Annotated in this window: 106 protein-coding genes, 2 tRNA genes and 1 pseudogene (1 of these 109 running past the window's edge); 55 read left to right on the forward strand and 54 right to left on the reverse strand. The window is 60.5% G+C overall.

What is annotated here, in order from left to right; all coding sequences use genetic code 11:
* Positions 1-2: 2 nt before the first annotated feature.
* Positions 3-260 (reverse strand): hypothetical protein, encoded by a 258-nt coding sequence (locus ACQY1L_RS04480; protein WP_082472020.1) that lies wholly within the window; start codon positions 258-260, stop codon positions 3-5.
* Between the two features lie 141 nt (positions 261-401).
* Complete coding sequence (hemF, locus tag ACQY1L_RS04485) at positions 402-1313, reverse strand: oxygen-dependent coproporphyrinogen oxidase (protein WP_062455712.1); 912 nt, start codon at positions 1311-1313, stop codon at positions 402-404.
* 187 nt (positions 1314-1500) lie between these two features.
* Between hemF and ACQY1L_RS04490 the strand changes: the two genes are divergently transcribed.
* Positions 1501-1758: a hypothetical protein gene (locus ACQY1L_RS04490; protein ID WP_062455715.1), complete on the forward strand. Its 258-nt coding sequence runs from the start codon at positions 1501-1503 to the stop codon at positions 1756-1758.
* Between the two features lie 9 nt (positions 1759-1767).
* On the opposite strand, the gene ACQY1L_RS04495 is transcribed toward ACQY1L_RS04490, so the two are convergent.
* The 4 genes and pseudogenes from ACQY1L_RS04495 to ACQY1L_RS04510 form a co-directional block, all read right to left on the reverse strand.
* A complete protein-coding gene (locus tag ACQY1L_RS04495) occupies positions 1768-3420 on the reverse strand; it encodes a Na/Pi cotransporter family protein (protein ID WP_430243017.1) in 1653 nt (550 codons plus the stop codon).
* A 149-nt stretch (positions 3421-3569) separates the two neighbouring features.
* Complete coding sequence (locus tag ACQY1L_RS04500) at positions 3570-3881, reverse strand: addiction module antidote protein (protein WP_062455721.1); 312 nt, start codon at positions 3879-3881, stop codon at positions 3570-3572.
* Between the two features lie 4 nt (positions 3882-3885).
* Positions 3886-4038: pseudogene (locus ACQY1L_RS04505) on the reverse strand (type II toxin-antitoxin system RelE/ParE family toxin); the annotation flags it as partial.
* A 95-nt stretch (positions 4039-4133) separates the two neighbouring features.
* Positions 4134-4598 carry a tRNA (cytidine(34)-2'-O)-methyltransferase gene (locus ACQY1L_RS04510; protein ID WP_430243020.1) on the reverse strand — a complete coding sequence of 155 codons (465 nt, stop codon included), beginning with the start codon at positions 4596-4598 and terminating at the stop codon, positions 4134-4136.
* A gap of 337 nt (positions 4599-4935) precedes the next feature.
* Between ACQY1L_RS04510 and ACQY1L_RS04515 the strand changes: the two genes are divergently transcribed.
* The 3 genes from ACQY1L_RS04515 to ACQY1L_RS04525 all read left to right on the forward strand — a co-directional run bounded on the left by ACQY1L_RS04515 (position 4936) and on the right by ACQY1L_RS04525 (position 11069).
* The gene (locus ACQY1L_RS04515; protein ID WP_092660349.1) at positions 4936-6786 is read left to right on the forward strand and encodes an ABC transporter ATP-binding protein; all 1851 of its coding nucleotides are present in this window, start codon (positions 4936-4938) and stop codon (positions 6784-6786) included.
* A gap of 336 nt (positions 6787-7122) precedes the next feature.
* Positions 7123-9036, forward strand: coding sequence for a HAMP domain-containing methyl-accepting chemotaxis protein (locus tag ACQY1L_RS04520; protein ID WP_062582930.1), 1914 nt, complete (start codon positions 7123-7125; stop codon positions 9034-9036).
* Between the two features lie 152 nt (positions 9037-9188).
* Entirely contained in the window at positions 9189-11069 is a 1881-nt protein-coding gene (locus tag ACQY1L_RS04525) for an ABC transporter ATP-binding protein (protein ID WP_430243022.1), read from the forward strand.
* Here ACQY1L_RS04525 and ACQY1L_RS04530 read toward each other — a convergent pair.
* Positions 11056-11994 (reverse strand): endonuclease/exonuclease/phosphatase family protein, encoded by a 939-nt coding sequence (locus tag ACQY1L_RS04530; protein WP_113167702.1) that lies wholly within the window; start codon positions 11992-11994, stop codon positions 11056-11058. The two genes, ACQY1L_RS04525 and ACQY1L_RS04530, sit on opposite strands and share 14 nt — an antisense overlap.
* A 368-nt stretch (positions 11995-12362) precedes the next feature.
* On the opposite strand from ACQY1L_RS04530, the gene petA reads away from it, so the two are divergent.
* Genes petA through ACQY1L_RS04545 form a run of 3 tightly spaced genes read left to right on the forward strand, consistent with a single transcriptional unit; the run spans position 12363 to position 15178 of the window.
* Positions 12363-12953 carry a ubiquinol-cytochrome c reductase iron-sulfur subunit gene (gene petA, locus ACQY1L_RS04535; RefSeq protein WP_430243024.1) on the forward strand — a complete coding sequence of 197 codons (591 nt, stop codon included), beginning with the start codon at positions 12363-12365 and terminating at the stop codon, positions 12951-12953.
* Between the two features lie 13 nt (positions 12954-12966).
* Positions 12967-14256 carry a cytochrome b gene (locus ACQY1L_RS04540; RefSeq protein WP_430243026.1) on the forward strand — a complete coding sequence of 430 codons (1290 nt, stop codon included), beginning with the start codon at positions 12967-12969 and terminating at the stop codon, positions 14254-14256.
* Between the two features lie 22 nt (positions 14257-14278).
* Positions 14279-15178, forward strand: coding sequence for a cytochrome c1 (locus ACQY1L_RS04545; protein WP_062455745.1), 900 nt, complete (start codon positions 14279-14281; stop codon positions 15176-15178).
* Between the two features lie 83 nt (positions 15179-15261).
* Here ACQY1L_RS04545 and ACQY1L_RS04550 read toward each other — a convergent pair whose 3' ends face one another.
* The 4 genes from ACQY1L_RS04550 to ACQY1L_RS04565 all read right to left on the reverse strand — a co-directional run bounded on the left by ACQY1L_RS04550 (position 15262) and on the right by ACQY1L_RS04565 (position 19680).
* A complete protein-coding gene (locus tag ACQY1L_RS04550; RefSeq protein ID WP_430243028.1) occupies positions 15262-16242 on the reverse strand; it encodes a Csu type fimbrial protein in 981 nt (326 codons plus the stop codon).
* Positions 16223-18676 carry a fimbria/pilus outer membrane usher protein gene (locus tag ACQY1L_RS04555; RefSeq protein WP_430243030.1) on the reverse strand — a complete coding sequence of 818 codons (2454 nt, stop codon included), beginning with the start codon at positions 18674-18676 and terminating at the stop codon, positions 16223-16225. The genes ACQY1L_RS04550 and ACQY1L_RS04555 overlap by 20 nt, the downstream gene beginning before the upstream one ends.
* A gap of 12 nt (positions 18677-18688) precedes the next feature.
* Entirely contained in the window at positions 18689-19117 is a 429-nt protein-coding gene (locus tag ACQY1L_RS04560; protein WP_062455754.1) for a fimbrial biogenesis chaperone, read from the reverse strand.
* A gap of 65 nt (positions 19118-19182) precedes the next feature.
* The gene (locus tag ACQY1L_RS04565; protein ID WP_113167706.1) at positions 19183-19680 is read right to left on the reverse strand and encodes a spore coat protein U domain-containing protein; all 498 of its coding nucleotides are present in this window, start codon (positions 19678-19680) and stop codon (positions 19183-19185) included.
* Positions 19681-20116: 436 nt separating this feature from the next.
* Here ACQY1L_RS04565 and ACQY1L_RS04570 point away from each other — a divergent pair, with 436 nt between their 5' ends.
* Together ACQY1L_RS04570 and ACQY1L_RS04575 are read left to right on the forward strand one after the other, a co-directional pair.
* Positions 20117-20659, forward strand: a complete 543-nt coding sequence (locus ACQY1L_RS04570; protein WP_062455760.1) for an adenine phosphoribosyltransferase — start codon at positions 20117-20119, stop codon at positions 20657-20659.
* Positions 20660-20760: 101 nt separating this feature from the next.
* Entirely contained in the window at positions 20761-21375 is a 615-nt protein-coding gene (locus ACQY1L_RS04575; RefSeq protein ID WP_062455763.1) for a LysE family translocator, read from the forward strand.
* A gap of 5 nt (positions 21376-21380) precedes the next feature.
* Here the strand turns inward: ACQY1L_RS04575 and ACQY1L_RS04580 are convergent, their stop codons facing one another.
* From ACQY1L_RS04580 to ychF, 3 genes are read right to left on the reverse strand one after another with little or no spacing between them, the layout of a single operon-like run.
* Positions 21381-21848 carry a MaoC family dehydratase gene (locus ACQY1L_RS04580; RefSeq protein ID WP_430251357.1) on the reverse strand — a complete coding sequence of 156 codons (468 nt, stop codon included), beginning with the start codon at positions 21846-21848 and terminating at the stop codon, positions 21381-21383.
* The gene (locus ACQY1L_RS04585) at positions 21845-22315 is read right to left on the reverse strand and encodes a MaoC family dehydratase (RefSeq protein WP_062455768.1); all 471 of its coding nucleotides are present in this window, start codon (positions 22313-22315) and stop codon (positions 21845-21847) included. The genes ACQY1L_RS04580 and ACQY1L_RS04585 overlap by 4 nt, the downstream gene beginning before the upstream one ends.
* Positions 22316-22342: 27 nt before the next feature.
* Complete coding sequence (gene ychF / locus ACQY1L_RS04590) at positions 22343-23446, reverse strand: redox-regulated ATPase YchF (RefSeq protein WP_113110733.1); 1104 nt, start codon at positions 23444-23446, stop codon at positions 22343-22345.
* A 283-nt stretch (positions 23447-23729) separates the two neighbouring features.
* Here ychF and clpS point away from each other — a divergent pair, with 283 nt between their 5' ends.
* A complete protein-coding gene (gene clpS, locus ACQY1L_RS04595) occupies positions 23730-24038 on the forward strand; it encodes an ATP-dependent Clp protease adapter ClpS (RefSeq protein WP_062455774.1) in 309 nt (102 codons plus the stop codon).
* 12 nt (positions 24039-24050) lie between these two features.
* On the opposite strand, the gene prmB is transcribed toward clpS, so the two are convergent.
* The 5 genes from prmB to ACQY1L_RS04620 form a co-directional block, all read right to left on the reverse strand.
* Positions 24051-24980 carry a 50S ribosomal protein L3 N(5)-glutamine methyltransferase gene (prmB, locus tag ACQY1L_RS04600; protein ID WP_430243035.1) on the reverse strand — a complete coding sequence of 310 codons (930 nt, stop codon included), beginning with the start codon at positions 24978-24980 and terminating at the stop codon, positions 24051-24053.
* Between the two features lies 1 nt (position 24981).
* Positions 24982-25710 (reverse strand): aminoacyl-tRNA hydrolase, encoded by a 729-nt coding sequence (gene pth, locus ACQY1L_RS04605; RefSeq protein ID WP_430243037.1) that lies wholly within the window; start codon positions 25708-25710, stop codon positions 24982-24984.
* 108 nt (positions 25711-25818) lie between these two features.
* Positions 25819-26583, reverse strand: coding sequence for a substrate-binding periplasmic protein (locus ACQY1L_RS04610; RefSeq protein ID WP_245341525.1), 765 nt, complete (start codon positions 26581-26583; stop codon positions 25819-25821).
* A gap of 28 nt (positions 26584-26611) precedes the next feature.
* Positions 26612-28996, reverse strand: a complete 2385-nt coding sequence (locus ACQY1L_RS04615) for a putative bifunctional diguanylate cyclase/phosphodiesterase (protein WP_430243039.1) — start codon at positions 28994-28996, stop codon at positions 26612-26614.
* A 219-nt stretch (positions 28997-29215) separates the two neighbouring features.
* On the reverse strand, positions 29216-29833 hold the full coding sequence (locus ACQY1L_RS04620; RefSeq protein WP_062455789.1) for a 50S ribosomal protein L25/general stress protein Ctc: 618 nt from the start codon (positions 29831-29833) through the stop codon (positions 29216-29218).
* Positions 29834-30202: 369 nt separating this feature from the next.
* Here ACQY1L_RS04620 and ACQY1L_RS04625 point away from each other — a divergent pair, with 369 nt between their 5' ends.
* Complete coding sequence (locus tag ACQY1L_RS04625; RefSeq protein ID WP_430243042.1) at positions 30203-33013, forward strand: bifunctional diguanylate cyclase/phosphodiesterase; 2811 nt, start codon at positions 30203-30205, stop codon at positions 33011-33013.
* 20 nt (positions 33014-33033) lie between these two features.
* Here ACQY1L_RS04625 and ACQY1L_RS04630 read toward each other — a convergent pair whose 3' ends face one another.
* The 8 genes from ACQY1L_RS04630 to lgt all read right to left on the reverse strand — a co-directional run bounded on the left by ACQY1L_RS04630 (position 33034) and on the right by lgt (position 39831).
* On the reverse strand, positions 33034-33291 hold the full coding sequence (locus ACQY1L_RS04630; protein ID WP_062455795.1) for a hypothetical protein: 258 nt from the start codon (positions 33289-33291) through the stop codon (positions 33034-33036).
* 109 nt (positions 33292-33400) lie between these two features.
* Positions 33401-33805, reverse strand: coding sequence for a Kazal-type serine protease inhibitor family protein (locus ACQY1L_RS04635; RefSeq protein ID WP_082472021.1), 405 nt, complete (start codon positions 33803-33805; stop codon positions 33401-33403).
* 116 nt (positions 33806-33921) lie between these two features.
* The gene (locus ACQY1L_RS04640) at positions 33922-34854 is read right to left on the reverse strand and encodes a ribose-phosphate pyrophosphokinase (RefSeq protein WP_062455798.1); all 933 of its coding nucleotides are present in this window, start codon (positions 34852-34854) and stop codon (positions 33922-33924) included.
* A gap of 125 nt (positions 34855-34979) precedes the next feature.
* A complete protein-coding gene (locus ACQY1L_RS04645) occupies positions 34980-35723 on the reverse strand; it encodes a hypothetical protein (protein WP_192086268.1) in 744 nt (247 codons plus the stop codon).
* A 78-nt stretch (positions 35724-35801) separates the two neighbouring features.
* On the reverse strand, positions 35802-36953 hold the full coding sequence (locus ACQY1L_RS04650) for a M24 family metallopeptidase (protein ID WP_113110725.1): 1152 nt from the start codon (positions 36951-36953) through the stop codon (positions 35802-35804).
* An 18-nt stretch (positions 36954-36971) separates the two neighbouring features.
* Positions 36972-37763, reverse strand: a complete 792-nt coding sequence (gene pgeF / locus ACQY1L_RS04655) for a peptidoglycan editing factor PgeF (RefSeq protein ID WP_062455807.1) — start codon at positions 37761-37763, stop codon at positions 36972-36974.
* 126 nt (positions 37764-37889) lie between these two features.
* On the reverse strand, positions 37890-39005 hold the full coding sequence (locus tag ACQY1L_RS04660) for a class I SAM-dependent methyltransferase (RefSeq protein WP_062455810.1): 1116 nt from the start codon (positions 39003-39005) through the stop codon (positions 37890-37892).
* Positions 39006-39012: 7 nt separating this feature from the next.
* Positions 39013-39831 carry a prolipoprotein diacylglyceryl transferase gene (gene lgt / locus ACQY1L_RS04665; protein ID WP_430243821.1) on the reverse strand — a complete coding sequence of 273 codons (819 nt, stop codon included), beginning with the start codon at positions 39829-39831 and terminating at the stop codon, positions 39013-39015.
* A gap of 234 nt (positions 39832-40065) precedes the next feature.
* On the opposite strand from lgt, the gene ACQY1L_RS04670 reads away from it, so the two are divergent.
* From ACQY1L_RS04670 to ACQY1L_RS04685, 4 genes are all read left to right on the forward strand, one after another.
* A complete protein-coding gene (locus ACQY1L_RS04670) occupies positions 40066-40350 on the forward strand; it encodes an accessory factor UbiK family protein (protein ID WP_113166405.1) in 285 nt (94 codons plus the stop codon).
* A 538-nt stretch (positions 40351-40888) separates the two neighbouring features.
* On the forward strand, positions 40889-41389 hold the full coding sequence (locus ACQY1L_RS04675; RefSeq protein ID WP_062455815.1) for a YbjN domain-containing protein: 501 nt from the start codon (positions 40889-40891) through the stop codon (positions 41387-41389).
* Entirely contained in the window at positions 41389-42204 is an 816-nt protein-coding gene (gene proC, locus ACQY1L_RS04680) for a pyrroline-5-carboxylate reductase (protein ID WP_113166404.1), read from the forward strand. The genes ACQY1L_RS04675 and proC overlap by 1 nt, the downstream gene beginning before the upstream one ends.
* Before the next feature lie 6 nt (positions 42205-42210).
* Positions 42211-42552, forward strand: a complete 342-nt coding sequence (locus tag ACQY1L_RS04685; RefSeq protein ID WP_062582972.1) for a tRNA-binding protein — start codon at positions 42211-42213, stop codon at positions 42550-42552.
* Positions 42553-42644: 92 nt separating this feature from the next.
* Here the strand turns inward: ACQY1L_RS04685 and ACQY1L_RS04690 are convergent, their stop codons facing one another.
* The 3 genes from ACQY1L_RS04690 to ACQY1L_RS04700 are packed head-to-tail and all read right to left on the reverse strand — an operon-like array spanning position 42645 to position 45300.
* Positions 42645-44024 carry an ATP-binding protein gene (locus ACQY1L_RS04690; RefSeq protein WP_430243050.1) on the reverse strand — a complete coding sequence of 460 codons (1380 nt, stop codon included), beginning with the start codon at positions 44022-44024 and terminating at the stop codon, positions 42645-42647.
* Positions 44025-44063: 39 nt separating this feature from the next.
* Positions 44064-44762, reverse strand: a complete 699-nt coding sequence (locus ACQY1L_RS04695; protein ID WP_062455827.1) for a response regulator — start codon at positions 44760-44762, stop codon at positions 44064-44066.
* A 13-nt stretch (positions 44763-44775) separates the two neighbouring features.
* Positions 44776-45300 carry a MarR family winged helix-turn-helix transcriptional regulator gene (locus ACQY1L_RS04700; protein ID WP_062582974.1) on the reverse strand — a complete coding sequence of 175 codons (525 nt, stop codon included), beginning with the start codon at positions 45298-45300 and terminating at the stop codon, positions 44776-44778.
* 216 nt (positions 45301-45516) lie between these two features.
* Here ACQY1L_RS04700 and ACQY1L_RS04705 point away from each other — a divergent pair, with 216 nt between their 5' ends.
* The gene (locus ACQY1L_RS04705) at positions 45517-45711 is read left to right on the forward strand and encodes a hypothetical protein (protein ID WP_062455833.1); all 195 of its coding nucleotides are present in this window, start codon (positions 45517-45519) and stop codon (positions 45709-45711) included.
* A gap of 68 nt (positions 45712-45779) precedes the next feature.
* Positions 45780-46427 carry an MBL fold metallo-hydrolase gene (locus ACQY1L_RS04710; protein ID WP_430261971.1) on the forward strand — a complete coding sequence of 216 codons (648 nt, stop codon included), beginning with the start codon at positions 45780-45782 and terminating at the stop codon, positions 46425-46427.
* 78 nt (positions 46428-46505) lie between these two features.
* On the opposite strand, the gene ACQY1L_RS04715 is transcribed toward ACQY1L_RS04710, so the two are convergent.
* Together ACQY1L_RS04715 and ACQY1L_RS04720 are read right to left on the reverse strand one after the other, a co-directional pair.
* Positions 46506-46721 (reverse strand): cold-shock protein, encoded by a 216-nt coding sequence (locus tag ACQY1L_RS04715; RefSeq protein ID WP_006725577.1) that lies wholly within the window; start codon positions 46719-46721, stop codon positions 46506-46508.
* Positions 46722-47199: 478 nt separating this feature from the next.
* Positions 47200-48141 carry an EAL domain-containing protein gene (locus ACQY1L_RS04720; RefSeq protein WP_062455836.1) on the reverse strand — a complete coding sequence of 314 codons (942 nt, stop codon included), beginning with the start codon at positions 48139-48141 and terminating at the stop codon, positions 47200-47202.
* Positions 48142-48361: 220 nt separating this feature from the next.
* Between ACQY1L_RS04720 and ACQY1L_RS04725 the strand changes: the two genes are divergently transcribed.
* On the forward strand, positions 48362-49564 hold the full coding sequence (locus tag ACQY1L_RS04725) for a pyridoxal phosphate-dependent aminotransferase (RefSeq protein ID WP_062455840.1): 1203 nt from the start codon (positions 48362-48364) through the stop codon (positions 49562-49564).
* Positions 49565-49698: 134 nt separating this feature from the next.
* Here ACQY1L_RS04725 and ACQY1L_RS04730 read toward each other — a convergent pair whose 3' ends face one another.
* Both ACQY1L_RS04730 and ACQY1L_RS04735 read right to left on the reverse strand, forming a co-directional pair.
* The gene (locus ACQY1L_RS04730) at positions 49699-50919 is read right to left on the reverse strand and encodes a PQQ-dependent sugar dehydrogenase (RefSeq protein ID WP_430243056.1); all 1221 of its coding nucleotides are present in this window, start codon (positions 50917-50919) and stop codon (positions 49699-49701) included.
* Between the two features lie 124 nt (positions 50920-51043).
* On the reverse strand, positions 51044-52156 hold the full coding sequence (locus tag ACQY1L_RS04735; RefSeq protein ID WP_430243058.1) for a calcium:proton antiporter: 1113 nt from the start codon (positions 52154-52156) through the stop codon (positions 51044-51046).
* A 199-nt stretch (positions 52157-52355) separates the two neighbouring features.
* On the opposite strand from ACQY1L_RS04735, the gene ACQY1L_RS04740 reads away from it, so the two are divergent.
* Positions 52356-52616: a DUF2188 domain-containing protein gene (locus tag ACQY1L_RS04740; protein WP_062455848.1), complete on the forward strand. Its 261-nt coding sequence runs from the start codon at positions 52356-52358 to the stop codon at positions 52614-52616.
* An 80-nt stretch (positions 52617-52696) separates the two neighbouring features.
* Here the strand turns inward: ACQY1L_RS04740 and ACQY1L_RS04745 are convergent, their stop codons facing one another.
* From ACQY1L_RS04745 to trxB, 4 genes are all read right to left on the reverse strand, one after another.
* Positions 52697-53821 (reverse strand): alkene reductase, encoded by a 1125-nt coding sequence (locus ACQY1L_RS04745; RefSeq protein WP_430261973.1) that lies wholly within the window; start codon positions 53819-53821, stop codon positions 52697-52699.
* A gap of 51 nt (positions 53822-53872) precedes the next feature.
* Positions 53873-54169 carry an ArsR/SmtB family transcription factor gene (locus ACQY1L_RS04750; RefSeq protein ID WP_062455854.1) on the reverse strand — a complete coding sequence of 99 codons (297 nt, stop codon included), beginning with the start codon at positions 54167-54169 and terminating at the stop codon, positions 53873-53875.
* A gap of 591 nt (positions 54170-54760) precedes the next feature.
* The gene (locus ACQY1L_RS04755) at positions 54761-55663 is read right to left on the reverse strand and encodes a LysR family transcriptional regulator VtlR (RefSeq protein WP_062455858.1); all 903 of its coding nucleotides are present in this window, start codon (positions 55661-55663) and stop codon (positions 54761-54763) included.
* 2 nt (positions 55664-55665) lie between these two features.
* Positions 55666-56640: a thioredoxin-disulfide reductase gene (gene trxB / locus ACQY1L_RS04760; protein WP_062455861.1), complete on the reverse strand. Its 975-nt coding sequence runs from the start codon at positions 56638-56640 to the stop codon at positions 55666-55668.
* Between the two features lie 341 nt (positions 56641-56981).
* Between trxB and ACQY1L_RS04765 the strand changes: the two genes are divergently transcribed.
* From ACQY1L_RS04765 to ACQY1L_RS04775, 3 genes are read left to right on the forward strand one after another with little or no spacing between them, the layout of a single operon-like run.
* The gene (locus ACQY1L_RS04765) at positions 56982-57452 is read left to right on the forward strand and encodes an Lrp/AsnC family transcriptional regulator (protein WP_062455864.1); all 471 of its coding nucleotides are present in this window, start codon (positions 56982-56984) and stop codon (positions 57450-57452) included.
* Positions 57453-57501: 49 nt separating this feature from the next.
* Complete coding sequence (locus tag ACQY1L_RS04770; RefSeq protein WP_430243062.1) at positions 57502-58515, forward strand: Stealth CR1 domain-containing protein; 1014 nt, start codon at positions 57502-57504, stop codon at positions 58513-58515.
* 60 nt (positions 58516-58575) lie between these two features.
* Positions 58576-59307 carry a hypothetical protein gene (locus tag ACQY1L_RS04775; protein ID WP_430243064.1) on the forward strand — a complete coding sequence of 244 codons (732 nt, stop codon included), beginning with the start codon at positions 58576-58578 and terminating at the stop codon, positions 59305-59307.
* Positions 59308-59331: 24 nt separating this feature from the next.
* Here the strand turns inward: ACQY1L_RS04775 and ACQY1L_RS04780 are convergent, their stop codons facing one another.
* From ACQY1L_RS04780 to greA, 3 genes are all read right to left on the reverse strand, one after another.
* Positions 59332-60222 carry a 3-deoxy-manno-octulosonate cytidylyltransferase gene (locus ACQY1L_RS04780; RefSeq protein WP_325262314.1) on the reverse strand — a complete coding sequence of 297 codons (891 nt, stop codon included), beginning with the start codon at positions 60220-60222 and terminating at the stop codon, positions 59332-59334.
* Positions 60223-60292: 70 nt separating this feature from the next.
* Positions 60293-61345 carry a glycosyltransferase family 4 protein gene (locus ACQY1L_RS04785; RefSeq protein ID WP_430243823.1) on the reverse strand — a complete coding sequence of 351 codons (1053 nt, stop codon included), beginning with the start codon at positions 61343-61345 and terminating at the stop codon, positions 60293-60295.
* A 63-nt stretch (positions 61346-61408) separates the two neighbouring features.
* Positions 61409-61885, reverse strand: coding sequence for a transcription elongation factor GreA (gene greA / locus ACQY1L_RS04790; protein WP_062457929.1), 477 nt, complete (start codon positions 61883-61885; stop codon positions 61409-61411).
* A 242-nt stretch (positions 61886-62127) separates the two neighbouring features.
* Here greA and ACQY1L_RS04795 point away from each other — a divergent pair, with 242 nt between their 5' ends.
* The 3 genes from ACQY1L_RS04795 (at position 62128) to ACQY1L_RS04805 (ending at position 65289) form a co-directional block, all read left to right on the forward strand.
* The gene (locus tag ACQY1L_RS04795; protein WP_062455876.1) at positions 62128-63360 is read left to right on the forward strand and encodes a putative DNA modification/repair radical SAM protein; all 1233 of its coding nucleotides are present in this window, start codon (positions 62128-62130) and stop codon (positions 63358-63360) included.
* Entirely contained in the window at positions 63360-64811 is a 1452-nt protein-coding gene (locus ACQY1L_RS04800) for a UdgX family uracil-DNA binding protein (RefSeq protein WP_430243825.1), read from the forward strand. The genes ACQY1L_RS04795 and ACQY1L_RS04800 overlap by 1 nt, the downstream gene beginning before the upstream one ends.
* Before the next feature lie 100 nt (positions 64812-64911).
* Entirely contained in the window at positions 64912-65289 is a 378-nt protein-coding gene (locus ACQY1L_RS04805; RefSeq protein ID WP_062576873.1) for a DUF6693 family protein, read from the forward strand.
* Between the two features lie 4 nt (positions 65290-65293).
* Here the strand turns inward: ACQY1L_RS04805 and ACQY1L_RS04810 are convergent, their stop codons facing one another.
* The 3 genes from ACQY1L_RS04810 to ACQY1L_RS04820 all read right to left on the reverse strand — a co-directional run bounded on the left by ACQY1L_RS04810 (position 65294) and on the right by ACQY1L_RS04820 (position 71417).
* Positions 65294-66856: an MFS transporter gene (locus ACQY1L_RS04810; RefSeq protein ID WP_430243827.1), complete on the reverse strand. Its 1563-nt coding sequence runs from the start codon at positions 66854-66856 to the stop codon at positions 65294-65296.
* A 113-nt stretch (positions 66857-66969) separates the two neighbouring features.
* Positions 66970-70458: a carbamoyl-phosphate synthase large subunit gene (carB, locus tag ACQY1L_RS04815; RefSeq protein ID WP_430261975.1), complete on the reverse strand. Its 3489-nt coding sequence runs from the start codon at positions 70456-70458 to the stop codon at positions 66970-66972.
* A 152-nt stretch (positions 70459-70610) separates the two neighbouring features.
* Positions 70611-71417 (reverse strand): LytTR family DNA-binding domain-containing protein, encoded by an 807-nt coding sequence (locus tag ACQY1L_RS04820; protein ID WP_430243067.1) that lies wholly within the window; start codon positions 71415-71417, stop codon positions 70611-70613.
* Positions 71418-71519: 102 nt separating this feature from the next.
* Here ACQY1L_RS04820 and ACQY1L_RS04825 point away from each other — a divergent pair, with 102 nt between their 5' ends.
* The 4 genes from ACQY1L_RS04825 (at position 71520) to ACQY1L_RS04840 (ending at position 76173) form a co-directional block, all read left to right on the forward strand.
* Positions 71520-72002 (forward strand): DUF2306 domain-containing protein, encoded by a 483-nt coding sequence (locus ACQY1L_RS04825; protein ID WP_184653514.1) that lies wholly within the window; start codon positions 71520-71522, stop codon positions 72000-72002.
* A 141-nt stretch (positions 72003-72143) separates the two neighbouring features.
* Complete coding sequence (locus ACQY1L_RS04830) at positions 72144-73379, forward strand: MFS transporter (RefSeq protein WP_430243069.1); 1236 nt, start codon at positions 72144-72146, stop codon at positions 73377-73379.
* A gap of 100 nt (positions 73380-73479) precedes the next feature.
* A complete protein-coding gene (gene ypfJ / locus ACQY1L_RS04835; protein ID WP_062576881.1) occupies positions 73480-74376 on the forward strand; it encodes a KPN_02809 family neutral zinc metallopeptidase in 897 nt (298 codons plus the stop codon).
* 381 nt (positions 74377-74757) lie between these two features.
* A complete protein-coding gene (locus ACQY1L_RS04840; RefSeq protein WP_430243071.1) occupies positions 74758-76173 on the forward strand; it encodes an MATE family efflux transporter in 1416 nt (471 codons plus the stop codon).
* A gap of 42 nt (positions 76174-76215) precedes the next feature.
* On the opposite strand, the gene carA is transcribed toward ACQY1L_RS04840, so the two are convergent.
* Positions 76216-77421 (reverse strand): glutamine-hydrolyzing carbamoyl-phosphate synthase small subunit, encoded by a 1206-nt coding sequence (gene carA / locus ACQY1L_RS04845; protein ID WP_113110863.1) that lies wholly within the window; start codon positions 77419-77421, stop codon positions 76216-76218.
* Positions 77422-77728: 307 nt separating this feature from the next.
* Between carA and ACQY1L_RS04850 the strand changes: the two genes are divergently transcribed.
* The 6 genes from ACQY1L_RS04850 to ACQY1L_RS04875 all read left to right on the forward strand — a co-directional run bounded on the left by ACQY1L_RS04850 (position 77729) and on the right by ACQY1L_RS04875 (position 85550).
* Entirely contained in the window at positions 77729-78181 is a 453-nt protein-coding gene (locus ACQY1L_RS04850; protein WP_430243073.1) for a GatB/YqeY domain-containing protein, read from the forward strand.
* 383 nt (positions 78182-78564) lie between these two features.
* Positions 78565-80580 (forward strand): DNA primase, encoded by a 2016-nt coding sequence (gene dnaG, locus ACQY1L_RS04855; RefSeq protein WP_430243075.1) that lies wholly within the window; start codon positions 78565-78567, stop codon positions 80578-80580.
* 537 nt (positions 80581-81117) lie between these two features.
* Positions 81118-83169: an RNA polymerase sigma factor RpoD gene (gene rpoD / locus ACQY1L_RS04860; RefSeq protein WP_062455900.1), complete on the forward strand. Its 2052-nt coding sequence runs from the start codon at positions 81118-81120 to the stop codon at positions 83167-83169.
* Positions 83170-83291: 122 nt separating this feature from the next.
* Positions 83292-84605: a DUF930 domain-containing protein gene (locus tag ACQY1L_RS04865; protein ID WP_430243077.1), complete on the forward strand. Its 1314-nt coding sequence runs from the start codon at positions 83292-83294 to the stop codon at positions 84603-84605.
* Between the two features lie 25 nt (positions 84606-84630).
* The gene (locus ACQY1L_RS04870; protein ID WP_430243079.1) at positions 84631-85053 is read left to right on the forward strand and encodes a secondary thiamine-phosphate synthase enzyme YjbQ; all 423 of its coding nucleotides are present in this window, start codon (positions 84631-84633) and stop codon (positions 85051-85053) included.
* A 155-nt stretch (positions 85054-85208) separates the two neighbouring features.
* Entirely contained in the window at positions 85209-85550 is a 342-nt protein-coding gene (locus ACQY1L_RS04875; protein ID WP_092661070.1) for a hypothetical protein, read from the forward strand.
* 78 nt (positions 85551-85628) lie between these two features.
* Here the strand turns inward: ACQY1L_RS04875 and ACQY1L_RS04880 are convergent, their stop codons facing one another.
* Positions 85629-86396: an SIMPL domain-containing protein gene (locus ACQY1L_RS04880; RefSeq protein WP_062455912.1), complete on the reverse strand. Its 768-nt coding sequence runs from the start codon at positions 86394-86396 to the stop codon at positions 85629-85631.
* Between the two features lie 188 nt (positions 86397-86584).
* Between ACQY1L_RS04880 and ACQY1L_RS04885 the strand changes: the two genes are divergently transcribed.
* Positions 86585-86660: transfer RNA gene (locus ACQY1L_RS04885), tRNA-Ile, on the forward strand.
* A gap of 785 nt (positions 86661-87445) precedes the next feature.
* On the opposite strand, the gene ACQY1L_RS04890 is transcribed toward ACQY1L_RS04885, so the two are convergent.
* Positions 87446-88729: a GSCFA domain-containing protein gene (locus ACQY1L_RS04890; RefSeq protein WP_430243081.1), complete on the reverse strand. Its 1284-nt coding sequence runs from the start codon at positions 88727-88729 to the stop codon at positions 87446-87448.
* A 747-nt stretch (positions 88730-89476) separates the two neighbouring features.
* On the reverse strand, positions 89477-89884 hold the full coding sequence (locus ACQY1L_RS04895) for a DUF6508 domain-containing protein (RefSeq protein ID WP_430243083.1): 408 nt from the start codon (positions 89882-89884) through the stop codon (positions 89477-89479).
* On the opposite strand from ACQY1L_RS04895, the gene ACQY1L_RS04900 reads away from it, so the two are divergent.
* The gene (locus ACQY1L_RS04900) at positions 89872-90327 is read left to right on the forward strand and encodes a hypothetical protein (RefSeq protein WP_430243085.1); all 456 of its coding nucleotides are present in this window, start codon (positions 89872-89874) and stop codon (positions 90325-90327) included. The two genes, ACQY1L_RS04895 and ACQY1L_RS04900, sit on opposite strands and share 13 nt — an antisense overlap.
* A 128-nt stretch (positions 90328-90455) precedes the next feature.
* On the opposite strand, the gene ACQY1L_RS04905 is transcribed toward ACQY1L_RS04900, so the two are convergent.
* Complete coding sequence (locus ACQY1L_RS04905) at positions 90456-90773, reverse strand: hypothetical protein (RefSeq protein ID WP_062455952.1); 318 nt, start codon at positions 90771-90773, stop codon at positions 90456-90458.
* Positions 90774-91159: 386 nt separating this feature from the next.
* Here ACQY1L_RS04905 and ACQY1L_RS04910 point away from each other — a divergent pair, with 386 nt between their 5' ends.
* From ACQY1L_RS04910 to ACQY1L_RS04970, 13 genes are all read left to right on the forward strand, one after another.
* Positions 91160-92023: a branched-chain amino acid ABC transporter permease gene (locus tag ACQY1L_RS04910; protein ID WP_062581219.1), complete on the forward strand. Its 864-nt coding sequence runs from the start codon at positions 91160-91162 to the stop codon at positions 92021-92023.
* A gap of 1 nt (position 92024) precedes the next feature.
* On the forward strand, positions 92025-93029 hold the full coding sequence (locus ACQY1L_RS04915) for a branched-chain amino acid ABC transporter permease (protein WP_430243088.1): 1005 nt from the start codon (positions 92025-92027) through the stop codon (positions 93027-93029).
* Positions 93026-93805, forward strand: coding sequence for an ABC transporter ATP-binding protein (locus tag ACQY1L_RS04920; RefSeq protein ID WP_430243089.1), 780 nt, complete (start codon positions 93026-93028; stop codon positions 93803-93805). The genes ACQY1L_RS04915 and ACQY1L_RS04920 overlap by 4 nt, the downstream gene beginning before the upstream one ends.
* Positions 93786-94502, forward strand: coding sequence for an ABC transporter ATP-binding protein (locus tag ACQY1L_RS04925; protein ID WP_430243090.1), 717 nt, complete (start codon positions 93786-93788; stop codon positions 94500-94502). The genes ACQY1L_RS04920 and ACQY1L_RS04925 overlap by 20 nt, the downstream gene beginning before the upstream one ends.
* Positions 94502-95323: a phosphate/phosphite/phosphonate ABC transporter substrate-binding protein gene (locus ACQY1L_RS04930; RefSeq protein WP_430243829.1), complete on the forward strand. Its 822-nt coding sequence runs from the start codon at positions 94502-94504 to the stop codon at positions 95321-95323. Before ACQY1L_RS04925 ends, ACQY1L_RS04930 begins: the two co-directional genes overlap by 1 nt.
* Before the next feature lie 92 nt (positions 95324-95415).
* Positions 95416-96906, forward strand: coding sequence for an HAL/PAL/TAL family ammonia-lyase (locus tag ACQY1L_RS04935; RefSeq protein ID WP_430243092.1), 1491 nt, complete (start codon positions 95416-95418; stop codon positions 96904-96906).
* 81 nt (positions 96907-96987) lie between these two features.
* Positions 96988-97785, forward strand: a complete 798-nt coding sequence (locus ACQY1L_RS04940) for an NAD-dependent epimerase/dehydratase family protein (RefSeq protein ID WP_062581208.1) — start codon at positions 96988-96990, stop codon at positions 97783-97785.
* A gap of 15 nt (positions 97786-97800) precedes the next feature.
* The gene (locus ACQY1L_RS04945; protein WP_430243095.1) at positions 97801-99234 is read left to right on the forward strand and encodes an aldehyde dehydrogenase family protein; all 1434 of its coding nucleotides are present in this window, start codon (positions 97801-97803) and stop codon (positions 99232-99234) included.
* Between the two features lie 143 nt (positions 99235-99377).
* Entirely contained in the window at positions 99378-100265 is an 888-nt protein-coding gene (locus ACQY1L_RS04950; RefSeq protein ID WP_430243097.1) for a helix-turn-helix domain-containing protein, read from the forward strand.
* Between the two features lie 139 nt (positions 100266-100404).
* Entirely contained in the window at positions 100405-102576 is a 2172-nt protein-coding gene (locus tag ACQY1L_RS04955) for a TonB-dependent siderophore receptor (RefSeq protein ID WP_430243099.1), read from the forward strand.
* A 113-nt stretch (positions 102577-102689) separates the two neighbouring features.
* On the forward strand, positions 102690-103745 hold the full coding sequence (locus ACQY1L_RS04960) for a DUF2218 domain-containing protein (protein WP_430243101.1): 1056 nt from the start codon (positions 102690-102692) through the stop codon (positions 103743-103745).
* Positions 103746-103857: 112 nt separating this feature from the next.
* Positions 103858-103947: transfer RNA gene (locus ACQY1L_RS04965), tRNA-Ser, on the forward strand.
* A gap of 126 nt (positions 103948-104073) precedes the next feature.
* A complete protein-coding gene (locus ACQY1L_RS04970) occupies positions 104074-104352 on the forward strand; it encodes a hypothetical protein (protein ID WP_062581198.1) in 279 nt (92 codons plus the stop codon).
* A 65-nt stretch (positions 104353-104417) separates the two neighbouring features.
* Here the strand turns inward: ACQY1L_RS04970 and ACQY1L_RS04975 are convergent, their stop codons facing one another.
* Together ACQY1L_RS04975 and ACQY1L_RS04980 are read right to left on the reverse strand one after the other, a co-directional pair.
* Positions 104418-105077, reverse strand: a complete 660-nt coding sequence (locus ACQY1L_RS04975) for a peroxiredoxin (RefSeq protein WP_092660551.1) — start codon at positions 105075-105077, stop codon at positions 104418-104420.
* A gap of 281 nt (positions 105078-105358) precedes the next feature.
* Positions 105359-105757 (reverse strand): DUF1236 domain-containing protein, encoded by a 399-nt coding sequence (locus tag ACQY1L_RS04980; protein WP_062455989.1) that lies wholly within the window; start codon positions 105755-105757, stop codon positions 105359-105361.
* Positions 105758-106148: 391 nt separating this feature from the next.
* On the opposite strand from ACQY1L_RS04980, the gene ACQY1L_RS04985 reads away from it, so the two are divergent.
* Positions 106149-106820, forward strand: coding sequence for a hypothetical protein (locus ACQY1L_RS04985; protein WP_430243104.1), 672 nt, complete (start codon positions 106149-106151; stop codon positions 106818-106820).
* A gap of 11 nt (positions 106821-106831) precedes the next feature.
* On the opposite strand, the gene ACQY1L_RS04990 is transcribed toward ACQY1L_RS04985, so the two are convergent.
* Together ACQY1L_RS04990 and ACQY1L_RS04995 are read right to left on the reverse strand one after the other, a co-directional pair.
* Positions 106832-107497, reverse strand: coding sequence for a response regulator (locus tag ACQY1L_RS04990; RefSeq protein ID WP_184653483.1), 666 nt, complete (start codon positions 107495-107497; stop codon positions 106832-106834).
* Positions 107494-108876, reverse strand: coding sequence for a sensor histidine kinase (locus tag ACQY1L_RS04995; RefSeq protein ID WP_430243106.1), 1383 nt, complete (start codon positions 108874-108876; stop codon positions 107494-107496). The genes ACQY1L_RS04990 and ACQY1L_RS04995 overlap by 4 nt, the downstream gene beginning before the upstream one ends.
* A 271-nt stretch (positions 108877-109147) precedes the next feature.
* On the opposite strand from ACQY1L_RS04995, the gene ACQY1L_RS05000 reads away from it, so the two are divergent.
* The 3 genes from ACQY1L_RS05000 (at position 109148) to ACQY1L_RS05010 (ending at position 111292) form a co-directional block, all read left to right on the forward strand.
* Positions 109148-109810: a phosphatase PAP2 family protein gene (locus ACQY1L_RS05000; protein ID WP_062457946.1), complete on the forward strand. Its 663-nt coding sequence runs from the start codon at positions 109148-109150 to the stop codon at positions 109808-109810.
* A gap of 49 nt (positions 109811-109859) precedes the next feature.
* Positions 109860-110507 (forward strand): nucleoside triphosphate hydrolase, encoded by a 648-nt coding sequence (locus tag ACQY1L_RS05005; RefSeq protein WP_430261977.1) that lies wholly within the window; start codon positions 109860-109862, stop codon positions 110505-110507.
* Positions 110508-110587: 80 nt separating this feature from the next.
* Positions 110588-111292, forward strand: coding sequence for a Crp/Fnr family transcriptional regulator (locus tag ACQY1L_RS05010; protein WP_062581192.1), 705 nt, complete (start codon positions 110588-110590; stop codon positions 111290-111292).
* Here the strand turns inward: ACQY1L_RS05010 and ACQY1L_RS05015 are convergent.
* Positions 111289-111663: a response regulator gene (locus tag ACQY1L_RS05015; protein WP_430243109.1), complete on the reverse strand. Its 375-nt coding sequence runs from the start codon at positions 111661-111663 to the stop codon at positions 111289-111291. The genes ACQY1L_RS05010 and ACQY1L_RS05015 overlap by 4 nt on opposite strands.
* Before the next feature lie 203 nt (positions 111664-111866).
* Between ACQY1L_RS05015 and ACQY1L_RS05020 the strand changes: the two genes are divergently transcribed.
* A protein-coding gene (locus ACQY1L_RS05020) for a Crp/Fnr family transcriptional regulator (RefSeq protein ID WP_062456004.1) crosses the window boundary here: on the forward strand, positions 111867-112412 show its 5' portion. It continues 168 nt past the right edge of the window; 546 of the gene's 714 nt are visible here — the first part of the coding sequence; its start codon is at positions 111867-111869; its stop codon lies beyond the right edge, outside the window.

Here is a 112412-nt window from a genome sequence, read left to right on the forward strand (position 1 = left end):
TCCTATTCGGAGATCGCCCAGGAGTGGAATACGGATGCCCGCTCCGCGGGAATCATCATGCGAGCGGCATTGGCCGCGCCGGATTCCGCCGACTTACCGGCAAGCTGCCGCTTCACTTGCTCGACACAGAAAGCGTGGGGCAGTTCGCCACCGCTTCTGGCTCGCATTTCGACGGCCAGACGCTCGACCAATTCGGGCGTCTTCATCAACTTCGAAACGGGGTATGAACTTGGTTTTGTCAGGCTGTTTGATGGGGTCATGGCTGTTCTCCCGTGCAACCAGAACGCACGCTAGCACCGAACACACCGATTCGAACATCGAATTTTTCGCAGATGACAACTACCAGTGGCCTTACAGTCATCAATTTCTTGAGAGCAGACTGCCCGGGCGTGCCAAAATGATCAGGGCCAGCGGACTGCCGGTGGCATCGAGGATAGAATCGATTCCACATTGCCGCCTGTCTTCAGGCCGAAAATGGTACCGCGGTCGTAGAGAAGGTTGAACTCCACGTAGCGGCCGCGACGGATCAGTTGCTCGTCGCGGTTCTCTTCGGTCCAGGGCCGGTTGAAATTGCCGCGGACGATCTTCGGGTAGAGGAGGTTGAAGGCGCGGCCGACATCCTGCGTGAAGGCGAAATCGGCATCCCAGCCGCCTTTTTCCGCATCCGAGTGGAGCCAGTCGAAAAAGATGCCGCCGACGCCGCGGGGCTCGTTGCGGTGCTTCAGGAAGAAATAGTCTTCGCACCATGCCTTGTAGCGCGGATAATCGGCGACCGCGTGCCGATTGCACGTGATTTCCATGACCCGGTGGAAAAGCTGAGTATCGGGGTCTTCCTGGCTGCGCCGGATGTCGAGGACCGGCGTCAGGTCGGCGCCGCCACCGAACCACTGGCTGGTGGTGACGACCATGCGGGTGTTCATGTGCACTGCCGGCACATTGGGATTGACCGGATGGGCGATGAGCGAAATGCCCGACGCCCAGAATGCGGGGTCTTCGTCGGCGCCGGGGATCTGCTTGCGGAATTCTTCGGAAAACTCGCCGTGGACGGTGGACGTGTGGACGCCGACCTTCTCGAAGACGCGGCCTTCCATCATCGACATCGTGCCGCCGCCGCCTTCGCCCTCGTTGCGAAGCCAGTTCTTCCGGGTAAAGCGGCCGGGCGGCTGATCGGAGAGCGGGCCGGTCAGCTCGTCTTCCAAAGCCTCGAAGGAAGCACAGATCGTGTCGCGGAGGCTTTCGAACCAGGCTCGCGCGGCTGCCTTCTTCTCTTCGAGATTTTCGGGCAGTTCCTTGGGCAATGCCGGCCGTTCCATGGTCTTTTCCTTTTCCGCTATGCCTTTGATCTGATTCCGTATCCTCGCCGGCGGCACTTAGCATCTCAGACTTGCGCCGGCCATTCCCAAGCGCGTGAGGCCGCCCGTTTTAAGACGGGAAAACAGACTCGCAATGCGTGTGAGACCATATTATCTTGATGTCACCAGGTGCCGATAAGAGGGTTTGATGGCGAAATTCACACCCCCGCCACTCGACGGGCTGAAGCGCAGAATTCACCGCCACCGGCAGGAACAGGCCGGCGGACCGGGCAGTATGTTCGTGCGCGAGACATTTCTGATGACCCGCGAGGATGCCCGCGAAAAAGCGCGGCAATGGTTCGACGAATTTCCGAAGGCTGCCTACTGGACCGAAGTGGAAAGCTGGCGTCAGCTGGAGGGCGACCGCATCGAATTCACCATGCGGAGACTTCCGACGGCGGACTAAGGAAGTCCCTCAGGCGCCGGGTTCGGCGAGGCGAAGGCGGCTTTCGATCAGTGCGCCGCTGTCATCGAGGATCGGATGCGCAACCGACACGATGTGCGCGTTGATGCGTTTGAGGTCACGCAGCATGTCGAGATGCAGCGAGCTGGTCTGCAGGCTTTCCAGTCGTCCGTCGCGCAACCGCTCCAGATGCTTTTCGGCGGACCGCTTTTCGAGCCGACGGACTTCCACCTTGATTTCCATCAACTGCCGCGCCAGCGCCAGATCGCCGGTCTGGAAGATCGTCTGGGCGGTTCTCAGGTTGTCGACAGTCAGGCTGAGCAGCACCTGCAATTCATCGAAGCCGTCGTCCGAGAACTTGAGGCCGTGCGCAATCTTCTTGCGGACCTGTTCGGCGATGCCCTTTTCGATGATGTCGCCGATATGTTCGAGGTTGATCGCGTAATCGATGATGGCGATGGAGCGGCGGGCGTTCTCCGCATCGAGACCGGTGCGGCCCAGTTCCGAAAGGTAGAGCTTCACATCCTGATGAAGGTGATCGACCCGTGACTCGAGCCCGGCGATGTCTGCAAGCGGGGCGATATCGTTACGTTTGAAGGCATTTTCGGTGCGGATCAGCATGCGCTCGATGGTGTCGCCGACGCCGAGCACTTCGCGCGTCGCGTTGGCGAGCGCCATCACCGGGTTGTCGAGCGCGTCCTGATCGAGGAAGCGGGGGCCGTCGTCTCGCTGCGGATCATCAGGGACGAGGCGAGCCGCAAGGCGGGAGACATGGGCTGAGAACGGGAATACGACCAGCGCCAGCAGGATATTGAAGGCGAGGTGTGCATCGACCGGGAGCTTTTCCGGCGACAGCGGCAGGGCTTGAACGGCATCGGCGACAGGGCCCGCTAGCGGCAACGCGATGGCGCAACCGATGCCGCGGGTGACAAGGTTGCCGAGCGTGATGCGTCTTGCGGCAGCCGGCGCAGAGAGAGTGGCGACGACGGGCGGAATGGCGCCACCGAGATTGGCACCAAGGATGAGCACGATTACCAGGCCGGCGGAGACATTTCCGGTCGAGGCGAGCGAGAGGATCAGCACCACGACCGCCAGGCTGGACGACGAGACGAAAGCCAGAACCGCCGACAGGATCAGCGCCACCGGCCACGCGTCATCGAGCAGGCCGATAAAGGCCGCGAGCGCCGGCGACTGGCGCATCGGTTCGGTGGCGAGCCCAAGCAGATGCAGCGACAGCAGCATCAGGCCGACGCCTATCATGGCCGTGCCGCCGCCTTTGGGGGCTGGCGATGCACCGCGAAGCATAACCAGACCGATGAGGATGAGAAGGGGCGACAGCCACTCGATGCCGGTCGCGACCAGCCAGGCGGTAACGGCGGTGCCGACATTGGCGCCGAGGAGCACGATCTGAGCCATGCGTGGACGCACCATGCCGCGTTCGGCAAACGAGGCGAGCGTCAGCGCGGTGGCGGTCGAACTTTGCAGGGCGATCGTGGCGACAAGGCCGGAGACGAAGGAGCGCAGGCTGCTGCTGGTGCCGCGGGCTAGACCCGTCTTGAGGCGTGTCCCGAAGGCGCGCGTGACCCCATCCTTGACCTGCGCAAGGCCAAACAGAAGCAGGGCCACGGCGCCGAAAAGATTGATGATGACGATGGTGGATTGCATATCAGATTGTCTTCGCCCGGGGACGGTTCCTATCGAATGAAGTGCGATAATGAATTGCCGGCTAACGAATATAGGCCGATTACGCCGATGTGCAAATCACTGTTCGCGACAGTTTTTTACGCGTTTCCGCGCTGCCGCGGGAACGCGGATCAGGCAGCGTCTTCGGTGGCCTGCTCTTTCGCCATGACCGGCGTGAGTTCGAGACCCAATGCCTTCATCACCTTCAGGATGGTGGTAAATTCCGGGTTGCCTTCGCCACTCAAGGCCTTGTAGAGCGCCGCGCGGCTCATGCCTGTCTTGCGGGCAAGCTTGCTCATGTTGCGGGCCTTGGCAACCGTGCCAAGGCATTTCGCAATGAAGGCCGGATCGCCTTCCTCGAAGGCTGCGACCATGAATTCGAGACAGTCTTCCTCAGAGTTCAGGTGTTCGGAAATATCGAATGGACGAGTCTCCAGAGGCATCGAACTATCCTTTCCAAAACGCAGCCAATTTTCTGGCCTCAGCGATGTCTCTCGCCTGACTATCCTTGTCGCCCCCACACAGCAGGAGCAAAATGGTGCGATCGCGCCGCACGAAATACACGCGGTAGCCTGGGCCGTGGTGAATTCGCATCTCGCTTGAATTTTGTACATAATATGTACTCTATGGAGTGCAGTCGTGCAACATCATAGAATAAACTCAGGCGTGTAAAAGACGCGAAATGCGCGTGCCGTTTATGAGGCGAAACCCGTCTGTCTCAGCGCCTCTCCTGATATCATTGCGGCCGACATGGCGACGTTGATGGAGCGTTGTCCTTCGTGCATCGGGATCAGTATGCGGGCATCCGCCGTTTCGTGGACGAGGTCCGGAACGCCGGCGCTCTCGCGGCCGAACAGCAGGATGTCGCCAGGCTGAAACTGGAAGTCCACGTAGGGTTGGGCGGCCTTTGTGGAGGCGAGGACCAGCCGCCGGTTTTCGGATCTCCGCCAGTCGTCGAACTGCTGCCAGTTGACGTGGCGGGTGAGTTCGACGTTTGCCAGGTAATCCATGCCTGAGCGTTTCAGGTTGCGATCCGAAATATCGAAGCCGGCCGGTTCGATGATATCGACGCCGAGGCCGAGGCAGGCGGCGAGGCGAAGGATCGTGCCGGTATTGCCGGGAATGTCAGGCTGGTAGAGGGCGATGCGCAGGTTGGTCATGGTTTTCCTTAAGCCGAGCCGGCCTGTGAGCTCAAGCGTTTGAGGGCGGTTTCGATCGGATTGCCGCAGATTTGGGACTTTTCAAAATGGCAATGAACGGGTAAAAGGGCATCGATCTTTAACGCCAGCCTATGGAGGCCTACATGGATACGACCGTGCCTATGCGCCTCCGCCCCCCGGTATTTGTCCGACAGGCTTAGGCGTCCGCGGTTTCACGCAGTCTTTTCACCTTTGTATTTTGCACGGCCGATATGCGGCAGCGCTCACAACATAACTGACCGGTTCGCCGTCGGCGCGTTTGCGTTGCGTGAAGCGGGTCCGATTGACGGAGCTATCAATGTTTTCCTGGTTCGAACGGCGGGTTCACCCTTATCCCGAGGAGACCCCAGGCCTGCCGCCTGCCGGCCTGATCGCCTTCCTCTGGCACTATACCAAGCCTGTCTGGCCCTGGGTGCTGATCATGTCGGTCTGCACGATGTTCATCGCGCTCGGCGAAGTGATGCTGTTCCAGTTTCTGGGCAATATCGTCGACTGGCTGACGCATGCCGAGCGTTCGACGTTCCTTGCGAACGAGGGAATGACGCTGGTTGCCATGGCACTGATGGTGCTGGTCGGGCTGCCGCTCGTCGCCGGCCTCAATTCTCTCATCATGCACCAGATCCTGATGGGCAATTTTCCGATGATCGCCCGCTGGCAGATGCACCGGTTCCTGCTCAACCACTCGATGACATTCTTTGCCAACGAGTTTGCGGGTCGCGTCTCGACCAAGGTCATGCAGACGTCGCTGGCGATCCGCGAAGTGGTGATGAAGGTGCTCGACGTCTTCGTCTATGTGGCAACCTACTTCATCTCGATGGTGGCGGTGGTTGCGGTCGCGGATATCCGTCTGGCGGTGCCGTTGGTGGTCTGGATCGCCTTTTATTCGGCAACCGTCGCCTACTACGTTCCCAAGCTCCGGAAGATCTCGGCAGCGCAGGCGGATGCGCGCTCGATGATGACCGGGCGTGTCGTCGACAGCTACACCAACATCGCGACGGTGAAGCTGTTTTCGCATTCCGGCCGTGAGGAAGACTACGCCAAGGATGCGATGGACGTGTTCCTGAAGACCGTGCATGGGCAGATGCGCAAGGTGACCGCGTTCCAGGTGCTGGTCTATTTCTACAACTGTGCAGCCCTGTTTGCCGTCGCGACGCTGTCGATCTGGTTCTGGCTGGACAGCGCGATCTCGATCGGCGCAATCGCCATCGCGATCGGCCTTGCGATGCGCATCAACGGCATGTCGCAGTGGATCATGTGGGAAGTCTCGGCGCTGTTTGAGAATATCGGCACGGTCTATGACGGCATGTCGATGATGACCAAGCCGCATGACGTCACCGATGTCGAGGATGCGTCGAAGCTTTCGGCGGCGAAAGGCCATATCGTCTACGACGACGTGCGCTTCCATTACGGCAAGGCAGCGGGCGTCATCGACGGGCTGACGCTGGATATCAAGGCGGGCGAGAAGGTTGGTCTGGTCGGACGCTCCGGTGCCGGCAAGACGACGTTGATGAACCTGCTCCTGCGGTTCTACGATCTGGAAAGCGGGCGGATCACCATCGACGGGCAGGACATTGCCGGTGTGACGCAGGACAGTTTGCGGTCCTTGGTCGGCGTGGTGACGCAGGACACATCGCTGCTGCATCGCTCGATCCGCGACAATATCGCCTATGGCCGGCCGGACGCGACCGATGCCGAGATCATCGAGGCAACCAAGCGTGCCAATGCCTGGGACTTCGTGGAAAGCCTTGTCGATCTTCAGGGGCGCAAGGGGCTCGACGCGCATGTGGGCGAACGGGGCGTCAAGCTTTCGGGTGGCCAGCGTCAGCGGATCGCGATCGCCCGCGTGTTCCTGAAAGATGCGCCGATCCTGGTGCTGGACGAGGCGACCTCTGCGCTGGATTCGGAAGTCGAAGCGGCAATCCAGGAAAACCTGTTTGCCCTGATGCAGGGCAAGACGGTCATCGCCATCGCGCATCGGCTGTCGACGCTCACGGAGATGGACCGGGTGATCGTGCTCGACCGGGGCGCCATCGTCGAGACCGGCACGCATCGCGAACTGGCGGATCAGGGCGGCATCTATGCGGACCTCTGGAACCGTCAGTCCGGCGGCTTCATCGGGCATGAGGATGAGGGCCAGGCTGCCGAGTAAACCGTTGACGGAAGAGGCTTGCGGTCACCGGGAAACCGGCGGCCGACAACGGTCGTCACGCGTCCGATGGGCGCTGGACGCTTCCGATCGGCGGGAGGGCGCGACGGCAACGATTTATCACGTGTTGCGCATGTTCCGAGCCACCCCAAGATGGTCGCTCACGCTGTCGTAGGCTCCCAAGAGAACGACGCCGCGGCCAGCGAAACATTCAACAATGTCAGGTATTTGCGACGACGCTAATATTTTTTTATGGCCGTGACCCAGTAAGTTTTTCTTTATCTAAAGCTGTCAAGTCTCGAGGGATTACACTCCCTCTCATTTCGGCTCCGGTCCCAGATGTTCAGCAAGATAAAGATCAAGTTTCTTCTGCCCGCTCTCTTCGGCATCACCGTTCTTCTGGTGATCCTTCAGGGCGCACTCGCCATGCGCTCCGTCAACCAGCTTGATGCTCAGACGTCCAACATCAGCCGTCGCATGGAACGCTCGGTGATGACCTCCAATATGGACAGGATCCTGTCCGATATTCGGCGTCTTTATTTGATGGCGCTTTCGGCCAGCAATGCCGCTGACCAGAAGCAGTGGCTCGATCAGATCCGCGCCAAGACGCAAGAGCGTGCCGAGGCTTTCAAGACATTCGCCGACACGGCCAGCCTCGATGTGACCAAGGACAAGATCGAAAAGCTCGAAGCGATCGTTGCAGATTACGACAAGCTGGGAGCTCAGTTCGTCAGCCTGCTGGGGGCCTCGCGCGTCTATGAGGCCAAGGCCGTCATCGCGCAGATGGTGCCCAAAGGCGGCGAGGCCGGCGATGTGATGCTGGACATGATCAACGACAACCGGCTGCACAGCCTCGAATACGGCAAGGTCGCAGATAGCGCCGCACGGTTTGCAGCGATCTCGACGATTGTCGTCGTCGTCTTCGCAACACTTCTCGCGCTTGCTGCAGGGCTTTTGTCCTACTTCCGCGTTGCGCGCCCGATTGCCGACATTACCGGTTCGATGAACACACTTGCCTCCGGTAATGCGCAGGTTGCGATCCCTTACGCCGGGCGGAAGGATGAAATCGGCGAGATGGCAGCAGCCGTTTCCGTGTTCCGCAACAACGCCCTGGAGCGCGAGCGCCTGGAGCGGGAAACCGAGGCCAACCGTTCGATGAGCGAGAGCGAGCGGATTGCTCGCGAGGAGCAGAAGGCGCATGAGGCGGCCGAGGTTTCGTTTGCCGTCGATAGTCTTGCCAACGGTCTGAACTCCCTCTCGCACGGCGATATGACCTTCCGCATCGGACAGCCGTTCGCCGGACAGCTCGATCAGCTGCGCGTCAACTTTAACGCCTCGATGGACAATCTGCAGACTGTCCTTCGGTCGGTCGGCGACAATGCCCGGATGATCGATGCCGGTGCCAACGAGATCCGCTCTGCCGCAGACGATCTGTCGAAGCGTACCGAGCAGCAGGCGGCATCGGTCGAAGAGACCGCTGCGGCGCTCGAGGAGGTAACGACGGCCGTCAAGGATTCGGCAGCCCGTGCCGGAGAAGCCGGCAAGCTCGTCGAGCACACCCGCAACGGTGCCGAAAAGTCCGGCGATATCGTTCGCCAGGCCGTTGTTGCGATGGAAGCGATCGAAAAGTCGTCCGGCGAGATCGGCAACATCATCGGCGTGATCGACGACATCGCTTTCCAGACCAATCTTCTGGCGCTGAACGCCGGTGTCGAGGCAGCCAGGGCCGGCGAGGCAGGCAAAGGCTTTGCGGTCGTTGCCCAGGAAGTCCGCGAACTTGCCCAGCGGTCCGCGAAAGCGGCGCGCGAGATCAAGGTTCTGATCGGTGCTTCGGGCGAAAAGGTGCGTGACGGCGTTGCGCTGGTCGGCCAGACAGGTGCTGCCTTGCAATCGATCGTGACCGAAGTGCAGCAGATCAACACCAACGTCGCCTCGATCGTCGTGTCTTCGCGTGAGCAGTCGACGGGTCTGTCGGAGATCAGCACCTCGGTCAATCATATGGACCAGGGCACCCAGCAGAACGCGGCGATGGTAGAGCAGACGACGGCTGCCAGCCACAGCCTTGCCGCGCAGGCTGCATCGCTGATCGAGCTTTTGGCACAGTTCAAGCTGGAAGAGGGACGCAGTGCCGTCCGCTCGGCCACGCCTGCATCGCGACCGGCACAGTCACCCGTGCGCGCAATGGGCAACCGGATTGCCTCGGCATTCGGCGGCGGCCAGGCTGCAGCCAAGCAGGAATGGTCGGAGTTCTGATCCTGCCAAAATGATGAGTTCTGGAAACGGCTGCTTCGGCGGCCGTTTTCGTTTTGAAGCCCCCCTTATGAAAAGCGGGCGATTGCGGAATTATCCGGCGACAGCCGCATCCCAGCCTTTGCCCCTTTCGAAATCCGCCTATATCCTGCGGCATGATCATTCGTCTCTTCCGCGCCTTCGAAAATTATGTTCAGCCGTTTGCGCGCAAGGACGATCTGCGTCCGCCCGAAGACGTGTTCGCCTTTATCTGGTTCTACATCTCGCAGGCCAAGGCGCCGTTCTTCGGGATGCTCATTCTGGGTGGTCTGACGGCGGCGATCGAGGCGGCGCTGTTCTGGTTCGTAGGGCGGCTCGTGGATATCCTGTCGACGATCAAGCCGGGTGACGGCTGGACGGTGCTGCTCGACCAGCATGGCGGCGAGCTGTTGGGCATGCTGGTGCTGATCGGTGTCGTGCGCTTCCTGGTGACGATGTCGACCGCGCTGATCGACCAGCAGATCATTACGCCCGGGTTCTACAACCTGATGCGCTGGCAGTCCTACATGCATGTTGCGCGCCAATCGCTGTCGTTTTTCCAGGACGACTTTTCCGGCCGGATCGTCACCAAGGTCTGGTCGGGCGGGCAGGCGGCGGGCGATCTCGTCACCTCGCTGATGGAAAGCGTCTGGTTCGTCACGATCTACTCGGTCTCCATGCTGGTCCTGGTTGGCGGGCTCGACCTGCGGCTCGGCGTACTCGTCTGCGTCTGGGTGCTGGTGTTCGGATTTCTGGCCCGTTATTTCGTGCCGCGCATTCGGTACCACTCGCGCGAGACGGCGGAGGCTGCCTCCATGCTCAACGGCCGCATGGTCGACGCCTACAGCAATATCCAGACGCTGAAACTGTTCGGGCGCGACGAGGCCAATGACCGCTACATGCGGCAGGGCTTTGAGACCTATCAGACCACGCTCATCCACTTTACCCGTTTCATCACCGGCGTCCGGGCGTCGATGGCGCTGCTGTCGGGCATCATGATCAGCAGTATGGCGGCGCTGTCGATCCATCTGTGGCTGTCCGGGCTGATCAGTTCCGGCGCGGTCGCGTTCACGTTAGCGCTGGTGCTGCGGCTCAATTTCCTGCTCGGCCGTCTGATGACCCAGTTCAACGGCATCATGCGCAATTTCGGCACCGTCCAGAATGCCGCCGAGCTGATCTCCAAGCCAATCGGGCTGGTGGATGTGCCCGGCGCGACCGAGCTGAAGGTGGCTCAGCCGGAGATCCGTTTTGAAAACATCCGGTTTCACTACGGCAAGGGCGAGGGCGTGATCGACAACCTGTCGCTCTCCATCCGGGCGGGAGAGAAGATCGGGATCGTTGGACGATCGGGGGCGGGCAAGTCGACGCTCGTCAACCTGCTGCTGCGCTTCTACGATCTGGAGGGCGGGCGCATCCTGATCGACGGGCAGGACATTGCGACGGTGAGCCAGGAGTCGCTGCGCGCCAATCTCGGCATGGTGACGCAGGACACGTCGCTGCTGCATCGCTCGCTTCGCGACAACATCCTGTTCGGGAGACCCGATGCGACCGACGCACAGCTTCTCGATGCGGCCAAGAAGGCCGAGGCAGACGGGTTTATCCAGACGCTGACCGACCAGCGCGGCCGCCGCGGCTTCGATGCGCATGTGGGCGAGCGCGGCGTGAAACTGTCGGGCGGACAGCGACAGCGGGTGGCGATTGCCCGGGTGATGCTGAAGGACGCGCCAATCCTGGTGCTGGACGAGGCAACATCGGCGCTCGATTCGGAAGTGGAAGCGGCGATCCAATCCAATCTGGAGCGGCTGATGCAGGGCAAGACCGTGCTCGCGATCGCGCACCGGCTTTCGACGATCGCGACGCTCGACCGGCTGATCGTGATGGACAAGGGCGCCATCATCGAGCAGGGGACCCATAACGAGCTGATTGCGGCGGGCGGTCTCTACGCGGATCTCTGGTCGCGCCAGTCTGGCGGGTTTCTGGGGATCGAAGACGAAGGCGACGTTGTCAAGGTCCGGTAATCGCGATGTCGGCGATCAGCCCGGCGTGGTTGGAGCCGTAGGTGTTCGGCATGCGGGTGAGCGACTTTATCTTGAGCGGGGCACGCACATAGACGTGGTCGATCGCCAGACCCAGCATCCGCGCCCGGACTGGCCAGGTGGGCGGCTCGAAGGCGGCGGTCTTCAGCCCCGTCGAGTTCAAAAACATCCGCATGTTGGGTGGCAGGCTTGAGGCGTTGAAATCGCCTGACAGAACCAGTGGGCCATCGGTGGCGGTGATGGCGAGCGCTGCATTCATGAGTTCCATCGTGTGGAAGTTGTCGAAATACGGCTTCGTCGTATGGATGCCGACGACATGGACCTTGCGCCCGGAAACCGTGACCTCGCCCATGATGAAGCGATTGTCGAAGATATTGCTCAGGCTTCGAACCGAAGCGTTTTCGATCGGGGTTTTTGAAAACATCATCTGGTCGCACTCTTCCATGAGCACGCCGCAGCCGACGCGGTAGGGATAGACCGTGGCGATCTGCGTCAGATGTTCGTAAAGCGATTCGCCTTCCATGATGTTCACCACATCGGCGCCCGATGACAGGATGGCGCGGGTGATGCCCTCGGCATTTTCGTAGTTTTCGGAGAGGATGTTGAAGGACATCAGCCGGAAGGTCGGTGCGCTCTGATCGGCAGGCGTGACCTCCGCCGCAATTTCGCGCGCCATCCACAGAGGGTGCGCGGTCAAAAGCAGCGCGACCAGAAGCAGGGCATAGCTTGCGAGGTTGCGGTGGATGAGAAGCGCGACCGCCATGGCGACGACGCAGGTCGCGGCCGCATGAAATTGCAGGCTGTGGAGCGTTGCGAGGATCCAGTGAGGCCGCAGATAGCGTGTCAAGATCGCGAGAAGGACCAGCGACACGATGACGCAGATGGCGACCGATAACGTCTTTCTCATTCAGGATTTCCGAGCCGGCTGCCATGAAGCTTTCTGCCGCCTAGCATGCCGTTCCGCCACTGGCAACGCAACAGGCCCGGCCGGGGGCAAGGAAGGGCAGGCGATCTGGGGTTGTGGCCGCTTCGCCACGCCCGCGCGTCCCGGGGTGGGGCAGTTCGATCCAATGCGGCGCATATCCGGCAATACAGGGGGACGGTCCGCATCCTGGCCAGAATGTGGCGGGCAGGCACTTGCCAAGTTGGGACTTTATCTGCGATCAAGCACATGAGGCGCTATTTGCTGGGATTCCCAAGGCATGAGTGTGTCGGGGGAGCCGCGCGGAGGAGCGATGCGGATTTATCCGCTGGAGCGTGAGAGGATGACTGACCGTGAGCGAGCACGATACGCATAGTGCACGCGTGGAGCCCCATTCGGGTGAACCCACGCGGCGCGATTTCCTATATTTGACTACCGGCATGGCTGGCGCCGTGGGCGTCGCGGCTGTTGCCTGGCCGTTCATCGACCAGATGCGGCCTGATTCATCGACGCTTGCGCTCGCATCGATCGAAGTGAATGTCGCAGCTCTTGAGCCGGGTATGTCGCTCACCGTCAAATGGCGGGGCAAGCCGGTGTTCATCCGCAACCGGACGCCGAAGGAACTCGAAGAGGCCAACAAGGTCGAGCTTGCCGCGCTCAAGGATCCGGTGGCGCGCAATGCCAACCTGCCGGCCGATGCGCAAGCATCCGGCGTCGATCGTTCTGCCGGCGCCGGCAAGGAAAACTGGATCGTGATGATCGGCTCCTGCACCCATCTGGGTTGCGTGCCGCTCGGTCAGTCCGGGGACTTCGGCGGGTGGTTCTGTCCGTGTCATGGGTCGCACTACGATACGGCAGGCCGTATCCGTAAGGGACCTGCTCCGCAAAACCTGGCCATCCCGACGTTCGCATTTGCGTCGGATACCGTGATCCGGATCGGGTGAGGGGAGCATTCTCATGAGCGATCATTCGTCCTACCAGCCATCCACCGGCATTGAAAAATGGGTCGACCAGCGGCTGCCGCTGCCGCGTCTGATCCATGACAGTTTCATCTCGTTTCCGGTGCCGAGAAACCTCAACTACGCCTATACGTTCGGCGCCATGCTTGCGGTCATGCTGATCGTACAGATCCTGACCGGCGTCGTGCTGGCCATGCATTACACCGCATCGACAGTCGACGCGTTCGACTCGGTCGAGAAGATCATGCGCGACGTCAACCATGGTTGGCTGCTGCGCTACATGCACGCCAACGGCGCGTCGTTCTTCTTTATCGCCGTCTACCTGCATATCGGACGCGGTCTCTACTACGGTTCCTACAAGGCGCCGCGCGAAATCCTCTGGATCCTCGGCGTCGTCATCTATCTCCTGATGATGGCGACCGGCTTCATGGGCTACGTTCTGCCCTGGGGACAGATGTCGTTCTGGGGTGCCACCGTCATCACCGGCTTCTTCTCGGCCTTCCCGCTGGTGGGTGAATGGATACAGCAGTTCCTGCTCGGCGGCTTTGCCGTCGACCAGCCGACGCTCAACCGCTTCTTCTCGCTGCATTACCTGCTGCCGTTCATGATTGCCGGCGTCGTCGTCCTGCATATCTGGGCACTGCATGTGACCGGCCAGACCAATCCGACCGGCGTCGAGATCAAGACAAAGACCGATACGGTGCCGTTTACGCCTTATGCGACGCTCAAGGATGCGCTCGGCGTTTCGGTGTTCCTGATCGTCTACGCTTGGTTCATCTTCTACATGCCGAACTATCTCGGCCATCCGGACAACTACATCCCGGCTGATGCCCTGAAGACCCCGGCACATATCGTGCCCGAATGGTACTACCTGCCATTCTACGCAATGCTGCGCGCGATCACCTTCAACTTCCTGTTTATCGACTCGAAGCTCGGCGGCGTGCTGGTGATGTTCGGTGCGATCATCATCCTGTTCTTCCTGCCATGGCTCGATACATCGAAGGTGCGTTCGGCCGTCTACCGGCCCTGGTACAAGACGTTCTTCTGGATCTTCGTCGCCAATGCGATCATGCTCGGTTGGCTGGGGTCACAGCCGGCGGAAGGCAGTTTCGTCGTGCTGTCGCAGATCGGAACGCTCTACTACTTCGGCTTCTTCCTCGTGATCATGCCGCTGCTCGGCCTGTTCGAGACACCACGTCGCATTCCGAATTCGATCACGGAAGCGGTGCTGGAGAAACAGGGCAGAACAGCCAATGCCGGCGTCGTGGCCGCTCGGGCAAATGCCTGAGCGCAGGCGGGAGGAGACATACATGAAGAAGATCACACTCGGCCTCGCTTCGCTCACACTGGCACTTGGCCTCACCATGGGATCGTTGAGCGCGCAGGAAAAGCATGACGTCGGCGCCGGTACAGCCGGCGGCGGCGGCGGTGACCATGCGGAGGGCGGCACGCCGCATTATCCGCTGCGTCATCCTGAACCTGTGGACTGGACCTTTGCCGGTCCCTTCGGCCACTACGACAAGGGCCAGCTGCAGCGCGGCCTCAAGGTCTATACGGAAGTCTGTTCCGCCTGCCATTCGATGCGGCTCGTGTCGTTCCGCACGCTTGAGGATCTCGGCTATTCGGACGGTCAGGTGAAGGCGCTTGCGGCCAATTACGAGGTGCAGGACGGTCCGAACGACGACGGCGAGATGTTTACCCGCAAGGCCGTACCATCGGACCACTTTCCGTCGCCCTATCCGAACGCCCAGGCAGCGGCGGCGGCCAATAACGGTGCTGCACCGCCGGATATGTCGTTGCTTGCCAAGGCGCGCGGCATCACCCGCGGCTTCCCGCAGTTCGTGTTCGACATCTTTACCCAGTACCAGGAAGGCGGCCCGGACTATATCCACGCGCTGCTGACCGGCTACCAGGATCCGCCTCCGGGCGTGGAAGTCGCACCGGGGACGCACTACAATCCTTACTTTGCCAATGCCTCAGCGCTCGCCATGGCCCCGCCGATCAGCAACGATCAGGTGAGCTATGACGACGGTACGCCGCAGACGGTGGATCAGTATTCGAAGGACGTCGCCGCGTTCCTGATGTTTACTGCCGAGCCGCATCTGGAAGAGCGCAAGCGCACCGGTTTCATGGTGATGATCTTCCTGGTGATCTTTACCGGGCTGATCTATCTGACCAAGAAATCGGTCTATGCCCGCAAGCCGCATTGATATTTAAGGTCTTCATGGAAAAGGCGGCTTCGGCCGCCTTTTTTGTTGTCTTGCGGCTGGCCGCTCAAAGGTCCCGGCAGTGATCAGAAATAGGTGACCGTGACGATCACCGTGTCGGTGTAGTTGCCGGCGGCTGCCGGTTGCGGAGCGACGCGGCCAAAGACCGGTATCGACTGCACAGCGCCGGCCCCCGTGCCGGAGACCAGTGCGCTACCTGTCGCACCCCAAGGTCGAGAATGGGCCTGATCGGCGTAAAGGCCGTAGGCGATCGTGTTCGTGCCGGAGCGCATCAACCGTTGTTCCGGGTTGGTGGCCGCAGCCAGGCCGCCATCCATGGCGATGCTGTAGGTTGAGTTCGGCGTGCAGGTGACGTCGACCCCGCCGCTCGCGGTCACTTCGGAATCGATCAGGCCGTGAAGACCGAAATCTAGGTTCGAAACGGCGATCAGGCAGTTTGCCGCAACGGTTGCTTGGACGGTAAAGCTTGCCTGCGCCAGTGTCGCCGAGGTCGGTGCCGCGCAGTCGAGGGTGCTTCCCTCTTCGTAGTAGAACCGCACCTCGCCGGTGGCGAAGGAGGAGAGGTAGGTGCCGGTGCCAGCGCTCGTCTGGCCGGCAGACAGCCCTCCGTAAAGCGTCACGGTGCCACTCGCCTCGCCATCAGATGCGGCGATGCGGATCGTCCGTGGCTGGCCGAGTGTCGTATCGTCATACGAACCCCAGCGGGTCGCGCGGCCGGCGTCGGCGTAGAGCTGGTAGCCGAGCTCGTTCGCGCCCGATCGCATGATGCGGGTCCCGCCGGATGTGCCACCGCTACCGCTGCCGAGATTGCCGCAGAGCGTGACCGCGGTTGCGTTGGCGCTGACGCCGCTGCAACTGATCGAAACCTGCCCCGTCGCATCGGCGGATGCGCCCGAGAGCGTATCGACATTGCCGAAATTGGCGGCGTCGATGTCCACGGTGCAGCTTGCGGCAGCGGCGTCGCCGGTGCCGGCTCCATAGAGCAGCAGGCCGATCCCGGCCTGGAGAAGAAGCGTTCTGAGGCGCTTAAGGCTGGCATATCGCATCGGTAATACTCACCTGTTTGCCCCGCTGGGGCTTGTATTGGAAGGTTGCCACGCAGGTGGTCTCATCTGGCAGCGTCAGGGTGAGGCGGTTGCTGGCTTTCAGATTTTCCACGAGCGTCTGGCCGTCATAGCCGACGACGAAAGGTTCCGATCCGGTCTTCGTCGTGCCGCTGGCGCCAACTGCGATGGGTTTTCCGTCCGGTCCGGAGAAGGTTACCAGTGCGGCGTTCGCATCGACGTCGACCTCGAAGTTGACGACGATCCCCGATCGGTCGGCCGGCACCACGACGGTGCGGGTGGTGTTGACGACGGCGTCGAGCGGCAGATCCTCGGGGTCGATCGCAATGTGGTTTTCCTGATAGGAGCGCAGGTTCGGAAGGAGCAGCTTGCCGCCGCTGTTTGTGCGGCCGGCTGGTCTGTTCTCATGCTGGACCTCGACGCCGGGCGCGCCTGCATCGACGATGGCGAACGCGTCGTTGATGCGGTTGGACGCGAAGACGCCGCCTCCGGCCGCGACCAGAGCTCCATCAACGGTCACACTGGCCCTTGTCTTGCTGCCGCGTTGGTCGACACGCGCTGCCACTTTTGCCGCCGAAGCGCGGTAGCTGACGGCTGCCGAGTTGATCGCGTTTTCCGACTGCGTCCGGCCAACGCTCCAGCCGTAGTCGCCGATCTGCTGACCCAGCGTGCGGCTGACCGTCTGCGTCACGCTGGTTTCGTCTGACTGCGATGCTACCGACGTGGTGGCCGAGATCCGCTTGCCGATCGGGACGAAGATGCTTGCATAGATTCCGACAGTGCCGTCGGTCAGGCTCTTGATCGCGGACACGGAAAACGTGCTGTCATTGAACACCGGGCGGCTGTAGGAAAGGCCGAGGATACGCTGCCGGTCACCTTCGGCGGTCTCGGCATTGGTGAAGCTGAAGTTCAGGTTCGATCGGTCGAAAGGCATTGGGACCGACAGGGATACCTGGTCGAGCGCCTTGGGCGGCGCCGCTGATCCGAGCAAGATCCCGTCGGTGGAGCTGCGCTTGTCGGCTGTGACCGAGGCAATGTCCTGAAAACTGCCGAAGCTGCGCTGCATGCGGGCTCTGAGGTGAAAGCCCCGCATCTGTCGCTCCCAGGTCATGCCAACCTGCTCGCCTATTGAACCGTCGTGATAACTGCCAGCGCCCGAGAGCGAGATGACGCCACTCCAAGGCGCGGCGAACACGGCGCCGACGCCGCCATGGACGAGATCCGCGCCGCCCTCGGCATGGCCTTCCATCGTCAGCCAGTTGGTCACGCCGGTGCGCAGGGTCGCCGATCCGTAAGGGCGTGAATCGTAGTCATTCGAGTCGATCCCGTAGCCGTGTCGCGCAAAGCCCAGCTCGGCGGAGAAATCGTAAAGCCCGCGGGCGAGCATCTGACTGGACGCGATGAAGCTGCTTTCGGTCGACACCTGCTGCCCTTGAGCGTCGGTGACGACGACCCGGGCATTGCCGCTTCCGTCGACGAAGGGCAGGTTGGTGATATCGAACGGACCTGCGCCGACCGAACTGGAAAAGCGCTTGGCATCATTGAGATAGACATCGACGGTGGAAGGCACGGCAGCGCTTGCCGACAGTTCCGGCACGGGAAAGGTGACCAGGTCGGATCGCAGCGAGAAGCTGCGTTGCACCTGCAGGCCTCCTAGACGGGTCGGGCGCGTCCAGTTCAGGCCGCCGGTGATGACGTCACCGGCGCTGTAGGTGACCATCGAGTCCTGGTCCGAATAGCGCCAGGTCGTGTCCAGGCGCGTCGAGCCGTAGTAGGTATCGTCAGAGGTGCTGGCGATAAATGTATTGCTGAGGACGCCCAGCGGGCTGAAATACAGGGCTTCGAAAGCGCCGCTCACGCCGGTGAAGCCGAACCGCGAATCCTTTTCGGAATTGTCGGAAGACGCGACGATATTGTAGTTGAGGAGTGCACCGGACGAGGATTGCGCCTTCAGTCTCGGTCTCTTCGGCGCACCGCCGCGCGGCGCCTTGGCGTCGATGATTTTTGGCGCGCGTTCGCCGTTCGATGCGGTAAAATCGATCGTTTGCTGCAGATCGTCGTAGACGAAAGTGACTGATGGTAGCTGATCGATGGTTCCGCGGCCATCTTCGCCGATTGCCGTCTTGGCGGGCTTGATGCCGATATTGCGCAGCTGCTCGATCTCGATCGAGAGGGATCCGTCCGGTGCCTGCCGGAAGGCGGCAACGAGATTGGTCTTTACGCCGTTGATCGACACGGACAGGTAGAGGTCGCTCGGCCCGTCCGTATCGGTGGCCGCAGGGACGTCAAAAGGATCGGCATCGGCCGCCAGATTGGCATCCGGAGACTTATCCCCGGATGCCGCATGACCTGCGGTCGGCAGGACGAGGACGGCGAGGCACAAGCGCGCCAGGAGCAGGGCTGTCTGACGCGCCATGCGACCGACCCCCTAGTCGGTAAACCGAACGGGGATCGAATGCCGGATCATGACGCTGACCTGACCGGGGGTCTTTCGCCCGGCCTCGGGCAGCTGATCGATCAGAAGCCGGTAGGACTCTGTTCCGACAATCGGCTTCTTGCTGACACGGACAACTCTGATCGAGTTCTCAGTACCAGGCTTCAGCGTGGTGACCGGGGGGCTGGCAACCACGTCCGTGGTGGGATCGAGGCGATCCTTCCCATTGACCTTCGTCCAGCGAAAAACCCGCACCTGCACCTTGACCGGCCGCAACCCATCTTCCCACACCCGAACCGTTCCCGTGGGGGAAGAGGCTTTCAGATCCAAAGTGATCGGAGAAACCCTCAACGCAGCTGCTCCGGCACCGCCGGCTATCAGGCATGCGAATAGGCTCGCTGCCATGAAGCGCATGGAGATCATCTTGTCATCCTTATTTTCAGGTTAGCGACACGCCGCGCCGCCGGAGCTTGCCGCAAGCTTCGTGCTTAGTAGTTGATCGTTGCGATCAAGACGTCGCCGTAGGTATCAGCCTGGACGCTCTGGTTCGCTGCAAGCACTGCCGTGAACGGAATGACGTCTGCTGCGCCAGTCGCGGTGCCGTCAAGCGTGTTCGTACCGAGGGTGGCGCCCCAGATCGGACCGGTCGCCAAGCCCTGGTGAACCGTATAGGTCGCCAGACCACCGTTGGCTACGCCTGTCATAAAGCGGGTTTCAACGGTTGCCAGGGCGCCATTGCCGACACCAAGCTGTATCTGATAGGGCGCATTCGCCGTGCATTGCACGGTCATGTTTCCGGGGACCTCGACGGCTACATCGATCAGGGCCTGATTGCCGAAGGCTACCGGATCAGTGGCCAGCGTGCATTCGGCAGCCACGGTCATGGAAACATCCATGTTGGCGGCCGCTGTCTGGGCGAATGCGGCGCTTGACGTCAGGGAAAGGGCTGTAGCGGCGAAAATCGTCGCGAGTATTGTCTTCGTCATGAAGGACCTCAATGGGCGCGATCATTCGCGCTTTGATAGAAATTGGCAATGTTGCCAACCCTAGACTGCGGTCCAATTTGTTAACGAAACATTAATGCCGTTTCTTTCACAAGTAACTAATTTACTCTAAATCAAATAAAGTGATGATGAATCGGAAAATCGATCTTCCGCATTCAAACGAGCCAGCGCGTTATGCGAGGGCCAGGCGACAGTTTACTTATTCGTGATTTCTAATGGATGGCGGAATGTCGAGAGTGCAGGTATCAATTGCGGTGAATACTCAGATCGGTTTTGGTTGAAGAGACGGCGGACGAGAATGCGTCGCTGGGGGCACTGTTGGGTCGGCGGGTAGTGCGCGGTTTGATCTGGACAATGTCGACCGCAGCTGCCTATTGCTTTCCTTTAGCAACGAACAACAAACAAGGCTCCCGCCCCAATGTCCTCCCGTGACGACACACTCGCCGCCTCCATCCGTGCCATCCGTGATTACCCGAAACCAGGTATCATCTTTCGCGACATCACGACGCTGCTTGGCGATGCCAAGGCGTTCCGTCAGGCGGTGGACGATCTGGTGAAACCTTATGCCGACATGTCCATCGCCCAAGTGGCCGGTATCGAGGCGCGTGGCTTTATTCTCGGTGGTGCACTGGCGCACCAGCTCTCGGCAGGGTTCGTGCCGATCCGCAAGAAGGGCAAGCTGCCGCACGAGACCGTGCGCGTGGCCTACAGCCTCGAATACGGCGTCGACGAGATGGAAATGCATGTCGATGCGGTCAAGCCCGGCGAGAAAGTCATCCTGACCGACGACCTGATCGCGACCGGCGGCACGGCCGAAGGTGCGGTGAAGCTGCTGCGCCAGATGGGTGCGGAGATCGTATCCGCCTGTTTCGTCATCGACCTGCCGGAACTCGGCGGCCGCAAGAAGCTGGAAGCCCTCGGCGTCGAAGTGCGCACGCTGATCGAATTCGAAGGGCACTAACGAAAATCCGCAAATGCCGCCGGTTTTGAGGATTGCGACCGGCGGCGGAGGCGATATCCTTCACCCGTTCCGGACTTGACCGGAGCCTCGGGGAGACGGCCATGGATATCGCAAGCCTGACTGCCTTTGCCGCCGCGTTTCTGGTTTTCGCGGCAAGTCCCGGACCCGACAATGTGACGATCATGGCCCGTACGGTGTCGCACGGTGCGGCCGCCGGTATCGCCTACGGAGCCGGAACGGTCACCGGCATCCTGATCTTTCTGTTCCTCGCCGTGTTCGGCCTGTCGCTGGTGGCGGAGGAGCTGGGCATGGCAATGACGGTGCTGCGCTATGCCGGGGCTGCCTATCTGGTCTGGATGGGCGTGCGGTTGTGGTTTGCCGAGCCGGTTCCGGCCGATCATGCCGTGGTAACGGGCCGGTCGGGGCTGGTGGCGACATTTGCGACCGGTGTCCTTCTCAATCTCGGCAATCCGAAAATGCCGCTCTTTTACATAGCGCTCCTGCCCAACGTCGTTGGACCCAATCTCACGATGGAGCAGGCCGGCGTTTTGGCGCTTGTCATCGTCGCCGTCGAGGTTCTGGTGATCGGCGGCCACGTGGTTCTTGCCGGGCGGGCGAGGGCAGCACTGAAGCGCCCAGCGGTTCTGCGGCGCGTCAACCGGGGCTGCGGAGCGGTGATGGTGGGGGCGGGCGTTGCTGCTGTTGCCGTGCGATAGTGGTGTCAGGTGAATTCGAGAACGGTGCCTTCGTAGCGCATCACCGTCTCGCCGTGTTGGTTGACGCCGTCATTTTCCGTCAGGTTGATGAAGGTGCCGGGGCGGCTTCCGAGCGGGCGCGATTCGATCAGGGTCACGGAATAGGTGATGCTGTCGCCGGCATAGACGGGTTTCAGCCATTGTAGCGACTTGAAGCCGGCGGAAGGGCCGAGTTTCGGGGCGGCGAGGCCGGCGGCTTCGAGGCGTGCGACTTCCGCTGTCCAATAGGCCATGAACGTCTTCATCCAACCGGCGCAGGTGTGCCAGCCGGAGGCGCAGAGCCCGCCGAAGACGTAGTGTTTTGCGGCTTCCGCATCCACATGGAAGGGTTGCGGATCGAATTTCCGGGCGAACCGGATGATGTCTTCAGGGGTAAAGAGGAGCGTGCCGGTTTCGATCCGCGTGCCGGGGGGAGAGAGTTCGATCAGCCTCATGCCGTGACCTCGGCCGCGTTTCGGAGCCGGATCATGATCGGGTTTTCACCGCGCATGACGATCTGGCCTCGCTGATTGGTGACTTCGTGCAGGAAGTTGACGAGGCCGATGCCCGGGCGGGAGCGGAGCAGGCGGGTCGAGGCCACGGTGGAGCGGCCGGACAGCGTGTCGCCAGCGAGGACCGGCTTTTTCCATTCCATCAGTTCGATGCCGGGCGAGCCTTCGGACGCTGCGCGCGACAGCCAGCCGTCATACATCATCCGCATGAACATCGACGATGTATGCCAGCCGGACGCCGAGAGACCGCCGAGAATGCTGGCACGTCCGGCGGCTTCATCGAGATGCATGGGCTGAGGGTCGAATTCGGTGGCGAACTCGACGATTTCCTCGGCCGTCACCTGCTTATCCGCAAGCGGGAAGGTGCGATCCGGGGTGAAGTCCTCGAAGTGATATTCGATTTCCGTCATCGCGTTCGCGCCTCCGCGGTGTCCCGATCAGGTGTTGAAGCGGAAGTGGATCACGTCGCCGTCGTTTACGACATATTCCTTGCCTTCGTCGCGGCCCTTGCCGGCTTCCTTGGCGCCGACTTCGCCCTTGAAGGCGACGTAGTCATCAAAGCCGATGGTGAAGGCGCGGATGAAGCCGCGTTCGAAATCCGTGTGGATGACGCCGGCAGCGGCCGGGGCCTTGGTGCCGCGGACGATCGTCCAGGCGCGGGTTTCCTTGGGGCCGACCGTGAAATAGGTGATCAGGTGAAGGAGATTGTAACCGGCGCGGATGAGGCGATCGAGGCCTGCTTCTTCAAGGCCGAGGGCCGAGAGGAATTCCTTGGCTTCGTCTTCCGGCAGCTGCGCGACTTCAGATTCGATGGCGGCCGAGATGATGACGCATTCGGCACCCTGTTCCTTGGCCATCGCGGCCACGGCCTTGGTGTGCTCGTTGCCATCGACGGCATCGCTTTCGGCGACGTTGCAGACGTAGAGGACGGGATGCGAGGTCAGGAGGTTTAGAGCCTTCAAGATCTCGATGTCGTCGGCTGCCAGCGTCTTCAGAAGAATGCGGGCAGGTTTTCCGTCGTTGAGAAGCTTGATGACGGCTTCCATGACCGGCAGCTGGGCGACGGATTCCTTGTCGTTGGTCTTGGCGCGCTTGCGGGTCTGCTCGACGCGGCGTTCCAGGCTTTCGAGGTCGGCAAGCATCAGCTCGGTCTCGATCGTCTCGGCATCGCCGACCGGATTGATACGGCCTTCGACATGGGTAATGTCGTCGTCTTCGAAGCAGCGCAGCACGTGCACGACAGCATCGACTTCGCGGATATTGGCGAGGAACTTGTTGCCGAGACCTTCACCCTTCGAGGCGCCGCGCACGAGGCCGGCGATATCGACGAAGGAGATACGGGTCGGAATGATTTCCTTGGAGCCGGCGATGGTGGCCAGCTGCTGCATGCGCGGATCCGGAACCGCGACTTCGCCGGTGTTCGGCTCGATCGTGCAGAACGGATAGTTGGCAGCCTGCGCCGCCGCAGTCTTGGTGAGAGCGTTAAAGAGCGTGGACTTGCCGACATTCGGCAGGCCGACGATACCGCATTTGAAACCCATGGGACGGACCCCGTCTGACTAGAATTGTTCGTTGCCGTGGCTATGGGGGAAACAGGCCGGGCGGTCAAGGGTTGGCGGGGTGAGGGAGGTCGTCGGAACGCTGGTAACGACGCAAAACAGAATTCGGAAACGAGACGTCGGCTTGCGATGCAAACACAAGTCAGACCCACCGGTCCCAATCGGCAAATCACCGCAGTTGCTTGAATTTCGGACCCGTCGGTGCGATATAGCCAGCATACAATCATTGCTGTTTGAGCATGGCGAACGTCATCAGGAGATGCGGATGGCCGGAGACACCACCCTCACGCCGAAGACGACGACAAAGCCCAAGCTGGAGCGGCCGAAGCTCTACAAGGTTATGCTCGTCAACGACGATTATACGCCGCGCGAATTCGTGACCATGGTTCTGAAAGCCGTGTTCCGGATGAGCGAGGATACGGGCCGGCGGGTGATGATGACCGCCCACCAGATGGGTGTGGCGGTCGTGGTTGTCTGCACCAAGGATATTGCCGAGACCAAGGCCACCGAGGCGATCGATCTCGCCAAGGAAGCCGGTTTTCCGCTGATGTTCACGACCGAGCCTGAAGAATAGCCGGTCGTCGGCTCAGGAAGCGGTGACGCCGAGAGCTTCGGCGGAGATCCAGAACACCGCGTCCTGCGATTCCTCGGTTTCCAGCCAGACGAAGTCGAGACCCGGAAATTCCTCCTCGAGGATTTCACGGCCGGAGCCGATCTCGCAGATCATGCCGCCTTCGGGATTGAGGTGGTTTGCGGCGTCTGCCAGCAATGTCCGCACCAGATCGAGACCATCAACACCGCCATCGAACGCCATCGAAGGCTCGGCACGGAATTCCGCCGGGAAACCATCCATCGCGTCGTGATCGACATAGGGCGGGTTGGTGATGATCAGGTCGTATTTCCGGCCTGCGAGCGGCTGGAACAGATCGCCCTGATGCAGGCTCACCTGCTGTTCGACCTCGTGTTCCCTAAGATTCAGCTTTGCCACTTCCAGCGCGTCGGCCGACAGATCGACCGCATCGACGGCGGCGTTGGGGAAGAATTTGGCGGCGAGCACCGCAAGGCAGCCGGAGCCGGTGCAGATGTCCACGGCGCTCTCGACCATCATCTGGTCGGGCAGGAAGGACGATCCGTTCGGACCGAGATATTCGCGAAACAGGATCTCGCCGATATGCGAGCGTGGCACGATGACCCGCTCGTCAACCAGAAACCGGACGCCCTGGATATAGGCGCGGCCGGTGAGATAGGACGACGGTTTACGGGTCGTGACGCGGGCCTCGATACGCTCTGCGAGAAGCCTGCGCTCGGCCGGCAGGAGGCGCGCGTCGAGGAAGGGATCGAGTGCGTCGATCGGCAGGTCGAGCGTATCGAGCAGCAGAAAGGCCGCGTCGTCGCCGGCAGTCGTGGTGCCGTGGCCAAAGGAAAGATTGGCGGCGTTGAAGCGCGAGATTGCATAGCGCCAGTAATCGCGCAGCGTGACGAGTTCGGTCGTGAGAGCGGTCATATCTGGTGTCATCTTACTTGTCCTTGTCGCCGAACAGTTTCTTCAGCATGTCGGCCATCGGGCCGGTGGCCGGGATGTTCGGTTTCATGCCGCCGCGCGCCTGGTGGATATGGCTCTTGCCCGCAGGTTTCGGCGCCTTCGGTGCGGGCTTGGGCTTTTCGTCCTCGTCCGGCTGGCTGCCGACGGCAAGGGCGAGCTTGTTCATCAGCTGCGAATCCTCGCCCTTCACCAGCATTTCGGCATTGTCGGCGAGCGCATCGAGAAGCTGCGGCAACCAGACCTGATCCAGCTTGTCGAAATCGCCGAGCACGTGGTTGTTGACGAATTCCTTGGCCCCGGGATGGCCGATGCCGAGCCGCAGGCGGCGGTAGTCCTTGCCGCAATGGGCATCGAGCGACTTGATGCCGTTGTGGCCGCCATGGCCGCCAGCCGTCTTGATGCGCGCCTTGCCGGGCGCAAGATCCAGCTCATCGTAGATCGCGATGATATTTTCAGGCCCGAGCTTGTAGAAGCGCATGGCCTCGCCGACCGCTTCGCCCGACAGGTTCATGTAGGTCTGCGGCTTGATCAGCAGAACCTTGTCGCCGGCGAGCTCGCCTTCGCAAATGAGGGCCTTGAACTTCTTTGCCCATGGCGAAAAGCCCGGCCGCCGCTGGATGGCGTCGAGCGCCATGAAGCCGATATTGTGGCGATTGCCGGAGTACTTGCTGCCGGGATTGCCGAGACCCGCAATGATCAACATGAAGTGCGTCCGAATTTTCGTACAGGATGTGGTCTCACCACCCCGAAACGGAACGGAAGTCAACCCGGTTTCGTCCCTGCCGACTGATTGGCACCGCTGATCGCTTGCTCAGTGTTCGGCCTTGAGGCCGTAGCGCCGGTAGATCGTGTCCTGGCGGCCATCAAGGATCATGCTGTCGAGTGCGGCCTGCATTTTAGCGATCAAGGCGTCCGGGACTGTTTTCTGACAGGCAATGCCGAGCTTCTCCTCGGAGAGGGGAACCACCCTCTCGACGTCGGTGCCATTGTTCTTCAGCCTCTGATAGACGCCTTCCGACATGGGCATCATGTCGATCCGGCCCCGGACGAGCTTGCGCAGCGACGTGTCGAAATCGGCGCTGAGATCGAGGTTCGCAAATCCCATCGATTTCAGAAGGTCTTCGGTGAAATCGAGCCGATGGGTTCCGATCAGAAAGCTCTTCGCCTCATCGAGCGTCGTGGCGTGGATCGACGAGCCCGCCCGCTTGACCAGGATCGTATGGTTCACGGAGATCGTCATGACCCATTTGAACCGCGGCTTGCGGTCCGCTGTCTGCGCTGCCGAGAAGGCGCAGGTCATCGGCTCGGTCTCGGCGAGCGCGATGGCGCGGGCCCAAGGGATCATTTCAACGTCATAGGGTATTTGCGCTTGCCGCATGATGACATCGATCTGGTCTATGCCCGCGCCGCCATAGCGCCCGTTCTGATCACGGTAGCTGAAGGGTGCATAGGGCTCTGTCTTGAGCTGGAGCCTGTCTGCGGCGTGCGCCTGCAGGCAAGACCACGGTCCGATTGTTGCAGCGAGAGCAAGCACGACGAGTGCTGCGCTTGTCATGCCACACCTGATCGAGGACATCTGCTGCTCCACATCGAGGGCCGGGATTTCAGCTTGCAATAGAATCAATTCGGTCGCCGCTTCGGTCGGCGTTCAACATCGTAAGGACATCGCCGATCGCTTGCGGTCGTGCGAAGTAGTAACCCTGAGCGTATTCGATGCCCATGTCGATGAGTGTCGAACGCTGATATTCGGTTTCGACGCCTTCGGCGACGACATGGCAGTTCATCTTGTGCGAGATCGCGGCAATGCCTTCGATCAGCATCTTGTTTCGACGATCGATATCATCGTCGCCATTGTTGAGAGACCGGATAAAGGATTGGTCGATCTTGACGATATCGACCGGGAAACGGCTGAGATAGCTGAGCGAGGAATAGCCGGTTCCGAAGTCGTCAAGCGCGATGCGGCAACCGATGTTGCGGATCTCGTCGAGCAGCCTGCGGATTTCCGGATTGTCATGCATCAGCACGGCCTCCGTGATCTCGATGACCAGTCGGGACGGGCGGATTGCGTAGCGGCCGAGCAAGGTTGACAGCTTGACGGGAAGGCTCGCATCGAATTGCAGCGGCGATACGTTGACGGCGACATAGGTGTCAGACATGCCCGGTATCCGGGAGATGCGGGCAAGATTGGCGACGGCGTCCTCAAGGATGAGATTGCCGATCTGGCCAATCGTACCGGTTTCCTCGGCGACGCTGACGATTGCGCCCGGAGGGACAAGCCCCTTGCGCGGATGGCGCATGCGCATGAGCGCTTCAAAGCCGTTGCAGGCGCCGGTCCTGATATCCACGATCGGCTGGAGATGCGCTTCGAACCAGTTGGCGGCAAGCGCTGCTTCGATGTCGGTTTCGATTTCGGCACGTTCCCGCGTCTTGTCGAGGATGGCCGAATTATAGACCTGCGCACCGTTCTTGCCGTCGCGCTTGCGGGCATACATGGCCAGATCCGACTTCTGCAAAAGCTCGGCGCCGCTTGCGGCATGGGCAGGGTAGAAGGCAAGGCCGATACTGGCGCTAAGGCGCACACTGTTGGTCTCGATGCGGAATGGAACGTCAAAGAACTCGACGATTCTCTGGCACAGCTCGGTGCCGCGCCGTTCCGACCCCTCGCCACACAGAAGAATGGCAAACTCGTCGCCGCCCAGGCGCGATGCCGCGTCGTGGTCGCCCAAAAGCGGCAGCATCCGCTCGACGAACTGGCCAAGCACGAGATCGCCGGCCGCATGACCGAGATTGTCGTTGATCGATTTGAACCGATCGAGATCAACGAACAGACAGGCGATGTCGGTTCCGTTGCGATCCGCCTCGATGATTTTCTGCTCAAGCGCCGCCTCGAACCCCTGACGGTTGAGAAGACCGGTCAGGTGGTCGGAAATGGCCTGCTGATAGTTGCGGATTTCTGACTGCTTGAGCTCGGTGACGTCGGTCATCACGCTCAGCGAGCCGGTCTCGCCGTCGCCCGCGGAACCGAGTTCGGTCTCGGCGATAAGGACGTTCATCGTCTTGCCGGACTGACAGATGAAGCGCACGGTGACTTCGAACGCCGGTCCGCGCGATCGAATCTGCGATTTCCTGTTGTGGTAGAGGCTGCGGTCTTCCGGCATCACCAGTTCGCAGAAGGGCAGGTTCAATATGTCAGATCGGCTGTACCCGGTCGCAACGAGCCAGTAGTCGCTGACGGCGGCGATCCTGTCGTCGGCGTCGAGCGAAAACAGCATGGCCGGCGTGAGATTGTAGGTCTGCGTCGTCTTGCGATGTGCCAGCTTCAGCTCGCGCTCCTCGTGTTCGAGAAGGGTCTGCATCTCGTTGAAGCTCTTGGCCAGGCGTCCCATTTCATCGGTGGAGCGCCAGTCGACATGGTGACGAGAACCGAGGCGACGGGTCGCTTCGATTGCGGCGGTCAAACGCAGAAGAGGTTTGATCACCATCACGCGGTTGCCGAGAATGGCGGCGCCGAACACGGTCAGGATGGCGATGATGAAGATCGAGATGAAGGCGAACTCGAATTCGTGAAGCTTCGAGAACCAGCCGATTGTCGGGATGCTGACGCTGACCTTACCGACAACGCGAGCGCCGTAGTTCGACATGTAGGTGATGGGCTGTGAGCGGATCGTCAGGTCGCTCAGGGATATTTCTTGCGGCGTGACTTCCGATATATTCAGTTTGCCCGTCGTGTCGGTGACGCGAACTGCGTAGATGGTCGGATCTTTCACCATGGCGACGGCGATCTGGTGAACGCTTTCGGTATCGAGATCCCAGAGGGGCTTGGCAAGCGCCTGCGAGTTCGTCGCCAGAACGATGTCGACATGCTCTTCGAGCGCCCGAACCGCCTGCTGCGATGACAACGCCAAAAGCAGCGTGAACAACGGCACGACGACGGCCAGAAGCGCGCCCGAGATAATGGCTATGAACCGACTCTCAACGGAATGAGCCACCCGTATTCCCCGCCTGCTTGTAGTCGGTGTTAGCCGCCGACTGCGTGTTCCCCAACACAGTAATTGGCCGGATAATTCCAGCCATTGATTAAGCTTTACTGAAGCCGGGAAGAGTAAAGCGAAGCGGATCTTAAAGAGGGTTACGTAATCCTGACCGGAAAACGTAAAAGCCCGCCTTCGGTGGAAGGCGGGCTCTCAGAAAGACAAGACGAAAATGTCTTATTCGGCTTCAGGAGCCGCAGTCTCAGTCGCTTCTTCTTCTTCGACGCCTGCAGCTGGTGCAACGATCGTCGCGATGGTGAAGTCGCGGTCGGTGATGACAGGTGTCACGCCCTTCGGCAGCTTAACGGCCGAGATGTGGAGGCTGTCGCCGATCTTGGCGTCGGTCAGATCAACCGTGATGAATTCCGGGATCTGGTCGGCCGGGCAATGGAACTCGACCGTGTGACGGACGATGTTCAGAACGGCGCCCTGCTTGATGGCCGACTTGTCTTCGTTTTCGAAGTGTACCGGTACTTCGACGTTGACTTCAGTCTTGGCCGAAACGCGCAGGAAGTCGACATGCATGGTGAAGTCGCGGACCGGATCCAGCTGGTAGTCCTTCGGGAGGACCTGGATCTTCTTGCCGTCGAATTCGATCGTCGCGATGGTGGTCATGAAACCGCCAGCGTGAATGCGCTTCGTGACTTCGTTCGTGTTGAGCACGATCGACAGAGGAGCCTGCTTGTCACCATAGATGACTGCAGGGATAAAACCGTTGCGGCGAAGTTCACGGGAGGACCCCTTACCGACCCGTTCGCGCGCCTCGGCCTTGAGCACGTAAGTTTCCTTGCTCATGGCAATTCCTTTCGAGGTTGTTTGGAGAGTTCTTCGCGGACAGTGCCGCGTCAAACCGGAGGGCATCGTCCGACGCTCTCCATCCGCGTTGCCTCCAAGGGTGTCTACGCGGACGGGGTCCCTATAGTCCATCAGGGCAGGAGACGCAAGGGATCTGCGGCGTGGTTGGCTCTGCAAACCGGTCGTCGTCGTTACCTACCGCCAGATACCTGCGTGGCCAATATGAAACTTCCGGTATGTGCCGTTTTGCCATCCATTAATGACGTTCATTCGAAATTAGCGAGATTCGATAAATGCGAGGTCCGGGCGACCGAATTTGTTAAATTGTGAGGGTCAAGACGGTGTTAACTCCGGAGACCAAGATCTAACATGTACGCCGTTCTGTCCTGTCTGGCCTATGAGCACAATCTCTTCCTCGTCGTCGTGGCGGGGGCGCTCTGCTTCATTGCGAATGCGGGAACCGTGGTTTTTGCCGCCCGGGCACGACAGGCAAACGACCGCAGCCGCTACGGCTGGGTGATCGTCTCCGGCGGAGCAGGGGGCTTCGGGATCTGGGCAACACATTTCGTGGCCATGCTCGCCTACGATCCGGGCCAGCTCTTCGCATTCAATCTGTCGCTGACGCTGCTGTCGCTTGGTATTGCATTTCTCGCGACATTTGCGGCGGGACTGCTTGCCGTGCTGTTTACCGGCAAGTCCGGCGCTGTGGCCGCCGGCCTGGTATTCGGTACCGGCGTTTCCTCTATGCATTTTACCGGCATGGCGGCGATCGAGTTCGGCGGCCTGATCGTCTGGTCGCAGCCGCTGGTCATCGCTGCCATCGTCACCGCGATCGTCATGTCGACGACAGCCTTCCTGATGATCCTGAAGGGAGGCCTTGCAAACAACATTCTTGCTGCAGGTCTCCTGTCGCTCGGTATCGTCTTTATGCATTTCATCGCGATGGGCGCGGCAACGCTTGTCCCGGGTTTCGGGATCCTGCCTGAAGACGGGATGCTGTCGAAGCCGCTGATGCTGGCAACGATCATTGCGGTCTCGCTGTCGTTGATCGGGTCGGGCCTGGCCGTTGCCACAATCACCGGGCGTGCGGCGCGGTCCTCGAAGGCCAGCGAAGCCAATTTCCAGATGCTCGTGCGCGGGGTGACCGACTACGCGATCTACATGCTTTCACCCGAGGGCGCCGTCTCCAGCTGGAATGCAGGGGCAGAGCGTGCCAAGGGGTACAGCGCCGACGAGATCATTGGTCAGCATTTTGCACGTTTCTATTCGGCTGAAGAACAAGCCCGGGGTCTGCCGGAACAGGCGCTCGCAACAGCGCGCACAACCGGTCTGTTCGAGGCGGAAGGCCGGCGCTACCGCAAGGATGGGAGCTGGTTCTGGGCACATGTGGTGATCCAGCCCGTCCTCGACGACGATGGCGTGCTTGCCGGCTACGCCAAGATCACGCGCGACATCACCCGTCAGAGACAGGACACCGACCGGATCGCCTCCGTGACGCAGAACCTGGATCTGGCGCTTGAGAACATGGCGCAGGGGATCTGCCTGTTCGATCGCGAGCAGCGGTTGGTGCTGACGAACCGGCGCTACGGCCAGATTTTTCGGTTTGAGGAAGGCGCTCTGAAGCCGGGTATGACATACCGCGAGATCGTGGCTCTTGGCTACAGGACCTCGTTTGCCGACGCGGCGGAGGCGGAAGCACGGGCAGAACAGCATTACCAGCGCAACATCGCAGCCATCAATTCCAGGCAGGAAGCCCTTCTACACCGACTGAGCGACGATCGGACGATCCGGATCGATTTCAGCTATCTCGATCAGGGCGGCTGGGTTTCGACATTCGAGGATATCAGCGAGCGGATACGGTCGGAGGAAAAGATCGCCTTCATGGCGAAGCATGACAGCCTGACGCAGCTTCCGAACCGTCCGGCCCTTATGGAATATCTCGAAGCCGAGGTGCGTAACGCGGAGAGCGAGGGCGGGCATGTTGCGGTCGTCGGCATCGATCTCAACAAGTTCAAGCAGATCAACGATCAGTTCGGGCACGCGGCCGGCGATGCCGTGCTCAAGGAAATTGCCGAGCGGATGAATTCGATCGTGCGGCCGCACGAGATGTTTGCCCGGTTCGGCGGCGACGAATTCGTGGCCGTGAAGCGCTACGGGGATTTGGCCGAAGTGTCCGAGTTCCTGGACCGATTGTCGGATGCGTTCGGGCAGCCGATCCAGATCGAGGTGCATCGTCTCAGTCCCGGCGCAAGCATGGGTGTTGCGCTCTACCCGCATGACGGTGCATCCCCCGATGCGCTGATCGCGAACGCGGACCTGGCCATGTACCGCGCCAAGGGATCGCTCTCGCGCGACATCTGCTTCTACGACATCGAGATGGACGAGGCCGCCCGCGACCGCACCAAGATGGCCGAGGATCTGTGGACGGCGATCGAGCAGGATCAGCTCAGGCTGCACTACCAGGTGCAGAAATCGGTCGCGACCGATGAGATCACCGGTTACGAGGTCCTGCTGCGCTGGAGCCATCCGGAGCGGGGCAATGTCTCGCCGGCCGATTTCATCGGGGTTGCCGAGGAGTGTGGCGCCATCCTGCCGATCGGCGCGTGGGTTCTGCGCGAAGCATGCCGGGAGGCGGCGAACTGGCCGAATGACTACAAGGTTGCGGTCAATCTGTCGCCGGTGCAGATCGCCCATGCCGACATGCCGGCGCTGGTTCATACCGTGCTTCTGGAAACCGGTCTGAAACCAAGCCGTCTCGAGCTTGAAATCACCGAAAGCTCGATCATCAGCGACAAGCAGCGGGCGATGAATGCGCTTCGCTCCATCAAGGCGCTGGGCGTATCGATTGCGATCGACGATTTCGGGACCGGCTATTCGTCGCTGGAGACGCTGCGCTCCTTCCCGTTCGACAAGATCAAGCTCGACCGGAGCTTCCTGACCGAAGTGGACCGCAGCGAGCAGGCAACGGCCATGGTGCGAGCAATTCTGGCTCTGGGGCAGGGCCTGCAGATCCCGGTTCTCGCGGAGGGTGTCGAGACGGTAAACCAGCTCGACATTCTGCGGCGGGAAGGATGCCACGAAGTGCAGGGCTATCTTCTCGGTCGGCCGATGCCGATGGAAGATCAGCCGAACCCGCAGTCTGGGTCAGAAATGGGCTCGGCCAACCAGAACGCTGCCTGAAGATCGCGGAAACGTTTGACCTAGCGTCGAGGTTCGCCGCCGGGGGCGTAGGCCGTTTTCTGCTCGAACCGGAATTTGTGGCCGCAGTCGCTACAGCGCAGCATGTATTTGCGCGGATCTTTCGAGGCGAACTCGGTCTGAAAACCTTTCGGGAGTTCGTCGATGCGAAAATCGCGATTGCTGGCGCGCTTGTCGTCGGACTCGGAGACTTCGGCATAACCGGCATGTCCGCACTGCGAGCATTCGAGTTTTCGGGAATAGCGGTCGCGGGCGGCCATGCGGAACTCCTTGGGTACCGCGCCTACATAGTCAACAGACGCCGCGAATGCAAAACGCCGGGATGGAAATCCCGGCGTTTATATTCTTGGCGTTCAACTCACGTCGCGATCAGCGGCGGCATTCGCCCGGAGAGACCGCGCCGAAGCCGGCATTGCGGGCTTCGCAGGCATTCGGGAATGTCTGGAGCCGACCGCCACGCTGGCCGCAGACCGGGCGATATTCGCGGGTGCACATGCCGCCGCCATTTTCAGGACGGTCAGGTCTGCCGGGACGATCCGGCCTCGAGGGGCGATCCCAATCCGGGCGGTCAGGCCTTGATGGACGATCCGGGCGATCGGGTCTGGATGGGCGATCCCAATCTGGACGGGGATCGGGGCGATCGGGCCGGCTCCAGCCGGGGGCGGGACGTTCCGGCGGATAGCCGGGGCCTGGACCTGCGTCGACGCAGGCGGAAAGCATTGGAGCCAGGATGAAAAGTGCAAGCCATTTCGGCTTGTTTCGTAGGATCGACATCGCGATAGGTCCTCCCTCTGCAGATGGATGGCAGACCTCTATCAGACTTACATAGCCGTGGGACAGGGGCCGCAGCATTTTTGCTGCCGAGCCCGTCCCACGGTCATGCGTCAATCCTAGTCGAACAGGCTCGAGACGGACTCTTCCATGGCGGTACGGTTGATCGCCTCGCCGAGAAGGTTTGCCGTGGTGATGACGCGGATATTGTGCGCCGACTGAACGGATGTCGTCGGCTGGATCGAATCCGTGATCACCAGTTCCTTGAGCTTGGACGCCGCGATGCGGGCAACGGCACCGCCCGACAGCACGCCGTGGGTGATGTAGGCGGTCACGCTGGTGGCGCCATTCTTCAAGAGCGCTTCGGCCGCGTTGCAGAGTGTGCCGCCGGAATCGACGATATCGTCGATCAGGAGACAGTCCTTGCCGGTCACGTCACCGATGACGTTCATGACTTCCGACTCGCCTGCGCGTTCACGCCGCTTGTCGACGATGGCGAGCTGGCAGCCGAGGCGCTTGGCAAGCGCTCGGGCGCGAACCACACCGCCGACATCTGGCGAGACCACCATGACGTTGTTGAGGTCGTAGTGTTCCTTCACGTCGCGCGCCAGAATCGGCACGGCGTAGAGGTTGTCGGTCGGGATATCGAAGAAGCCCTGGATCTGGTCTGCGTGCAGATCGAGCGTCATGACACGGTTGGCGCCGGCCTCGGTGATGAGGTTGGCGACGAGCTTGGCCGAGATCGGCGTGCGCGGCCCGGCCTTGCGGTCCTGGCGAGCATAGCCGAAATAGGGAAGCACAGCCGTGATGCGCTTGGCGGAAGACCGCCGGAACGCATCGATCATGATCAGCAGTTCCATCAGGTGATCGTTGGTCGGAAACGACGTGGACTGGATGACGAACACGTCTTCCCCACGGACATTCTCCTGTATTTCAACGAAGATTTCCTGGTCTGCAAATCGCCTTACCGAGGCTTTTCCGACTGGTACATTAAGATAGCTGCAGATCGCGTCGGCCAGATGCCGGTTCGAATTGCCTGCGAAAACCTTCATTGCGGTCCGCCTGTATTGAAGCTGGATGGCGGCCTTTTACCGGCGCCACCTTCGAATGCAATAGCGTTTTCCCTCAGGCCACCGTTTTTTGCGAAGAAACAGTGACCGTGTCACATCATGGTTACCTAACCGCCATGCGATTGCCGCCAGCTCATATAGTCCTGGATCGTCTTTGCGGCGATGAGTTCCATCGTCGAGGACGGCACTGAGGCCCATGGATCCTGGCCGCTACCGGGCACATTTTCCTGGCCCTGCATGCGGTGAAGCCTGGAGCCGGTATTGTCGAGAACATCCCAGACGTAGACGATGGTGATCTTTTCGCCATCGCTGAAGGCCGAGAAATAGCCCTTGAGGATCTGCTCGGTACCCGTATCGCTGGAGGGACGGATCGTCAGCCCGGCGGCTCGCGCCTCGGCGCCAAGCCGTCGCGACAGCGGCGTCACGGCTTGGACAGGGGCACCGATGATCGGCAGGAAGCGGATGGTGTTGCCGGCGGCGGCGGGCAGGGAAGCCTCCTGCTGGGGCGCTGCAGCGGTAGACTGGGCCTCAGCCTGGCTTTGGCCCTGCCACTCGGGTGGCGGGCCTGAAGAGGCGGGCGAGGTCTGGTTGCCAGACTGCATCGCCTGGGCCTGCGCCTCGAGCGTATTTTGCGGGCGCGGCTGGTAGGTGTCGTTTCTGTAGGTCTGGTTCTGGTAGGTCTCGGGCCTTGGGGATCGTGCCATGCGTTCCGTATCGGCCTGGGTGACCGGTGTCGATGCGCGACTGCCGCCGCCGATCTCGGCGCGCGGCGTCAGGGCCTCGCTGGTGTTGCAGCCGGAGACGGACAGCGCAACGATGCAGGCGGAAAGCAGTTTTCCGATAAGCCGCATGCGTTCGCCCCTTTGCCGGTTCCCATCCCCCGACAAGCTAAGGTCGGATTTTTCGGCCTGTCAATGATCGCGGGCTTCTCAGCCCTGGATAAGGTCGAGACCATGACGTGAAAGCGGCTGGGGAGCGCCTTCCGTCGTCAGATAGGTCTGGCCGAGCGTCATGGCCGCGCCGCTGTCGCTGTCCATGATGATCATGTGCACGAACAGCGTCATGCCGGGCAAGATCTCCTGCGGATTGCCGAAGTGGAACATCTGGTGCTCCATCCACGACGGCGAGAAGCGGGCGCCCAACGAGTAGCCGCATGCGTTCAGCCGGTGACGGGAGAGGCCGCGTTCGTCGAGGATCCTGGCATGGGTATCGAACACGTCTCCGAATGTATGACCTGGAGACAGAACCTCCTCGATCGCCCGGATCGTCTCAAGGCAGGCCTTGTAGAGTTCCTTGTGGCGCGGCGAGGGATCACCGACGAGCGCGGTGCGCATCATCGCGACGTGATAGTGGGCGGCGGTGCCGGCCCATTCGAGCGTCAGCTGGTCGGTGGCATCGAGCTTGCGGCGACCGGCCTTGTAACGGCACAGAAGCGCATCCTCGCCGGAACCGATGATGAATTCGTTGGCGGGGTAATCGCCGCCGCCGGAAAATACGGCACCCTGCATCGCCGCAAGGATATCGGCCTCGTCGCCGCCGGCCTTGATCAGCGGCAGAGCGGCGTCGAGCGCATCATCGGCCAGTTCGGCGGCGCGTTGCACATGAGCGATCTCGGCCGCGCTTTTGACGAGGCGCAGGCGGCTGACTAGATAGGATGCGTCACTGAGCTGGCCGAAATTGGTGAGCTGGTTGTCGAGCAGGCGCGCGATGCGGCCGGTCATGCCATGCGTGTCGTATTCGACGCCGATCTTTGCGCCGAGCAGATCGAGTTCGCTCAAGAGGTTCTTGAGATCCAGCGTCGGATCGGCATTCACCCGGTCGACCCAGACCACGATGTTTTCGATGATCGAGGTCTGGCGGGCCTGGCGAAGGTCGGCAGAGCGCGTGAGCAGCGTCATCGAGCCATCGGCCTTCACGACCAGCGTCTGGAAGAAGCAGTAGCCGAACGTGTCGTAGCCGGTCAGCCAGTACATGCTTTCCTGCGCAAACAGCAGGATGGCATCGAGCTTTTCCTCGGCCATCTTCGTCGTCAGGCGGGCGAGGCGATCGGCATATTCCGATCTGTCGAAGTGCAGAGCCATGGTAGTCCTCCCGAACTTTTATTGCTGAAGCGCGATGGCTGAAATCTGGCGGCCGTAATCCGGCTCTTGGTCATGCGTCGTGCGGCGATAGGAAAAGAAGCGTTCCCGATCCGGGTAGGTGTCGAGGCCGAGGTTCTCAGCGGTGACGCCTGCCGCCTTCAGCCGCGACATGGTGAGTGCCGGCAGATCGAACATCGAATGCTGCGGCTTTGGAGACGGCGTGAAGAAGGCTGCGTATTCGGGGTTCACGCCGAGGAAGCGTTCCACGAATTCCGGCCCGACCTCGTAGCTGTCAGGCCCGATCGACGGGCCGAGAACGGCAACGATCTTTTCCCTGACGGCGCCGAGCGAAACCATCGCGTCGATCGTGTTTTCGAGCACGCCGGTCAGTGCACCCTTCCAGCCGGCGTGGGCCGCGCCGATCACGCCATTGTCGCCATCGGCAAACAGGATGGGGCCGCAATCGGCAGACAGGACGCCGATCACGACGCCGGGCGTGGCCGCGACCATCGCATCGACCTGCGGGCGCTCGCCTGAATAGGCGGCATCGACCACGACCACATCAGGCGAATGGACCTGATGCACGGTTGCGAGCTTTTCGAGCGGCAGATCGAACCAGGCCGCAACCCGCCGGCGGTTTTCGAGAACGAGCGTCTGATCGTCGTTCGACCCGACACCGACATTGAGGCCGGCGTAGATTCCGTCCGAAACGCCGCCCTTTCGCGTGAAGAAGCCGTGGCGGATTTTGGCGCCGGCTGCTGCGTTCAAGACTGCGCTTTCGATCGGCGTCGGCGAGGCGTTCTCCGGCATCGGTTTATCCACCCTGCTGATTTTGTTGGTTTTGCGTGATGCACCGTTGGCGGCACTCGCTGCTTCGATTGGGCGCGAGATTGGCGCAAGCCGATAGCGTGTGTCAATCTGCCCGGACGTGCTCTTTCAGTCGACCGGACGGAAGGGCATCAGATTGACCGCGGAGCCCGAGACCGCGATGACCTTGAAGAGTTCGCCCATCTTGCCCGCACCTTCGCCGGCAAGACGATCGACGGCAGCTGCTATCAGCCGCTGTTCGGACGGTTCCTTGTCGCGCGCAAGGGCTGAAGCCCGTTCGGCAAGGCCGAGGCCATAGAGGAATTCGCCCTGATGGAGGCCGCCGTTCAGATGAATGCCTGACGCCAAGGCGACCTTGGCGAGATCTTCGAAATCGACGTGGCTGGTGAGATCCGCCTCGCCGGGGCTGGCAAGCGGCGGGTCGTAGTCGTGGTTCTTCACGGCCTGCAGCGTATCGCCGAAACTGGTGACCATATGGCCGTAGTCGATGACGAGCGCACTGCCGCCGAAATGCCTTAGCCTTTCGCAGAGCGTCTGCATGACGGCCTGGCGGGCAGGGGCGAATTCGAAGATCGTGCCTTCCGGGATGGAAGCGACGGGGGCCGGCAGGAGGACCGGATCGAGCGTGGCGATGCCGGCGACGAAGGACAGCTCGTCCTCCGGGCCGAGGCCCACCAGCCTTTCGCGAAAACCGGTCGGTGTCCGAACGAACTGGCGGATCGGGATCGCGTCGAACAGTTCGTTGGCGGCGATCAGGGTGAACCCTTCCGGCACGTCTTCGAAACTGTCGTGCCACGAAATCTTGGTCGAATAGGCCTCGAGCGTGACGCGCTGAACGCCGCGAAGGCGTTCGCTGGTTTCGACCAGATGGACACGCAGGCCGTCCATCAGGGATGGTGCGATGCGCTGGATGACGCGCAGCATGTCGGACATCATCGTGCCGCGGCCGGGACCGATCTCGACTAGGCGCACATCGCCCGGGCTACCCTGGCGCTGCCAGGCGTGGACCATGAAAATGCCGACCATTTCACCGAACAGCTGGCTGATCTCCGGCGCGGTGACGAAATCGCCATGCCGGCCGAAAGGTTCGCGGGTGCGGTAGTAGCCGAATTCCGGATCGGCAAGGCAGAGCGCGAAATAGTCGGTGACGCTGATCGGTCCGCTGGCGCGGATCAGCGTCTTGATCTTTTCGGCAAGGGGCGTGGTTACTTCTGGGCTGTTCACGGGTGCCTCACACTTTCGCCGCGGAGGCGACGCGAGCCCGCGTGATCGCCCAGATGCCAACAGCAACCATCGGTAGTGATAGCACCATGCCCATCGTTAGCCAATTGGTGCCGAGCAAATAGCCGAGCTGCACATCCGGTTCGCGGAAGAACTCGACAAAAATTCGGCAGAGCCCGTAGCCGAGGACGAACGCGCCGCAGATGGTGCCGGGTACACGAAGGGCCTTGGAACGATAGATCAGGAGTGCCAGCACCAGAAGCAGGATGATGCCTTCCAGGCCTGCTTCATAGAGTTGGCTCGGATGGCGGGCGAACGGGCCACCGGTCGGGAAGACGACAGCCCATGGTGCATCGCTCAACCGGCCCCAGAGTTCGCCATTGACGAAATTGGCGATGCGGCCGAACAGCAGGCCGAACGGCACGACGGCGGCGACGATGTCGAACATGCTCCAGACCGGAATGGCATGACGGCGGGCAAACACGATCATCGCAATCGTTGCGCCAAGGAAGCCGCCATGGAAGGACATGCCGCCGTTCCAGATCTCGATCGCGCGGATCGGGTTTTCCAGGATCGGGCCGAGATCGTAAAACAGGATGTAGCCGATGCGGCCGCCAAGGACGACGCCTGCCGCGATCCAGACGAGGAAGTCGTCGAGATGGACCGCGGTCATCGGGGCCTGACCGTTGGGCCACAGTGACGCGTTTGCGGTCAGCTTGCGGGCGTAAAGCCAGCCCAGCATGATACCGGCAACATAGGCGAGGCCATACCAGTGTACCGCAAGCGGCCCCAAGGAGAACGCGACCGGGTTTATCTCGGGAAATGGCATGAGAGCAAAAAAATGAAGCGCTTCGTACAAATTACAGGTGTCTCGCTTACTCACAGTCGTGTGAAAAGATGGACTTGGGGACATCGCCGGTCAAGATGAATCTCATTCTGAGACGCGCGCAACAGTGGATGACGCTTGCAACGCGGCGACCCAAGCCCTACTTCAGATCCCATAGGACAAACACAGGCCGATATCGGGCCGATATCGCTGCCGATGGCAAGGAGACGGAACCTTATGTCGACCGGAACGAACCGCATATTCGACGATTTCGCACGGCTGATGACGGACGCTGCCGGCGCTGCACAGGGTGTGCGCAAGGAAGTGGAGACGGCTTTCCATGCCCAGGCGGAACGGTTCCTTAACAACATGGATTTGGTCAAGCGGGAAGAATTCGAAGCCGTTCGCGAGATGGCTGCCCGCGCCCGCGACGAGAATGTTGCGCTGAAGGCCCGTCTCGATGCGCTGGAGGCAAAATTCGGCCAGAGCCAGAGCCACGACCAGAGCCAGTCAGGTCAGTAAGCCACTTCAGATCCGGCCATAAACTGTGGCCCCTCAGGGGATTCGCAATCTCCGTTTGAGATCGCCGTCAAAGTCCAGCGCCAAAAGCCTGCGCGGCGATCTTTCCCAGCCTATTCGCGATTGAGCGTCATCGCGTCTAATCGGCACAGTCAGGCGTCTGTTTTGCCTCGCCAAATCCCCATGAATTTACAAAAAATTAAGCCCTGTGGACACTCTTAAAAAAGCCAGCGTCCAGAGTCATTTAACCATCCGTTCTGATCTCATGCGCGAACCGGTTTCGGGGTTCAATCCACGGAAATCGGCATTCAGGGGATGGCAGCCGGACTCCGTCTAGCTACACTGATTTTACACGATGATTCGAAACGAGCCGGTGAGCTTCCGGTGGTGACCGATAGGTTACCGACGAGGCTGAAGGTAAGCTCCAGACAGGGTAACTCAGTTATTCTGGCGGCGACGAGCGATCATCGAAATGTAGTTCCGGTTAAGTGTTGGCGCGTTCCGCTCGAATTCGCAATCATTCCGGTCAAAAAGGTGCCGCATGAGCCTCATGGAATTAAACGTTGAGCGTCAGTCGAACCCGGTGGACATGATCGAGTTCGTCGCAGCTTCCAACGATTGGACATTCGAACGGTCCGGCGAAGACGAGATCGCCATGACCGTGGAGGGTCGGTGGACGGACTACCACGTATCCTTCTCCTGGATGGAGGAGTTCGAGGCGCTGCATCTCGCCTGCGCCTTCGATCTGAAGATCCCCGATATCCGCGTGAACGAGGTCATCCGGCTTCTGTCCTACGTGAATGGTCAGACGCTGATGGGGCATTTTGACCTGTGGCGTCAGGAAGACGTGGTGATTTTCCGCCAGTCGCTTCTGCTGGCCGGCGGTGCCGAACCCACGAACCAGCAGGTCGAGGTTCTGTTTTCCAGCGCGCTTGATGCCTGCGAGGCCTATTATCAGGCGTTCCAGTTCGTGGTCTGGTCCGGCATGGAAGCCAAGGCTGCCATGGATTGCGTCCTGTTCGAGACGGTCGGCGAGGCTTGATGGCGTTGCAGCTGGGTTCGATCGTTCTCGTCGGTGCCGGCAATATGGGCGGCGCCATGCTTTCCGGCTGGTTGAAGAACGGCGTTCCCGGCGCTTCCGTCACCGTCGTTGACCCATCGCCGTCCGAGGCGATGAGAGCGATGATGTCCGACGCTGGCGCGACGCATGTTACTGCACTTCCAGACGGTGCGTCGGCAGATATCCTGTTTCTCGCGGTCAAGCCGCAGCTGATGGATGGCGTTCTGCCGCCGCTGAAGCCTGCGGTCGGCGCTTCGACAGTCGTCGTCTCGGTCGCAGCCGGCAAGACGCTGTCCTCCATGCAGAGCCATCTCGGGGACGGTGCAATGGTGCGCGCCATGCCGAACACGCCGGCCATGATCGGCCGCGGCGTGACCGGTGCCTATGCCAACGACAAGGTGTCGGCCGCCCAGCGCGATGCGGTGCATGCGCTTTTGAAAGTCAGCGGTCCGGTGGAATGGGTTTCGAGCGAGGCGGATATCGATGCCGTCACCGCCGTTTCCGGCAGTGGCCCGGCTTATGTCTTCTATCTGGTCGAATGCATGGCGGAGGCCGGGCGCAAAGCCGGTCTTCCTGCCGATCTTGCGATGCGGCTTGCGCGCGAAACCGTGTCGGGTGCGGGAGAACTTCTGCATCAATCGACGGAGGATGCCTCGCGGCTTCGCCAGAACGTGACGTCTCCGGGCGGCACCACGGCTGCTGCCCTCTCCGTGCTAATGGCAGACGATGGGATGCAGCCGCTGTTCGACAAGGCAATCGAGGCAGCGCGGAGCCGCGCGGAAGAACTGGGACGCTGAGCAGCCATGTCTAACGAGATAAGCTTTGCCGACTTCGAGAAGGTCGATATCCGGGTTGGCACGATCGTCGAGGTCGAGCCGTTTCCGGAAGCCCGCAAGCCGGCGTTCAAGCTGAAGATCGATTTTGGGCCTGAGATCGGCGTGAAGAAATCGTCGGCGCAGATTACCGTCCACTATACGCCTGAAACGCTGCTCGGACGCCAGGTGCTGGGCGTCGTCAATTTTCCGCCGCGCCAGATCGGGCCGGTCCGTTCCGAAGTGCTGACGCTTGGCTTTGAAGACGAGAACGGCGCGATCGTTCTGGCTGCCGTCGAGCAGGGCGTTCCAAACGGCAAGAAGATGATGTGATCAGGCGCGAGGGCGTCCTCACCGGACACCTTAGCCGTTTCGCCAACAGTCTCCCTAACTCTCACGTGAGCTCTTTGACTGCCGGCCTTCGGTCAGGCGGGAACGCGAACGATAGCTCTCAAGCCACCGCTCGGACTGTCGTCCAGCGTGACATTGCCGCCATGCGAGCGGGCGATGTCGCGGGCGATCGCTAGGCCGAGGCCGGTTCCGGACGCATCGAGATTGCGGGCCTCGTCGAGCCTGTGGAATGGCTTGAACACATCCTCGCGGGATTGCGCAGGAACGCCCGGGCCGTCGTCATCGAGGGTCAATGTCAGCCACTTGGCGCTGTGGCGCGCATCGATATGCAGGTTGTCTGCGTAGCGCTGGCTGTTTGAGACGAGGTTTCCGAGCAGGCGGTTGAAGGCGTTCGGCCTGACGGCGATCTCGTCGTCGCCCTCGATGTGGTAGGTGAGGATCTGCCCGTGCAGGCTGAAGCTCGCGCGGAATTTCTCGAGAAGCTCGCTCAGATACAGCGTACCGAAATCCTCCTCGGCCTCGCCCTTGGCAAACGCCAGGTAGCCTTCCAGCATGGACTGCATGTCTTCGACATCCTGTTCCATGCCGGCGAGTTCCGGCTTGTTGCCGGCAAGCGCCAGCTGCAGTTTGAAGCGGGTGAGGATGGTGCGAAGGTCGTGGCTGATGCCGGCCAGCATCGCGGTGCGCTGCTCCATCTGCCGTTCGAGCCGTTCGCGCATCTGGATGAAGGCAAGGCCTGCGCGCCTTACCTCGTCTGCGCCGCGCGGCGAAAAGCCTTCGGTCTTTTGTCCCTTGCCGAAACTTTCCGCCGCCTGGGCAAGTCTCAGGATCGGGCGGATCTGGCCGCGCAGGAACAGGATCGAAATCACCACCAGCACGAAGGCGGTGCCGATCATCCAGATCAGGAAGATGTGGGTGTTGGACGCGTAGGTAGAGCCGCGTCTGGCAAACACCCGCAGCACCCGTTCGTCCATTTTTACGCGGATCTCGACGAGCCGACTGTCGCCTACCGTATCGATCCAGAACGGCATGCGGATCTGACTGCTCAACTGTTCGGCAAGGATGTTGTCGAGGATCGCGAAGAAGGGGCGCTGGCGGGGCGGCGGGAGCTGGCCGTTCTCCTCGATTGCAATCGTCAGGCCGAGAGAGCTGTCGGCGATGCGGCTGACTTCGTTGTAGTTGCTATCCTGCGGATAATTGCGGATTATCTCGATAATGGCGGCGATGTCGCGAACGGTGCCTTCAGACAGGCGCTCTGTCACCATGCGCCAGTGGCGTTCCATGAACACCGCGGCGACGACTGTCTGGAGCAGGAGCACGGGGAGAATGACGATCAGCAGCGAACGGGTGTAGAGGCCCGTCGGCAGCCAGCGACGCAGCCAGCGCGTGAACGGACGCCAACCGGGGAGGGTAAACCGGCTGGTCTCTCGCTTCAGCGTGTTGAAAATTGCCATTCGCCGCCCGTTATCGTCCTGTCGTCGGTCTCTTGTGCATCAGTCGATACTCAGCCTGTACCCGATGCCACGCACGGTCTGGAGATAGACCGGGTTGGCGGGGTCTTCTTCGATCTTACGACGCAGCCGGTTGATCTGCACGTCGATTGTGCGCTCGCCGACATCCGTATCGTCCCCGATCAGTTCGTGGCGGGGGATCGTTTCGCCGGCGCGCAAGGCAAACAGCATCATGATTTCCTGTTCGCGGTCGGTCAGGCGGATCGTCTCGGCCGCCTTGCGCAGTTCCTTGCGCGGGATCGAGAAGGTGAACGGACCAAACATGATCTGCTCGATCTTCGGTGCATCGGCCGAGCTGCTGCGGCGCAGGATGTTGTTGATGCGCAAGACCAGTTCGCGCGGATCGAAGGGTTTTGACAGGTAATCGTCGGCACCTGCCTCGAGACCGGCGATGCGCGATTCTGCCTCGACCCGTGCCGTCAGGAGGATGACCGGGGTGGTCTTCTTTTCATAAAGCGACTGGGTGAGCGACAGGCCTGTTTCGCCCGGCATCATCACGTCGAGAATGATGAGGTCGAAATGCAGTCCTTCCAACTTGCGCCGCGCTTCGGCGGCATCTCCCGCGACCGTGATGCGGAAACCCTGCTCCACCAGATAGCGGTTGAGGAGATCGCGGATGCGGGTGTCGTCGTCGACAACGAGAAGGTGAGGGGCGTCGTCCAAAAGCGGTGTATTGGTCATCTGTCTGTCCCGGTCAGATATCCTGACTGATGTCGATATCAGAAATCACGAGGTTCGGGTCACGTCCACGCATCCGTTGAAGGAAAAGGGTTACGCTTTCCCGCATCCCGGGGGTGAAGTCTTCCATGGCGCGTGCGATACGCTTGGATTGCGGCTCGCACAGGGCCAGCGCCAGTTCGCGGCCGGCAAGGGTCGGATAGAGGCGGCGCTGTCTGCGATCCTTGGCCCCGGCCATCTGCCGGATATAGCCAGTCTCGATCAACTGCTTCAGGACGCGGGCGAGGCTCTGCTTGGTGATCTGCAGCAGATCAAGAAGATCCGTCACCATCATCCCCGGCTGGCGGCAGACGAAATAGACAACCCGATGGTGGGCGCGCCCCATGCCGATCTTCGCCAGGATAGCGTCCGGATCGGACACGAAGTCGCGATAGGCAAAGAAGAACAGCTCGATCGCTTCGAAATCGATCTGGCCCTCGTCGACCACGGGCATCTGTGGCGGGACTTTCTTGACGGCTTTTCCCGTCGCTGCAGGCGGCACGCCGTTTCCTTTCGCTCGCTACGTCTTCATCGTGTGAAGCTGTTTAACGTAATCCTTTTGCGCTGTCGCCCGTGATAAATCGCTCTGGCGGTCAAAATTCGACCGGTTGTGTTGCTTTCAGGGAGAACACGCACTTTCTTTTGCGCGCATGACTTGTCCGGCGGAACCTTTATCCCCAAGCGCCATTATTCCCAGCGAACGACTGGAGATTATTCAATGAACGCGCACACTTATTCCGCAATGCCGCCGATCGAGCTGAACCAGACCAAGGCCGAAGCTCATCCGCTGCGCCCGGTCTTCATCACGGTGATTGCGCTGAAAGTCGTCGTCTCGGCATTTCTGCTGGCGACTGTTTCGCTGGCCCCGCCGGTTGCTGCTGAAGGCACGTATCTGGCTGCCGCTATCAACTGATTTTGAGGCTGTCATCGGCAAGCCTTCCGGCTATGAAGAACGACAACGTTCAGGGCAGGACAGGCATTATGGGTCGATTGCAGGCGAGCGTCATTCACGTGACGCCATTTCAACAAAACTGTACCGTCTTCTTTGACGACGATACAAAGACAGGCGTCATTGTCGACCCAGGCGGTGACATCGGGGTTATTCTGGACCTCGTGCGCAAAAGTGGCATTACCCTTTCCGAGATCTGGCTGACCCACGGGCATATCGATCATGCCGGAGGCGCCGACGAACTTCGCGAAGTGCTCGGCATTCCGGTCGTCGGACCCCACCGCGACGATCTTCCCATTCTTGAAAATCTTGAAAAGCAGGCTCAGATGTTCGGTGTCGAGGGCGACGTCCGCAACGTCGTGCCTGATCGGTTTCTTGACGAAGGCGAAACAGTCTCGTTCGGCGAGCATGTGTTCGAGGTTTTTCATTGTCCGGGACATTCGCCCGGTCACGTCATCTTCTACAACAGAGATAACGCCTTCGCACATCTTGGTGACGTCCTGTTTGCCGGGTCGGTCGGACGGACTGATCTACCCGGAGGCGATCACGCGACGCTGATGGACTCGATCCGCACCAAGGTTCTGCGGCTGGGAGACGAGGTAGGTTTTCTCTGCGGTCACGGACCGGGAAGCCGGATCGGCGACGAGCGCCGCAGCAATCCATTCCTGAAGGGCCTGTAACCGGCAACCGGTATCACGTGCATAAAAAAACCCGGCATCACTGCCGGGCTCCAACTGGAATGAGCGAGCTTTTGAAGCTCAACCGGAGATCTGCAGATTGACGGCCTTGGGGCCTTTTCCGCGACGATCCGGTTCCGTGTCGAAGCTTACTTTCTGGTTTTCAGTCAGCCCGGACAGGCCGGAAGCCTGTACGGCGGAGATATGAACGAAGATATCGGCGCCACCGTTGTCTGGTTTGATAAAGCCGAATCCCTTGTCCGTATTGAAGAATTTCACAGTGCCAGTCTCGGCCATGCAGCAGGTCCTTTTCCTTCTGTCCGTGTTCAGCGGCGGACAGCATCAGAGTGTGCCCTCACGGGCGGCGGCAGGCAGCTTTAAGAAAGGGTCCCTGTGTTTACCGCGGCGACTGGCAGATAAGGTATAAAACCAAGCCCCCAGTTCCCGCCCGAAGTCTTGGCGCCTTCGGAGCGCGTCATTATAGGTCTTCCCATGCTCGTAAATTGCCCGAACATGGACAGAGTGCTGTGTTTATCAAAAATTGGCAAGAAAAAGTTTTTTGAAAGGCAGGCCCGTTCCAGCCTGCCTCATTTGGCCAAAAGCGCTGCAAATGCGGGCTTTGCGCATGGTCCGAAGGAAGTTGGATGGGCAACGGATCGCTGGCGATGCTTCGCCCGATCGGCTCTATGCGTGTTCGCGTCATGTTTGTAGCCGTTTCCCAACGTCTACACTCTCTGCGGGAAGTCCCACTGCGAACCGGTGAAGGTGCGGACGGCTAGCTGCCCTGATGTCTGCGGCCGAAGGTTTTCATCCGCTTGAGAGGGGTGGCCGACGGAAACGGGGCGGCGGCAGAGACGCGAATGGCGGATGCAGGCGAGGGGCTCATGTCGAGGTCGCCGCCGATGCGCGGCAGGCCGTGTTCCGGGAATGTCCTGTCGAACGTGGTCGGGGCGAGTTCAGGCCGAGCGAGTGCATATCCCTGCACGAGAGACGCGCCGAATTCCTCGCACACCTCCACCTGCCACATTTCCTCCAGTCCTTCGATGATCGGTTCGATCCCGTCATCCAGCATCTGCTGCAGGACGACGCGCAGGAGTGCTGCTCCTGCCGGATTGTCGAGAAAGTCGCGGACCCAGCCGGGTTCGAATTTGACGTAGTCAGGCTTCACCCGCTTGAGAAGCGCCAGATCGGACTCGCCCGCACCGTAATCATCGATCGCCACCTGGAAGCCGATGGCGCGCATGTGGCTGGTGAAGTCGGCGATGACGGCGGCGTTGGTCTCGGCGGTCTGGCGGATTTCGCAGACGATCCGGTTGACGGCAAGTCCGGCTTCGTGGCTCGCAAGTTTGATGCGTTCGACTTCGTGGCGCATGTCTTCGGGCGTGCGCACCAGACCCGGCTGGAACTTGACGAAGATCTTCGCCTGGCGTCTGTCGAGCCGGCCGGTGTTGAGAATATGGATCGTCCGGACCATGCTGTCGATATCGGCAACTTCGGCGGGATCAACGAGGCTGAAGAATTCGTGCGGGGGAACGGGCTCTTCGCCACGATAGGCGCGCACGAGCCCGACAAAGGCTTCGATGGCCAGCCGATTGCCGGGTTTCGACGTTCTGAAAATGGGCTGAAGCGCGGATCTGAGAATGAAAGGCCCGTACGCGGTCGACCATGCCCCGTCGTCGCCGCGAACCAGGTTGGCGAAAATGCTTCTCGATGCCATACCCGTACCGTCTCCTGCGCAATTTTGCAGATTGTAGGCGAGACGGGTTACGCGGTCGTAAATACGCGTCCGAAGGTTTTAATCAGCGACATTGATGGCATTCATTCATGCTTTTTTCTTGAAAGGCGCCGGTTCATTCTCCATACAGCTTGAGGCGGCCGCTCGGCGGCGAATGAGCGCACCCCGCCGTAGTGTTCAATCAGCCCAGGACCGAAACGACATGGCCTTTCTTGCCGACGCCCTTTCCCGTGTAAAGCCTTCAGCGACAATCGCTGTTTCCCAGAAAGCTCGCGAACTGAAGGCGAAAGGGCGTGATATTATCGGTCTCGGTGCCGGTGAGCCCGATTTCGACACGCCTGATAATGTGAAGCAGGCCGCGATCGACGCGATCAACCGCGGCGAAACCAAGTACACGCCGGTTTCGGGGATTCCAGAGCTGCGCAAGGCGATCGTCGACAAGTTCAAGCGCGAAAACAACCTCGACTACAAGGTCGAGCAGACCATCGTCGGAACCGGCGGAAAGCAGATTCTGTTCAATGCCTTCATGGCGACGATGAATGCAGGGGATGAAGTGATCATCCCAGCACCCTACTGGGTTTCCTACCCGGAAATGGTCTCGATCTGCGGCGGCACGCCGGTAACGATTTCGACCAAGCAGGAAAACAACTTCAAGCTGACGGCCGAAGAGCTGGAAAGCGTGATCACGCCGAAGACCAAGTGGTTCATCTTCAACTCGCCGTCGAACCCGACGGGCGCTGCCTATAGCGCGGATGAATTGAAGTCGCTGACCGACGTGCTGCTGAAGCATCCCCATGTTTGGATCCTGACCGACGACATGTACGAGCACCTGACCTTCGGCGACTTCAAGTTCGCGACGCCGGTCGAAGTGGAGCCGAAGCTCTACGACCGGACGCTGACGATGAACGGTGTTTCCAAGGCCTATGCGATGACCGGCTGGCGCATCGGCTATGCTGCCGGTCCGATCGAACTGATCAAGGCCATGGACATGATCCAGGGCCAGCAGACCTCGGGCGCATCGTCTATCGCACAGTGGGCGGCTGTCGAGGCGCTCAACGGTCCGCAGGATTTCGTGACCAAGAACAAGGCGATCTTCGAAGGCCGCCGCGATCTCGTCGTGTCGATGCTTAACCAGGCATCCGGCATCGTTTGCCCGAAGCCTGAAGGCGCATTCTACGTCTATCCGTCCTGCGCCGGCCTGATCGGCAAGACGGCTCCGACCGGCAAAGTCATCGAAACGGACGAGGATTTCGTGTCCGAGCTCCTGGAATCGGAAGGTGTCGCCGTGGTTCACGGATCGGCCTTCGGTCTCGGCCCGAACTTCCGCATCTCCTACGCGACGTCGGAAGACATTCTCGAAGAAGCCTGCAAGCGCATCCAGCGCTTCTGCGCAGCCTGCAAGTAAGTTTCGAGACACGAGTTTGATGGGAGAGCCCGGCCAAGCGCCGGGCTTTTTCGTGAGTGGTGGTCCAGTGGAGGGAAGGTCGGGGCGGGCCACGGCTATAGCCCCGACCGAGCCCCTTTTCGAGGATCCTGCGTTTAAGCCTTGGTTAGCTTGACGATCGTCGAGGAGCCGGAACGGGTTTCGGTGACGGCGTAGACGGCGCCATCGGGGCCGACCTTGACGTCGCGGATGCGGGCCTTGAGCGGAACGTGTTCTTCGTGGCTCACCTTGTCGCCATCCATATGCAGGACCACCACGCCCTGGGTTACCAGACCGCCGACCAGGAATGCGCCCTTCCATTCGGGGATCGCATCGCCATTGTAGAAGGCCATACCGGAGGGGCCGATGACCGGATCCCAGTAATAGACGGGCTGTTCGGTCTGAGCCTTCTCGGTGATGCCGTCGCCTACCTTGCCGCCGCTATATTCGACGCCGTAGGTGACCTCCGGCCAGCCGTAGTTCTTGCCGGCTTCCGGTCGGTTCAACTCATCGCCGCCCTTGGGGCCATGTTCGACCGTCCAGAGGCGGCCGTTGCCATCGAGTGCTGCTGACTGGAGATTGCGGTGGCCGTAGGACCAGATTTCCGGCCGCGCTTCGGCCTGATCAACGAATGGATTGTCGGGCAGGGCCTTGCCGTCCATGTCGATGCGGAAGACTTTTCCAAGACCGCTTTTGAGATCCTGTGCCTGGACACGCGGCTCCGGATCGGACCGCTCGCCGACCGTGACATAGAGCTCGTTGTTGGGGCCAAAGGTGAGGCGCGAGCCGAAATGCTTGTTGCCGTCATAGCTTGGCATCTGCTGGAAGATCACCTTGACGTTTTCCAGCTTGCCGCCGCCATCGTCGTTGGCGACGAGCTTGGCGGAGGCGACGGATGTGCCGTTGCCGTCTTCACGCTCTTCTGAGAAGGAGAAGAAGATCATTCCGGATGTTTCGTAGTCCGGTGCGAGCGCCACGTCGAGAAGACCGCCCTGGCCAGCGGACAGGACTTTCGGAACGCCTTCGATCGCAGGGCCGGGCTTGCCGTCCTTGATGATATGCATCGCGCCTTCCTTGGCGGTCACCAGCATGCGGCCATCGGGGAGAAATTCCATAGACCAGATGTGCGGAAGCCCTTCGGCAACGACTTCGGTGGTGATCTTAGGCATTTCCGCCGGCTGCGCTGCGCGGGTCTGACCGGTGAAGGCAGGTTTTTGATCCTTCGCATTTGGAGCGCCTGTTTCAACCGGTTTGCCACTGGTTTGCGCCATTGCGGGAGCGCCGACCAGTGCGAGAGCCAGGGCCGTGCCTGCAAGGAAGATGTTCGTGCGTTTCATGGGTCACCTCCGGACTTTGTCTTGATGCCTTTCAGTGGCGATCGCTCGCCAGACATTGTCCCATCTAGGGCGGCCAGTCCCGAAGACCGAACACAGGGTGTTCAACTCTTCTTTATTGCAGATGTCACAATCCGATCATCGTCAGCATGATGAAGGTCGCAAACAGCACAAAATGGGTCATGCCCTCGATTGCGTTGGTCTGGCCGTCGTTGAGGTTGATCGCCGCAACCACGAGCGTGATCGCTACCATCACCGTCTGGACCGGCGTCATCGCCATGATGAAGGGCTGGCCGGTATAGAGCGCGATGCCTTCCATGACCGGGACGGTGAGAATGACTGTTGAGAGCGACGCGCCCATGGCGATGTTGACGACCGACTGCATGCGGTTCTTGAGCGCCGCCCGCATGGCGGTCAGGATTTCAGGCGCGGCGGAGATTGCGGCGACAACCACGGCGGTCAGTGCGATCGGGGCGCCGGAGCCTTCCAGGCCTTCGCCCATGAAGACCGACATGGATTCCGCCAGGAAGCCGATGATCAGAACGCCCAGAAGAATTATGCCGATCGATACGGCCGCGGAATCCTCGGCGGCCTCCTCCTGAGGCGCGGACGCTGTCCCGGCGGCTGCCGCCTTCTGGGTCCGCGGATAGGTGTAGCTGAAGAAGTAGCTGTGCGGCCCGACCTGCATCTTGAGAAAGACGCCGTAGAGCGCGATCATCGCGCAGATGGTAAAGGCGGAATAGTAGTGCCAGCTTTCACGCGGTACGAATTCCGGCACGATCATCGAAATGCCTACCGCCGTCATGATCATGACAGTGTAGGTGCGGCTTGAATCGTCGTTATAGGGTTGCTCGCCATGGCGCAGGCCACCGAGCAGGGCCGCGAGGCCAAGAATGCCGTTGATATCCAGCATCACCGCCGAATAGATCGTGTCGCGCACCAGCGTCGGTGAGGAATTCGAACCCATCATGATGGCGAGGATCAGGACCTCGACCGCCACCGCGGACAGGGTGAGGATCATCGTGCCATAGGGGTCGCCAACCTTGTGCGCCAAAACCTCCGCATGATGCGCGACACGTGTCGATGCAACCACGATCACGCCGACGAAGAGCGCTGCTGCGATCAGCGACACCGTCTTTCCGGCCTCCAGAATTGAGTGTTCGATGAAGAAGCCGAGAATGGCGACAACGAGGGCGATCAGCAGGAATTTCTCCTGCCGGAGGTGGGTCGCGATTTGCACTGGAAGCTCCTGGAAACGATCTCGGAGAAACTAGGGTTGTCGGTCGACCTGCACAGAGGACGGTTTGCGATAATCGGTCTTTGGTGCCATTATCCTCGCCAGTGGAAGGAACTTCGCGGCGTATTCCGGCTTTTTTGCACTACGCGGCCTTCTGGACCGAGACCGGTCGGGCAGCCACGAAAAACATACAGGAGGATCTATGACCAAGGTCGTTTACACAATCGTGCCACATGATGGCGGCTGGGCCTATCGACTGGGCGACGTTTATTCCGAAACATTCCCGAACCACAACGACGCGCTGCAGGCGGCCCGGATTGTGGCTGCCGAACAGCAGGTGGGTGGTGAGCCCGAAGAGATCAGCTGGCAGGACGCAAAGGGCGTCTGGCACACCGAGCACAGCGACGGCGGTGACCGTCCCGAAGCCGAAGTTGTGGATGGCGATCAGGCGGACGCGCGCTAAGCATTCGCTGCGACCAAAAAGAAGGCCATGCCCGGCGTTTGTGCCAGGCATGGCCGATTTCAGACAGTCGGGCCTAAAGCTTAGGCTTCTGCTGATTCAAGGGACGGGTAGTCGGTATAACCCTTAGCGCCGCCGCCGTAGAATGTGTTCTTGTCCGGCTCGTTGAGCGGCGCGTTTGTCTTGAAACGCTCGACCAGATCCGGGTTGGCAATGAACAGCTTGCCGAAAGCGACGCCATCCACATAGCCGCTAGCTACAGCCTTTTCAGCCGTATCCTTTTCATAGCCATTGTTGACCACCCAGGCGCCGGTGCCGCCGGCGTTGCGGTAGGTATCCTTCAGTTCCTGGTAATCGAACGGCTTGCCGCCCTGGACATAGTCGCGGTCACCACCGGTCGCACCCTCGATGACGTGGATGAAGGACAGGTTGCGGGTCGCCAGTTCCTTGACCAGATAGTCGAAGACCGTCTGCGGCGCATCTTCGGTGATGTTGTTGGCAGGCGTAACAGGCGACAGGCGAATGCCGACGCGACCGCTGCCGATGGCTGCAGCGACGGCGTCAACGACTTCGAGCGCGAACCGGGCGCGGTTCTCGACGGAGCCACCGTATTCGTCTTCGCGGAGGTTGGCGCCAGTCTTCAGGAACTGGTCGATGAGGTAGCCGTTGGCGCCGTGGATTTCGACGCCGTCAAAGCCGGCCTCGATCGCAGCCTTTGCACCGGCAGCAAAATCGGCAACGACGCCCGGGATCTCGGAAAGTTCGAGAGCGCGCGGCTCCGATGTATCGGCAAACGCGCCGCTGCCATCCGGGTTGATGATGTAGGTCTTGCCCTTGGCGCCCAGTGCGGAAGGCGCGACGGGTGCGCCTTCATTCGGCTGCAGCGAGGTATGCGAAACGCGACCGACGTGCCAGATCTGGGTAACGATCTTGCCGCCCTTCTTGTGAACGGCTTCCGTCACCTTCTTCCAGCCGTCGATGGCCGGAGCGAGGTAAAGGCCCGGAACGTCGGCATAGCCCTGTCCCTGCTGGCTGACCGGGGTGCCCTCGGTGATGATGAGGCCCGCCGAGGCGCGCTGTTCGTAATAGGCGATGTTGAGATCGTTGGGGATCGCCTTCGGCGAACGGTTGCGGGTGAGCGGCGCCATGACGACGCGGTTCTTCAGTTCGATGTCGCCGAACTTTACCGGTTCAAAGAGTGAGGTCACAGGAATATCCTTCCATGCTGCTTTGGGAGTGATTGAGTTAAGGGGTGGCATTCAGAGAGCGGAGCGAAGATTGGTCACGAAGTCTGCGATCTTCTCCTCGTCGCGGCTGTAGAACGCCCATTGACCAACCCGGCTCGTTTTCACGAGGCCGGCTTTTTCGAGGGTCGAAAGGTGCGCAGAGACGGTCGATTGCGACAGACCACATCGTCTTTCGAACTGCTTGGCACAGATGCCCATTTCGAGCGGATGATCCTGATCGGAAAAATGCTGCTCGGGCTGCTTCATCCATTCGAGGAACTCAATCCTCGTCGGATGGGACAGTGCTTTCAGTATCTCGGTGCGATCCATCGTCTTTCCATATCGTCTCTAACCGATATATAGATCGTCTGAAGACGATTTAAAGGAATGACGTTCCCATTTTTTTGGAGGAAGGCAAAAAAAAGGGCCTCCAGATTGCTCCGAGGCCCGTCAGGTGTGAAGGTCTAAAACCTCCAGAGGGGAACAGCCGGCGCTGATAACGGGGACGTCATCAATTGCTCCGGCTGATCCCTATATGGGCGCAGCGATTTGTGAGAGCAAGGGGGGTGGCCGAAATATTGACCGTTTCGGTCCAATTTCTCTGGCAGGCAGCCGAGGATTGCGGCGGGCCGGCAAACCGCAGGGCAAAAAAAGAGGGCCACAGGATCACTCCAGGGCCCTTATAATTATGAAGGTTAAAAACAACCTCCAGAGGGGAACAGCTGCTGCGGTGGAACTGGGAGGAAAGCCACCATATGCATCAGCTGAGTGCGATATGATGGTTTTTTGGGCAAGCGGCAACGCTTTTTTGCGCAGGACTGCCATGCACGTTCTGCACAGCTTACTCTAGTCACTGAGTCGTGTATGAAATCGCTGCGAGAATCCCGGTTCCCATTCTGAGCGAAACGTCTTCGACAGCGATCAGAAATTCCAGTTACGCGCCTTGGCGACGATAAAATCGCGGAAGACCTTCAGCTTGGCAGCGTTCTTCATTTCATCCGGGTAGCAGAAGTAAGTGTCGAATGAAGGGATGTCGGCGCTCAGCGTCAGCTGGATCAACCCAGGGTCGCGGCCGACGATATAGTCGGGCAGGCAAGCGATGCCGATACCAAGCAGGCAGGCTCGTTTGATCGAGGTCTGGCTGTTGATCTGCAGGTGGGGCGTGCGGGTATTGTCCGAAGAACGGCCGGCGGATTCAAGCCAGTTGACGTCGAGAAGGTAATTCGGGGCAGGCTCGCCGAAGGAAATGATGCGGTGGGTGTCGAGGTCCTCGACCGACTGCGGTTCGCCATAGCGGTTGATATAGGAGGGGGCTGCATAGACGTGCATGTGCACGGTGAACAGCTTGCGCTGGATCAGGTCCGACTGCTGCGGCTGGCGAAGGCGGATGGCGCAGTCCGCATGGCGCATGTTGACGTCGACTTCCTCGTTATCGAGGATGAGCTGGATCGACATTTCCGGATAAAGCTGCAGGAACTCCTGCACCTTGTCGGTGAGCCAGCCCTGGCCAAGGCCGACCGTCGTCGTGACGCGCAGCTTGCCCGACGGCTTTTCCGTCGTCTCGGTCAGCTGCATCTTCACGGTCTCGAGCTTCAGAAGCACGTCATGCGCGGTGCGATAAAGAAGCTCTCCCTGTTCGGTGAGGATAAGGCCGCGGGCGTGGCGGTGGAACAGTTTGACGCCGACGTCCTGTTCCAGCGCGCTGACCTGCCGGCTGATTGCCGACTGGGACAGATGCAGCTTGTCTGCTGCATGGGTGAAGGATCCCGCCTCCGCCGCAGCGTGGAAGATGCGCAGCTTGTCCCAGTCGAGAGGTACGCCCATGCTTACTCCGCAGCAATGGCAACCGGCTGAATGCCGGCGAGGTAACGTTCGGCTTCGAGCGCTGCCATGCAGCCCATGCCGGCGGCGGTGATCGCCTGTCGGAAGGTGTCGTCGGTGACGTCGCCCGCGGCAAACACGCCGGGAACGTCGGTCATTGTTGAATCAGGCGCCGTCCAGAGATAGCCGCCGTTCTTCATCTTCAGCTTGTCCCTGAAGAGTTCGGTCGCCGGCGCATGGCCGATCGCCACGAACACGCCGTCGATCGGCTGATCGGAGATCGTGCCGGTCCTGGTATCACGCAGGCGCACACCCTCGACCGATGGCGGCAGTGGTGCGCGGGCCGGCTTGCCGGTGACCTCGGCGATTTCGGTGTTCCACATCACCTTGACGTTGGGGCGCTGGAACAGGCGCTCGGACAGGATCTTCTCCGAGCGGAACGAGTCCCGCCGATGCACGACCGTCACGGTCTTGGCGATATTGGAGAGATAGAGCGCTTCCTCGACTGCGGAATTGCCGCCGCCAACCACGATGACGTCCTTGTTGCGATAGAAGAAGCCGTCGCATGTGGCGCAGGCGGAGACGCCAAAACCCTGGAACTGCTGCTCGCTTTCGATGCCAAGCCATTTGGCCTTCGCACCGGTCGCGATGATGATCGTATCGGCAGTCCAGACGGTGCCGGAATCGGTGCGGACCGTGAAGGGGCGATGATTCATCTCGACCTCGGTCACGAGATCGTTGACGATCTCGGTGCCCACATGGACCGCCTGCTGCAGCATCTGCTCCATCAGCCAGGGACCCTGGATCGGATCGGCAAAGCCCGGATAGTTTTCAACGTCCGTGGTGATCATCAGCTGACCACCCTGTTCCATGCCTGCAATCAAGACCGGCTTCAGCATCGCACGCGCTGCGTACACCGCAGCTGTATAGCCGGCGGGGCCGGAACCGATGATCAGAACCTCTGTATGACGGGCGGACATGATGACGTTTCCTTTCCAAGACCGTGTCGGGCGCGTGGCGCCGCTTCCTCATATAGGAAGCCATTATTCGGTCTGCCGCTTTTGACACGTCATGTAAGGGCCATCCATGCAACATTGCAAGGGCAGCCTTGCGATAACAACAAGACAGTTGGAACTGCCCGGTAGAAACGTCAGGCCAACTGCGATTGGATGTGTCTCCAGGTGCACCTCGGTTGACAACAACTGGACCGGCGCGCGAAATTTTCTTGCGTCGGAACGATGTTATTGTATGTCTTCGCGACACCGAGATGGATACCCGGGAGCCTGCGTGCTCCCGTCAATTTTGAAGGCAGGCACTACACATGGTCGTGAAAGTCGAACTCGATACCATCGACCTGAAGATCCTTCGCGAATTGCAGAAGGACGGACGCATGACCAATGTCGAGCTGTCCGAACGGGTCGGCATATCGGCGCCGCCCTGTCTGCGGCGCGTTCGCAAGCTGGAAGAGAACGGCATCATCAAGGGTTATCGCGCCATGCTGCAGGCGTCGCTGCTCGGATACGATCTTGTCGCCTTCTGCATGGTGGGACTGAAGCAGCAGTCGGACAGCAAGCTGAAGGCCTTCGCGGCGGATATGGAAACGCGGACCTTGGTGCGTCAGGCCTGGATGGTCTCCGGCGAGACCGATTTCCTGCTGCAATGCGTGGCCGAGAACCTCACCGTCTTCCAGGATTTCGTCATCGAGGATCTGACCGCGGTCGACAATGTCGATACGGTTCGCACCATGCTGACGATCCGGCAGGTCAAGGATGCGCCGGTCGTGCAGATCTAGGGTCGTCTCGATCGAGATCGTCCGAGGGGCAGGGAGCAGAAACCAGAGCATGTCCAGCCACGACATCGAGCTTGTGATCACCTGGGTTGATGGTTCGGACCCGGATCATCGCGCGAAGCGCCTGCAATACGATGACGTTGCGTCGAGTTCGCACGCGGTGGCATCCAGCCCGACGCGGTTTGCCGATAACGGCGAGATCTACTATCTCATCGCCTCCGTGCTGAAATACGCGCCGTTCATCACCAAAATTCACATCGTCACGGACGGGCAGAAGCCGGAATTCGTCGACAGTTTTGCGCAGGCGGGTTTCTGCACGGAAGATTTCATCGCCATCGTTGATCACAAGGTGGTTTTCGACGGGCTTCCGGCCGTGCTGCCGACGTTCAATTCGCTGTCGATCGAGACTGCGGTCTGGAATATTCCGGGACTTTGCGAGAATTTCGTCTACAGCAATGACGACTTCTTTCTGAACGCTCCGACATCTGCCTCCGCGTTCTTTCGCGACGGCAAGCCGATGCTTTACGGGCGCGTGAAAAGCGGATTACGATCCCGCCTCAAGCAGTGCCTGCGGTGGTTCAAGCGGAAGCGGGCGGAAGCGTCCAACGCTGTTCCGAGCTTTACCGTCGCGCAGGAGAAGGGGGCAGAGCTGGCGGGTGCGAAGAGCCGGTTTCTGCAGGTCGGCCATTACTTTCATGCGGTCAGACGCTCAACGCTTGCCGATTACTATGCAGCGCATCCCGACGTGCTTCGCCAGCAGCTCTCCCATCGCTTTCGCAACATCGCCCAGCATTCGCCGGTTGCGCTTGCCAATCATCTCGAGATGGAGCGCTTTGGCGCGACCCCGTTACCCGAACACCGCACGGCCTATATCAAGCCGCGGCAGAAGCGGGCGACCGCACCTGTACTCGCCATGATCGAACAGGGCAGCGCCCCGTTCGGATGTATCCAGAGCCAGGACGAACTCAGCATCGAGCTTCGCCAGGCGCTGACTGACGTGATGATAACGAAATTTCACACCCATCTGCCGCACCGGCTTATCGAACACCTGCGGGCGGCAGACTGACGAGGTTACCGGTGTAGACAGGACTGCCGAGGCTACGGCAGCAAGACTTGGAGAACGTGCGTGGTACGCAAGAAGAGTAAGCTCGAGGCACTGCTGTCCTTCAACCGCTACCGCAAGCGCTGGGGAGCAGCAAAATACGCCAAGCTCGACCAGGATTACGCGGGCATGAAGCAGCGGCTGATCGAGGATTCGGATCGCGAGCACCGGTCGGGCAAGCAGAAGTCGCTCGACGATCACATGGCGAACCTGAGACTGGAGTTCAAAGGCCAGCCGGAACTGCTGTTCTATCATGCACAGCTTATCGTCCTGATGCGGCGCGAATATAATGTCCGGGAGACGTACCAGCAGTTCAAGACGCTGTGGCAGAATGAAGCGCCGTTCCTCACCGCGCATCTCGATCTGCGTTGGCTGATCTCCGCGAGCGACAGCATCGCCGATCTCGACGAGGACATGACGGCAAGGGCGATCGCCATGATCGGCTCGTCGCTTGCCAACACGATCAAGGTCTACGAGACCGACCGCTTTATCCATGGCGGCGACGAGCGTCCTGTCTCGCAAGCTGCGATCGAACAGACGCAAGGTGCGCCGATGCACAGGTTCAACGGGATGTATCTGTTCAAGGTGGGGACCGACGACACGCTGCGAAACATGCGCTGGCGGCTCGATCCGTTTTTCAAACAGGGGATTGCCGGCGAGATCGCGAAGGCGATCTACGACCGCCTGCAGGAGAACGACACGGCATTCAGCCGGTTACGAGCGCTCCACCACCGCGATCGCAGCGGGTGGTGGTAGAGCAGGCGCTTAAGCTGTCCCAGTTCAGGATGGCTCGCCATTCTTCGCTCGCTGCTTTTTGCGCTGCTTGACCAGCCTGTCCTTCTTGGACCTGATCCGCAGACCTCTAGCGAGATTGTAGATGACGCGAAGCGGCATGGTGATCGTGATCAGCTTGCCGAGGTTGCGGTTGCTGTTTTCCAGCCGTTCGGACAGGACCTGGATCGCGGCGAACACGAAGTTGCTGTTGTCGATATCGGGGAAGTGGCGCGACAGCGCCTTGTAGGGATTGAAAGCTGTTCTTCCTGCCATTTCGAGCTTGTCGCTGTTGGCGAGGAGTTGCAGCACCGACTGTTCGAACGTCCAGTCGTGGATGTGGAACATCTGCCACTTGCGGCTGCGGCGTCCCGAGAAACCGCAAAGCACGACCTTGGCCTGCGGCACCTTCTCGCAGAGCCAGACCGAAAGGGCGAAGCCTGAACTGGCGGTATGGTCGCGCGGGTAGAAATCTTCGAGGTAGCTGCAAAGGTCGATGGCGCCTGCTGCGACGCCGCCGAACTCGGCCGGTTCCGTCACCTGTTCCATCGTGGCGGCGCGCATGCTCATGACGCCGGTAAACCCGGGGCCCGGCAGCAGGGCCAGCACCTTGTCGAGAGCGTTGTCGTAGATCAGTTCGGACCCGACGCGGCTCGTGCGTGCCACCAGCAGCGAATTGCGCGTGAACGGCGTTTTCAGCACCTTGCTGACGTAGTTGAAAAAGACGAACAGCGTCGTTTCCGGATAGGCGGCGTGGATCTCGTTGAAGTTCTGCTCGTCACTGTTGGCGACAAGGACGATGTGGGAATAGCCGGCAAAAAACTGCTGCCAGTCTCCCTCGCTCAAAAGTCCGCTCGTCGTCGGTCTGTGCTGCGCCATCCCGGCAGAAAGTTCCGTCATTCGAAGCGTCCTCCATGCAGATGCGGGCAGAGCCGGACCGGTTGCGTGGCACCGAATGCCTCTGAAGTTTTCATGGTCTAGTCTCTAAAAGCGTTTCGTAGATTTCCGCCAGACTGTTGGCTTCCTTTTCGATAGCGAAGGCGACGCGAACATGCTCGCGACCGCTCCAGCCCTGCTGGCGGGCCAGTGCAGGGTTTTCGAAATAGGTGCGCAGCGCATCGCGAAGCGCCGTGTAATCGCCGGCCGGAACAACCGATCCGGTCTCGCCCTCGACGATCATTTCGGAATAGGCGCCGGCATCGCTTGCAACGACTGCGGTTCCCGATGCCATCGCCTCGAGCGGCGTCAGTCCGAAGCCTTCATTGCGGGACGGTGCCACATACAGAGACAGGCGACGGTACCAAGGCTTGATGTCGTCCACTTCGCCCATGAACAGGATGCGATCTGTCAGACCGCTCATGGCGACATCGGCTTTCAACGCATCGCCGAAAACCTTGTTGTCCGGCGTGACACGCCCGCAGACGACGCCCGTCCATTCGGGATAGGACGGCAACAGCTCGATCAGGGCACGCACGAAAAGGTCTGTACCCTTCTGATGCCGAACGCGCCCGAAGCAGCCGATCAGATGCTTGCCGAAATCATCTGCCGGGGAGGAAGGGTCGGATGGGCCGGAGGGACGGAAGAGATCGAGATCGACGCCGTGGTGCACCACCTTATAGGGCACTTTCAGGTATGAACCCGATCGTGCAGACGTCGCGACGACCGCATCCATCTTGCTGATCAGAAAACCCGTCCAGGCGGAATGGGTTCGTTGCGCGGCGGAGGTAAACAATAGCTTCAGCGGCATCCGCAGCACATCGCGCATGAAGAGGCCGGGCAGCATCTCGATATTGCGGCGGGCATGCCAGACACGGGCGCGCCGCCCTGATGGCGGTGACCACAGCGCGGCAAGGTCGGCATAGCGGATGTGGGGAAGGTGGGAGGGCAGGCCAGGTCCCAAGACCGCGATCTTCTGACCCTTTGCCCTTTGCACCGGAATCAGTTGGACGATCGTGGACGTCACGCCGGAGAGCCGCTTCTTGAAGTTCGGCGCAATCACTTCGATATCGGATATATCGACCACGGAGCCGGGAGCGATACCGCTGCCCATCTCCGTGGCGACTTCGCCAGACGTTTCCACGAGCGATCAGCCCCAGGAAATGGCGAGAATCTCGTAGGCTTTTGAGCCGCCAGGGGCGACGACTTCGATACTGTCACCCTTTTCCTTGCCGATCATGGCACGGGCGATGGGTGAGGAGATCGAGATGCGGCCAGCCTTCACATCGGCTTCCTGATCGCCGACGATCTGATAGGTTTTTTCCTCTTCGGTATCCTCATCGATCAGCTTGACGGTTGCGCCGAACTTGATCGTGGAACCGGACATCTTGGAGAGGTCGATCACTTCGGCGCGGGCCGTGAAATCTTCCAGCTCGCCGATGCGGCCTTCATTGTGGCTCTGGGCTTCCTTGGCCGCGTGGTATTCGGCGTTTTCCGAAAGGTCACCATGGGCGCGCGCTTCCGCAATCGCTTCGATGATGCGGGGACGCTCCTCCTGCTGGCGCCAGCGCAGTTCTTCCTGCAACTGGGTAAACCCCTTCGGCGTCATCGGTACCTTTTCAACCATTTTCTTGTCCTTAAGGCGCATGTCCGCGGATGCCGCGGACACAAAAAGAAACAGGTTCCGGAGCGGTAACTTCGGAACCATCTGCAGCATCTGAATTTAGGGCATCATAACAGAATTTCGACTGCTCCCGCTAGGAAAATCGAAATGGTGTCAGATGCGCCAGCTGGAGTTGAATGAATCAAACGTCCCTCGATTTGTCAACGAGTTGACGCAGTCATAAAGAACATATAGAGAACGCACTAATGAAGAAGTCGCTGAAAGAACGGTTGGCGATCCTGTCGGACGCTGCCAAGTACGACGCCTCCTGCGCCTCCAGCGGGACATCGAAGAGAGATTCGTCGGTATCCGGCGGATTGGGTTCGACCGAGGGGTCCGGCATCTGCCATGCCTATGCCCCGGATGGTCGCTGCATCTCCCTTCTGAAAATCCTTATGACGAATTTCTGCATCTACGATTGTGCCTATTGCATCAATCGTTCCTCCAGCAATGTCGAGCGCGCCCGGTTCACGCCTGAAGAGGTTATCTGGCTGACGCTGGAATTCTATCGGCGCAATTATATCGAGGGTCTGTTCCTGTCGTCGGGCATTATCCGCTCGTCCGATCACACGATGGGCGACATGGTACGGATCGCGCGGGAATTGCGGACCGTTCATAATTTTCGCGGCTACATCCATTTGAAGACGATCCCGGAAGCGTCGCAGCAGCTGATCGAGGAGGCGGGGCTTTATGCCGACCGTCTGTCGATCAACATCGAACTGCCGACCGATGCCGGGATCAGCCAGTTTGCGCCGGAAAAGCGGCCCGCCAATATTCGTCGCTCGATGGGCGATCTGCGGCTGAAGATCGAGGAGATGCGCGACCCGACGCTGCAGACCAAGCGTCGCAAGCGGTTCGCGCCTGCCGGCCAGAGCACGCAGATGATCGTCGGGGCAGACGGCGCCAACGACGCGACCATTCTCGGGACGAGCGCCAGGCTTTACGGCAGCTACAGCCTGAAACGCGTCTATTACTCCGCCTTCAGTCCGATCCCGGACTCGTCGAAGACACTGCCGCTGATCAAGCCGCCGTTGATGCGCGAGCATCGGCTCTATCAGGCTGACTGGCTTTACCGGTTCTACGGGTTCGAGATCGGCGAGATTACGGCGTCGACGGAAAACGGCATGCTGGATCTGGACCTTGATCCGAAGCTTGCATGGGCGCTCGGCAACCGCGACAAGTTCCCGGTCGATGTGAACAGGGCGGACAAGGAGACGCTGCTGCGGGTGCCGGGTTTCGGGACCAAGACCGTCGGAGCGATCCTGTCGTCGCGCAGGTTTCGCAAGCTGCGTCTGGAGGATTTAAAGCGGCTGAGCGTGTCTCTGAAGAAGGTACAGCCCTTTATCACCTGCGAAGGGTGGACACCGCGCAAGCTTGCCGACCGGGCCGATCTGCGATCCATGTTCCAGCCAAAGCCGGAGCAGCTGTCGCTTCTATGATGTACCGAGTCTTGTTGCGGGGGAGAGGCGATCTGACCGAGTGGCGCGATGCTGCGCGTGCCTATCTCGCCGCCGGCATCGCACCTGATCGTGTCGAGTGGCGCACGATGGACGACACGGACGGATTGTTCGGGCTGGACGGCAACCAGTTGCCTGCGCCTGTCGACAAGCCGGTGACGCAGGGTGTTCCTCCAGCCTTTCTGAAGCTTGCCGCCTCGGTCATCTGCCATTCCGATCCGACGCGGTTCTCGCTTCTCTACCGGATGCTGTTTCGCATGGCGCACGGGCGCAATTTTCTGGGTATGGCGACCGATCCGGATGTGGTTGCGGCAAACCGGATGTCGAAATCGATCGGCCGCGACTATCACAAGATGACCGCCTTTGTCCGTTTCAAGGAAATCCCGCTGCCGGAGGGTGTTGCCGGACGCCGGCGCTTTGTTTCCTGGTTCGAGCCTGATCATTTCATCATCGACCGTGTGGCCCCGTTTTTCCAGCGTCGTTTCAACGACATGGACTGGCTGATCGTGACGCCCAAGGGTTCGGCTTCCTGGGATGGCGAGACCCTGCGGACCAGCGATGAGCCCGCCGAAAAGCCAGACCTTCGCGACGACACGGACGATCTGTGGCGGACGTACTATGCCAACATCTTCAACCCCGCGCGGCTGAAGGTAAAGATGATGATGTCGGAAATGCCGAAGAAGTACTGGAAGAACCTGCCCGAGGCCGAGCTTATTCCGGGCATGATCGCCAGCGCCGAGGCAAGTGTGATCGAGATGGGACGCAAGGCGGCGAGCGAACCCCTGGCGTTCCACCATCGCATCCAGGAAGCCGCAGCACGGGTGCCCACGCCAGAAGGGCCGACCGCCGGTACAATCGAGGCCTTGCGGGATGAAGCACGTCGCTGCACCCGCTGCGACCTCCATTGCATGGCGACCCAGACGGTTTTCGGCGAGGGGCCTGTCAATGCCAAGGTGATGATCGTCGGCGAGCAGCCGGGCGATCAGGAGGATCTGGCCGGGCGTCCCTTCGTCGGGCCGGCGGGCAAAGTGTTCAACGAGGCGGTGAGCGCGGCCGGGATCGACCGGACGCAATTCTACATCACCAATGCGGTGAAGCATTTCAAATACGAGCCACGCGGCAAGCGGCGCATTCACCAGAAGCCAAATATGGGCGAGGTGCAGCAGTGTCGCTGGTGGCTCGTCCAAGAACTCGATCTGGTGCAGCCCAAGCTGGTCGTCGCGATGGGTGCGACCGCGCTGTTTTCACTGACCGAGATGCGCCACAAGCTGGAGGACGTCCGGGGCAGGCCGATTGCCATGCAGAACGGTCGGATGCTGTTTGTCACCGTGCATCCGTCCTACCTGCTTCGCATCCCCGATCTGGGGCGAAAGGCGGAGGAGGTGGCGCGGTTCAAAGAGGATATCGTGGCAATCGGACGGTTGGCTTCGTAAGCGAAGCATCAGGTTCATTGGCGGGCCCAGGTTTCAATTGACTTCGTCTTGAAATGAAAGCTGTATTCGGCGGGGTCTCTCAAGACTATAGCTGGGGAATATGTCGAATACAGACGTTGCGGTCACGCCGCCATTCAAGACGCAACCTTTCGGATCCACGCTTCGGTGCGAATATTCGCTAATGGAGGCGGTCGGGTATATCATACTCTGGGTGATCATCAGTGTGTTGACACTTGGGATCGGTGCGTTCTTCGCGGTTTACTACTTCTACAAGAGCATCATCAACAAGACCTACCTGATCGGCCGGGACGGCCAGCGGATCGCCCGGCTCGAATGTGAACTCAACCTGGCGGAGATGATAGGTCACATCCTGATCTGGATCCTGATCTCCATCGTGACGCTCGGGATCGGTCTCGTGTTCTACGTCTTCCGCACGTTGCGGCTGTGCTTCAACAAGACGAGGCTCGTCTATATCTGAGAGCTCAGTGCCCCGAGCCGATCGCGCTTTCGTCGATATGGGCGCGGGCATAGATTGTGCGAGCAGTCGCTGCGAGGATAAGCAGGACCAGTGAGGCGACGAGGCAGCAGCTGGCAAAACCCGTCGAGAAGGATTGCCGGGCGGCCTCCAGCCAGACCGGGCCTTCGCCTGCCTGAAGAGCGCTTCCGCCGAGCCCGCGGGCCGTCTCGACGGCGCCGCCGATGGTCGCCCTGACCGTCGCTGCCTGGGCAGGGTCGAGGCCGGTAACATCCGTGCCATCCATTAGAATGCGATAGACCAGTGTCCCGAAGCTGCCGAGAAGGGCGACACCGAGGGCGCCGCCGAATTCGGCGCTGGTTTCGGAAATCGCCGAGGCCGAGCCGGAGCGTTCCGGCGGCGCGGTGCCGACGATCAGGCCGGTTGTCGTCAGGACGACCGGCACGAAGCCGATGGCGATGATCATGGTCGAGCCGAGGACGCCGTAGAGGCTCTCGGAATAGGCGGCGATCGACATGGACAACATGCCGGCCGCGTTGATGACGAGACCGATGAGGACGGTGTTGACCGGGCCGAACCGGTTGGTGAAACGGTAGGCCTGCAGCGACATCACGGTAAAGACGATCGATGACGGGATCGACCAGAGGGCGGCTTCGAGCGGCGACAGGCCGAGCACGAACTGCAGGAAGAGGTTCTGGTAGAGAAACACCCCGAAGACGAAGAACATGCCCGCGAGATTGACGAGAAGCGAGGCGGTGAACGCGGGGATGGCAAACAGCTTGAGGTCGATCAGAGGCTGCGTCAGGCGCTTCTGACGGCGGATGAACAGGTAGCCGAACGCAAGCCCGATCGCGATCGGGATCAGATGCCGGCTCTGAAAGCCGTCGGCCGCCATGTGCTTGAAGCCGTAGATCACCGGCAGCACGGTCGCGAGCGACAGGACGACGCTGACGAGATCGAGCTTGGCACTGTCCGGGCTTTTGTATTCCGGCAGGAGGAACGGGGCGACGACCAGAAGCACCAGCATGATCGGAATGTTGATGAGAAACACAGAGCCCCAGTGAAAATACTGCAGGAGAAAGCCGCCGAGGAGCGGACCGATCAATCCGCCCAGTGCGAAGGCTGTGCCCCAGATGCCGATCGCCCGGTTGCGCTCGGCTTCGTTCTTGAAGAGGTTGACGATCAGCGACAGGGTCGAGGGCGCGATCGTCGCACCGGCGATGCCGAGAAGCGCACGGGCGGCGATGAGTTCCTGTGCTGTCGAGGAGAAGGCGGCAAGCGCCGAGGCGATCCCGAAGGCGAATGCGCCGATCAGCAGCACGCGGCGGCGGCCGATCCGGTCTCCGAGCGTGCCCATGGTGACGAGAAAGCCGGCGACCATGAAGCCGTAGATATCGTTGATCCAGAGCAGTTCGGACGCCGACGGATCGAGATCCACAACGATCGCGGGGACGGCGAGAAACAGGATGGACAAGTCCATCGAGTAGATCAGGCAGGCGATCGACAGGACGCAGGCACCGATCCATTCCCGGCGACCGGCAGGCTCGTGGCCCGGATGTTGCGACGGCATCTGCATCGTTCCTCTCCCAGATATCGGCTTGCGGATTTACCGCACGTCTCAGGGTCGGGCAACCGCGGGGGCCAGCAAAGAAAACGGGCGCCTGAAGCGCCCGTCGGAGAGTGTTATGCGAAGTAGCTTTGCAGCGTCCGCACTTCGAGATTGCCGGCCTTCAGCGCCTTGATCGCCATCGCAGCGGATTCGGCACCTGAAATCGTCGTGTAATACGGCACCTTCTGCATCAACGTTGCACGGCGCAGCGATTTCGAGTCCGAGATCGCCTTGTTTGAATCCGTCGTATTGATGACGAGCTGGACTTGGCGGTTGCGGATGGCATCCTCGATATGCGGGCGTCCTTCCAAGACCTTGTTGATCTTGGTCGACTCGATGCCGTTTTCGGCGAGGAAGCGGGCGGTACCGCCGGTGGCGATGACCTTGAAGCCTATTTCCTTCAGCATGCGGATGGCCGGCAGCACGCGTGGCTTGTCGTCGTCGCGGACCGACACGAAGACCGCACCGTCGCGGGGCAGTTCGACGCTTGCACCGAGCTGGCTCTTGGCAAAGGCGAGCGCGAAGTCCGTATCGAGACCCATCACTTCGCCGGTCGAACGCATTTCCGGTCCGAGCAGGATGTCGACGCCGGGGAAGCGGGCAAACGGGAAGACCGCTTCCTTGACCGCGATATGCTTCAGGTTGCGCGGATCGGGCTTGGTGCCGTAGGCCGCAAAGATCGCGTCAAGCTTTTCGCCAGCCATGGCACGGGCGGCGATCTTTGCGATCGGGGCGCCGATGGTCTTGGCCACGAAGGGCACCGTGCGCGAGGCACGCGGGTTGACTTCGAGCACGTAGACGGTGCCGTCCTTGATGGCGAACTGGACGTTCATCAGGCCGACGACGTTGAGCGCCTTGGCCATCGACGTTGCCTGGCGTTCCAGTTCGTCGATCATTTCGCTCGAGAGTGTGCGCGGCGGCAGCGAGCAGGCGCTATCGCCCGAGTGAATGCCGGCTTCCTCGATATGCTCCATGATACCGGCGACATAGACGTCGGTGCCGTCGCAGAGGCAGTCGACATCGACTTCGATGGCGTTGGAGAGGTAGCTGTCGAACAGGAGCGGGTTCTTGCCGAGCAGGGTGTTGATCTGGCCGGTCTTGTCGTTCGGGTAGCGCTGCTTGATGTCCTCAGGCACCAGTTCCGGCACCGTATCGAGCAGGTAGCTCTGCAGCTGGCTTTCCGAATGCAGGATCTGCATGGCGCGGCCGCCGAGAACGTAGGATGGGCGAACGACCAGCGGGAAGCCGATTTCCGAAGCCACGAGGCGGGCCTGCTCGACCGAGTAGGCGATGCCGTTGTTCGGCTGCGTCAGGTCGAGCTTCATCAGCAGCTTCTGGAAGCGGTCGCGGTCTTCGGCAAGATCGATCATGTCGGGCGCCGTGCCGAGGATCGGGATACCGTTCTTTTCTAGCGCTTCGGCAAGTTTCAGTGGCGTCTGGCCACCGAACTGTACGATGACGCCGACGACTTCACCCTTTTCCTGTTCCGCGCGGAGAATCTCGATGACGTCTTCTGCGGTGAGCGGCTCGAAATAGAGGCGGTCGGACGTGTCGTAGTCGGTCGACACGGTCTCGGGGTTGCAGTTGATCATGATCGCTTCGTAGCCGGCATCCTTCAGAGCGAAGGCGGCATGGCAGCAGCAATAGTCGAACTCGATGCCCTGGCCGATGCGGTTTGGACCGCCGCCGAGGATGACGACCTTCTTCGCAGTCGAGACTTCGGCTTCCGAGCGCAGTTCGCCCACGAACGGTGTCTCGTAGGTCGAGTACATGTAGGCGGTCGGCGAGGCGAATTCGGCAGCGCAGGTATCGATGCGCTTGAAGACAGGCCGCACGTTGAGCGCGTTGCGCAGTTCCGCGACTTCCTTCGGGCGCTTCTTGGTCAGGCTGGCAAGGCGGGCGTCGGAGAAGCCCATGGCCTTCAGCATGCGCAGGTTCTCGGCATCGGCGGGCAGGCCGTGTTCGCGAACGCGCGCTTCCATGTCGACGATCGCCTTGAACTGGGCGATGAACCACGGATCGATCTTGCAGGCTTCATGCACTTCGGCTTCGGAGAGACCAAGACGGAGAGCCTGGGCGACCTGGCGCAGACGATCCGGCGTCGGCGTGCCGATGGCAGCGCGGATGGCGTTCTTGGAGCCTTCGCCCTCTTCCATGCCGGGGATCTCGATCTCGTCGAGACCGGTCAGGCCGGTTTCGAGACCGCGGAGCGCCTTCTGCAGCGATTCGGCAAAGGTACGGCCGATCGCCATGACTTCACCAACCGACTTCATGGCAGTGGTCAGGACCGGCGAGGCGCCCGGGAATTTCTCGAAGGCAAAGCGCGGGATCTTGGTGACGACGTAATCGATCGACGGTTCGAACGAGGCAGGCGTTGCGCCGCCGGTGATGTCGTTGTCGAGTTCGTCGAGCGTGTAGCCGACGGCAAGCTTGGCCGCGACCTTGGCAATCGGGAAGCCGGTGGCCTTGGAGGCGAGCGCCGACGAACGCGATACGCGCGGGTTCATTTCGATGACGACAAGACGGCCATCGGCCGGATTGACCGCGAACTGGACGTTGGAGCCGCCGGTCTCGACACCGATCTCGCGCAGGACCGCGATCGATGCGTTGCGCATGATCTGGTATTCTTTGTCCGTCAGCGTTAGGGCCGGCGCGACGGTGATCGAGTTGCCGGTGTGGACGCCCATCGGGTCGATGTTTTCGATCGAGCAGATGATGATGCAGTTATCCGCGGTGTCGCGGACCACTTCCATCTCGTATTCCTTCCAGCCGAGAACCGATTCCTCGATCAGCACTTCGGTGGTCGGCGAGGCATCGAGGCCGCCGCCGATGATTTCGAAGAATTCCGAGCGGTTATAGGCAATGCCGCCGCCGGTGCCGCCCATGGTAAAGGACGGGCGGATGATGGCGGGCAGGCCGACGACGTCGATAGCCTGTGCCGCAATCGCCATCGCGTGGCTGATATAGCGCTGCTTGCGGTCGGTTTCGCCGAGGTTCCACTGGTTTTCGAGCGCGTCGAGCGCCTTGTCGAGCTCGGCGCCGGACAGTTCGGCCTTGACCTTGTTGCGCTCGGCTTCGTGCGTCTTGCGGTCGGCATCCTTGATGTCGGTGGCATTGGCCAGCATCGACTTCGGGGTTTCGAGGCCGATGCGGCTCATGGCTTCGCGGAAGAGGGCGCGGTCCTCGGCCATGTCGATGGCGGCGGGCTTGGCCCCGATCATCTCGACATTGTAGCGGTCGAGCACGCCCATTCTCTTCAGCGACAGCGCGGTGTTCAAGGCCGTCTGGCCGCCCATAGTCGGCAAAAGCGCGTCAGGGCGTTCCTTGGCGATGATCTTGGCCACCACTTCCGGGGTGATCGGCTCGATATAGGTGGCGTCGGCCAGGCCCGGATCGGTCATGATCGTTGCCGGGTTGGAGTTGACCAGGATGACCCGGTAACCTTCTTCGCGCAGCGCCTTGCAGGCCTGGGTGCCGGAATAGTCGAATTCGCATGCCTGGCCGATGACGATCGGGCCCGCCCCGATGATGAGGATCGATTTGATGTCTTGGCGCTTCGGCATGATCTCTATCCACTTTTTTCTGCGCGAAAAACCGGCACGGGGCGTGAAGCTCCGGTCGGGTGGCGTGCGCATGTTTTTTCTGGCTAGACGCGGCTTATAGGGAAATGTGCCGGGGAACGGAACCCCATAATTGAGCAAATCGACAGGATTCCTCAAAGGTGCCCGAAGCGCATTCGTGTCGCATCCAGGTTGGGGCGGCTCACGGGAATTTCCTGACAATCCTTCATCACCACGAAAAGCCTGCCCTTGTCGCGTCTCAGCTTTTCCACATGCGCATCAGCCACCCAATACGAACGGTGAACCTGCAGACCTGGCGTGCCGTCGAGTTCCTTCAACGCGTCGGCGAAGCGCAGCAAAATGAGTTCGTGGCCACGGCTCGTCACCACGTCCGTGTAATGATCCGCGACCGAGAGCCTGACCAATGCGCCACGATTATACGGTTTCAGGCGGCTAAGGATTTGGGGTTCGGAGGCCGGTGAGCCCGTCAAGGCCTGGGGTGCGGCGGCAGGAACCGAGACCTCAGCGATCTGGCGGTGCGTGACCACGTAGGTGAGCAGACAGAATAGTGCGCAGAGCGGCAGGGCGATCAGCGCCCGTTGCAGGCCGCCGTCCGTTTCGGTCCAATAGCCACGGAACGCATAGTTGACCACACCGAGCGCAAAGCCGATCGGCAATGCAGCGACGAGCGCGCCGACCATCATGCGCGCGAGTGTATGGCTGAGATGTATGCGCAACAGCACTTCGGCGGAGATGGAGAGCGAAATCGCGATCGCCCAGGTGATGGTGTGGATGATCAGCCAGTAGCCGAGCCGCACGCCCAATGTCATGCTCTCCAGAGTGCCGTAGGGGCCGGTAAAAACGAAGATCAGGACGACGAGCGCAAATGTCGTCCAGAAGCGCCAGGATCGGACAAAGAGCTGCAATTCACGAAGCGTGGAACTCAAAAACGGGTAAATCACGAAGTTTGTCCGTCGCCTGCGCCATTTGGATTGAGGTCGCATCAGTCATGGCCGAAACAGGCCGCAACTTCAATCTTCCGATGATTTCGACAGGTGTCAGTCATGAACCTTCAGCCGCTTCTTGATGCCCCGATCGCCGTGCAGATCCACGTCGCCGCCGTCCTGCCGGCCGCCGTGCTGGGCGCCTACATCCTTCTGAACCGCAAGGGCACTCCGATACACCGGCTGCTCGGCCGTATCTGGATGATGCTGATGGCCGTGACGTCGCTGTCGAGCTTCTTCATCCACGGTATCGATCTGGTCTACGGTTTCGGCCCGATCCATCTCCTCTCGATCTTCGTGCTCTTCAACATCTGGCAGGCGATCGCCTCGGCGCGCGCTCGCAATATCCGCCTGCACAAGGCGGCGGTGAAAGGCATGTATTTCGGCGGCATCGTCATCGCCGGCCTGTTCACCTTCATTCCCGGCCGAATCATGAACGCGGTCGTGTTTTCCGGCGGACCGAACTGGATACTGCTCGTCACCTTGGCGGCAATCGCCGCAGCGCTTTTCCTGCAGCATCGGCTGATCAGGCACCGTTTGTAATTCGGTCCAAAAAATCGGGTAACCGTACCGATCTGCGCCTGGCTGACATGGACAGACAGGGCTTACGGAACTAGCTACAAGACTAGAAAAAATACTTGCAGCAACGGCCCTCCGATAGCGACCGCTTGCGCGGAGGAAACCATGGCCGATGCCACTTCGAAAGCCGCTATAGCTTCCACGCCAGCTGCGGCTTCCGCCGTACAGGCGGACAAGACGGTGATGCCGATCATTTTTGCGGTCAGCTTCTGCCATATGCTCAACGACATCATGCAGTCGATGATCTCGGCGATCTATCCGATGCTCAAGGCCGACTACAATCTCGACTTCTGGCAGATCGGCATTCTGACGCTGGCCTTCCAGTGCACCGCATCGCTGCTGCAGCCGGTGATCGGCATCATCACCGATAAGAAGCCGTTTCCGTACTCGCTGCCGATCGGTATGGGGGCGACGTTTGTGGGGCTGTTTCTGCTCGCCGGTTCGCATGTCTATCTGATGCTTGTGGTGGCGGCTGCGCTGATCGGTATCGGGTCGGCGGTGTTCCATCCGGAATCGTCGCGGGTGGCGAGGCTTGCGTCCGGCGGGCGCTATGGTTTTGCGCAGGCGACCTTTCAGGTGGGCGGCAATTTCGGACAGGCGATCGGGCCGCTGCTGGCGGCCTTCATCATCGTGCCGATGGGGCAGGGCAGCGTTGCCTGGTTCTCGGCAATCGCGCTCCTCGGCATCCTCATCCTCTCCTGGGTCGCGCGCTGGTACAAGGCGCATATGCTGGCCAACAAGGGGCGCAAGAAGAGCCTCGGTATTCACAGCCTGCCGCGGCGCACGGTGATGGTGGCGCTGGTCGTGCTGGCGATCCTCACCTTTTCGAAGAACATCTACATGGCGGCGATCGGCAGCTATTACACGTTCTTCGTTATCGAGCGCTTTGGCGTCACCGTGCAGTCGTCGCAGATCATGCTGTTCGTGTTTCTGGGCGCGACGGCGCTGGGCACGTTGATCGGCGGTCCGATCGGCGACCGGTTCGGCTCCAAGGTGGTGATCTGGATCTCCATTCTCGGCGTGCTGCCGTTCACGCTGGCGATGCCGTTTGCGAATTTGCCGATGACGATCGTGCTGTCGGGTATCGTTGGGCTGGTGATGGCGTCGTCGTTCCCGGCCATCATCGTCATGGCGCAGGAGCTGGTCCCTGGCCGGGTGGGAATGATCGCCGGCATCTTCTTCGGGCTCGCTTTCGGCATGGGTGGCATCGCCGCCGCCGTGCTCGGGATCATCGCCGACCACAGGGGCATCAGTTTTGTCTATTCCATCTGCGCCTTCCTGCCGGCGCTCGGTCTTCTTACCGTGTTCCTGCCCAGCAAGGCGCAGCTCAGGGTCGCCTGAGCCAACAGCCTGACATCCCGACATGGATATTTGGCGGGCCTGTTCTATATCGTCGTCAAGGATCATTTCCGACCGAACTTATTAGAACCTGGGGTGCGATATGGAATGGAAAGGGCGTCGGCAATCCGACAATGTCGAGGATCAACGGGGTGCCTCGATGGGTGGCCGCGGTGGCGGTTTCCGCATCCCGATCGGTGGCGGCGGACGTGGCGGTGGTGGATTGAGCATCGGCGGCATCGTCGTCGTGCTGATCATCTGCTGGGTCACGGGCATCAATCCGCTGACGCTTCTGTCGGGCGGCGATACCGGCATGGATACGGGCACCAGCACCACGCAGCAGGCGCCGCGTACGCCGGCTGAAGACGAGATGACCGGTTTCGTCCGCACCGTCCTTGCTGATACCGAAGACACCTGGAACGAAATCTTCCAGAGCAACGGCGCTCGTTACGAGGAGCCGACGCTGGTTCTCTTCGGCGGTCAGGTTCGGTCTGCCTGCGGTTTTGCGTCGTCGGCAAGCGGCCCGTTCTACTGCCCGGGTGACCGCAAGGTTTATCTGGATACGGAGTTCTTCAAGGAACTCAGCCAGCGGCTTGGGGCCGGAGGCGATTTTGCCGAGGCCTATGTGGTCGCGCATGAAGTCGGGCATCACGTCCAGAACCTGCTCGGCGTATTGCCGAAATTCAACCAGGCGCGGCAGAATATGAGCGAGACCGAGGCCAACCGCATGTCGGTTCGCGTCGAGCTTCAGGCGGACTGCTTTGCCGGCGTTTGGGGCAAGCGGACCCAACAAAAGGGCTTTCTCGAAAGCGGCGATCTGGAGGAGGCTCTGAACGCCGCCCAGCAGATCGGAGACGACACGCTGCAGAAGCGCAGTCAGGGTTATGTCGTCCCGGAAAGCTTCAACCACGGCACCTCGCAGCAGCGGATGCGCTGGTTCAAGCAGGGCTTCGACACCGGCGACATGAAGGCCTGCGACACGTTCTCGGGCAATGTCTGAGCAGTGATCTCTGCTGCTCCGGCGAGCAGCAGAGCCGTGATTTAGAGATCAATCTTCGAAAAATCGTGTGGGCGGCGAAACCGATCGCCCGCACTTTCCCGGTTTCGGCGTGCTCGACTGCGCAAAGCCGGGGCCTATGCCGGGCTGCATTCGGCACCAGCCGGCGGCGATGGACAAGGCCGAGAATCCTTGCCGCACCATCCTCCCATCGATCGGTCCGTCAGACCTGTCACGTCACCCATCAACGTTAGTGAACTTCGCCCTACAATTTTTGCTGGATCGGTGCCGAGCCTTGATGAACCCCGATGCCTTCTTTATAGGCAGGGTACCGTGCCGCTGACCGTTTCTGGAAGCGGCTTTTTCCATTTGTAGGATTAATCGATGTCGGGCTTGCCGAACACACCCGGTGCATCTGCGCCTTACGACGCCGTCATTACGGATCGTTCCTGGTCGTCGCATCTGCGCGGCACGTTTGCGCTCGGCATCCCGCTGGTGGGAGCCCAGCTTGCGCAGATGGCGATCCATACGACCGACGTCATTCTGGTCGGCTGGCTTGGGACGACCGAACTTGCCTCCGTGGTCATTGCCACGCAGCTGTTTTTCGTCGTGTTCATCTTTGGCACCGGGTTCACCAGCGCCGTCGTGCCGCTGGTTGCGCAAGCGCTCGGCCATGGCGACCGGATTGGCGTGCGCCGGTCGGTGCGCATGGGGCTGTGGGTGGTGATTGCCTATTGCACGCTTGTGGCACCGCTGCTCTGGTTTAGCGAACCGATGCTGCTCGGCCTCGGTCAGGCGCCCGATGTCGCGGCCAATGCGCAGAGCTATCTTCGCATTGCGCAATGGGGCATGTTCCCGGCGCTTGGCCTGATGGCATTGCGCAGTTTTGTGACTGGATTGGAGAAGGGCGGGATCGTTCTCTACATCACGATCGGCATGTTCATCATGAACGCGATCGTCGCCTATCTGTTGATCTTCGGCCATTACGGAGCGCCGCAGCTGGGTCTTCATGGCGCGGCGATCGCTGCCGTGTCCGCCAACCTGGTCGGCTTCCTGATCGCGATCGCCTATGTGCAGGCGCAGCCCGCCATGCGCGCCTATGAACTCTTCGTGCGCTTCTGGAAGCCTGACTGGTCGATGGTTCGGGAAGTCTTCCTGCTCGGACTGCCGATCAGCTTCACGATCCTTGCCGAAACGAGCCTGTTTGCGGCAGCTTCGCTGATGATGGGCAGTATCGGCAAGCTCGAGCTTGCCGCCCATGGGATTGCGCTGCAGCTTGCCTCGATCGCCTTTATGGTGCCGCTGGGTCTGGCGCAGGTCGCAACGGTTCGGGTCGGACTTGCCAACGGTCGTGGTGACATGGTCGGTGTTCGAAGGGCCGGCGGGGCCGTGCTGATCGTCAGCATCATCTTCACGGCGATCGGCGGTGTCCTTTACGCCGTGATGCCGGGCGCGCTGGCGGGGCTTTTCCTCGACACCAGTCAGCCGGACGCCGCTGCGGTGCTCGCGCTCGCCACACCGCTGATTGTCATTGCCGGCATCTTCCAGCTGGTCGACGGGCTGCAGGCCGTAGGGGCCGGGCTTTTGCGCGGATTGAAGGATACGAAAGTGCCGATGCTGCTGGCGCTGATCGCCTACTGGCCGATCGGCTTCGTCTGCGCCTGGGTGTTCGCATTTCCGCTCGGCTATCGCGGCGAGGGTGTCTGGTTCGGTTTCGTGATCGGCCTTGCCGCCGCAGCTCTCTTCCTCTGCGGACGGTTCTGGATTCTTTTGCAGCGTCATAAGCAAATGGCCCGCTGAGAGCAGCGGGCCATCTGATTGAAACCGTGACTTGAGAAGGTTTTAGCGCTCGGCGAGCGCTGCCTCTCCCTTGTTCTCGCGCACCATGTTGATGAAGCGGCGGAACAGGTAGTGGCTGTCCTGCGGACCGGGCGATGCCTCCGGGTGATGCTGGACGGAGAAGACCGGCTTGCCGGACAGACGCAGGCCGCAATTGGTGCCGTCGAACAGCGAAATGTGAGTCTCCTCAACACCCTGCGGCAGCGACTTCGAGTCGACCGCGAAGCCGTGGTTCATCGACACGATCTCCACCTTGCCGGTCGTGTGATCCTTGACCGGGTGGTTGGCGCCGTGATGACCCTGGTGCATCTTTTCGGTCGTGGCACCGAGTGCGAGGCCGAGGATCTGGTGACCGAGGCAGATGCCGAAGGTCGGGATGTCGGTCTTGACGATGTCCTGGATGACGGGGACAGCATAGGCGCCGGTGGCTGCCGGATCGCCCGGGCCGTTCGACAGGAAGATGCCATCCGGCTTCAGCGCCAGAATGTCTTCCGACGAGGTCTGGGCCGGGACGACCGTGACCTTGCAGTCGAGGCCGGTGAACAGGCGCAGGATGTTGCGCTTCACGCCGTAGTCGATGCAGACGATGTGATACTTGGCATCCTCGGCCTTCAGTTCCTCGGAACCTTCGTTCCAGACCCAGGGCTTTTCGGTCCACTGCGACGACTGGCCGGAGGTCGCTTCCTTGGCGAGGTCGAGACCTTCGAGACCACTCCAGGCCTTGGCTTCCGCCTTCAGCGCTTCGATGTCGAAATTGCCGTTCGGATCATGGGCGATCACGGCGTTCGGGGCACCGTTCTGGCGGATCCAGGAGGTCAGCGCGCGTGTGTCGATACCAGAGAGGCCAATGACGCCGCGGCTCTTCAGCCAGGCGTCGAGATCCTTTGCCGAGCGGTAGTTCGATGGTTCGGTGATGTCGGCCTTGAAGATCGTGCCGACGGCGCCGCGGCGGGCAGCGGGCGTCAGGTCCTCGATGTCCTCGTCATTGGTGCCGATATTGCCGATATGCGGGAAGGTGAAGGTGACGATCTGGCTGAGATAGGACGGATCGGTCAAAATTTCCTGGTAGCCGGTGAGGGCGGTGTTGAACACCACTTCGGCGGTGACCTTGCCGGTCGCGCCAATGCCTGTTCCTTCAATCACGGTTCCGTCGGCAAGCACGAGAACGGCGGTGGGTTTTTTCGTGGTCCAAGGGGTGGTCGCGGTCATATCCATCCTTCTGCCCCAGCGGCCCGTTTCCCGAAACGGAAAACAGGGTGTCGAGGTCATCTCTCGTCGCAGAAAAGGGCGCGCGGAAACCCGCTTGCGGCCCACTATCCAATTGTTGTGCAGGTCCTCGACATAAACAAGGCAGAACAGCGGGTCAATTGCCGTTTATGAGAAAGCTGGGCGCAAAGGCCGGCAATCGGTGAGTTTTGCCGTGTCGGCAAAACGTTTGATCGCCGTTCACGCTTGTTCTATGACGTCGCAAAAGATCGGTCCGCTGCGGATCGAGTGACGTTCAAGGAGACAGGCCATGTTGCGCGACAAGCTTTCCGAAGCGATGAAGGAAGCGATGAAGGCGAAGGAAACCCGCAGGCTTTCGACCGTGCGGCTGATCCAGACCGCCATCAAGGACCGTGACATCGCCAATCGCGGCACCGGCAAGGACGCTGCCACTGACGACGAAATCCTGCAGATCCTCCAGAAGATGGTGAAGCAGCGCGAGGAGTCGGCGAAGATCTACGAAGACAACGCCCGCCCGGAACTTGCAGCACAGGAACGCGAAGAGATCGCCGTCATCAAATCCTTCATGCCGGAACAGATTTCCGACGAGAAGGCGAGCGAGATCGTCGCTTCCGTCATCGCCGAGATCGGTGCTGCTGGAATGAAGGACATGGGCAAGGTGATGGCCATTCTGCGCGAACGCTATGCCGGCCAGATGGATTTCGCCAAGGCGTCCGGCACGATCAAGGCGCAGCTGAGCTGAGGTCTAGCCGCTACGCATAAAACGAGAAAGGCGGGAAGTCCTTCATGGAGTTCCCGCCTTTTGCTCTTCTACGCCTCCCATCGGCCGACCGCGGACATGCCACCGGTAGGAGAGGACGATCGACCGCAGTCATTGCAGGCAGCCGTCCTGAAGAGCAATCTCAGATGCCGTACCCGCCTGTCGAGGCGACTGACGGCACGTCTTGTCGGATTCAACGCTATGCAGGGAACCTGCGTATCGCAAGTTACAATTCGTTAATTTCTGTGGGTTGATCGGGTCGGTGTTCACGGAGCGGCGGCCTGTGAATAGCGGGCATGATTTGCGGCCGGGCTGGCATTCCTGCGCACTGAGCATTAATATGGTCTCTGGCCCGCGAGGTAGACATGCGCTTTTCAAACAGTTTTCTTGATGAGATCCGGGATCGGGTGCCGATTTCGACGGTGATCGGCCGTCGTGTCACCTGGGATCGCAGGAAGACCAATGCCGCGCGCGGCGATTTCTGGGCCTGCTGCCCGTTCCATGGCGAGAAAAGCCCGAGCTTTCACTGCGAGGACCGCAAGGGCCGCTATCACTGCTTCGGCTGTGGCGTGTCGGGCGATCATTTCCGCTTCATGACCGATCTGGAAGGGCTGAACTTTCCAGAAGCCGTCCAGCAGGTCGCCGATATGGCTGGTATCGCCATGCCGCAACCCGATCCGCAGGCGGAAAAGCGTGAACGGGAGCGGATGTCGCTTCTCGACGTCATGGAAATGGCGACGCGCTTCTTTCAGGACCAGTTGCAGAGCCCAACCGGCGCCAAGGCACGCGCCTATCTTCGCGACCGCGGACTGACGGCGCGCACGATCGAGAATTTCCGGCTCGGCTATGCGCTGGACAGCCGCAATGCGCTCAAGGAGTTCCTCGCCGGCAAGGGTGTGGCCAAGGAGCAGATCGAGGCCTGCGGGCTGGTGCGTCATGGCGAGGGGATTGCCGTATCCTACGACTATTTCCGCGACCGCATCATGTTCCCGATCCTGTCGTCGCGCGACAAGGTGATTGCCTTTGGTGGACGCGCGATGGCGCCGGATGCGCCGGCCAAATACATGAACTCGCCGGATACCGAACTCTTCCACAAGGGTCAGGTGCTCTACAATTTTACCCGCGCCAGGCGGGCGGCCCAGCCAGGGCCGGGATCCAAGGAGCCGGGCACGATCATAGCCGTCGAGGGCTATATGGATGTGATCGCGCTCAGCCAGGTGGGCGTCGAGAATGCCGTCGCGCCGCTCGGTACGGCCTTGACCGAAAACCAGCTGGAGCTGCTTTGGCGGATGACGCCGGAACCGATCCTGTGTTTCGATGGCGATGGTGCCGGTATCCGTGCTGCAAACCGTGCTGCGGATCTCGCGCTTCCCTCCATCAAGCCCGGCCGCTCGGTGCGGTTCGCGTTGCTTCCAGACGGCAAGGATCCGGACGATCTCGTCAAGCACGAGGGAAGAGCGCCGTTCGATGGCGTGATCGCGCAGGCGCGTCCGCTGGCGGAGATGGTCTGGCAGCGGGAAACCAATGGTGCCGCCTTCGAGACCCCGGAAAAGCGGGCGGAACTCGAGGCAAGGCTCAAGCAGATCGTTTCCGTGATTGCCGACGAAAGTGTGCGCCGTCACTACCAGCAGAATGTGCGCGATCGTCTCAACGGCTTGTTCCAGCCGCAGCGCAATGGCGGCGGTGGCGATCGTCGTCAAAGCTACCAGCAGCGCGAAGGCGGCGGGGCCGGCAGAGGCGGTGCGGCCGGCGGACGGGGTGGATCGTCGTTCCAGCAGCAGGGGCGCGGAATGGGTGTTTCCGACCGCCTGACGCGATCGGGGCTGGTGCGGGGACATCTCGACCTTCCGGCCCTGCGCGAAAGCGTGCTGGCGCTGACCATCGTCCATCATCCGCAGCTTCTGCTCAACGAGTATGACGAGATCGCCTCGATCGAATTCGAGAACCGCGATCTGAAACGGATGTGGTCTTGCGTGCTGACTATTGTCGGGCAGGCCGGTGCCGGTTTGACGGTGCAGGACCTGAAACGGGAACTCGGCGAGAATGGCTTTGAGGAACTGTTGAAGTCAATGAACAAGCAGATCCGCAATGCGCGACTGTGGACGGCGACGGAAGAGGCCGATCCGCAGGATTCGCTGCAAGCCTACCGTCAGACCCGGGCACTGCATTCCAGAAACAAGGAGCTCCGCTGGCAGAAGATCGAGCTGGAGCGTGAACTCGCGGAGATGACCGAGGACGAGGCCGAGCGTGCCGAGATCCTGCTGCGTGCACTTCTGGAGGTACAGAATGAAATTTCCAGGCTTGAAAACCAGGAAGCGATCATCGACGGCTTCGGTGTTCTGTCAGGACGCGTCAAGGGCGCTGCCGTCAGTCACGGATGAAGGAGAGCTGCGCAGATACTAAACCGTGTTGAATTGGTCGCCTGATGGATTAACAGCGCGAGTGGAGTGGTCTATACAGCTCTTGATTGATCACTGTATTGTTGCAACGCATCGGAAAATGGCGTCAATCCCGCGCATTTCGGGTAGAGCCAAGGGTTTTTACCGGGCGGCGGGCTCTTGTCTTTCATTGTGCACCGCTTACATATGGCTTCAATATGACGGGAGTACCGCCAACGGGGACATGGTCGTAAGGTAATTTCCACTTTTCCTGGGCACAAGCTTTGGAAGAACTTGACGAAGCGTTATTTTGTGGGAATCACCATTTCGGGCAATATTGGTGGAGTGGGTCTAGCGCCGCGGCGATGTTCGGCATCTTCGTTCTGGCGGTCCCCGCGAGTAGCGGTCGCCGATGGTAATCGGGAGTTAAAGGTCATTCCGTTACGAGTTGGATATTGATTCGCGGCTGGTGTGGCTTTTGCCCTCCGCCGCAGGCCACGAAGCGCTGCGCAGTGGCGTTCAGGGAAAGCGACGACATACATGGCAACTAAAGTCAAAGAAAACGAAGAAGCCGATACCGAGCGCGAAGGCTCGGTCGACGGTCCGCTTCTCGATCTTTCTGACGACGCGGTCAAGAAGATGATCAAAGCCGCGAAAAAGCGCGGCTACGTGACGATGGACGAGCTCAACTCGGTCCTTCCGTCCGAAGAGGTCACTTCCGAACAGATCGAAGACACGATGGCGATGTTGTCCGACATGGGCATCAACGTCGTTGAAGATGAAGAAGCCGAGGAGGCCACCACCGAGGAGGAGGACTCCAACGAGAGCGAAGAGAGCGAAGGCGGCGAACTTGCCCCGACGTCCAGCACCGCTCTTGCCACGGCGAAGAAGAAAGAACCCACCGATCGTACCGACGATCCGGTCCGCATGTATCTGCGCGAAATGGGCTCGGTCGAGCTTCTGTCGCGTGAAGGCGAAATCGCGATCGCCAAGCGCATCGAGGCCGGCCGCGAGACGATGATCGCCGGTCTGTGCGAAAGCCCGCTGACGTTCCAGGCGCTGATCATCTGGCGCGACGAACTGAACGAAGGCACGACGCTGCTGCGCGAGATTATCGATCTCGAGACGACCTATTCGGGTCCCGAGGCGAAGGCTGCGCCACAGTTCCAGAGCCCGGAAAAGATCGAGGCGGACCGCAAGGCTGCCGAGGAAAAGGAAAAGACCCGCAAGGCTCGTTTCTCTGCTGCCAACGATGACGACATCACCGCTGTCGGCGGTGACCAGGGCTTGGAAGAAGAGGAAGAGGACGACGACGAGTCGAACCTTTCGCTTGCCGCCATGGAAGCGGAACTGCGCCCGCAGGTCATGGAAACGCTCGACACGATTGCGGATACCTATAAGAAGCTGCGCAAGCTTCAGGACCAGCAGGTCGAGCAGCGGCTTGCCGCCTCCGGCACGCTGTCTTCCGCTCAGGAGCGCCGCTACAAGGAACTGAAAGACGAACTGATCACGGCAGTGAAGTCGCTGTCGCTGAACCAGAACCGCGTCGAAAGCCTTGTCGAACAGCTCTACGACATTTCGAAGCGCCTGATGCAGAACGAAGGTCGTCTTCTTCGTCTGGCTGAATCCTACGGCGTCAAGCGCGACTCGTTCCTGGAGCAGTATCAGGGTGCCGAGCTTGATCCGAACTGGATGAAGTCGATCGCCAATCTGTCGGCACGCGGCTGGAAGGATTTTGCCAAGGCGGAGTTCAACGCCATTCGCGATATCCGTCAGGAGATCCAGAGCCTGGCCACCGAAACCGGTATTTCGATCACCGAATTCCGCCGGATCGTGTCGATGGTGCAGAAGGGCGAGCGCGAAGCGCGGATCGCCAAGAAGGAAATGGTCGAGGCGAACCTTCGTCTCGTCATCTCCATCGCCAAGAAATACACCAACCGCGGCCTGCAGTTCCTGGACCTTATCCAGGAAGGCAATATCGGCCTGATGAAGGCCGTCGACAAGTTCGAATACCGTCGCGGTTACAAGTTCTCGACCTATGCGACCTGGTGGATCAGGCAGGCGATCACCCGCTCGATCGCCGACCAGGCCCGCACGATCCGTATTCCGGTGCACATGATCGAGACGATCAACAAGATCGTCCGGACATCGCGCCAGATGCTGCACGAGATCGGTCGCGAGCCGACCCCGGAAGAGCTGGCCGAAAAGCTGGCCATGCCGCTCGAAAAGGTCCGCAAGGTCCTGAAGATCGCCAAGGAGCCGATCTCGCTCGAAACCCCTGTGGGTGACGAAGAGGATTCGCATCTGGGTGACTTCATCGAGGACAAGAATGCGCTGTTGCCGATCGATGCCGCCATCCAGGCGAACCTTCGTGAAACGACGACGCGGGTTCTCGCATCGCTGACGCCGCGTGAAGAACGTGTTCTTCGCATGCGCTTCGGCATCGGCATGAACACCGACCACACGCTCGAAGAAGTCGGCCAGCAGTTCTCGGTTACCCGCGAACGTATCCGCCAGATCGAGGCGAAGGCGCTGCGCAAGCTGAAGCACCCGAGCCGGAGCCGCAAGCTTCGCTCGTTCCTCGACAGCTGATCGCTGGACCAGACCCATTAAAAGCCCGGCCGTTATGACGTGCCGGGCTTTTTTATTGATGTTGTGATCGGGCCGGACTCGATCATGCCCGCGAACCATCCTACATGGGAGCCATGCCGGATATGTCTCCCGCCCCCCATAAGAAGGTGATCGCAACGGCGCTGGGTGCGTCAGTCGCTCTGCATCTGATCATCGCGGGCGCGCTCCTCGTCAAATTGCCGCTGCCGACCAATGCGGTTCCCGAGGAGGAAACCGTCCAGGTGGAGCTTGTGCCGCCGCAGGAAGAGGACAAGCAGGAGCCGGTCGAAGAAGCGAAGAAGCCTGACGAGCTGAACCTCAAGGAAGAGGCGAAGGCCGAAGAGCCGCCACCGGAAAAGCCGCCCGAGCAGAAGCCTCAGGAAGATCCGCTCGAGGACCCCGTGATTTCGGCGAGCAAGGCTTCGGCACCGGAAGCTGCTCCGCCGCCTTCCCCTGCGCAGGACGAACAGCCGGAGGAGACGAAGCCGCCGGAACCTCAGCCTCCCAAGCCTGAAGAACCAAAGCCCGAAGAGCCGCAGCCTCAAGAAAAGCCGCCCGAAGAAAAGGCGCCGGAAGAAGCGAAAGAGCCCGAGGCACCGCAGAAGGCCGAGCAGCCGGCACCGCCGCCGCCGCCTGCAAGCCCGACACCGGCCGAGGAGGAGAAGCAGGCGTCAGCGCCGCCGATGTCCGCACTGCGGCCTGTGTTCCAGTTTGGCGAAAAGGACAGCGGTCCGCGCCAGGCGCTTGACGGCAATGCTGCGGAGGATGCGCCAGCGCCCGCTGCGACCGATGCCGATCCGCCAGCGCCTGAGGAGCCTGCACAGACGGCGGGTACCAACGGACAGGGCGAGGGCGCGCCAGCAGAAGCGCCGGTGCCGACCCAGATGACGCCACCGCAGCTCAGTGTTCCAGGCTCCGATCCGTCGGGAATGCCCGGACCTGCCGGCGGTGCGTCTCCTGATGCGATGACGGCCGGGCTCTTTACAGGGCCGCCTTCCTCCGCACCCGTGCCGACGCAAAAGCCGGCGCCGCCGAAACCATCCACTGCCGCCGGCGATCTCAAGCCCGTCAGAACGCTGTTTTCCGCGCGCGATACCGGTGATGCGCTGGCGACCGTTGCGATGGCCGGCATACCGCGCGGCGTTCGGGCAGGGCAGCTCTGCTCGTCGGAACTCAGCGCGCAATTGCAGAACGGCTCGCCCGCCTACAATCCCGATGTCTTGCCCGCACCGAAGCTGCCCAATGGGACGGTTCTCGAGGCGCGCAATATCGGCTTTCGCGCCAAAGGGCAGTGGCATGACGTCAGCTTCCGCTGCGAAGTGGATGCCGATGCCACGAAAATCGTTTCGTTTTCGATGAATGTGGGTGGCCTCGTGCCGCGCTCGGAATGGCGCAAGCGCGGTTTTCCCGAGTTTTGATCTTCAAGCAGAGAAGAGAATTTCGATGCCGCAGACCGCGATCCAGATTTCGACCAGAGGCCAAGGGCTATACGAGTTCACGGATGAAGCCGAACGCTTCGTGCGCCAGGCTGGGCGCGACGAGGGCCTGCTGACCGTCTTCGTTCGCCACACGTCCTGTTCGCTGATCATTCAGGAAAATGCCGATCCGGACGTGAAGAGCGATCTGAAGGCGTTCTTTTCCCGCCTCGTTCCCCCCTCGGACGATCCTTCGATGGGCTGGGTCAGCCATACAATGGAAGGGCCAGATGATATGCCGGCACATATCAAGGCGGCACTGACGGCAGTCTCGATCGGCATTCCGATAACCGGCGGTAGGCTGGTGCTCGGCACGTGGCAGGGGATCTATCTCTTCGAGCACCGCGACAGCCCGCACCGTCGAGAGATCGTGCTGCATCTTTCGTCGTGATGATCGTTGTTTTCCAAATGAACACATACTGAATGATCGGTTTTGCAGGCATTCAGCTGGGTTGGATAGAGTTGCATCGACCGTTGGCCCGAAAGGCCGACGCGAGACAGCCGGACAACCGGTGACAGGTTCAGGAGAAGCAAAAGATGACTACAATCACACGCCTGATGGCGAAGGCCGGCCTTGCAGCCTTGATCGCTCTGACAGGGATTTCGGCGTCCGCGCCAATCGCCGCCGCCGCCGGCCCGGAATTCGTACAGTACCGTGAGCGCGACTGGCGTCCGCACCACCCGCCGCGCTATGAGCGCCCGCGCCACATGCGTCCCGTCGGCTGCTCGCCGCGCTTGGCTGAACGTCGCGCCGAAGCGATGGGTCTGCGCCGTACCCGCGTCGTCGACATCTCCCGCCGCAGCGTGACCGTCGTCGGCGTCGACCGCCGCGGACGCGACCGGGTCGTGTTTGCCAATGTGCGGGGCTGCCCGCTCATCCGTCGCTAACGGATCTCAAGCGTCCCAGTCTATCTTCAGCCCCGTCCGGCATTCGCCGGGCGGGGTTTTGTCGTTGAAGCGATCCGATCAGGGATCGATGGAGAACACGACGTTGACGTTGACCGTGTAGCTGGTCTCGCCGGCCGCCACCGGGACGCCGTTGCCGGAATCCTTTGCCATTGTCATGCGCATCATCGGCGGGGCCATGGGCGGTGCCGAATTCTCGCTGATCTCCATGATGCGGCCAAGCTTGACGCCGGCAGCTTCCGTCAGAGTCTTTGCCTTGGCGAGCGCTTCGGCAACGGCTGCCTTGCGCGCCTGCGTCATCACTTCGTCGGTATTGGTATTGGTGAACTCGATCTGTCCGCCCTGGTTGACACCGAGCTTGACCGTCTTGTCGATCAGACCGCCGAGCTTTTCGAGATCGCGCACCTTAAGCGTCAGCGTGTTGGACACTTCGTAGCCGATGATTTCCTGCGGCGGCTCGATGCCGTCCTTCGGGGCTACCTGGCGATATTGCGGGTAGATCGCAAAGCTGCTGGTCTGGACGTCGCGATCGGCAATGCCTTCAGCCTTGATGGCGGCGAGCACTTCGCTCATTGCCGTGTTGTTGGCGGAGACGGCCGCATCGGCGGTCTTTGCCTGCCTCACGACGGCAAGCGACAGGATCGCCATATCGGGCGCGACCGCGGCCTTGCCCTCACCGGACACGCTGATGATCGGTTCGCGCGGCGTGCGGGCTTCCTGCGCAGAGGCGACCGTTGCCGAAAACGGCGACAGCGGAAGGAAGGCCGTGCCGAGGGCAAGGGCTAGGAAAGCCGGCGCGAGAGAAGGGGCGGTGGGCAAACGGCGCATTGTGTCTCCTTTGATACTGGTTGTTCGACGATCCCGGCCAAATGCCTGAGTTGAAAGCCGAACATCCTCTAGGTGACGTGTGATTGTGAACCTATTGCGGCGAGGCCTTGTGAGCGTTCACAATTTGAGCTAGACGGACCCTTGCGACCGGCGAACCATTGCGCCAGTCGTCATGCCTTCAAAGGGCAGGGCCTGTAGCTCAATGGTTAGAGCCGGCGGCTCATAACCGCTTGGTTGGGGGTTCGAGTCCCTCCGGGCCTACCAATGTTTTATCTATTGCTTCGTAGCCTCATTGTAGCCGGACGCGAATTTCCGGAATTTTGTCACGAGGTTTAGTAACTCCACATCTGTGTGGTGCCGGTTGTGAAACGTTAGATAGTCTCACCATGCTCCTCGGACAAATGTGTTCGTATCAGGTCTCTGCGGCTCGACACACGTCTCAGCGATCGCGATGGAGTAGTCACGAGGTCGCAACGCAATATGCGATCGATGCCTTCGTCACCTTGTTGAAGGCCGCCGTAGGGAACACCGCGCCTGCGGTTAGTAGCGCGAGGAGCAGTCCAGCTTGTTGCCAGCATATCCACGCACGCAGTCCTTCCAAACGAGAGCCAAATCGTTTCCAATTCCCTCGTAGTGCCGTTTACTTTCTCTGCTAATTTCCGATTTCACCGCGCTGAAAGATCCGGAAGAGGTTGGGACCTCCCCATTGATGTAGTTGATCCCTCCATTCGCTTCTGCCGATCTCTACGAAGAGAGACTCCGCCCACGCCGACTAATGGTTCAACATAGGCCCCGCCAGCTATCAAATCGTCATCGACGATGCCTGCAACCTACCTAGACCTCCTCGGGACCATCTGGGTATCGTTGCCGCCGATCAAATTTGTCATTGTGCCGAATAGCGGGCTCTTCAAAACCCCGTACCTAATCGCAACTGCGTCGTTTTTGCCTGCAAATTCAGGACTATTCGCGGTCCAATTGGGACTACCATTCAGAGCCGCGCAAAGCTGGCCGTGCAGCAGGCTCAGTCAGTCCCGCTGCTTTTCTTTCAATCAATCCCCGAAGAAGCTCAACCCGATCAAGCCATTTGCGGCAAAGCCGGCGGCGGCCGTTACAAGGGGGAGATAGATCCGCGACATAAGCGGACTCAAGGTACCCCATCCGAAGCTCGCGGCCTGCTTGATCTTTTGAGACTGGCGGATCTTTTCGGCATTCGCCTTGCGGATCTCGGTGGCCTGCTGGCGGGCCTGCGCCCGCTCGGCGATACGTGCATCTATCCGTTGCTGGCGTTTCACCTGCTTGGTTCGTTCGCGGATCTCTTCGTAAGATTTACCCTGGTTGAGATGTCCTTCCCGGCCGATCCGCTCATCGATAACGAGCGACTGCTGGTAGATCTGTTGAAGCTGTTCGGTGGGAATGCCTGGCGTGCAGAAATAATGCTCAAACATCGCCATGTTGAAGTGCAGCACGGATTGCGCCACATGCCGGCCGTCCATTCCCCACTGGTTGCGATAAACATGGCTTACCGCCTCATAGGATGGGAAATAATAGAGTGACGAATCTTTCGGCGAACGGTCGCGATAGAACTGGTCAAAGGCGGCTCGGATAATAGCCTTGGAAACGGAGTTCGCCGCAATCGCACTCACCGACCGGAATGTAGCCGTCAGCGGAATCGGCGACACTGAAAACATGATCTTCGCCTCCGGCCGGAATCGGCGGATGATTTCGTAGATGGCGTTGATATTTCTTAGTGTCTCCTCGAAGGTGGAGACGCGGAACTTGTGGCGAGAGGCATCGAACTTGTCCTTCGGCACGGCGCGCCAGAACACTTCCTTGGTCGGCTCGTCATACCAGATCTCCGACAGGCCGAGCGTGATGATGAACATCTCCGCCTCGTCGAACAGTTGCTTGGTGACGAGCCGCACTTCTTCGCCATACCCGAATTCCTCGGCCTTGTAGCCGTGCCAGAGATCCCCCTCGGGCACCTTGTTCAGCCAGGCCCATTCGAACTGCTGCAGGATGGCGAATGTATTCACCATGCCATCGCCCATTTTTGTCACATAGGCCTTGTTGTCTTTCTTGGTTAGCACATTGTAGCCGCGATCGTGCAGATAGGTGCTGATATTGGTTGCGAAACAGGAACCGAAAGCAACGACCGGGGTTTCCTTCGCCAGAAACGGCGCCGCCGGCTTCCAGCCTGCTATGATGTATTTGTCGATCGCGTCCGCCACCTTCAGCGAGGCGGGCGTGGGATAGAAATTCGTGTTCTCACCACGATAGAAGCTCTGGGAGGTCGTCTTCTTCTGGCCATCCTGCTCATAAACAAATGTCGACATCCAAAATCCCCTTCGAATATTCTTACAGAGTATTACCTCCTGATAGCCAGTCAATATTTTCACCGTGAATGCAGCCTACCCGTGCAGCATGTCTGCTCGGATTGAAGCTTGTAGGCAACACCCTCTGCATGAACTCACCTTATGACCACGGGCCGAGCCTTCAATCCTGATGGCATCCGGCTGTGCGAGCACACGTCTTGATCGCTTCCTGCAATCGATGAGCCTGTCGGACGATCCCGGTTTTGACGGCGCTATATCTTCTCTGATGAAAGCTCCCAACTCATGGTGCTCAAGGCTGATTTTATTTCGATGAATCTTACGTTGCACCAGTGAAGCACCAGAGCTTAGTGCTTGTACGCGACGTGAGCATAAGAGCTCACGATACATGTATTTGGATTCCCATGTGAGTTGGCACCGCATCAAGATACTTTGCGTCGCCGCCATGCTTAACGCAGCTTGCAGCGGCTTCGGCAAAGTTTTTGCTGGTGCGTGGGAGACCTGTGACAGCAGTCGTTTCGACTGAGCGAGAGGTCTGGTTCATAGCTGATCCTGCGAGGTCGTCGTTCAAAAGATCGCAACAAGATCAGGGGAGGGCGGAGGGGCGATTTAGCACTAACAGCATTGCTTTTGCTGCGCTAATCGAATTTCTCCGTGTCCACCACATCAACCATACTTATTAACATCGTGCGAGCGAGCGATCCGTCCCCTCAGTATCGGCAGGTGACTGGAGAGCCCTCGGATCCGTTTTCAGCCCCTTTCGGCAAGGGCAACGGCCCGCGCGACGATACGGGCGAGTGTTCCGTCGTTGAAGGCCTGGGCCAGCATTCCCTCGTTGAATCGATCACCGCGCACCAGCGTTGTCAAAAGGTGGGCCATGTCATCCTGTGAAGCGGTTTCGATCGCCATCGGCGTCGTGATCATATGCTGGTAGCTCTGGCGAAGACCGTCGCTTGACCAGTCGATCTCCGGCCGCACCCAATTGGCCGAAACCACGGCTTCTATAAAACCAAGTCCGCCTTCCGAGAAGGCGTAGTAGGGAGATTGCATGACGCCGGCTTCCGTCCCTCCGCCGGACCAAGCGCCGAATGTGAAGTCCGGGTCGGCGAAGACGGCTCCGTACGCGAGAAGAGGGGCCATATCGGGTGGTGGCTGCATGGTGGAATGCGTCCTTGCGGGTAAAGGGGTCTTGTCGACGTTTCGATTTGGGTTGCAACGGGCATTTGCGGATTTTTGCCGATGGGCGCAATGCCGGCCTGGATTACAGCCCGTTGCGGTTCGGCGGATATTACCGCTGCGTCGAGGCGCTGCATGCCAACGGCGGCGGCGTGATGGAGGCCGGCGAAGAGGCATGGTTCCTTGGTTATTACGTTTTACCCTATGACAACGTGCTGCGGCTGCACTTCCACGACGGGCGGCAGGAAAAGCTGATCACCTTTGCCGGGGTCTATCCCGAAACAGAAACGCTCATCTATTCGGCCTTTATCGAGCGACCGGAGCGCTACCTGGAACAGGTACCCGCTCCACGGGAAAAAGCTGCCGGACTTGCTGTGTTGCGCGAAAAGCTGATTTCGTTGCGGAGAAGCCGCAGCCGTTGGTGAAGGCTGATCCGGACCTCTTCCTATGCGCCGTCCGTGGCGGATCAATCGTTACGAACGGATCCTATCCCCAAACAAAAAAAGCGCCCCCCGCGGTATCGCGAAGAGCGCTTTTGGGGAAAAACTGCTGATTAGCAGTTGGTGCCCTGGACGGTTGTGCCGGTGTTGTTCGGGAGGTTGCCCGAGTTGGCTGCGTCACCTGGCTGGCCGCCGTTGTTGCACTTCTTGCTGCCTTCGCCCATCGTGCTGCTGCTCGGCATGGTGCTGTTGGTAGCTGTCGAATCGACGGTGCCGGAAGCTGCTGGCTTCGGCGGGATGTTGCCACCTTCGCCTGCGGTGTTCTGCTGTACGTTGCTGCGGTCTGCGGCGGTGCCGGACGTTGCCGTCTGGGCCATAGCCGACGTTGCGAGACCAGCGGAAAGGATCGTTACTGCGAGAAGCTTCATCATTATGGTGTTTCCTTGTATTCCCTACGGTGACTTAACCCGATGGCGGGCAAAAGGTTTCCTCACATTAGCAAAAGATCTGCATGCGGGCGGGCCGTGGGTTTTTGACCATTGGCAGCTTCGTCGGTTCGGGGAGGGTTCGGTTGCGTCATTCGGGAGCACGGTTGCCTTCGACTTCTCGGCCACTCGCTGGCGACTGGTCGGCCATGAGGCGGCGGCTGGGGGCGTTCTTGCATGGTCGGTTCGCTTCGTTCGCCATGCCGGAGCGCCGCTCTGTGGATAACCGCATGTCGGGCGAATTCCGGCTTTTGTCACCCCAGCAATTTTCTTGACCTTCGGCTTCAATTATAAGCAGCCTGCAGTTCAGGACCGCATGGGAGGCGAGACGGTTGCAGACGATTTTGAGCATCGGTATCGATGCGCTCGCCTATGGCATGATCCTGTTCGTGATTTCGATCGGGCTTTCGGTGACGATGGGGCTGATGCGGGTGGTCAATCTCGCCCATGGTGCCTTCGCGATGATCGGCGGCTATGTCGCCTCCTATATTTCGCGGGACCTCGGCCTAGGCTATGCGCCGGCCATCCTTGCCGCCGTGGTCGCCACGATCGTGATTGCGGTGCCGATCGAGCGGTTTCTCTATCGTCGCATCTATGGCGCGCCTGAATTGACGCAGGTGCTGATGACGATCGGCATCACGTTTTGCATCATCGGGCTTGCCAATTACCTGATGGGGCCGACGCTAAAGACCATTCCGCTTTCGGATGTGCTGCAGCAACCGGTCGATCTCGGTTTCCGCAGCATTTCCGCGCATCGTCTGTTTGCAATCTTCTGCGGTCTTGCCGTGGCGCTTTGCCTGTGGCTTGCGATCGAGAAGACCGGTTTCGGCATCAGGCTGCGGGCCTCGGTCGATAATGCGGCGATGGCGTCAGCGCTCGGGGTTCGCACCGAAATCATCTATGCGGTCAGCTTTGCGGTCGCGGTCGGGCTTGCGGCCTTCGGCGGCGTGGTCGGGGCCGAATTGCTGCCGGTCGAACCCTATTATGCGCTGCGCTATCTCGTGACATTCCTGGTCGTCGTTTCCGTCGGCGGGGCAGGCTCGATCGGGGGCACGTTGCTCGCCTGCCTGCTGCTCGGCGCGGTCGATACGACGGGGCGCTATCTGCTGCCCGAGTTCGGCGAGTTCTTCTTCTACCTTGCGGTGATCGCCATCATCTGCGTGTTTCCGAACGGCCTCATGAAGGGGGCGAAGTAGAATGGCGGTTGATGTGAGTTCAAGGGATATGGGCGCGATTCGCCGTCGCCGTTCGCTGATGCGCGATGTCGTGGGGTTCGGCGTGATCGTCCTTGCCGCGGCGATCGGCTATTTTGCCTTTCCGGACAATCTGGCGCTTCTGACGCGGATCATCGCGGTGGCGCTGCTCGTGCTTTCGCTTGATCTCGTCACCGGCTATTGCGGCGTGGCGACGCTTGGTCATGCGGCGCTGTTTGGCAGCGGCGCCTATGCGGCGGGTATTCTGTCTGCCCATTACGGCATCAACGATCCGCTGCTGATGACGCTTGCGGGTCTTGTCGGCGGAACGTTTGCCGGGCTTTTGTCGGGGCTTGTGATGCTGCGTGCGCATGGGCTGCCGCAGCTGGTTCTGTCGATCGCGCTCATTCATCTGTTTCACGAGCTTGCCAACAAGATGTCGTCCTTTACCGGCGGCAGCGACGGCCTTTCGGGGATCGCGCCGGATCCGATCTTCGGCCGTTTCGAATTCGATCTGTTCGGCAATACGGCCTATGTGTTCGCGGTCGTGATGCTGCTCGTCGTGTTCGTTCTCCTGCGCATTCTCGTGCGGTCGCCATTCGGCATGCTGTGTCGCGGGCTGAAGGAGGATCCGCTGCGGATCCGGGCGATGGGCGCCTCGCCGAAGCGCGCGATCGTCAAGATGTATGGAATTTCCGGGGCGGTCGCGGGGCTGGGCGGCGCGCTCAACGCCATCTCCACGCAGGTGGTCGGGCTCGATACGCTGTCGTTTACCCAGTCTGCGGAAGCGCTTGTGATGTTGGCACTCGGCGGCACGGGTTCGCTGTTCGGGGCCCTTGCCGGCACCGTCGCGTTCATGATGTTTCAGGACTATGTGTCGTCCGTCAATCCGTTCCACTGGCTGACCATGGTCGGCGCGCTTCTGATCGCCGTTGTGCTGTTTGCGCCGAAGGGCATCTATGGAACGGTGGCGGCGTTTCTTGAAAAACGGCGGGAGGGACGGCCATGACCGCAGTTGTCGGAAGTCCCGTGTTCGAAGTCGTCTCCCTCAAAAAGTCGTTTGGCGGGCTGGTGGTCACGAACGATGTTTCGCTGTCCATGGCGGCGGGCGATCGGGTGGCGTTGATCGGCCCGAACGGTGCCGGCAAGACGACCTTCGTCAATCTGGTGACGGGAACGCTGGCCCCCAGTTCTGGCGAGGTGCGGCTGGGTGGCGAGGTGATCACGGGGCTCGACGCGAGTGCTCGCGTCAAACGCGGGCTGGTGCGGTCCTTCCAGGTGACACGGCTGTTTCAGGATATGACGGCGGCCGAACATCTGGGCCTTGCGGTCCTGCAGCGGGAAGGACGGTCCGGCCGTATCTTCGGCAATTTCCTGACCATGGCTGACGTGATGCAGGAGGTGGAGCACCGGCTCGAGACGTTGCGGCTGACCGCGCTCATGCACCGCAAGGTTCGCGAGATCGCCTACGGTCAGCAGCGTCTTCTGGAAATCGCCATCGCGCTCGCCTTGAAGCCGAAAGTGCTTCTCCTCGACGAACCTGCGGCCGGCGTGCCGCAGAGCGATGTCGGGCTGATCGAGCAGGCTCTCAACGAGCTGCCGGCCGATCTGGCGGTGCTGATGATCGAGCATGACATGGACCTCGTTTTCCGGTTTGCCAAAAAGGTGGTGGTGCTTGCCGCCGGTGCTGTCATCTTCGACGGCGCGCCGGGCGACGCCACACGCGATCCCCGCGTCAGGGAAGCCTATCTGGGGAGCTATGCCGATGCCGGCCGCGTCGCTTGAGATCGAAAACCTGTCGGCGGGCTACGGCCCGACCAGGGTGCTGGAAGACATCACCGTCACGGTCCCGGCTGGACGGCGGCTGGCCGTTCTCGGCCGCAACGGCATGGGCAAGACGACGCTGCTTGCGAGCCTTGCCGGGCAGACCCGTCGTTACGGCGGACGGATTGCGCTTGACGGTGCCGATATCAGCACTGCCGCGGGCGCCGACCGTGCCCGCGCGGGCCTCGGCTATGTGCCGCAGGAACGCTGTGTATTCCCGAGCCTGACGGTGGAGGAAAACCTGTTCGTCGGCTTGAAGGCGCGCCCGAAGGATGCGATCGAGGAGGCCTATGCCATGTTTCCGCGGCTGAAGGAGCGGCGCAGCAATCTGGGCAACCAGCTTTCCGGCGGCGAGCAGCAGATGCTGACGACGGCCCGCACCATTCTCGGCCGTCCCTCCGTGTTGCTTCTCGACGAACCGCTGGAGGGACTCGCCCCCGTCATCTGCGAGGAACTGATGATTGCATTCGCGGCACTTGCGACCTCAGGCGACATGACCATCCTTCTGGTGGAGCAGCGGATCCAGAGCGCGCTCGATTTCGCGGAAGACGTCATCATTCTGGAGCGCGGGCGCATTGCCTGGAGCGGCACGCCGGATGCTCTGTCGAAGGATCAGCAGACCGTGGACCGTCTGCTCGGTGTCGGCGGTCTGCATTGATGGACAGCCCGGCGCGGCTCGCCAGTCTGGCGATGTATGTCGCGCCGCCACCGGTTGCTGAGGCGACCGATGCGCTGTGGGGGTTTATTGCGCGTCACCTGACCGATGCCGGCATGGCCGGGGTTCCTGGTTTGCTCGATCGTTCGATCTCCCATGACGACGCCTGGCTGCGGCCGGATCTGCTGTTGTCGCAGACCTGCGGCTACCCTTACGTCAGCAGTCTGCGCGGAAACCTTCGGCTGGTGGCGACGCCTTGCTATGCCTATTCCGGCTGCGACGGGCCGGACATGTGCAGCTTCGTGATCGTTCGGAAGGATGCGGGGATATCCTCGCTTGAAGATCTGCGCGGGCGGACGGCGGCGATCAACAGTCGCGACAGCAATTCGGGCGCCAATCTGTTTCGCGCCGCGATCGCGCCGATTGCGCGCGGACCACGCTTCTTCGGAAGGGTGATCGAAACCGGCGGGCATGCGGCCAGCATCGCGGCGGTTGCCGAGGGCAGGGCGGGTTGCGCTGCGATAGACTGCATCACGTACGGTCATATGGCGCGGTTCTCGCATGAAGATCTGGCTGATATCGTCGTGCTGGCAGAGACCCCGTCCGGCCCCGGCCTGCCGCTTATCACCCGGGCGTCTGCATCCGATGACGAGGTGGCGCTTTTGCGATGCGCGCTTGAGGCCGCCCTTGTCGATCCGTCGCTTGCGGATGCGCGTGACGTGCTGGCGCTGACCAGTTTCGCGGTTCTCGACGATTCCCGTTACGAGAGGCTGCTCGAGCTTGAGCGGCAGGCCGCAGCGCTTGGCTATCCTGCCGTCGCCTGACACATCGACGCCGCTGCCGGGACTTTGCCTTATCCCTTGAGACGCCTATCGTAGCGCCTTCGCCGACCCCGGCCTTTCAAGGGACGCTGCCCGTGACGATCCTTCTCGACAAGGCACTGACGTGGCGTGATGTGGCTCACGTTGCGGAAGGCGAGGATCTCGCGCTTTCGCAAGGGGCTTGGGACCGCGTCGCCTATGCCCGACGCATCGTCGAGGCGTTGGTGGAAAACGGCGCGAGGGCGTACGGCATCACGACGGGTGTCGGGGCGCTGTCCGATACGGTCGTCGATCGCGAGTCGCAGAGCCGGCTTTCGCGCAATATCGTCATGAGCCATGCCTGTGGTGTCGGGCCACTGCTTGGCCGCCGCGAGGTGCGGGCGGTGATCGCAGCGCAGATCGGCAATTTCGTGCATGGGTATTCGGGGGTACGCCCTGATATCGTTCGATACCTGTGCCGGTTTCTCGAGGCCGATTGCATTCCGGATATGCCGTCGAAAGGCTCGGCCGGCTACCTCATTCACAACGCCCATACGGCGCTGGTGCTGATCGGCGAGGGACATGCCTGCGTGGCGGGGGAGCGGATGACCGGCCGCGCGGCGCTTGCCGCAATCGGGCTCGAACCGTTGGTGCTCGGCGCCAAGGAAGGGCTCAGCCTCGTCAACGGCACCGCCTGCTCGACCGGTCTCGCCTGCGTGGCGCTCGCGCGTGCCGAACGGCTGCTCGATTGGGCCGATGCCATTGCCGCGGTGACGCTGGAGGCTGCCGGGTGCCAGATGTCGGCTTTCGACGAGGATGTGCTGGCGCTGAGGCCTTCGGCCGGCATCGCTATGGTCGGAGCGGCATTGCGGTCGCGTCTTCAGGGAAGCGGTATCATCGCGGCCGCGGTCGGGCGTCGAACACAGGATGCGCTCAGTCTTCGCGCGATACCGCATGCGCATGGTGCGGCCCGCGACGTGTTTGCCCATGCCTGCGGGACAGTCGATCAGGAGCTTGCCTCCGTCACCGACAACCCTGCAATTGCCGGAACACCGGATGCGCCGCTTGTCTGGTCCGAAGCGCATGCGGTGGCGCCGGCGCTTGGGCATGCCGCCGATGCGCTGGGAGCTGCGATTGCCCAGGTTGCGGCGATCAGCGAGCGTCGCATCGACCGGCTTGTCAATCCGCTGGTGAGCGGCCTGCCGCCGTTTCTCGCGACCGATGCGGGAAGCCATTCCGGCTTCATGATTGCACAGTATACCGCTGCCGCACTCGTCAACGAGAACAGGCGGCTGGCCGCGCCCGCGGCAACCGATGGCGGCCTGACATCGGGGCTTCAGGAGGATTTTCTGGCGCATCCGACCGCGGCAGCCAACAAGCTGCTCGCCATACTCGACAATGCCGAACAGGTGCTTGCGATCGAATTGATGGCGGGCGTCCAGGCCCAGGACATTCTCGCCGAAACCAATTCTCCCGCGATCGGCACCCTGGAGGTCCGCGATATGGTGCGACAGCATGTGGCCATCTACGCAGACGATCGCCCGCTGGGTCAGGATATGGAGGTGCTACGCAAACTGATCGCCGGCAATCCGCCGCCGCCTGCTTGACCTCCCTCGCGCATCTTATAGTATGAGTTAGGTCATCATGTATGATGACATTGTGATAGGAAGCTGTCCTGGGGAGGATCAATGCTGAAGAGACTTTTGCTGACCGGCGCCGCCGGCGGGCTTGCGCGCGGAATTCGTCCGCTGCTGAGCGAGCTTGCAGAACAAGTGGTGCTGTCGGATCTCACCGACATCGATGATCCCGGTGCGAACCAGAGTTTTGTGCGCTGCGATCTGTCCGATGCCGCAGCCGTTGCCAAACTGGTCGAAGGCGTGGACGGTATCATCCACCTCGGTGGTGTTTCGATCGAAAAGCCGTTCGACATGATCCTGCAGGCCAATATCGTTGGCCTCTACAATCTCTACGAGGCTGCCCGCCACAGCGGCAAGCCGCGCATCGTGTTCGCCAGTTCCAATCATGTCGTCGGCTATTACAGACGCGACGAATTCATCGACAACAGCGTCGCGCCGAAGCCGGACTCGCTTTACGGTGTTTCCAAAGTCTTCGGCGAGGCGGTTGCCAGCATGTACTGGCAGAAGTTCGCTCAGGAGACGCTGTCGATGCGGATCGGCTCCTGCTTCGACAAGCCGCTCACCCGGCGTATGCTGGCGACCTGGCTGAGCTACCAGGATTTCGTTTCGCTTTGCGGGCGGGCCTTCTCAGCTCCACGGCTTGGCCATACGGTGGTCTACGGCGCTTCTGCAAACGATGAGCAATGGTGGGACAACGGCAACGCGTCCTTCCTTGGCTGGAGGCCGCAGGACACATCCGCCAAATGGCGCGTGGAAGTGGAGGCGGCGGCCGTTGACGATCCGGCCGATCCCGCGGTCATTTATCAAGGCGGTGCATTCACCACGGCCGGGCATCCGGACGATATCTGAGATAGGAATTTTGCAATGACGATCTACCAGAACCTGATTGCCGGCGAATGGGTCGGCTCGGATGCGTCCGAGAACATCAGCCCGTCCGACACGAAAGATGTCGTCGGTCTCTATGCCCGCGGTAGCGCCGAGGATACCAAGACTGCGATTGCGGCGGCGAAGGCCGCGTTTCCCGCATGGTCGCGTTCCGGCATCCTGGAGCGGCACGCGATCCTGAAGAAGACCGCGGACGAGATCCTGGCCCGAAAGGAAGAGCTCGGCAAACTGCTGGCGCGCGAAGAAGGAAAGATCCTTCCCGAGGCGATCGGTGAGGTGACGCGCGCGGCGCAGATCTTCGATTTCTTCGCGGGCGAAGCGCTGCGCCTGACCGGCGAGGTCGTGCCGTCGGCACGGCCGGGCATCACCGTCGAGATCACCCGCGAGCCGCTCGGCGTCATCGGCATCATCACGCCCTGGAATTTCCCGATCGCCATTCCGGCCTGGAAGATCGCACCGGCGCTTTGCTACGGCAACACGGTCGTGTTCAAGCCGGCCGAGCTCGTGCCGGGCTGCGCCTGGGCGATCGTCGATATTCTCCACCGCGCAGGCCTGCCGAAGGGCGTGCTCAACCTGGTGATGGGAAGCGGTTCCGTGGTCGGTCAGGCGATGCTCGACAGCCGGGATCTGGGCGGCATCACGTTCACAGGCTCGACCGGCACCGGCAAGCGGGTGGCGCTTGCCTCGATCGAGCATAACCGCAAGTTCCAGCTGGAGATGGGCGGCAAGAACCCGATGGTGGTGCTTGACGATGCAGACCTTAACGTCGCCGTGGAAGCCGCGGCCAACTCAGGCTTCTTCTCGACCGGCCAGCGCTGCACGGCCTCGTCGCGGCTGATCGTGACGGAAGGCATTCACGACAAGTTCGTGGCGGCCATGACCGAGAAGCTGAAGTCACTGACCGTTGACAATGCGCTGAAGGCCGGCACGCATATCGGTCCCGTCGTCGACGAACGGCAGCTCAAGCAGGATACCGACTATATCGAGATCGGCAAAAGCGAAGGCGCCAAGCTTGCCTTTGGCGGCGAGGTCGTGTCGCGCGATACGCCCGGCTTCTATCTGCAGCCGACGCTGTTTACCGAAGCGACCAACCAGATGCGCATCAGCCAGGAAGAGATTTTCGGACCGGTCGTCTCGGTCATCCGCGTCAAGGACTATGACGAGGCGCTTGCCGTTGCCAACGATACGCCATTCGGCCTTTCCGCCGGCATCGCGACGACCAGCCTGAAGCATGCGACGCATTTCAAGCGCAACTCCGAAGCCGGGATGGTGATGGTCAACCTGCCGACGGCGGGCGTCGATTTCCACGTTCCGTTCGGCGGCCGCAAGGCGTCGTCCTTCGGTTCACGCGAACAGGGCAAATATGCAGCGGAATTCTTCACCGTAGTGAAGACAGCCTATACGCTGCCGTAACCGAATTTGGCCCCGGCGTAGCAGATGTTGCGCCGGGTGCAATCACCGTGATCCTCTGCAACGGGCAACCGGAATTGGCGGGGATTGATGCAAGCGCTTAAACTTGATAATCACAAACAAGTTTAATGTGCCACGGTGAATCGATGACGTTCCAGCCCCGAATGCGAAACCAGATCGAGGGTTTTTCGGTCATCGGCGGCATGCGTCGGCGGCACTGGAATGGTATCACCGCAGATCTGTGGGATGTGGAATGCGGCCCGCATGCGGGCGGTTATTACGTGGCGCAGGATCCGCGGCTTTTCATTCTGTTGGAGCATCGCGGCGGCGGGCGGCCGCTGGTGAAGTGCAGTCCACGAGCGGGCGGTTCGCCGCAGGACAGTTGCGAAAGCCCGATTTCCTATATCCCGGCCGAGATGGATCTGTGGGTGGATATCGAAGACGTCCAGTATGTGCGGCACCTCGACATTCATTTCGATGCGGATGGTTTGCGGCGCCGGCTGATGGACGAGCTCGATCCGCGGCGTCTGACCGAGCCGCATCTCCTGTTTGCCGATCAGCGCGTGATGTCGCTGGCGCAGCTGATTGCGACGGAAGTCGCCAGTCCGGACCCGCTCCATGATCTCTACGGCGATGGCCTGACGGTCGCGCTGCTCGTCGATGTGCTGAAGATCGTCAAGCTGTCGGACGCTCGCAAGCGCAGCACGCTTGCGCCGTGGCAGTTGCGGCGCGCCGTGGAATTCATCGAGGCCAATTGCCTTCGCAGCATTCGACTGCAGGAGATCGCGACCCTGACGGGGTTGTCGCAATCGCATTTCAGCCACTCGTTCAAGGCGTCGACCGGGTTTGCACCGCACGAGTGGCAGATGAATGCCCGGCTCGACCGTGCCAAGCAGATGCTGATTTCCGGCGCCCGGCCGCTGACCGAAATCGCGGTCGAGAGCGGCTTTGCCGATCACGCCCATTTCAGCCGCGTGTTCCGCAAGCATGTCGGCACCACGCCGTCGAAATGGAAAAAGTCACACTCGGTTTGAATCGGCTGCGATGGGGTTCAGTCCAGCAACTTTGCCCAAGATCGTTCAAATATCGCGGATGCGGGCAAGCGACGGCGTTTAATTTGAGTTAAACACTCATCTATTGTGCCAGTAGTATGGCGGCGTGAGTGGGGCGAAGATGAGTGGAATTGTGGGGAAGAACACGGTGAAGGCGGCGCTCGGGGCAGGGGTCGCCCTGATGGCGCTCAGCGCATCGTTTAGCGCGCGGGCGCAGGTGCAGAGCGAGGGGACGACGCTTGCACCGATCGTGATTGAAGGGCAGGGATCCGATAGCGGCACCGGCGCTGTTGACGGCTACGTCGCCAAGCAGACGACCACGGGGTCAAAGACCGATACGCCGATCAATGAAATTCCGCAGTCCGTATCCGTCGTCGGACGGCAGGAGCTGGAGGATCGCGGCGTCGTCGACAAGGTCGATCAGGCGCTTCTCTATACGCCCGGCGTCTTTGCGCAGCCTTACGGTTCGGATCCCGATACCGACTGGATTTATGTGCGCGGCTTCAACGCGTCGCAGACCGGTCTCTTCTACGACAATCTGGCTCTGACCAGCCACGCCTTCGGCAATTTCCAGATCGATCCGTTCCTGCTGGAGCGCGTGGAAGTTCTTAAAGGCCCGGCATCGGTTCTGCTCGGGGGCGCCAATGCCGGCGGTGTCGTGAACCTGGTGCGCAAGCGTCCGACGGACGAGCCCTATTTTTACACCGAGCTCGGAGTGGACAGCAACGGCAGCGGTTATGCCGGCTTCGACTTCTCGGACAAGGCGCTCGGCAGCGATGTCGTCAGCTACCGCTTCACGGGCAAGCTTTCCGGCGGCCAGGGCTATTCGGATGAGCAGGATGACATCCGCGGCGTGTTCATGCCGCAGATCACATTCCAGCCGACCGACACGACCAGCCTCAATGTCTGGGGCTCCGTCAGCAAGCTCGATCAGACCCATACGTCCAACGGTCTGCTGCCCTATACGGGCACCGTGGAAAGCAATCCCGTGTTCGGCAAACTTGACCGTGACGTGTTTGTCGGCGATCCGGATTTCGATATCGGTCGCTCGACCCAGGCAATGGTCGGCTACGAGTTCGAGCATGAATTCGATAGCGGCTGGAAGTTCACGCAGAACCTGCGCTACGCGCATCTCGACAAGCGGGAACGCCAGATCTACGCGTTCGACTTCCTGTCGCAGACCGATGGCCTGGTGCTGACCTACGCGGACGACGTGCGCTCTTCGGCCGACTCGTTCAATGTCGACAACCGGCTGGAGAACGAGTTCGAGCTTGGCGGCGCGAGCCACAAGGTCATGGTCGGCGTGGATTACCGCTATTATCGTCTCGACAACGATCAGCTCGCGACACCGTTCGGGTCCTATCCGCCGCAATACGATCCGCTCAACCCGAGCAATGACCTGCCAACACCAACACTCGTGCCGTCGACGCATCAGATCTACACGATCAATCAGGTCGGTGCTTATGTGCAGGACCAGATCAAGTTTGGCGGAGGCTGGGTCGCCACCCTCAACGGTCGCTTCGATTATCTCGAAAGTGACGTTGACGACCGCCTCGGCACCGGTGATGCCAAGCTGAACGATACCGCCTGGAGCGGCCGTGCAGGCATCGCCTACGAATTCGCAAACGGTGTCACGCCCTATGCCAGCGTCGCCACCTTCTTCAGCCCGCTTGTCGGCACCGGTGCGGATGGCGCGCTGAAGCCCGAAGAAGGCGAGCAGTACGAGGCCGGCGTCAAGTACGAGCCGACCTGGCTCGACGGAAGTCTGACGGCGTCGGTGTTCCAGATCGACAAGCAGAACTATACGGTCAGTATCCCGGCCATCGGTGACCGTCAGCTTGGCGAAGTCCGCTCACGCGGTGTTGAACTCGAAGGCAAGTTCAATCTGGATCGCAACTGGAAGCTGATCGCTGCCGCCTCCTATACGGATCTCGAGTTCACCGAAAACCCTGGCGATTCCTCGCTGGAGGGCAATACGCCGGCCGTGGTGCCGAACGCGCAGGCATCGCTCTGGCTGGACTACACGGTCACGGACGGACCGCTCGCTGGCCTTGGTCTCGGGGCCGGTGTGCGCTACCGCGGCAAGTCTTGGGCTGACGACGCCAATACGCTTCGCGTGGAGGATGCGACCGTGTTCGATGCGGGTATCCGCTATGAAAAGAACGACTGGAAAGCTGCTCTCAACGTGACCAACCTGTTCGACAAGGAATACGTCGCAGGCTGCAACACGATGTATTTCTGCGGCTACGGCGAAGCCCGTACGCTGACCTTGAAAGTCAGTAAGGTTTGGTAACTTGACAAACTGAGTAAACTTTAGCAGGAAGGCCCTACGGGGCCTTTCACACTGACCGGCTCATGAGACTGTTGACGAACGGGTGAGCGCAGAGGAGCGCGACGGGAATGTTGATGGACAGGTTTACGCTTTCCGGCCAGGCAATTCCGGTCGACCCGGAGCGCATGCTGTGCGAAATCTGCGAACATTTCGTCGAGCATAGCGAGGTCAAGCGCGACGGCGACCACGTCAATCTCGCAAGCGAGGTTGGCGAAGCCAATATCCGCAAGCAGGGCGGCTGCCTTTCGATCGATATTTCCTGCCCGTCGGCGCAGCTGCTGCAACTGGTGCGCAGCTCGATTGCCGAGCATCTTTTCATGTTTGCCGGCGAAGAGCCGCTGGAACTGAACTGGCATGACGAAGCGGTCCTGACGCCAATCCCGGGCCTTACCGAAATTCGCGTCGTTGCCGCGCGGCATGTAACGCCGCATATGCGCCGCCTGACGCTTGCCTGCGACGACGTTGCCCGGTTCGTCGGCGCCGACTACCACATTCGCCTGCTGATCCCGAAGAAGGGCCGCAAGCCCGTCTGGCCGGTTACCCGTGCGGATGGTCGCCTCGGCTGGCTGAACGGCGAAGACGAAATGGTGATCCGCATCTACACGATCCGCAGCGTCGATGTGGTCCGCGGCGAGATGGATATCGACTTCGTTCTACACGAAAGCGACGGCCGGCCGATGCCGGGTGCCGAATTCGGCCGCCATGCCGAACCGGGCGCTGTCGCAGGTCTGCTCGGACCGGGCGGCGGCGGTTTGCCGGATGCCCGGCGCATGATCCTTGCCGGCGACGATACGGCCTTGCCTGCGATTTCGCGCATCCTCGCCGAAGCGCCTGCCGATGCGCGGCTGCAGGTGTTCATCGAAGTCGACGACCTTGCCGATCAGTTGCCGCTCTGCTCCAGGGCGTCGGTCGAGATTACCTGGCTGCATCGCAAGGGGATTGCGCCTGGCAAAGCCGGGATCCTCGGTCCCGTCGTTCTTCCTGTCATCGAGCAGGCGGGGCCTGACAGCTATATCTGGATCGGCTGCGAGAAGTCCGAAGCTCGGCCGATCCGCAACCATCTGAAGTCCCGCGGCCACGACAAGAAGCGCATGTGCGTGATCGGATACTGGGGCGAGAACAAGCACTGACTGAGATTGCATTGGGGCAAATGCCCTAATCGTCAGGCGTGAGCGGCAACATGGTTGACGCCGGCATGGCGAAGCAGGTAGGACGCCATCGTTCCCTTCTTGGGAACAGTGCGGAGAGGTGGCCGAGTGGTCGAAGGCGCTCCCCTGCTAAGGGAGTATACCCGGAAGGGTATCGTGGGTTCGAATCCCATCTTCTCCGCCACTATTTTCCCAGATCGTTTCGTCTCGACATCTTTTCTGGGAACTTTTGTACCTTCAGAAAGATAAGTCAGGAACCACCTCGCGACGTACCCGTTGATAGTCATTCACCTATCAAGAAGGATACCCCATGGCTCGCGATATTTCCTCCGACATCGATCGTCTGTCCGATCAGCTCGCCGACCTGCGTTCGGCTCTCATGAAACAGGCCAGCTCTTCGGCAAGCGAGGCATCCAGCTATCTCGCGCCGCGTGCCCGCCAGGTGGCGCGGCAATTGCAGCACGGCAGCCATGACATTTCGGAGGTCGTACGCCGCAACCCGGGTACCGCAACCGGTGCACTCGTCGGCGCGCTTGCGATCGGAGCCGCAATCGGCTTCCTTCTGTACAGTGCCGCTGAGCGCGACTAATTAGACCTGAGACAGGCGCGTGGATTTCTTCCATGCGCCTGTTTGCACATTGTGGACCGTAGGGCTCAGGCCGACGGCTGCTTCGTCTTGCGCAGATACGGAAGAACCGTGTCGAACGATCCAAAACGCGCAAGCGCATCCTCATTCGAAACCCCTGCCGTAATGATCACATCGTCGCCCTGCTGCCAGTTGGCGGGCGTTGCGACCTGATGCTTTGACGTCAGCTGGATCGAATCGATCGCCCTCAAGATTTCATTGAAATTGCGACCTGTTGTCATCGGGTAAGTGAGGATCAGTTTGATCTTCTTGTCTGGACCGATGACGTAGACAGAACGTACTGTCGCATTGTCTGCAGGTGTGCGGCCCTCAGACGATGACCCGGCGCTTGCCGGCAGCATGTCATAAAGTTTCGCGACGTTGAGATCCTTGTCGCCGATCAACGGATAATCGACATCGTAGCCGGTTGCCGTGCGAATATCGTCCTTCCACTTGCCGTGGCTTTCGACAGGATCGACCGAGATGCCGACGATCTTGACGCCGCGCTTGGTGAATTCGCCTTCGAGCCCCGCCATCGTGCCGAGTTCGGTGGTGCAGACGGGCGTGAAGTTCTTGGGGTGGGAAAACAGAACCGCCCAGCCATCGCCGATCCAGTTGTGGAATTCAATCGTGCCTTGGGTTGTTTCGGCAGTAAAGTCCGGGGCGATGTCGTTGATACGCAGGCTCATGGTGAAGTCCTCCAGTGCTTTTCGCATTGTGATCGGTGACGGCGACATACCCGGTCGGGTGCCGCCTTTGGGCCACCTTAGATATTAGCGGTCGGCCCACTGAATACCACCACGTTTGTTCCAAATTGCGAGCGAGATGGGGCGAAAAGTTGCGCATCGAGTAACGATATCGAAGTCGCATTGCGCGGTCTGAGTTCGTCGCCGATGACCGGCATCTGAATGCAAATCAGCCTCGCGTTCCTTTCGGAAGGCGAGGCTGACGGGAAATCCTTCGACCGCGATTAGCGGATGATCTGGACGACCTTGCGGGTCTGCGGATCGACGATCACGCGTTCCTCGTTTACGACCGTGTAGGAATATTCCGGCGCTTCCGGGATCTGCGAGAGAACGACGGTTTCAGGAACCGCCTGGCCGACCACGATGCGCTCCTTGACGACGACGCGTTCGGTTGGCATCGGCTGCTGCTCGACATAGGTGACGACGCGCTGCGGCGGCGGATCGATTGCGCTGCCGACGATCGCGCCAGCGACGCCACCAACGGCTGCGCCGACAGGTCCGCCGACGATTGCGCCGGTGACCGCGCCGCCTGCTGCACCATTAACCGTGCCCTGCTGCGCCATAGCGACCGGCGCAATGCCGATGCTAAGAAGGGTAGAAAGAACGAGGATCTTCGTTTTCATAACGTTTACCTTTCGATGCCTGCGACGGGACCTGCCCGGCAGTTTTATGTTCCGCCAGATGCAACGGTCGTTTTCGACCCCGTTCTGGATGAGTATAGCGATGTCCTGATACCCAAAAGGATAATGTGTTCAGCGCCTTGATACGACCTGACAATGGCCGAGCGGATGGTTCGTTCCAGCCATTGGGCTTCAGTCCTGTGCGGTATGGGACCAAAGGCTGAGACATGGCGGATCTTGCCGAAGAGACGGAAAAGACGGAACAATTCCGGCGGCCGGTGGATTTCAAATACTCAGTGCACCTGCGCAGGCGGGATGCTGACACCTCATGTGGCAAGAGGCCGCTACGACGGGCAATGCGCCGGTTGTCACGGCATATTTGAAGAGCCAACAGATGATCACACGCCGAGACATACTCACCGCCGTCACCACCGCAGCATTCGTCACGGTGTTTCTGCCTGTGCAGCTTCGTTTCGATGTGGCGTCGGATGGAATGCTGATCAGCATCGCCCAGGCACAGGCGCAAGGCAATGGCGGTGCAGGGTCTGGGGGCGGAGCCGGCGGTAATGGTGGCAAGGGAGGCTCGGGTCAGGGTGGCTCTGGCTCGGGTGGCTCTGGTCCCGGTGGTTCAGGTCAAGGCGGGTCAGGGCAGGCCGGCGGCTCAGCGGGTGACGGCGCGGATGGCGGATCGAAGGGTGACGGGGGCAAGGGCGGCTCTGGTAGCGGTGCGCCGGGAGAGGGCAATCGCGGGGACGCGCAAAATGCCGGAACGTCGGGGACACCCTCGGATGCTCCGGCGAATGGAGCCGTGACTGATGGACCGCAGAACACCGGCACCCAAAAGGACAATGCGATCGGGACGACACCCGAGACACCGGACGTCTCGGCCGAAGGAAGGAAGAAGACCTCTAAGAATTCGCGCTCGCTGTCTGTTCGTCATGCGAACGGAACCACAGAGCGGATCTCGGGTGATCGGTACGAGATGCGGGATTCACGGCAAAGACCGATCGTGAACCGCGAGGCCACACGATCGGACCGAAAGAGGCTTGAGACGCTAAGCCGCTAACGGACACCTCGCTAGGCTGCTCCGCCCGTCCGACTTTCGGTCGCATCCCTAAGGGCCAGCGCTGCTTCGGTGCGGTTGGAGACCTTCAATTTCGACAGAATGCGCGTCATGTGGTGCTTGACCGTCTTCTCATGCAGATCGAGCAGCTGCGCTACACGCTTGTTGCTGAGACCCGATGCCACGAGGTTGAGGACTTCCTGTTCGCGGTCCGTCAATTCCGCCATCAGATCCTGCTTTGCGGCATTTTCCCTTTCCTTTGCCATGCCGGCGAGAAGCCGGGCAGAGAGGCTAGGGGCCAGGTAGGGTTCTCCAGAGGCAACGGTGCGGACGACGTCGGCCAGTTCGCGGGATCCGATGCCTTTCAGAACATAGCCTTTCGCTCCAAGCTTCAGGGCACCTGCAATGTCCTCGTTGGCTTCCGATACGGTCAACATGACGATCTTGATAGGGGCCCAGGCCTCGACGGCGCCGGCAACGGCCTGCAGTCCGTTTCCGGGCATCGAGATGTCCATCAGCATCACGTCGGGGCGGATATGCTCGACGATATGAAGCGCCTCGTCCTTTGAGCCACCTTCCGCGACGATCTCGAAACCCTCCATTTCAGAGAGGCTGCGGATCACTCCCTCGCGAAACAGCGGGTGATCGTCGATGACGGCTATTCTGGTTGGGGCTTTCATACATGCTCCGATTCATGAACGTTCAGCGACATTCTGACCGTTGTTCCACGAGAAGACGTCGCGAGATCAAAGGTTCCCCCGAGGCTTTCAATCCGCTCCCTGAGACCAGCGATCCCTAATCCTTCCGGCCTCATAGTGGATTTGTCGAAGCCGGGTCCATCGTCGCTTACCTCGACAATGATCATGTTGCCTTCGTAGGTTTGGGTGACTGTCTGGTTTGCGCCAGCGGCGTGCCTGTATCCGTTGTTCAACGCTTCCTGCACAAAGCGGTAGATACAGATCTTGGCGGAAGGAAGAAGCGGTCTGGCGGGCGATGCGATCTTGAGGTCAACGGTCGCCGCAGTCCGCTCGCGGTGAGCGCCAACGACCTTTTCGAGGATTTCCGGCACAGCTGCCGTTTCGATCTGCGGCAGGACAAGCCCGCTGCAGATGCTGCGGATCTCATCCATCGCTTCCTGCAAGCGCGCCTTGATTGCAGCAATCTCCGCTTCCCGGACATCGCGGGGAGCTTCCGGATCGACCAGGAGCGCACTGTCGACGCGCAGCGCCGCATAGGCGACAAGCTGGGCGGGGCCGTCATGCAGGTCGGCGCCCAGCCGCCGGAGGTAGCCTTCGTTCAACGCTGTTGCGCGTTGCGACGCGCGCTGTGCACGGCTGTGCAAGGTCCTGTTCTGGGTCAGCAGGCTCTGCAGGTCCACCACCCGCTCCGTGAGGCTGCGCTGCTGCGCCTCGATCATCCGGCTGCCCTTGAAGACGATCGCCGACAAAAGCAGGAAGAACGTCGTCGTGACCCCGGCGACGGCCAGCCAGCTCTGAAGGCGCGCCTGCGACAGGCTTTGCTGGAAATCATCGGCGATCTCGTAGAATTCCGTGACCGCGATCACCTCGCCGGACCACGGCTGCAGAATCGGATTGTAGATCTCGAGAAGCGGCTTTCCGAAACTGCGCTGATCGAAACTTTCGGCATCATCGACATAGTCGAACTGTGCGACCATCTTGCCGGAAAAGGCTGCGGTCAGATCTTTGCCCGGCGGGAAACGTTTGCCCTGGATCGTTTTGTCCGTCGCATAGAGAACGGTGCCGTCTGCGCGCCAGAGCCTGAAGGAGACGACCTGCTTCCCGAGAGCGCCCTGACCGAAGGTTTCGTCGAGAACCCGGTTGGTCACGTCGTCGAGCGTGTCCGTTGTCTTGAGATCCGGCAGGATCGGCGCAATGATGCTATCGACATAGAGTGCGGTGGTGGCCGCAGAATTGCGTGTGACCGCGTCCTCGATGAGGTTCGTCACGAAGGCGCCGACCAGCAGCATTGCAACGATGGACACGATGCCGCCGGCAAACAGGAATTGCCGCGCCAGCGTCTGTTGGTTCCAGCGTTCCAAAATTCCTGTCTTCAGCAATGCCCCGGGGCCTCGATTGATCGAGCCATACCTATGGCAGCCGAAAGCAGGATCAATTGTGGCCGTGACGCGAAAGGAGCGATGATGCCTCCACAAGACATTCTTTGTGCACCTTCTTTGCCTTCACGTCTCTCCTGCCTATCTGTTGCAGCAATGAAACCGACAACAACGTCGTCGCCATCGCGGCTGATGATGCAAACCCGGAGACGATGCCGTGCTGCAACGCCTGAGAACGATCATTGCCGAGCGGTTCATGACGTTTGAGCCTCTTGGCCTGATCATGTTCTCACTCCTGGCCGGTAGCCTCTTCCTGTTCATCAGCCTGACCGGTATCGTGATCGATGGCGAAACGCACGAATTCGACGAACGGATCCTGCTTGCTCTGCGCCAGGCAGGCGACCCTTCGGTGCCCATCGGGCCCTACTGGCTGACCCATGCCGTTGGTGACATCACCGCGCTTGGCGGCATTACCGTGCTATCGCTTATGACCGTGCTTGCCACGATCTATCTTCTGCTCGCGGGCCGCCGCTCGATCGCCGTCTTCATGTTTCTATCCATTCTCGGCGGTTGGCTGCTCAGCAACCTTCTCAAGCTGGGCGTGGCGCGGCCAAGGCCGGACATCGTACCGCATCTCGTCAATGTCCACGACCTGAGCTTCCCGAGCGGGCATGCGATGCTTTCGGCGGTGACCTATCTCACCCTTGCGGCGCTGCTGTCACGTGCCGAACAATATCGCTCGACCCGCATCTTTTTCCTCGCGACCGGCATCCTGCTGACCCTGCTGGTCGGTCTCAGCCGCCTCTATCTGGGCGTTCACTATCCAACAGACGTGATGGCGGGGTGGTGTGCGGGTGCAGCCTGGGCTGCCGGCTGCTGGATTGTCGCGCGACGGTATATTTCGTCACGCGCATCTTGAATGAAACGACCGCGTCGGGAATGAGTGGGCAAACGAAAAGGCAATAGCGATGGCGGACATGCAACTCGACCAACTGTGCGACCTTATCCTGAAGACGGAGGAGGGAAAGTCTCGCTCGCTCATCGCGGTCGCAGGACCGCCCGGAGCGGGGAAGTCGACACTGGCCGACATTCTGGCATCCAAGCTCTCCGGACGGGGGGAAACAGCCGAAGTCCTGCCGATGGATGGTTTCCACATGGACAACGGCATTCTCGAGGAGCGCGGATTGCTCGCCCGCAAGGGGGCGCCCAATACGTTCGACCTGCGCGGTTTTATCGATGTCGTCCAGGCCGTGAAAGCGGCCGAGGATGAAGTGCTCGTGCCCGTGTTCGACAGGTCGCGCGAACTGGCGATCGCTGCGGCACGGGTCGTCTCGCCACGCCATCGGTTCATCGTGATCGAGGGCAACTATCTTCTGCTGGGCGAGGGTGGCTGGGAGCGTCTTGCACCGCTGTTCGACTACCGGATCCTGCTCGCCCCGCCGATCGAGGAGCTGCAACGGCGTCTGGAGGCACGATGGACGTTCTACGGTCTGGCCGGACAGGCGTTCGAAGACAAGATCCACGGAAACGACATGCCGAATGTTCGGTTGGTGCTGGAGAAATCGAAGGGCGCCGATCTGGTTCTCGAAAGACTGGATCTCGAAGCCGCACGATAAGTGCTCCCGGGGGGCTACAAAGATCGACTTCGTGATCCAAATATAACAGGGTAACGATCACAGAGGACGGGTGAAAACCAATGCGATCACCCAACACGCTTCTATCCCTGTTGTCCGAGGACGACTACTCGCACGCGGAACGCTGCATGGAGGAGCTCGAATTGCCGCAGGGCATGCTCCTTTCCGGACCGGACGAAGTCGACCGATACTGCTATTTCCCCTATTCCGGGATCGGGTCGACCGTCGCGATCTCTGCGCGCGGCAAGCAGTCCGAGATCGGACTGTTCGGGCGGGAAGGCATGTCTCCCGCGTCGGCGATACTGGGATCCGATCGCAACCCGTACAAGGTCATCATGCAGGTTCCGGGACACGGCGCACGCATCGAGGTCGGGCAGCTGGTTGACCTCATCTGGAGCAGGCCGGAGATACGCCGGGTCTTTTTCCGGTGGGCGCATGTTTCTTCGGTGCAGGTTGCTCTGACTGCGCTGACCAATGCCACCCAGACGATTGAGCAGCGTCTGGCCCGATGGATCCTGATGTGTCACGACCGCACTGGAAGCGACGAAGTCAACCTCACGCACGAATTCCTGGCAATCATGCTTGCCGTCCGGCGTCCGAGTGTAACGACATCGCTGCATGTACTCGAAGGTCGGCAAATGATCCATTCGTATCGGGGAACGATTGTCGTGCGAGACCGTCCGGCGCTAGAGAAACTCGCAGCCGACTGCTATGGCGGAGGTGAGGTTGAATATCAGCGCGTGATGGAGATGTCAGCGTCAGTCTAAGCTCTGGCTGAAACCGCGGCGAGCTTCTGCTCGACGACGGAAACGACGAACGCTGGATCGGCCGGCTTGTCAATCCAGACGCCATCGCTGAAGAGTTCGTTTTCCCAGTCCTGCGGCTTTTCACTGCCCGAGTAGACCACGAATGGGATGCGAGCGTCTTGCAACACTTGGATGACCGCATAGCAATCACCATCGGTCAGATGAAGATCAAGAATGACAATGCTCGGAACATTCTTCTGCAGCCATTCCAGCGCAGCTTGTTTCGAGCGCAGATTGATAACGTTATTCAGCCCAGCAGCCCCGAGCGCGTCCTCGATATCCAACGAAATGAGCGGCTGATCTTCAAGCAATAAAATCATATGTTTCGACAAACCAGTTCCAAAGGGTCACTGTGTTGAAAGCGCGGATTCGTTCTAATCAATTTGCTTCGGACTTTGTCCGTTGGTCTGATAGCGTACCGACGTTGGGAAGCGGGTTGTCTCGCTTATTTTATGGACATAGATGGAATCATTCTATTCAGGCGGAGATATCTCCATAGGCCGAGCAGGCTGGTCTCTGCCTTCAAGGGTTGGCGATGGGTGACATTCAGAAAGATACGGTCCGGAATTCGCTTCTCCGGCTGATGCCCCGAGAAAGCTTCGAAGCAATTGCGCCGCATCTCGAACATGTCGATCTTCCGCGCGGAACCGAGCTATCGGCTCCGAACGAAACGCCCCTGCACGCCTATTTCCCGGAATCCGGTATCGCCTCGATTGTGGCGAGGTCTCCGCAAGGGCAGCATGCTGAGATCGGAATTTTTGGTCGCGACGGAATGACCCCCACGGCGATGGTCCTTGACGCGGAATCGGACCCCTATTCGATCTTTATGCAAGTGGAGGGCCGTGGTTACCGTCTGGCCTCAGATCAGTTGAAGCTGGCTTTGAAGGATCGCGCCTGTCTCAACCTTCTGACGCGCTACAGCCAGGCCCTGTCGGTCCAGGGGGCCTACACGTCACTGTCCAACGCCGTCCATCACATCGACGAACGTCTGGCCCGGTGGATCCTGATGTGTCACGATCGGACCGACGGCGACGAGATCAGCCTTACCCACGAATTCCTCTCGATCATGTTGGCTGTCCGC

Origin of the sequence: Neorhizobium sp. DAR64862/K0K3 (genome assembly GCF_050500185.1) — a bacterium.
In the GTDB taxonomy this organism is placed as follows: domain Bacteria; phylum Pseudomonadota; class Alphaproteobacteria; order Rhizobiales; family Rhizobiaceae; genus Neorhizobium; species Neorhizobium soli.

What these genes read in the sequence shown, in the direction of transcription:
- ACQY1L_RS04725 (WP_062455840.1), top strand. Translation starts at nt 48,362, where the DNA reads ATGGCCTTTCTTGCCGACGCCCTTTCCCGTGTAAAGCCTTCAGCGACA.
- ACQY1L_RS04675 (WP_062455815.1), top strand. Translation starts at nt 40,889, where the DNA reads ATGAGCCTCATGGAATTAAACGTTGAGCGTCAGTCGAACCCGGTGGAC.
- ACQY1L_RS04705 (WP_062455833.1), top strand. Translation starts at nt 45,517, where the DNA reads ATGAACGCGCACACTTATTCCGCAATGCCGCCGATCGAGCTGAACCAG.
- ychF (WP_113110733.1), bottom strand. Translation starts at nt 23,446, where the DNA reads ATGGGTTTCAAATGCGGTATCGTCGGCCTGCCGAATGTCGGCAAGTCC.
- carA (WP_113110863.1), bottom strand. Translation starts at nt 77,421, where the DNA reads ATGACCGCGACCACCCCTTGGACCACGAAAAAACCCACCGCCGTTCTC.
- ACQY1L_RS04825 (WP_184653514.1), top strand. Translation starts at nt 71,520, where the DNA reads ATGAACCTTCAGCCGCTTCTTGATGCCCCGATCGCCGTGCAGATCCAC.
- ACQY1L_RS04490 (WP_062455715.1), top strand. Translation starts at nt 1,501, where the DNA reads ATGGCGAAATTCACACCCCCGCCACTCGACGGGCTGAAGCGCAGAATT.
- ACQY1L_RS04620 (WP_062455789.1), bottom strand. Translation starts at nt 29,833, where the DNA reads ATGAGCAAGGAAACTTACGTGCTCAAGGCCGAGGCGCGCGAACGGGTC.
- ACQY1L_RS04690 (WP_430243050.1), bottom strand. Translation starts at nt 44,024, where the DNA reads ATGGCAATTTTCAACACGCTGAAGCGAGAGACCAGCCGGTTTACCCTC.
- ACQY1L_RS04640 (WP_062455798.1), bottom strand. Translation starts at nt 34,854, where the DNA reads ATGAAGGTTTTCGCAGGCAATTCGAACCGGCATCTGGCCGACGCGATC.
- ACQY1L_RS04580 (WP_430251357.1), bottom strand. Translation starts at nt 21,848, where the DNA reads ATGAGGCTGATCGAACTCTCTCCCCCCGGCACGCGGATCGAAACCGGC.
- ACQY1L_RS04880 (WP_062455912.1), bottom strand. Translation starts at nt 86,396, where the DNA reads ATGCGCCGTTTGCCCACCGCCCCTTCTCTCGCGCCGGCTTTCCTAGCC.
- rpoD (WP_062455900.1), top strand. Translation starts at nt 81,118, where the DNA reads ATGGCAACTAAAGTCAAAGAAAACGAAGAAGCCGATACCGAGCGCGAA.
- ACQY1L_RS04650 (WP_113110725.1), bottom strand. Translation starts at nt 36,953, where the DNA reads ATGGCTCTGCACTTCGACAGATCGGAATATGCCGATCGCCTCGCCCGC.
- ACQY1L_RS04805 (WP_062576873.1), top strand. Translation starts at nt 64,912, where the DNA reads ATGTCGAATACAGACGTTGCGGTCACGCCGCCATTCAAGACGCAACCT.
- ACQY1L_RS04755 (WP_062455858.1), bottom strand. Translation starts at nt 55,663, where the DNA reads ATGGGCGTACCTCTCGACTGGGACAAGCTGCGCATCTTCCACGCTGCG.
- ACQY1L_RS04495 (WP_430243017.1), bottom strand. Translation starts at nt 3,420, where the DNA reads ATGCAATCCACCATCGTCATCATCAATCTTTTCGGCGCCGTGGCCCTG.
- ACQY1L_RS04730 (WP_430243056.1), bottom strand. Translation starts at nt 50,919, where the DNA reads ATGAAACGCACGAACATCTTCCTTGCAGGCACGGCCCTGGCTCTCGCA.
- ACQY1L_RS05000 (WP_062457946.1), top strand. Translation starts at nt 109,148, where the DNA reads ATGACGTTTGAGCCTCTTGGCCTGATCATGTTCTCACTCCTGGCCGGT.
- ACQY1L_RS04905 (WP_062455952.1), bottom strand. Translation starts at nt 90,773, where the DNA reads ATGATGAAGCTTCTCGCAGTAACGATCCTTTCCGCTGGTCTCGCAACG.
- ACQY1L_RS04970 (WP_062581198.1), top strand. Translation starts at nt 104,074, where the DNA reads ATGGCTCGCGATATTTCCTCCGACATCGATCGTCTGTCCGATCAGCTC.
- ACQY1L_RS04545 (WP_062455745.1), top strand. Translation starts at nt 14,279, where the DNA reads ATGAAGAAGATCACACTCGGCCTCGCTTCGCTCACACTGGCACTTGGC.
- ACQY1L_RS04625 (WP_430243042.1), top strand. Translation starts at nt 30,203, where the DNA reads ATGTACGCCGTTCTGTCCTGTCTGGCCTATGAGCACAATCTCTTCCTC.
- ACQY1L_RS04750 (WP_062455854.1), bottom strand. Translation starts at nt 54,169, where the DNA reads ATGGATCGCACCGAGATACTGAAAGCACTGTCCCATCCGACGAGGATT.
- ACQY1L_RS04950 (WP_430243097.1), top strand. Translation starts at nt 99,378, where the DNA reads ATGACGTTCCAGCCCCGAATGCGAAACCAGATCGAGGGTTTTTCGGTC.
- ACQY1L_RS05010 (WP_062581192.1), top strand. Translation starts at nt 110,588, where the DNA reads ATGCGATCACCCAACACGCTTCTATCCCTGTTGTCCGAGGACGACTAC.
- ACQY1L_RS04920 (WP_430243089.1), top strand. Translation starts at nt 93,026, where the DNA reads ATGACCGCAGTTGTCGGAAGTCCCGTGTTCGAAGTCGTCTCCCTCAAA.
- proC (WP_113166404.1), top strand. Translation starts at nt 41,389, where the DNA reads ATGGCGTTGCAGCTGGGTTCGATCGTTCTCGTCGGTGCCGGCAATATG.
- ACQY1L_RS04895 (WP_430243083.1), bottom strand. Translation starts at nt 89,884, where the DNA reads ATGCAGCCACCACCCGATATGGCCCCTCTTCTCGCGTACGGAGCCGTC.
- ACQY1L_RS04555 (WP_430243030.1), bottom strand. Translation starts at nt 18,676, where the DNA reads ATGGCGCGTCAGACAGCCCTGCTCCTGGCGCGCTTGTGCCTCGCCGTC.
- ACQY1L_RS04480 (WP_082472020.1), bottom strand. Translation starts at nt 260, where the DNA reads ATGACCCCATCAAACAGCCTGACAAAACCAAGTTCATACCCCGTTTCG.
- ypfJ (WP_062576881.1), top strand. Translation starts at nt 73,480, where the DNA reads ATGGAATGGAAAGGGCGTCGGCAATCCGACAATGTCGAGGATCAACGG.
- pgeF (WP_062455807.1), bottom strand. Translation starts at nt 37,763, where the DNA reads ATGCCGGAGAACGCCTCGCCGACGCCGATCGAAAGCGCAGTCTTGAAC.
- ACQY1L_RS04840 (WP_430243071.1), top strand. Translation starts at nt 74,758, where the DNA reads ATGTCGGGCTTGCCGAACACACCCGGTGCATCTGCGCCTTACGACGCC.
- ACQY1L_RS04980 (WP_062455989.1), bottom strand. Translation starts at nt 105,757, where the DNA reads ATGAAAACGAAGATCCTCGTTCTTTCTACCCTTCTTAGCATCGGCATT.
- ACQY1L_RS04770 (WP_430243062.1), top strand. Translation starts at nt 57,502, where the DNA reads ATGTCCAGCCACGACATCGAGCTTGTGATCACCTGGGTTGATGGTTCG.
- ACQY1L_RS04765 (WP_062455864.1), top strand. Translation starts at nt 56,982, where the DNA reads ATGGTCGTGAAAGTCGAACTCGATACCATCGACCTGAAGATCCTTCGC.
- greA (WP_062457929.1), bottom strand. Translation starts at nt 61,885, where the DNA reads ATGGTTGAAAAGGTACCGATGACGCCGAAGGGGTTTACCCAGTTGCAG.
- ACQY1L_RS04695 (WP_062455827.1), bottom strand. Translation starts at nt 44,762, where the DNA reads ATGACCAATACACCGCTTTTGGACGACGCCCCTCACCTTCTCGTTGTC.
- ACQY1L_RS04685 (WP_062582972.1), top strand. Translation starts at nt 42,211, where the DNA reads ATGTCTAACGAGATAAGCTTTGCCGACTTCGAGAAGGTCGATATCCGG.
- ACQY1L_RS04540 (WP_430243026.1), top strand. Translation starts at nt 12,967, where the DNA reads ATGAGCGATCATTCGTCCTACCAGCCATCCACCGGCATTGAAAAATGG.
- ACQY1L_RS04940 (WP_062581208.1), top strand. Translation starts at nt 96,988, where the DNA reads ATGCTGAAGAGACTTTTGCTGACCGGCGCCGCCGGCGGGCTTGCGCGC.
- ACQY1L_RS04800 (WP_430243825.1), top strand. Translation starts at nt 63,360, where the DNA reads ATGTACCGAGTCTTGTTGCGGGGGAGAGGCGATCTGACCGAGTGGCGC.
- ACQY1L_RS04740 (WP_062455848.1), top strand. Translation starts at nt 52,356, where the DNA reads ATGACCAAGGTCGTTTACACAATCGTGCCACATGATGGCGGCTGGGCC.
- ACQY1L_RS04635 (WP_082472021.1), bottom strand. Translation starts at nt 33,805, where the DNA reads ATGTCGATCCTACGAAACAAGCCGAAATGGCTTGCACTTTTCATCCTG.
- ACQY1L_RS04925 (WP_430243090.1), top strand. Translation starts at nt 93,786, where the DNA reads ATGCCGGCCGCGTCGCTTGAGATCGAAAACCTGTCGGCGGGCTACGGC.
- ACQY1L_RS04570 (WP_062455760.1), top strand. Translation starts at nt 20,117, where the DNA reads ATGTCCTCCCGTGACGACACACTCGCCGCCTCCATCCGTGCCATCCGT.
- ACQY1L_RS04630 (WP_062455795.1), bottom strand. Translation starts at nt 33,291, where the DNA reads ATGGCCGCCCGCGACCGCTATTCCCGAAAACTCGAATGCTCGCAGTGC.
- ACQY1L_RS04890 (WP_430243081.1), bottom strand. Translation starts at nt 88,729, where the DNA reads ATGTCGACATTTGTTTATGAGCAGGATGGCCAGAAGAAGACGACCTCC.
- ACQY1L_RS04530 (WP_113167702.1), bottom strand. Translation starts at nt 11,994, where the DNA reads ATGAGAAAGACGTTATCGGTCGCCATCTGCGTCATCGTGTCGCTGGTC.
- ACQY1L_RS04510 (WP_430243020.1), bottom strand. Translation starts at nt 4,598, where the DNA reads ATGACCAACCTGCGCATCGCCCTCTACCAGCCTGACATTCCCGGCAAT.
- ACQY1L_RS04575 (WP_062455763.1), top strand. Translation starts at nt 20,761, where the DNA reads ATGGATATCGCAAGCCTGACTGCCTTTGCCGCCGCGTTTCTGGTTTTC.
- prmB (WP_430243035.1), bottom strand. Translation starts at nt 24,980, where the DNA reads ATGACACCAGATATGACCGCTCTCACGACCGAACTCGTCACGCTGCGC.
- hemF (WP_062455712.1), bottom strand. Translation starts at nt 1,313, where the DNA reads ATGGAACGGCCGGCATTGCCCAAGGAACTGCCCGAAAATCTCGAAGAG.
- ACQY1L_RS04780 (WP_325262314.1), bottom strand. Translation starts at nt 60,222, where the DNA reads ATGACGGAACTTTCTGCCGGGATGGCGCAGCACAGACCGACGACGAGC.
- ACQY1L_RS04710 (WP_430261971.1), top strand. Translation starts at nt 45,780, where the DNA reads ATGGGTCGATTGCAGGCGAGCGTCATTCACGTGACGCCATTTCAACAA.
- ACQY1L_RS04500 (WP_062455721.1), bottom strand. Translation starts at nt 3,881, where the DNA reads ATGCCTCTGGAGACTCGTCCATTCGATATTTCCGAACACCTGAACTCT.
- ACQY1L_RS04520 (WP_062582930.1), top strand. Translation starts at nt 7,123, where the DNA reads ATGTTCAGCAAGATAAAGATCAAGTTTCTTCTGCCCGCTCTCTTCGGC.
- trxB (WP_062455861.1), bottom strand. Translation starts at nt 56,640, where the DNA reads ATGTCCGCCCGTCATACAGAGGTTCTGATCATCGGTTCCGGCCCCGCC.
- ACQY1L_RS04850 (WP_430243073.1), top strand. Translation starts at nt 77,729, where the DNA reads ATGTTGCGCGACAAGCTTTCCGAAGCGATGAAGGAAGCGATGAAGGCG.
- ACQY1L_RS04955 (WP_430243099.1), top strand. Translation starts at nt 100,405, where the DNA reads ATGAGTGGAATTGTGGGGAAGAACACGGTGAAGGCGGCGCTCGGGGCA.
- ACQY1L_RS04645 (WP_192086268.1), bottom strand. Translation starts at nt 35,723, where the DNA reads ATGCGGCTTATCGGAAAACTGCTTTCCGCCTGCATCGTTGCGCTGTCC.
- ACQY1L_RS04525 (WP_430243022.1), top strand. Translation starts at nt 9,189, where the DNA reads ATGATCATTCGTCTCTTCCGCGCCTTCGAAAATTATGTTCAGCCGTTT.
- ACQY1L_RS04915 (WP_430243088.1), top strand. Translation starts at nt 92,025, where the DNA reads ATGGCGGTTGATGTGAGTTCAAGGGATATGGGCGCGATTCGCCGTCGC.
- ACQY1L_RS04670 (WP_113166405.1), top strand. Translation starts at nt 40,066, where the DNA reads ATGTCGACCGGAACGAACCGCATATTCGACGATTTCGCACGGCTGATG.
- ACQY1L_RS04810 (WP_430243827.1), bottom strand. Translation starts at nt 66,856, where the DNA reads ATGCCGTCGCAACATCCGGGCCACGAGCCTGCCGGTCGCCGGGAATGG.
- ACQY1L_RS04930 (WP_430243829.1), top strand. Translation starts at nt 94,502, where the DNA reads ATGGACAGCCCGGCGCGGCTCGCCAGTCTGGCGATGTATGTCGCGCCG.
- clpS (WP_062455774.1), top strand. Translation starts at nt 23,730, where the DNA reads ATGGCCGGAGACACCACCCTCACGCCGAAGACGACGACAAAGCCCAAG.
- ACQY1L_RS04515 (WP_092660349.1), top strand. Translation starts at nt 4,936, where the DNA reads ATGTTTTCCTGGTTCGAACGGCGGGTTCACCCTTATCCCGAGGAGACC.
- dnaG (WP_430243075.1), top strand. Translation starts at nt 78,565, where the DNA reads ATGCGCTTTTCAAACAGTTTTCTTGATGAGATCCGGGATCGGGTGCCG.
- ACQY1L_RS04560 (WP_062455754.1), bottom strand. Translation starts at nt 19,117, where the DNA reads ATGATCTCCATGCGCTTCATGGCAGCGAGCCTATTCGCATGCCTGATA.
- lgt (WP_430243821.1), bottom strand. Translation starts at nt 39,831, where the DNA reads ATGCCATTTCCCGAGATAAACCCGGTCGCGTTCTCCTTGGGGCCGCTT.
- ACQY1L_RS05005 (WP_430261977.1), top strand. Translation starts at nt 109,860, where the DNA reads ATGGCGGACATGCAACTCGACCAACTGTGCGACCTTATCCTGAAGACG.
- ACQY1L_RS04865 (WP_430243077.1), top strand. Translation starts at nt 83,292, where the DNA reads ATGTCTCCCGCCCCCCATAAGAAGGTGATCGCAACGGCGCTGGGTGCG.
- ACQY1L_RS04610 (WP_245341525.1), bottom strand. Translation starts at nt 26,583, where the DNA reads ATGTCCTCGATCAGGTGTGGCATGACAAGCGCAGCACTCGTCGTGCTT.
- ACQY1L_RS04990 (WP_184653483.1), bottom strand. Translation starts at nt 107,497, where the DNA reads ATGAAAGCCCCAACCAGAATAGCCGTCATCGACGATCACCCGCTGTTT.
- ACQY1L_RS04550 (WP_430243028.1), bottom strand. Translation starts at nt 16,242, where the DNA reads ATGCGATATGCCAGCCTTAAGCGCCTCAGAACGCTTCTTCTCCAGGCC.
- ACQY1L_RS04720 (WP_062455836.1), bottom strand. Translation starts at nt 48,141, where the DNA reads ATGGCATCGAGAAGCATTTTCGCCAACCTGGTTCGCGGCGACGACGGG.
- ACQY1L_RS04585 (WP_062455768.1), bottom strand. Translation starts at nt 22,315, where the DNA reads ATGACGGAAATCGAATATCACTTCGAGGACTTCACCCCGGATCGCACC.
- ACQY1L_RS04795 (WP_062455876.1), top strand. Translation starts at nt 62,128, where the DNA reads ATGAAGAAGTCGCTGAAAGAACGGTTGGCGATCCTGTCGGACGCTGCC.
- ACQY1L_RS04960 (WP_430243101.1), top strand. Translation starts at nt 102,690, where the DNA reads ATGGACAGGTTTACGCTTTCCGGCCAGGCAATTCCGGTCGACCCGGAG.
- ACQY1L_RS04870 (WP_430243079.1), top strand. Translation starts at nt 84,631, where the DNA reads ATGCCGCAGACCGCGATCCAGATTTCGACCAGAGGCCAAGGGCTATAC.
- ACQY1L_RS04565 (WP_113167706.1), bottom strand. Translation starts at nt 19,680, where the DNA reads ATGACGAAGACAATACTCGCGACGATTTTCGCCGCTACAGCCCTTTCC.
- carB (WP_430261975.1), bottom strand. Translation starts at nt 70,458, where the DNA reads ATGCCGAAGCGCCAAGACATCAAATCGATCCTCATCATCGGGGCGGGC.
- ACQY1L_RS04975 (WP_092660551.1), bottom strand. Translation starts at nt 105,077, where the DNA reads ATGAGCCTGCGTATCAACGACATCGCCCCGGACTTTACTGCCGAAACA.
- ACQY1L_RS04715 (WP_006725577.1), bottom strand. Translation starts at nt 46,721, where the DNA reads ATGGCCGAGACTGGCACTGTGAAATTCTTCAATACGGACAAGGGATTC.
- ACQY1L_RS04830 (WP_430243069.1), top strand. Translation starts at nt 72,144, where the DNA reads ATGGCCGATGCCACTTCGAAAGCCGCTATAGCTTCCACGCCAGCTGCG.
- ACQY1L_RS04945 (WP_430243095.1), top strand. Translation starts at nt 97,801, where the DNA reads ATGACGATCTACCAGAACCTGATTGCCGGCGAATGGGTCGGCTCGGAT.
- pth (WP_430243037.1), bottom strand. Translation starts at nt 25,710, where the DNA reads ATGTTGATCATTGCGGGTCTCGGCAATCCCGGCAGCAAGTACTCCGGC.
- ACQY1L_RS04985 (WP_430243104.1), top strand. Translation starts at nt 106,149, where the DNA reads ATGATCACACGCCGAGACATACTCACCGCCGTCACCACCGCAGCATTC.